This is a genomic window from Candidatus Mancarchaeum acidiphilum (assembly GCF_002214165.1).
Taxonomy (GTDB): domain Archaea; phylum Micrarchaeota; class Micrarchaeia; order Micrarchaeales; family Micrarchaeaceae; genus Mancarchaeum; species Mancarchaeum acidiphilum.
In genome coordinates this window covers 746,955-862,297 of sequence record NZ_CP019964.1, presented here as the reverse complement: position 1 = coordinate 862,297, position 115,343 = coordinate 746,955, and the positions used below count along the sequence as shown (strand labels likewise).

At 40.0% G+C, this 115,343-nt stretch carries 122 protein-coding genes, 6 tRNA genes and 2 rRNA genes (2 of these 130 cut by a window edge); 62 read left to right on the top strand and 68 right to left on the bottom strand.

All coding sequences use genetic code 11. The features are described 5' to 3' along the window. Together Mia14_RS04515 and Mia14_RS04510 are read right to left on the bottom strand one after the other, a co-directional pair. Window positions 1–69, bottom strand: partial view of an acetate--CoA ligase family protein gene (locus Mia14_RS04515; protein ID WP_088820496.1) — the beginning only. It extends 570 nt beyond the left edge of the window; 69 of the gene's 639 nt are visible here — the first part of the coding sequence; the start codon lies at window positions 67–69; the stop codon falls past the left edge of the window. Next, entirely contained in the window at window positions 66–959 is an 894-nt protein-coding gene (locus tag Mia14_RS04510) for a prolipoprotein diacylglyceryl transferase (protein ID WP_088820495.1), read from the bottom strand. The genes Mia14_RS04515 and Mia14_RS04510 overlap by 4 nt, the downstream gene beginning before the upstream one ends. A 151-nt stretch (window positions 960–1,110) precedes the next feature. Here Mia14_RS04510 and Mia14_RS04505 point away from each other — a divergent pair, with 151 nt between their 5' ends. Next, complete coding sequence (locus Mia14_RS04505; RefSeq protein WP_124216923.1) at window positions 1,111–1,575, top strand: hypothetical protein; 465 nt, start codon at window positions 1,111–1,113, stop codon at window positions 1,573–1,575. 139 nt (window positions 1,576–1,714) lie between these two features. Then, window positions 1,715–2,974, top strand: coding sequence for an MBL fold metallo-hydrolase (locus Mia14_RS04500; RefSeq protein ID WP_088820493.1), 1,260 nt, complete (start codon window positions 1,715–1,717; stop codon window positions 2,972–2,974). A gap of 886 nt (window positions 2,975–3,860) precedes the next feature. Here Mia14_RS04500 and Mia14_RS04490 read toward each other — a convergent pair. Together Mia14_RS04490 and Mia14_RS04485 are read right to left on the bottom strand one after the other, a co-directional pair. Next, window positions 3,861–4,169 (bottom strand): STAS-like domain-containing protein, encoded by a 309-nt coding sequence (locus tag Mia14_RS04490; protein WP_088820491.1) that lies wholly within the window; start codon window positions 4,167–4,169, stop codon window positions 3,861–3,863. A gap of 90 nt (window positions 4,170–4,259) precedes the next feature. Continuing rightward, window positions 4,260–5,276: a deoxyhypusine synthase gene (locus tag Mia14_RS04485; RefSeq protein WP_088820490.1), complete on the bottom strand. Its 1,017-nt coding sequence runs from the start codon at window positions 5,274–5,276 to the stop codon at window positions 4,260–4,262. Between the two features lie 165 nt (window positions 5,277–5,441). On the opposite strand from Mia14_RS04485, the gene Mia14_RS04480 reads away from it, so the two are divergent. Beyond that, entirely contained in the window at window positions 5,442–6,314 is an 873-nt protein-coding gene (locus Mia14_RS04480; protein ID WP_088820489.1) for a UbiA family prenyltransferase, read from the top strand. Window positions 6,315–6,347: 33 nt separating this feature from the next. Here Mia14_RS04480 and Mia14_RS04475 read toward each other — a convergent pair whose 3' ends face one another. After that, window positions 6,348–6,938: an NADPH-dependent FMN reductase gene (locus tag Mia14_RS04475; RefSeq protein WP_088820488.1), complete on the bottom strand. Its 591-nt coding sequence runs from the start codon at window positions 6,936–6,938 to the stop codon at window positions 6,348–6,350. 225 nt (window positions 6,939–7,163) lie between these two features. On the opposite strand from Mia14_RS04475, the gene Mia14_RS04470 reads away from it, so the two are divergent. From Mia14_RS04470 to Mia14_RS04435, 8 genes are all read left to right on the top strand, one after another. Further along, on the top strand, window positions 7,164–7,583 hold the full coding sequence (locus tag Mia14_RS04470; RefSeq protein ID WP_088820487.1) for an uL30 family ribosomal protein: 420 nt from the start codon (window positions 7,164–7,166) through the stop codon (window positions 7,581–7,583). Further along, window positions 7,584–7,976: an uL15m family ribosomal protein gene (locus tag Mia14_RS04465; protein ID WP_088820486.1), complete on the top strand. Its 393-nt coding sequence runs from the start codon at window positions 7,584–7,586 to the stop codon at window positions 7,974–7,976. Between the two features lie 25 nt (window positions 7,977–8,001). After that, window positions 8,002–9,174 (top strand): glycosyltransferase, encoded by a 1,173-nt coding sequence (locus Mia14_RS04460; RefSeq protein ID WP_088820485.1) that lies wholly within the window; start codon window positions 8,002–8,004, stop codon window positions 9,172–9,174. A gap of 364 nt (window positions 9,175–9,538) precedes the next feature. Then, a complete protein-coding gene (locus Mia14_RS04455) occupies window positions 9,539–10,045 on the top strand; it encodes a serine--tRNA ligase (protein ID WP_088820484.1) in 507 nt (168 codons plus the stop codon). 196 nt (window positions 10,046–10,241) lie between these two features. Further along, window positions 10,242–10,712: a hypothetical protein gene (locus Mia14_RS04450; RefSeq protein WP_088820483.1), complete on the top strand. Its 471-nt coding sequence runs from the start codon at window positions 10,242–10,244 to the stop codon at window positions 10,710–10,712. Window positions 10,713–10,746: 34 nt separating this feature from the next. Beyond that, window positions 10,747–10,818: transfer RNA gene (locus Mia14_RS04445), tRNA-Ala, on the top strand. A 75-nt stretch (window positions 10,819–10,893) separates the two neighbouring features. Continuing rightward, entirely contained in the window at window positions 10,894–11,466 is a 573-nt protein-coding gene (locus tag Mia14_RS04440) for a GrpB family protein (protein ID WP_124216922.1), read from the top strand. Window positions 11,467–11,747: 281 nt separating this feature from the next. After that, window positions 11,748–12,971, top strand: a complete 1,224-nt coding sequence (locus Mia14_RS04435; protein ID WP_088820481.1) for an MFS transporter — start codon at window positions 11,748–11,750, stop codon at window positions 12,969–12,971. Between the two features lie 162 nt (window positions 12,972–13,133). Here Mia14_RS04435 and Mia14_RS04430 read toward each other — a convergent pair whose 3' ends face one another. The 3 genes from Mia14_RS04430 to Mia14_RS04420 all read right to left on the bottom strand — a co-directional run bounded on the left by Mia14_RS04430 (window position 13,134) and on the right by Mia14_RS04420 (window position 14,759). Then, window positions 13,134–14,036 (bottom strand): hypothetical protein, encoded by a 903-nt coding sequence (locus tag Mia14_RS04430; protein WP_088820480.1) that lies wholly within the window; start codon window positions 14,034–14,036, stop codon window positions 13,134–13,136. 122 nt (window positions 14,037–14,158) lie between these two features. Continuing rightward, complete coding sequence (locus Mia14_RS04425) at window positions 14,159–14,602, bottom strand: GNAT family N-acetyltransferase (protein ID WP_088820479.1); 444 nt, start codon at window positions 14,600–14,602, stop codon at window positions 14,159–14,161. A 60-nt stretch (window positions 14,603–14,662) separates the two neighbouring features. Further along, window positions 14,663–14,759: transfer RNA gene (locus Mia14_RS04420), tRNA-Lys, on the bottom strand. Between the two features lie 258 nt (window positions 14,760–15,017). Here Mia14_RS04420 and Mia14_RS04415 point away from each other — a divergent pair. Both Mia14_RS04415 and Mia14_RS04410 read left to right on the top strand, forming a co-directional pair. Further along, window positions 15,018–16,586, top strand: a complete 1,569-nt coding sequence (locus tag Mia14_RS04415) for a glycosyltransferase (RefSeq protein WP_088820478.1) — start codon at window positions 15,018–15,020, stop codon at window positions 16,584–16,586. A 9-nt stretch (window positions 16,587–16,595) separates the two neighbouring features. Beyond that, window positions 16,596–16,916 carry a DUF424 domain-containing protein gene (locus Mia14_RS04410; protein WP_088820477.1) on the top strand — a complete coding sequence of 107 codons (321 nt, stop codon included), beginning with the start codon at window positions 16,596–16,598 and terminating at the stop codon, window positions 16,914–16,916. A 6-nt stretch (window positions 16,917–16,922) separates the two neighbouring features. Here the strand turns inward: Mia14_RS04410 and Mia14_RS04405 are convergent, their stop codons facing one another. Both Mia14_RS04405 and truD read right to left on the bottom strand, forming a co-directional pair. Continuing rightward, window positions 16,923–17,279 carry a nascent polypeptide-associated complex protein gene (locus Mia14_RS04405; RefSeq protein ID WP_088820476.1) on the bottom strand — a complete coding sequence of 119 codons (357 nt, stop codon included), beginning with the start codon at window positions 17,277–17,279 and terminating at the stop codon, window positions 16,923–16,925. A 115-nt stretch (window positions 17,280–17,394) separates the two neighbouring features. Then, the gene (gene truD / locus Mia14_RS04400; protein ID WP_157891472.1) at window positions 17,395–18,648 is read right to left on the bottom strand and encodes a tRNA pseudouridine(13) synthase TruD; all 1,254 of its coding nucleotides are present in this window, start codon (window positions 18,646–18,648) and stop codon (window positions 17,395–17,397) included. Between the two features lie 266 nt (window positions 18,649–18,914). Here truD and Mia14_RS04395 point away from each other — a divergent pair. Then, window positions 18,915–21,788, top strand: a 23S ribosomal RNA gene (locus Mia14_RS04395). 244 nt (window positions 21,789–22,032) lie between these two features. Here the strand turns inward: Mia14_RS04395 and Mia14_RS04390 are convergent. Next, window positions 22,033–22,911 carry a Cdc6/Cdc18 family protein gene (locus Mia14_RS04390; RefSeq protein ID WP_088820474.1) on the bottom strand — a complete coding sequence of 293 codons (879 nt, stop codon included), beginning with the start codon at window positions 22,909–22,911 and terminating at the stop codon, window positions 22,033–22,035. Window positions 22,912–22,994: 83 nt separating this feature from the next. On the opposite strand from Mia14_RS04390, the gene Mia14_RS05235 reads away from it, so the two are divergent. Continuing rightward, window positions 22,995–23,120, top strand: coding sequence for a hypothetical protein (locus Mia14_RS05235; protein WP_269799406.1), 126 nt, complete (start codon window positions 22,995–22,997; stop codon window positions 23,118–23,120). Between the two features lie 44 nt (window positions 23,121–23,164). On the opposite strand, the gene Mia14_RS04385 is transcribed toward Mia14_RS05235, so the two are convergent. The 8 genes from Mia14_RS04385 to Mia14_RS05090 form a co-directional block, all read right to left on the bottom strand. Next, window positions 23,165–23,425: a hypothetical protein gene (locus Mia14_RS04385; RefSeq protein WP_088820473.1), complete on the bottom strand. Its 261-nt coding sequence runs from the start codon at window positions 23,423–23,425 to the stop codon at window positions 23,165–23,167. A 40-nt stretch (window positions 23,426–23,465) separates the two neighbouring features. Next, window positions 23,466–23,684, bottom strand: a complete 219-nt coding sequence (locus tag Mia14_RS05100) for a hypothetical protein (RefSeq protein ID WP_124216921.1) — start codon at window positions 23,682–23,684, stop codon at window positions 23,466–23,468. Window positions 23,685–23,904: 220 nt separating this feature from the next. Next, on the bottom strand, window positions 23,905–24,519 hold the full coding sequence (locus tag Mia14_RS04380; RefSeq protein ID WP_088820472.1) for a recombinase family protein: 615 nt from the start codon (window positions 24,517–24,519) through the stop codon (window positions 23,905–23,907). A gap of 81 nt (window positions 24,520–24,600) precedes the next feature. Further along, complete coding sequence (locus Mia14_RS05095) at window positions 24,601–24,885, bottom strand: hypothetical protein (RefSeq protein ID WP_124216920.1); 285 nt, start codon at window positions 24,883–24,885, stop codon at window positions 24,601–24,603. 514 nt (window positions 24,886–25,399) lie between these two features. Then, window positions 25,400–26,632, bottom strand: coding sequence for a DUF2130 domain-containing protein (locus Mia14_RS04370; protein ID WP_088820470.1), 1,233 nt, complete (start codon window positions 26,630–26,632; stop codon window positions 25,400–25,402). A gap of 78 nt (window positions 26,633–26,710) precedes the next feature. Continuing rightward, on the bottom strand, window positions 26,711–26,983 hold the full coding sequence (locus Mia14_RS04365; RefSeq protein WP_088820469.1) for a hypothetical protein: 273 nt from the start codon (window positions 26,981–26,983) through the stop codon (window positions 26,711–26,713). Next, window positions 26,983–27,813: a ParA family protein gene (locus Mia14_RS04360; RefSeq protein WP_232780216.1), complete on the bottom strand. Its 831-nt coding sequence runs from the start codon at window positions 27,811–27,813 to the stop codon at window positions 26,983–26,985. The genes Mia14_RS04365 and Mia14_RS04360 overlap by 1 nt, the downstream gene beginning before the upstream one ends. Before the next feature lie 46 nt (window positions 27,814–27,859). Further along, entirely contained in the window at window positions 27,860–28,048 is a 189-nt protein-coding gene (locus Mia14_RS05090; RefSeq protein ID WP_157891471.1) for a hypothetical protein, read from the bottom strand. 71 nt (window positions 28,049–28,119) lie between these two features. On the opposite strand from Mia14_RS05090, the gene Mia14_RS05085 reads away from it, so the two are divergent. Next, complete coding sequence (locus tag Mia14_RS05085) at window positions 28,120–28,323, top strand: hypothetical protein (RefSeq protein WP_124216918.1); 204 nt, start codon at window positions 28,120–28,122, stop codon at window positions 28,321–28,323. On the opposite strand, the gene Mia14_RS04355 is transcribed toward Mia14_RS05085, so the two are convergent. The 12 genes from Mia14_RS04355 to Mia14_RS04300 all read right to left on the bottom strand — a co-directional run bounded on the left by Mia14_RS04355 (window position 28,280) and on the right by Mia14_RS04300 (window position 37,973). Continuing rightward, a complete protein-coding gene (locus Mia14_RS04355) occupies window positions 28,280–28,915 on the bottom strand; it encodes a hypothetical protein (RefSeq protein WP_124216917.1) in 636 nt (211 codons plus the stop codon). The two genes, Mia14_RS05085 and Mia14_RS04355, sit on opposite strands and share 44 nt — an antisense overlap. A 1,098-nt stretch (window positions 28,916–30,013) precedes the next feature. Further along, complete coding sequence (locus Mia14_RS04350; protein ID WP_088820466.1) at window positions 30,014–31,303, bottom strand: site-specific integrase; 1,290 nt, start codon at window positions 31,301–31,303, stop codon at window positions 30,014–30,016. 273 nt (window positions 31,304–31,576) lie between these two features. Beyond that, window positions 31,577–32,428 carry a cation diffusion facilitator family transporter gene (locus tag Mia14_RS04345; RefSeq protein ID WP_088820465.1) on the bottom strand — a complete coding sequence of 284 codons (852 nt, stop codon included), beginning with the start codon at window positions 32,426–32,428 and terminating at the stop codon, window positions 31,577–31,579. A gap of 33 nt (window positions 32,429–32,461) precedes the next feature. Beyond that, window positions 32,462–33,535 (bottom strand): hypothetical protein, encoded by a 1,074-nt coding sequence (locus Mia14_RS04340; protein ID WP_088820464.1) that lies wholly within the window; start codon window positions 33,533–33,535, stop codon window positions 32,462–32,464. A 2-nt stretch (window positions 33,536–33,537) separates the two neighbouring features. Beyond that, window positions 33,538–34,017, bottom strand: a complete 480-nt coding sequence (locus Mia14_RS04335) for a hypothetical protein (RefSeq protein ID WP_088820463.1) — start codon at window positions 34,015–34,017, stop codon at window positions 33,538–33,540. Next, window positions 34,007–34,522 carry a class I SAM-dependent methyltransferase gene (locus tag Mia14_RS04330; RefSeq protein ID WP_157891470.1) on the bottom strand — a complete coding sequence of 172 codons (516 nt, stop codon included), beginning with the start codon at window positions 34,520–34,522 and terminating at the stop codon, window positions 34,007–34,009. Before Mia14_RS04330 ends, Mia14_RS04335 begins: the two co-directional genes overlap by 11 nt. Before the next feature lie 77 nt (window positions 34,523–34,599). Next, window positions 34,600–35,352, bottom strand: coding sequence for a plastocyanin/azurin family copper-binding protein (locus Mia14_RS04325; protein ID WP_124216916.1), 753 nt, complete (start codon window positions 35,350–35,352; stop codon window positions 34,600–34,602). Beyond that, entirely contained in the window at window positions 35,334–36,107 is a 774-nt protein-coding gene (locus Mia14_RS04320; protein WP_124216915.1) for a class I SAM-dependent methyltransferase, read from the bottom strand. The genes Mia14_RS04325 and Mia14_RS04320 overlap by 19 nt, the downstream gene beginning before the upstream one ends. Window positions 36,108–36,151: 44 nt before the next feature. After that, entirely contained in the window at window positions 36,152–36,550 is a 399-nt protein-coding gene (locus Mia14_RS04315; protein WP_157891469.1) for a DUF302 domain-containing protein, read from the bottom strand. A gap of 4 nt (window positions 36,551–36,554) precedes the next feature. Then, a complete protein-coding gene (locus Mia14_RS04310) occupies window positions 36,555–36,731 on the bottom strand; it encodes an SHOCT domain-containing protein (RefSeq protein WP_232780215.1) in 177 nt (58 codons plus the stop codon). A 157-nt stretch (window positions 36,732–36,888) separates the two neighbouring features. Continuing rightward, window positions 36,889–37,302, bottom strand: a complete 414-nt coding sequence (locus Mia14_RS04305; protein WP_088820457.1) for a hypothetical protein — start codon at window positions 37,300–37,302, stop codon at window positions 36,889–36,891. A gap of 131 nt (window positions 37,303–37,433) precedes the next feature. Next, window positions 37,434–37,973, bottom strand: a complete 540-nt coding sequence (locus Mia14_RS04300) for a TRASH domain-containing protein (RefSeq protein ID WP_088820456.1) — start codon at window positions 37,971–37,973, stop codon at window positions 37,434–37,436. A 33-nt stretch (window positions 37,974–38,006) separates the two neighbouring features. Here Mia14_RS04300 and Mia14_RS04295 point away from each other — a divergent pair, with 33 nt between their 5' ends. The 6 genes from Mia14_RS04295 to Mia14_RS05175 all read left to right on the top strand — a co-directional run bounded on the left by Mia14_RS04295 (window position 38,007) and on the right by Mia14_RS05175 (window position 45,091). Continuing rightward, a complete protein-coding gene (locus Mia14_RS04295; RefSeq protein WP_232780214.1) occupies window positions 38,007–38,189 on the top strand; it encodes a YHS domain-containing protein in 183 nt (60 codons plus the stop codon). Between the two features lie 11 nt (window positions 38,190–38,200). Beyond that, window positions 38,201–40,276, top strand: coding sequence for a heavy metal translocating P-type ATPase (locus Mia14_RS04290; RefSeq protein WP_088820453.1), 2,076 nt, complete (start codon window positions 38,201–38,203; stop codon window positions 40,274–40,276). Next, a complete protein-coding gene (locus tag Mia14_RS04285; protein WP_088820452.1) occupies window positions 40,273–40,827 on the top strand; it encodes a DoxX family membrane protein in 555 nt (184 codons plus the stop codon). The genes Mia14_RS04290 and Mia14_RS04285 overlap by 4 nt, the downstream gene beginning before the upstream one ends. Window positions 40,828–41,097: 270 nt before the next feature. After that, window positions 41,098–42,537, top strand: a complete 1,440-nt coding sequence (locus Mia14_RS04280) for an ATP-binding protein (RefSeq protein ID WP_088820450.1) — start codon at window positions 41,098–41,100, stop codon at window positions 42,535–42,537. Window positions 42,538–42,884: 347 nt separating this feature from the next. Next, window positions 42,885–44,375, top strand: coding sequence for an ATP-dependent nuclease (locus Mia14_RS04275; RefSeq protein WP_157891468.1), 1,491 nt, complete (start codon window positions 42,885–42,887; stop codon window positions 44,373–44,375). Window positions 44,376–44,914: 539 nt separating this feature from the next. Next, entirely contained in the window at window positions 44,915–45,091 is a 177-nt protein-coding gene (locus Mia14_RS05175) for a hypothetical protein (protein WP_198539374.1), read from the top strand. Here Mia14_RS05175 and Mia14_RS04270 read toward each other — a convergent pair. The 19 genes from Mia14_RS04270 to Mia14_RS05080 all read right to left on the bottom strand — a co-directional run bounded on the left by Mia14_RS04270 (window position 45,088) and on the right by Mia14_RS05080 (window position 58,894). After that, window positions 45,088–45,411, bottom strand: coding sequence for a type II toxin-antitoxin system RelE family toxin (locus Mia14_RS04270; protein ID WP_088820447.1), 324 nt, complete (start codon window positions 45,409–45,411; stop codon window positions 45,088–45,090). The two genes, Mia14_RS05175 and Mia14_RS04270, sit on opposite strands and share 4 nt — an antisense overlap. After that, entirely contained in the window at window positions 45,398–47,935 is a 2,538-nt protein-coding gene (locus tag Mia14_RS04265; protein ID WP_088820446.1) for a DEAD/DEAH box helicase, read from the bottom strand. Before Mia14_RS04265 ends, Mia14_RS04270 begins: the two co-directional genes overlap by 14 nt. Continuing rightward, complete coding sequence (locus Mia14_RS04260) at window positions 47,932–49,794, bottom strand: site-specific DNA-methyltransferase (RefSeq protein WP_088820444.1); 1,863 nt, start codon at window positions 49,792–49,794, stop codon at window positions 47,932–47,934. The genes Mia14_RS04265 and Mia14_RS04260 overlap by 4 nt, the downstream gene beginning before the upstream one ends. 21 nt (window positions 49,795–49,815) lie before the next feature. Then, a complete protein-coding gene (locus tag Mia14_RS04255; RefSeq protein WP_088820443.1) occupies window positions 49,816–51,213 on the bottom strand; it encodes an AAA family ATPase in 1,398 nt (465 codons plus the stop codon). Window positions 51,214–51,254: 41 nt separating this feature from the next. Further along, complete coding sequence (locus Mia14_RS04250; protein ID WP_124216913.1) at window positions 51,255–51,560, bottom strand: hypothetical protein; 306 nt, start codon at window positions 51,558–51,560, stop codon at window positions 51,255–51,257. Window positions 51,561–51,662: 102 nt separating this feature from the next. Continuing rightward, window positions 51,663–52,001: a hypothetical protein gene (locus tag Mia14_RS04245; protein WP_124216912.1), complete on the bottom strand. Its 339-nt coding sequence runs from the start codon at window positions 51,999–52,001 to the stop codon at window positions 51,663–51,665. Further along, the gene (locus Mia14_RS04240; RefSeq protein ID WP_088820438.1) at window positions 51,988–52,170 is read right to left on the bottom strand and encodes a hypothetical protein; all 183 of its coding nucleotides are present in this window, start codon (window positions 52,168–52,170) and stop codon (window positions 51,988–51,990) included. The genes Mia14_RS04245 and Mia14_RS04240 overlap by 14 nt, the downstream gene beginning before the upstream one ends. 33 nt (window positions 52,171–52,203) lie before the next feature. Then, window positions 52,204–52,833, bottom strand: coding sequence for a hypothetical protein (locus Mia14_RS04235; RefSeq protein WP_088820436.1), 630 nt, complete (start codon window positions 52,831–52,833; stop codon window positions 52,204–52,206). A 46-nt stretch (window positions 52,834–52,879) separates the two neighbouring features. Continuing rightward, window positions 52,880–53,140 carry a hypothetical protein gene (locus tag Mia14_RS04230; protein WP_088820435.1) on the bottom strand — a complete coding sequence of 87 codons (261 nt, stop codon included), beginning with the start codon at window positions 53,138–53,140 and terminating at the stop codon, window positions 52,880–52,882. A gap of 12 nt (window positions 53,141–53,152) precedes the next feature. Further along, the gene (locus tag Mia14_RS04225; RefSeq protein ID WP_088820433.1) at window positions 53,153–53,680 is read right to left on the bottom strand and encodes a hypothetical protein; all 528 of its coding nucleotides are present in this window, start codon (window positions 53,678–53,680) and stop codon (window positions 53,153–53,155) included. 45 nt (window positions 53,681–53,725) lie between these two features. Beyond that, a complete protein-coding gene (locus tag Mia14_RS05210; RefSeq protein ID WP_232780213.1) occupies window positions 53,726–54,367 on the bottom strand; it encodes a hypothetical protein in 642 nt (213 codons plus the stop codon). A gap of 230 nt (window positions 54,368–54,597) precedes the next feature. Further along, complete coding sequence (locus Mia14_RS05165) at window positions 54,598–54,738, bottom strand: hypothetical protein (RefSeq protein ID WP_157891467.1); 141 nt, start codon at window positions 54,736–54,738, stop codon at window positions 54,598–54,600. Between the two features lie 65 nt (window positions 54,739–54,803). Further along, window positions 54,804–55,031: a hypothetical protein gene (locus Mia14_RS04210; protein ID WP_088820429.1), complete on the bottom strand. Its 228-nt coding sequence runs from the start codon at window positions 55,029–55,031 to the stop codon at window positions 54,804–54,806. Next, complete coding sequence (locus Mia14_RS04205) at window positions 55,006–55,410, bottom strand: hypothetical protein (protein WP_232780212.1); 405 nt, start codon at window positions 55,408–55,410, stop codon at window positions 55,006–55,008. The genes Mia14_RS04210 and Mia14_RS04205 overlap by 26 nt, the downstream gene beginning before the upstream one ends. A gap of 9 nt (window positions 55,411–55,419) precedes the next feature. Then, window positions 55,420–56,295, bottom strand: coding sequence for a hypothetical protein (locus Mia14_RS04200; protein ID WP_088820428.1), 876 nt, complete (start codon window positions 56,293–56,295; stop codon window positions 55,420–55,422). A 53-nt stretch (window positions 56,296–56,348) separates the two neighbouring features. Then, a complete protein-coding gene (locus tag Mia14_RS05205; protein ID WP_232780211.1) occupies window positions 56,349–56,807 on the bottom strand; it encodes a hypothetical protein in 459 nt (152 codons plus the stop codon). 14 nt (window positions 56,808–56,821) lie between these two features. Next, on the bottom strand, window positions 56,822–57,619 hold the full coding sequence (locus Mia14_RS05200) for a hypothetical protein (protein ID WP_232780210.1): 798 nt from the start codon (window positions 57,617–57,619) through the stop codon (window positions 56,822–56,824). Window positions 57,620–57,956: 337 nt separating this feature from the next. Continuing rightward, window positions 57,957–58,130, bottom strand: coding sequence for a hypothetical protein (locus Mia14_RS05160; RefSeq protein ID WP_157891466.1), 174 nt, complete (start codon window positions 58,128–58,130; stop codon window positions 57,957–57,959). A 572-nt stretch (window positions 58,131–58,702) separates the two neighbouring features. Continuing rightward, complete coding sequence (locus tag Mia14_RS05080) at window positions 58,703–58,894, bottom strand: hypothetical protein (RefSeq protein WP_124216911.1); 192 nt, start codon at window positions 58,892–58,894, stop codon at window positions 58,703–58,705. An 8-nt stretch (window positions 58,895–58,902) separates the two neighbouring features. Between Mia14_RS05080 and amrS the strand changes: the two genes are divergently transcribed. From amrS to Mia14_RS04140, 11 genes are all read left to right on the top strand, one after another. Continuing rightward, complete coding sequence (gene amrS, locus Mia14_RS04185) at window positions 58,903–59,826, top strand: AmmeMemoRadiSam system radical SAM enzyme (protein ID WP_088820425.1); 924 nt, start codon at window positions 58,903–58,905, stop codon at window positions 59,824–59,826. 133 nt (window positions 59,827–59,959) lie between these two features. Continuing rightward, complete coding sequence (locus Mia14_RS04180) at window positions 59,960–60,553, top strand: HAD family hydrolase (RefSeq protein ID WP_088820423.1); 594 nt, start codon at window positions 59,960–59,962, stop codon at window positions 60,551–60,553. Between the two features lie 10 nt (window positions 60,554–60,563). Further along, the gene (proS, locus tag Mia14_RS04175) at window positions 60,564–62,024 is read left to right on the top strand and encodes a proline--tRNA ligase (protein WP_157891465.1); all 1,461 of its coding nucleotides are present in this window, start codon (window positions 60,564–60,566) and stop codon (window positions 62,022–62,024) included. A 149-nt stretch (window positions 62,025–62,173) separates the two neighbouring features. Then, entirely contained in the window at window positions 62,174–62,356 is a 183-nt protein-coding gene (locus tag Mia14_RS04170; RefSeq protein ID WP_088820419.1) for a hypothetical protein, read from the top strand. Beyond that, window positions 62,335–62,766 carry a type IV toxin-antitoxin system AbiEi family antitoxin domain-containing protein gene (locus Mia14_RS04165; protein ID WP_088820418.1) on the top strand — a complete coding sequence of 144 codons (432 nt, stop codon included), beginning with the start codon at window positions 62,335–62,337 and terminating at the stop codon, window positions 62,764–62,766. Before Mia14_RS04170 ends, Mia14_RS04165 begins: the two co-directional genes overlap by 22 nt. A 14-nt stretch (window positions 62,767–62,780) precedes the next feature. Continuing rightward, entirely contained in the window at window positions 62,781–63,287 is a 507-nt protein-coding gene (locus Mia14_RS04160; protein WP_157891464.1) for a nucleotidyl transferase AbiEii/AbiGii toxin family protein, read from the top strand. 71 nt (window positions 63,288–63,358) lie between these two features. Further along, window positions 63,359–63,496 (top strand): hypothetical protein, encoded by a 138-nt coding sequence (locus tag Mia14_RS05155; RefSeq protein WP_157891463.1) that lies wholly within the window; start codon window positions 63,359–63,361, stop codon window positions 63,494–63,496. A 35-nt stretch (window positions 63,497–63,531) separates the two neighbouring features. Then, a tRNA-Gln gene (locus Mia14_RS04155) sits at window positions 63,532–63,604 on the top strand. Between the two features lie 30 nt (window positions 63,605–63,634). Next, window positions 63,635–64,360: an alanyl-tRNA editing protein gene (locus tag Mia14_RS04150; protein WP_088820414.1), complete on the top strand. Its 726-nt coding sequence runs from the start codon at window positions 63,635–63,637 to the stop codon at window positions 64,358–64,360. 131 nt (window positions 64,361–64,491) lie between these two features. Beyond that, window positions 64,492–65,937: an NAD(P)/FAD-dependent oxidoreductase gene (locus Mia14_RS04145; RefSeq protein WP_088820413.1), complete on the top strand. Its 1,446-nt coding sequence runs from the start codon at window positions 64,492–64,494 to the stop codon at window positions 65,935–65,937. A gap of 27 nt (window positions 65,938–65,964) precedes the next feature. Then, entirely contained in the window at window positions 65,965–66,141 is a 177-nt protein-coding gene (locus tag Mia14_RS04140; protein WP_088820412.1) for a DNA-directed RNA polymerase subunit K, read from the top strand. A gap of 10 nt (window positions 66,142–66,151) precedes the next feature. Here the strand turns inward: Mia14_RS04140 and Mia14_RS04135 are convergent, their stop codons facing one another. Continuing rightward, window positions 66,152–66,916: a metallophosphoesterase gene (locus Mia14_RS04135; protein WP_124216910.1), complete on the bottom strand. Its 765-nt coding sequence runs from the start codon at window positions 66,914–66,916 to the stop codon at window positions 66,152–66,154. Between the two features lie 146 nt (window positions 66,917–67,062). Here Mia14_RS04135 and Mia14_RS04130 point away from each other — a divergent pair, with 146 nt between their 5' ends. The 4 genes from Mia14_RS04130 to Mia14_RS04115 are packed head-to-tail and all read left to right on the top strand — an operon-like array spanning window position 67,063 to window position 73,138. After that, complete coding sequence (locus Mia14_RS04130; protein ID WP_088820408.1) at window positions 67,063–68,148, top strand: site-2 protease family protein; 1,086 nt, start codon at window positions 67,063–67,065, stop codon at window positions 68,146–68,148. Between the two features lie 20 nt (window positions 68,149–68,168). Beyond that, complete coding sequence (locus Mia14_RS04125; protein WP_088820407.1) at window positions 68,169–71,513, top strand: AAA family ATPase; 3,345 nt, start codon at window positions 68,169–68,171, stop codon at window positions 71,511–71,513. 11 nt (window positions 71,514–71,524) lie between these two features. After that, complete coding sequence (locus tag Mia14_RS04120) at window positions 71,525–72,583, top strand: hypothetical protein (RefSeq protein ID WP_088820405.1); 1,059 nt, start codon at window positions 71,525–71,527, stop codon at window positions 72,581–72,583. Window positions 72,584–72,595: 12 nt separating this feature from the next. Beyond that, window positions 72,596–73,138, top strand: a complete 543-nt coding sequence (locus tag Mia14_RS04115) for a hypothetical protein (protein ID WP_088820403.1) — start codon at window positions 72,596–72,598, stop codon at window positions 73,136–73,138. Here the strand turns inward: Mia14_RS04115 and cysS are convergent. The 6 genes from cysS to Mia14_RS05195 form a co-directional block, all read right to left on the bottom strand. After that, window positions 73,130–74,584 carry a cysteine--tRNA ligase gene (gene cysS / locus Mia14_RS04110; protein WP_157891462.1) on the bottom strand — a complete coding sequence of 485 codons (1,455 nt, stop codon included), beginning with the start codon at window positions 74,582–74,584 and terminating at the stop codon, window positions 73,130–73,132. The genes Mia14_RS04115 and cysS overlap by 9 nt on opposite strands. Before the next feature lie 10 nt (window positions 74,585–74,594). Then, window positions 74,595–75,683, bottom strand: coding sequence for a DUF763 domain-containing protein (locus Mia14_RS04105; RefSeq protein WP_088820399.1), 1,089 nt, complete (start codon window positions 75,681–75,683; stop codon window positions 74,595–74,597). A gap of 5 nt (window positions 75,684–75,688) precedes the next feature. Next, on the bottom strand, window positions 75,689–76,750 hold the full coding sequence (locus tag Mia14_RS04100; RefSeq protein WP_124216909.1) for a hypothetical protein: 1,062 nt from the start codon (window positions 76,748–76,750) through the stop codon (window positions 75,689–75,691). 580 nt (window positions 76,751–77,330) lie between these two features. Beyond that, window positions 77,331–78,770 (bottom strand): hypothetical protein, encoded by a 1,440-nt coding sequence (locus tag Mia14_RS04095; protein ID WP_088820395.1) that lies wholly within the window; start codon window positions 78,768–78,770, stop codon window positions 77,331–77,333. Between the two features lie 119 nt (window positions 78,771–78,889). Beyond that, window positions 78,890–79,249, bottom strand: a complete 360-nt coding sequence (locus Mia14_RS04090; protein ID WP_124216908.1) for a hypothetical protein — start codon at window positions 79,247–79,249, stop codon at window positions 78,890–78,892. 131 nt (window positions 79,250–79,380) lie between these two features. Beyond that, entirely contained in the window at window positions 79,381–80,562 is a 1,182-nt protein-coding gene (locus Mia14_RS05195; protein ID WP_088820392.1) for a DUF929 family protein, read from the bottom strand. A 187-nt stretch (window positions 80,563–80,749) separates the two neighbouring features. Between Mia14_RS05195 and Mia14_RS04080 the strand changes: the two genes are divergently transcribed. Together Mia14_RS04080 and Mia14_RS04075 are read left to right on the top strand one after the other, a co-directional pair. After that, window positions 80,750–81,577: a TatD family hydrolase gene (locus tag Mia14_RS04080; protein WP_088820390.1), complete on the top strand. Its 828-nt coding sequence runs from the start codon at window positions 80,750–80,752 to the stop codon at window positions 81,575–81,577. A gap of 107 nt (window positions 81,578–81,684) precedes the next feature. Beyond that, window positions 81,685–81,788, top strand: a tRNA-Arg gene (locus tag Mia14_RS04075). Between the two features lie 11 nt (window positions 81,789–81,799). Here Mia14_RS04075 and Mia14_RS04070 read toward each other — a convergent pair. The 3 genes from Mia14_RS04070 to Mia14_RS04060 form a co-directional block, all read right to left on the bottom strand. Further along, window positions 81,800–84,589, bottom strand: coding sequence for a hypothetical protein (locus Mia14_RS04070; RefSeq protein ID WP_124216907.1), 2,790 nt, complete (start codon window positions 84,587–84,589; stop codon window positions 81,800–81,802). Window positions 84,590–84,826: 237 nt separating this feature from the next. Continuing rightward, window positions 84,827–84,936 (bottom strand) — tRNA-Leu (locus Mia14_RS04065). An 11-nt stretch (window positions 84,937–84,947) separates the two neighbouring features. Next, complete coding sequence (locus Mia14_RS04060; protein WP_088820387.1) at window positions 84,948–85,712, bottom strand: proteasome assembly chaperone family protein; 765 nt, start codon at window positions 85,710–85,712, stop codon at window positions 84,948–84,950. 238 nt (window positions 85,713–85,950) lie between these two features. Here Mia14_RS04060 and Mia14_RS04055 point away from each other — a divergent pair, with 238 nt between their 5' ends. The 4 genes from Mia14_RS04055 to Mia14_RS04045 all read left to right on the top strand — a co-directional run bounded on the left by Mia14_RS04055 (window position 85,951) and on the right by Mia14_RS04045 (window position 88,245). Beyond that, on the top strand, window positions 85,951–86,370 hold the full coding sequence (locus Mia14_RS04055) for a UbiX family flavin prenyltransferase (RefSeq protein ID WP_088820385.1): 420 nt from the start codon (window positions 85,951–85,953) through the stop codon (window positions 86,368–86,370). A 78-nt stretch (window positions 86,371–86,448) separates the two neighbouring features. Further along, window positions 86,449–87,696, top strand: coding sequence for an RNA-guided endonuclease InsQ/TnpB family protein (locus tag Mia14_RS04050; RefSeq protein WP_088820383.1), 1,248 nt, complete (start codon window positions 86,449–86,451; stop codon window positions 87,694–87,696). Beyond that, complete coding sequence (locus Mia14_RS05150; protein WP_157891461.1) at window positions 87,693–87,857, top strand: hypothetical protein; 165 nt, start codon at window positions 87,693–87,695, stop codon at window positions 87,855–87,857. The genes Mia14_RS04050 and Mia14_RS05150 overlap by 4 nt, the downstream gene beginning before the upstream one ends. 160 nt (window positions 87,858–88,017) lie before the next feature. After that, a complete protein-coding gene (locus Mia14_RS04045) occupies window positions 88,018–88,245 on the top strand; it encodes a hypothetical protein (protein ID WP_088820382.1) in 228 nt (75 codons plus the stop codon). A gap of 25 nt (window positions 88,246–88,270) precedes the next feature. On the opposite strand, the gene Mia14_RS04040 is transcribed toward Mia14_RS04045, so the two are convergent. Continuing rightward, window positions 88,271–88,669 (bottom strand): DUF192 domain-containing protein, encoded by a 399-nt coding sequence (locus tag Mia14_RS04040; protein ID WP_088820380.1) that lies wholly within the window; start codon window positions 88,667–88,669, stop codon window positions 88,271–88,273. Window positions 88,670–88,817: 148 nt separating this feature from the next. Here Mia14_RS04040 and sufB point away from each other — a divergent pair, with 148 nt between their 5' ends. The 7 genes from sufB (at window position 88,818) to Mia14_RS04005 (ending at window position 95,857) form a co-directional block, all read left to right on the top strand. Next, window positions 88,818–90,233, top strand: a complete 1,416-nt coding sequence (gene sufB, locus Mia14_RS04035; RefSeq protein ID WP_269799405.1) for a Fe-S cluster assembly protein SufB — start codon at window positions 88,818–88,820, stop codon at window positions 90,231–90,233. A gap of 3 nt (window positions 90,234–90,236) precedes the next feature. Next, window positions 90,237–91,505 carry a SufB/SufD family protein gene (locus Mia14_RS04030; RefSeq protein WP_088820379.1) on the top strand — a complete coding sequence of 423 codons (1,269 nt, stop codon included), beginning with the start codon at window positions 90,237–90,239 and terminating at the stop codon, window positions 91,503–91,505. Window positions 91,506–91,509: 4 nt separating this feature from the next. Continuing rightward, window positions 91,510–91,815 carry a transcriptional regulator gene (locus tag Mia14_RS04025; protein WP_088820377.1) on the top strand — a complete coding sequence of 102 codons (306 nt, stop codon included), beginning with the start codon at window positions 91,510–91,512 and terminating at the stop codon, window positions 91,813–91,815. Between the two features lie 32 nt (window positions 91,816–91,847). Further along, window positions 91,848–92,588 (top strand): Fe-S cluster assembly ATPase SufC, encoded by a 741-nt coding sequence (gene sufC, locus Mia14_RS04020; protein WP_088820375.1) that lies wholly within the window; start codon window positions 91,848–91,850, stop codon window positions 92,586–92,588. 98 nt (window positions 92,589–92,686) lie between these two features. Further along, window positions 92,687–93,448, top strand: coding sequence for an exodeoxyribonuclease III (locus Mia14_RS04015; RefSeq protein WP_088820613.1), 762 nt, complete (start codon window positions 92,687–92,689; stop codon window positions 93,446–93,448). 86 nt (window positions 93,449–93,534) lie between these two features. Then, entirely contained in the window at window positions 93,535–94,071 is a 537-nt protein-coding gene (locus Mia14_RS04010) for a hypothetical protein (RefSeq protein WP_088820374.1), read from the top strand. A 214-nt stretch (window positions 94,072–94,285) separates the two neighbouring features. After that, entirely contained in the window at window positions 94,286–95,857 is a 1,572-nt protein-coding gene (locus Mia14_RS04005) for an APC family permease (protein WP_232780209.1), read from the top strand. Between the two features lie 169 nt (window positions 95,858–96,026). On the opposite strand, the gene Mia14_RS03995 is transcribed toward Mia14_RS04005, so the two are convergent. Genes Mia14_RS03995 through nth form a run of 3 tightly spaced genes read right to left on the bottom strand, consistent with a single transcriptional unit; the run spans window position 96,027 to window position 98,635 of the window. Beyond that, complete coding sequence (locus Mia14_RS03995; protein WP_088820372.1) at window positions 96,027–97,265, bottom strand: pyridoxal phosphate-dependent aminotransferase; 1,239 nt, start codon at window positions 97,263–97,265, stop codon at window positions 96,027–96,029. An 8-nt stretch (window positions 97,266–97,273) separates the two neighbouring features. After that, window positions 97,274–97,945 carry a diphthine--ammonia ligase gene (locus Mia14_RS03990; protein ID WP_088820370.1) on the bottom strand — a complete coding sequence of 224 codons (672 nt, stop codon included), beginning with the start codon at window positions 97,943–97,945 and terminating at the stop codon, window positions 97,274–97,276. A gap of 9 nt (window positions 97,946–97,954) precedes the next feature. Then, window positions 97,955–98,635, bottom strand: a complete 681-nt coding sequence (gene nth, locus Mia14_RS03985) for an endonuclease III (RefSeq protein ID WP_088820368.1) — start codon at window positions 98,633–98,635, stop codon at window positions 97,955–97,957. Between the two features lie 133 nt (window positions 98,636–98,768). Between nth and fni the strand changes: the two genes are divergently transcribed. Next, window positions 98,769–99,866 (top strand): type 2 isopentenyl-diphosphate Delta-isomerase, encoded by a 1,098-nt coding sequence (gene fni, locus Mia14_RS03980; protein ID WP_088820366.1) that lies wholly within the window; start codon window positions 98,769–98,771, stop codon window positions 99,864–99,866. Between the two features lie 14 nt (window positions 99,867–99,880). Further along, window positions 99,881–100,528 (top strand): endonuclease III domain-containing protein, encoded by a 648-nt coding sequence (locus tag Mia14_RS03975; RefSeq protein WP_157891460.1) that lies wholly within the window; start codon window positions 99,881–99,883, stop codon window positions 100,526–100,528. Here the strand turns inward: Mia14_RS03975 and Mia14_RS03970 are convergent, their stop codons facing one another. After that, on the bottom strand, window positions 100,529–100,945 hold the full coding sequence (locus tag Mia14_RS03970; RefSeq protein ID WP_088820364.1) for an Lrp/AsnC family transcriptional regulator: 417 nt from the start codon (window positions 100,943–100,945) through the stop codon (window positions 100,529–100,531). Window positions 100,946–101,020: 75 nt separating this feature from the next. Here Mia14_RS03970 and Mia14_RS03965 point away from each other — a divergent pair, with 75 nt between their 5' ends. From Mia14_RS03965 to Mia14_RS03940, 6 genes are all read left to right on the top strand, one after another. Continuing rightward, window positions 101,021–101,614 carry a peroxiredoxin gene (locus tag Mia14_RS03965; RefSeq protein ID WP_088820363.1) on the top strand — a complete coding sequence of 198 codons (594 nt, stop codon included), beginning with the start codon at window positions 101,021–101,023 and terminating at the stop codon, window positions 101,612–101,614. A 184-nt stretch (window positions 101,615–101,798) separates the two neighbouring features. Then, window positions 101,799–101,871 (top strand) — tRNA-Pro (locus Mia14_RS03960). Window positions 101,872–101,933: 62 nt separating this feature from the next. Beyond that, window positions 101,934–102,662 (top strand): hypothetical protein, encoded by a 729-nt coding sequence (locus Mia14_RS03955; protein ID WP_088820361.1) that lies wholly within the window; start codon window positions 101,934–101,936, stop codon window positions 102,660–102,662. Then, window positions 102,649–103,314, top strand: coding sequence for an arylmalonate decarboxylase (locus Mia14_RS03950; protein ID WP_088820360.1), 666 nt, complete (start codon window positions 102,649–102,651; stop codon window positions 103,312–103,314). The genes Mia14_RS03955 and Mia14_RS03950 overlap by 14 nt, the downstream gene beginning before the upstream one ends. A 48-nt stretch (window positions 103,315–103,362) precedes the next feature. Beyond that, window positions 103,363–105,390, top strand: a complete 2,028-nt coding sequence (locus Mia14_RS03945) for a hypothetical protein (protein ID WP_124216906.1) — start codon at window positions 103,363–103,365, stop codon at window positions 105,388–105,390. Between the two features lie 46 nt (window positions 105,391–105,436). Continuing rightward, the gene (locus Mia14_RS03940; RefSeq protein WP_157891459.1) at window positions 105,437–106,144 is read left to right on the top strand and encodes an HAD family hydrolase; all 708 of its coding nucleotides are present in this window, start codon (window positions 105,437–105,439) and stop codon (window positions 106,142–106,144) included. A 17-nt stretch (window positions 106,145–106,161) separates the two neighbouring features. Here the strand turns inward: Mia14_RS03940 and Mia14_RS03935 are convergent, their stop codons facing one another. Then, on the bottom strand, window positions 106,162–106,542 hold the full coding sequence (locus Mia14_RS03935) for a hypothetical protein (RefSeq protein ID WP_088820355.1): 381 nt from the start codon (window positions 106,540–106,542) through the stop codon (window positions 106,162–106,164). A gap of 112 nt (window positions 106,543–106,654) precedes the next feature. On the opposite strand from Mia14_RS03935, the gene Mia14_RS03930 reads away from it, so the two are divergent. Next, window positions 106,655–107,437 carry a hypothetical protein gene (locus Mia14_RS03930; protein WP_088820353.1) on the top strand — a complete coding sequence of 261 codons (783 nt, stop codon included), beginning with the start codon at window positions 106,655–106,657 and terminating at the stop codon, window positions 107,435–107,437. Here the strand turns inward: Mia14_RS03930 and Mia14_RS03925 are convergent. After that, on the bottom strand, window positions 107,426–108,640 hold the full coding sequence (locus Mia14_RS03925; RefSeq protein ID WP_088820352.1) for a M20 family metallo-hydrolase: 1,215 nt from the start codon (window positions 108,638–108,640) through the stop codon (window positions 107,426–107,428). The genes Mia14_RS03930 and Mia14_RS03925 overlap by 12 nt on opposite strands. Window positions 108,641–108,993: 353 nt before the next feature. Here Mia14_RS03925 and Mia14_RS03920 point away from each other — a divergent pair. Together Mia14_RS03920 and ppa are read left to right on the top strand one after the other, a co-directional pair. Next, window positions 108,994–111,001 (top strand): 16S ribosomal RNA (locus Mia14_RS03920). Window positions 111,002–111,072: 71 nt separating this feature from the next. Then, window positions 111,073–111,579: an inorganic diphosphatase gene (gene ppa / locus Mia14_RS03915; RefSeq protein ID WP_088820350.1), complete on the top strand. Its 507-nt coding sequence runs from the start codon at window positions 111,073–111,075 to the stop codon at window positions 111,577–111,579. 23 nt (window positions 111,580–111,602) lie between these two features. Here ppa and dph2 read toward each other — a convergent pair whose 3' ends face one another. Next, entirely contained in the window at window positions 111,603–112,568 is a 966-nt protein-coding gene (dph2, locus tag Mia14_RS03910; RefSeq protein WP_088820349.1) for a diphthamide biosynthesis enzyme Dph2, read from the bottom strand. Window positions 112,569–112,668: 100 nt separating this feature from the next. On the opposite strand from dph2, the gene Mia14_RS03905 reads away from it, so the two are divergent. After that, a protein-coding gene (locus tag Mia14_RS03905; RefSeq protein ID WP_124216905.1) for an InlB B-repeat-containing protein crosses the window boundary here: on the top strand, window positions 112,669–115,343 show its 5' portion. It continues 1,423 nt past the right edge of the window; only the first 2,675 of its 4,098 coding nucleotides appear in the window; the start codon lies at window positions 112,669–112,671; the stop codon falls past the right edge of the window.

Below are 115,343 nucleotides of genomic sequence, written 5' to 3'. Positions count from 1 at the left end.
GATATTGTACTTTTTGAGCAGCTGCACTGCCTCCATGAAGTCCATCATTTTGTTGTTCTCTTCCATCATATCACACCTTTAACCTTAAGCACTACCACAATTATTATCAATATTACAACTACAGCTATGGCTACTGCAGGTTTTTTGCTCTTCTTGGTCAAATGCGATTTTAGTTCAGTCTCTATCTCTTCGTCATTAGACTGCAATTTTCCATTAATGCTCTTCAAATCATCCATCTCCTTTACTTCCTCCTTCCCTGTCCCAGGATTTGCAGTTGCTACGGGAGCGGAAACTCCGCTTGCATTAACTGCAGCTTGCGGGGTGGAGTTTGGAACTGAAGGCTGTTGTTCTTCTCTCTTAGGTACTTCTTCCGGCGCCTGAGCATTTTCAGCTTCCGCCACATATTTGGCTGAATCATCCTCCGGCTCAACCATTAATTCCCCTTCCTTCGCTTCCGGTGCCGGTTCACTGGAAGGTACATTATTCTTCTCTTCATTGCTTGCGGGAGGCTCTTTCTCCAAATTGAATCCTTTATCCGTCAAATTTATATTTACAACACCATTCCTGAAAGAGGCATCTGCATATCCATTCACCAAAAGCTTGTTTAAGTGCATGGCAAGGTCGGTCTGGCTTACGTTTATGGAATTGCTTACATCTGAAAGTTCCCTCTTCCCCGCGCCAAGCTGGTGTATTATCTCCATATCAAGATTGTCGATACTCTCTTTGCTTCTGATATCGGCATCGCCAAGCAGCTTGTTTCCAACATCGGTTATGCTTATCACATTCTGGCCCGGGGTATTAGTCCCGTAATCAACCAACCCTTTTATCTTAAGTGAGCCCAATATATTTGCAGCATCAAAAAACGATGAATTAATAGTCGACCCAAATTTTTCAACTATCGTATCAGCGGAAATTTTTTTCAAAGCCAAAAGATCAGAGAAATTGATTTCATCTACCATCAAAACACCTATATATACTATTTATGTAATGACAAACTATTTAATCCTAAATCAGAAAATCGTCAAAATCCCAAAGCTGCAATAGCAAAGTGAGGGGTTTTGCTGCATTATATAGAAAAATATAAATATTAAAGCAGCCAATTAATTATCAATGATGTCGATTGATTCAGATTCCGATTTTAGGAAATATCTTCATACTAGCAAAAACACCAAAAAAGAAGCTACTATTTTAAGGATAAACACCTATATGAAGGAGGATTTGGAAAAATTCTATAATTCTAGCGAAGAGCTTGTCGGATTGAATGAAAAGTTGATACATATTACAGGAGTCGATGACCCACTGGAATTGGTGAAATCAGAGATTATAAAAAAGAGTGAAGACTCAATCTATAATTCCTATGGAACTATAACCAATAAATTAAGATTTGATAACGATTATGGCAAAAGTGAATTAGTTAAAGATTTAAAAAATGCAAGGAGGAATACTTCAGAAGTCATATCAAAATTGGACCTATCAATTAATGAAGGGAACTCTAAATTATTATCTGTCCATCCTAAAGTAATGAGGAAAAAGCCAAAGGAGAAAACAAAGGACTACTCTATCTGGATGGGTTAATATGATTAAGGAAATCTTCTGATTCTGCTTTTGTGAAAATAATTAAAAAAATAATTTATTATAAAAATATATCACTTCAATAATTACCAATTTACAATCAATTATCATTATACATTTAATTAAAAACAAAGATGTGAACATGAATATAAGAATATTAGGAGCCGGACAAGAAGTCGGCAGATCTGCAATAATGATCGAAGGAGAAAAGAAGCTAATGCTTGATTATGGTGTAAAGCTGGAGAACAATGTTCCCGAGCTTCCTGTTGCCATGCCAAACGTGGATGGAATCGTATTGAGCCATGCCCATTTGGATCACAGCGGGGCTGTACCAACATACTATAGGAACAAAAGAGTGCCAACTTATGGTACCTCATCAACACTGTCTTTGATAGACCTGCTGCTTGAGGATACGATAAAAATAGCCAAAAAGGAGCATACAATGCCAATATTCTCAAAGAAAGATTTGGGAAAGATGTCAAACAACTACGTTAACCTCCCATACCACAGGAAAATAGATATCAACCCCTGGAAACTGAAGTTCTACGATGCAGGCCACATAAGCGGCAGCGCAATATCAGAGATAGAGAGGCCAAAGGCAAAGTCATACAACAAGATCGTATACACTGGAGATTTCAAGCTTCAGCCCCAGCTGCTTCATTACGGGGCAGAGATGGTAAAAAGCGATGTCTTGATAATAGAGTCTACATATGCCAATAGGGACCATCCAGACAGGGAGGAACTGATAAGCAAGTTTATAGCGGAGGTAAAGGAGACAATAGAAAGTGGCGGAACAGCATTGGTCCCTGCATTCGCAGTTGGAAGAGGGCAGGAGCTGCTCACGATGCTTTACAAGAACGGGCTTGCAGATGTGACATACGTAGATGGCATGATAAGGAAAGCAACACACCTTGTCACAGAAGGTGAAGAAAGGATAAAGGATGCTGCACTATTGGACAAGGCAATAGCGAAGTCAAGCTGGATAGAGGAAGCGAAGGACAGGAATGAGGCTCTTTCAACACCCTCTGTAATACTCACAACGGCAGGCATGCTCACAGGAGGTCCTGTATTAAATTATATACAGCACCTTAACAAGAAATCAAAGATATTCCTCACAGGATACCAGGTTGAAGGAACCAATGGAAGGATGCTTATAGACCAGAAGAAGATAATCCTTGACGGAGAGCTCAAAGACATATCAACGCCTGTATCCGTATATGATTTCTCAGCACACAGCGGCAAGACCGACCTTTACAATTATGTAAGGGAAAGCGCACCCAATGTAGTGGTCTGCGTGCATGGAAGCGAAGAGAATACAAAACTCTTTGCAGAGACATTGCGCGGTGAAGGATTTGAAGCGTATGCACCAAAAGTCGGAGATAAGATCGAATTGAAGGATTGAGAGATCCTTCAAAAAGAGAACTGCTTTTTGAGCGCTTCAAAATACAAAAGATAGCTATAAACTATTCAAGTGCCCTAAAATTATCAATAAAAATAAAAATCCTTCAAAATACAAATATGATATGGAATTTTTAGAAACTTATTCATTGTACTTAAATCTGATAAATAAAAAAACTGATGAAAAATTGGATTTATCCAAGCTAACTTTTATCGATCCTATGCTTATACTGCTGTTATTCGATTACTTAAGGAATAATGAATATATACCTCCTGATAATCCCCCCACTAGAAATTATATTGATATAATGATTAAAACTTACAATAAGCCCAATCCAAATAATAGATCTTATTTGCCTGTAACAAGTATAAACTAAGACTAAGAAAAAGAAAAAATTTGGATATTTGAAAACCTCCTTTTATCTAGATATAATATAATAAATAAAAATCTTATAAAATTCATAATTGGAGAATTAATAGATAACATTCTAGAACACTCAGAAGCAATCAATAACTACACTTTAGCACAATATTACAAGGGAGGGGTTTAGGGATATGTATTTACGATGACGGTATAGGGATACCAAATAAAATTAGGAGCAAATTTAATATATCCGAGGATTATGAGGCTATAAAAAGAGCGTTTGCCGGAGGATCAACAAAAGGAGGCAGTGATGGCGAGCGGGGTTATGGATTAAGTTCTCTTAAAAGGCTGACGGAAAATACTTCAGATAATAAATTAATCATAATTTCTGGAGCGGCCATCTATTATTTTTACGATAATCAACCCAAACTTTATAAACTAGAGGATAATTACAAAATAAAGGGCACATTTATAGGCCTTTTATTAAAAAGCAGAAGAGAGATTGATAAAATAAACCTCTACGATATTACAAGTTAAATCTAGGGTTAAAATCCTGTATTTCTACATAACCCTGTCCATCCGTTTTTTTATTGTTCAACGATTTAAACATTTTTTTCACGTTGTCTCCCATATTAATCTCTTTAACGTCCTTACTACAGTACTTTTTATCTATCCTATACTGTGATGCAAATGAGTGGGTAACCCCCTCTACATTTGAAAAGTCAACTATTATTTTGTCATCACTATTATTTTTTATAAAATCAAATAATTTATCAGCCGATAATCGGTAGGAGGGATAAGTAGATACAAATTCATACAATTTAATTGTTTTCATACAATAATATAAATCAATATAGATATTTACACTTTTATTTCAGTGGAATTTACCTCTATAAACAAAAGATAAAAGAAAACTTTTGCTGGATTACTCGATGTTCAAGGCAGACATCATGAATGGCAGCAGTATTGTGGCATCTCCATCAATTGTCATATACTGCGCCTTTTCGCGTATCTTACCCCATGAAACCGCTTCAGAAAGCCTTGCCCCAGAAAGGCTGCCATCGAATTGCGTTGCAGTTGTTATATAGACAGCGTAATCAAGCCCGTCCTTGAACTGATTCCACCATATAACATGGTGCTTGCTTATGCCTCCTCCTATCATAAGTGCCCCTGTTACACTATTGTCAAATGCGATATTGCTCAGCTCAAGTTCGTCTTTTAGCACATTTAGCTTGAAGTCATGATCCTGTGAAAACAGTGTCAGCTGCGTCCCGAATGCCCCGTCCACTATGCCGGGGTTGAATATTTTGACATTGTGCAGGTACGCCTGCCTCATGATCGATTTCTCATCTTTCATCCTCTTCCCAAATTCGTATATAAGTTCGCTGGGGCTGTACTCCTTCTTGTAATCTTTTGATGTGTAGATATCATTCATTATCTCGTTGAATGCATCTTCAACGCGCTGTCCATATTCCTCATTTTTTATGAATACATTACCTTCCCTGTAGATTCCGAGCTCATGCATCATTGCATCGTCAGTGTTGAAGGTACCAAGGGAGTATCTTCCTCCATAAGCTCTTGCCAAATCATGGTCAAGCGTACCTCCGGTTGTTATTATTGCATCGAAATGCTTTACCATGCTCACAAGGACACCTCTCAACCCAGTGGAGACCAAATCCGCAGGAAATGACAGGAACTTGTAGCACTTCTTGTCATTGAACATATTGGACAATATATGTATGCCGTTGACCATGTGCTGGGCCGAAAATCCTCCTATGTAATCCATCTGGCTTATCAGTTCGGAGACTTTCATGTCCTTCTTCAGCCTTATATCTTTTACTTCAATTTCCAGAAGCTGTTTAGCAATCTTGCTCCTATCCTTCTTATTTACTTCATATTTTACAGCATCCTCGCTGAGATTTTTCTTATTTACTCCTTTCATCTAAAACACCTTTACAACTGTTAAGCAATATCTCTAACAATAAACAGCTATATATAATAATGCCTAAGAATACTTTATCCAATCAATAATTTACAGCTTGTGTAAAATGCTAAAATTATAATAAATAATTATTCAATTATAATTACCAAATTGCAAGGTAACTGCATGGCATTAAAAGATTATATAAAATTGACAAGGGCAGAGCACAGCCTGATGCTCGCTATAGCAGTGGTAGCGGCAGAGCTGATAACCGCAGGGAAGCTGCCAAGCTGGCCTATATTCATAATTGCACTCATACCACCAATACTTATAGGAATGGCGTCATTTTCGATAAATGATTATTTTGATGTAAAGGTTGACAAGAAGAATGGCAAGCTGAAGAGGCCTCTAGTATCCGGGGCGATACTTCCAAAGGCTGCATTCAACCTCTCAATCGCACTTTTTGTGATAGGGGTTGCCTTCAGTGCCCTGATCAACATATACGCCTTCATAATATCTGTAATATTCGCGGTCCTTGCTTTCTTCTACAGCTACAGGCTTAAGGAGACATTGCTTATAGGAAACATATACATAGCGTTTGCAATGGCAATACCATTCATATACGGAAATTACATAATGTCAACGTCAATGAACCTGAACATCCTATTGATTACCCTCGTAATACTTTTGAGCGGAGTAGCCAGGGAGATACATGGAATGATAAGGGATAAAATTGGTGATATAAAGGAAAGGCACTCCAAGAACTTGGTATACTATATAGGAGGCAGGATGTCAGCGGTTGTCGCAAGTGCGCTTTATGTATCTGCAGTAGCGATAAGCATAGCGATGTTTTGGATTAAAAAGCCATTTTACATGAATATCGTCTATTTGATACCTATACTATGCGTAGACATAACACTAATGTATGTATCAGCAGTATACTTGAAAGAGAGGATATCCGAAAATGAGTTTACCAATACCCGCAATATAAGCCTTATAGCGATGAGTGCGGCAATATTGATATACCTGATAGCAGCAGTATTCCAAGTTTATGTATAAAATATAAAAATAAAATTTCAAAAAGATAAAGGCTTACAGCCCAAATTCGCTTGCATCATCCTCCTCTATTGCTATCCTTATTGCCCACTTTTTCAGGCTATCAACTACCTTTTTGATGCCCTCCTTGGTCTCTTCATCTACAAGCTTACCGTCTTTGACCTTTTCGCCAACTTCTGTTATAAACATCTGTGGGTTCTCCATCAGGTGTGCATTCATGAAAGCCAATATCCCTCTCAGATGGTACTGGACCAATGCGGTCCCAACGAACCTGCCTACGGTGGCGCCCAATACTGCCACAGGCTTTTCATCGAAAGAGTTTTTTCCATACGGCCTTGAAGCCCAGTCGATAGCATTCTTCAATGGACCTGGCACGGACCTGTTATATTCCGGAGTCACAATCAGCAGCGCATCCGCAGACTCTATATCGTGCTTCAGCCTCTTGACAGGCTCAGGCAGATTGTTATCAAGGTCCTGATTGTAAAGGGGTAGGTCCCCAATGTCCGCAAATTTGAATTTTACCCCTTCAACCCCTGATTCAGCCGCAGCATTTAGTATGACTCTATTATATGAATCTTTTCTAAGGCTTCCACATATCCCCAATATAACAATATCGCTGTTTTCCATATTTATTCCTCCTTAATAATTTTGCCCTGCTAATTAATAAAAATTCTTTTTGAAAACCTTACTTACAAAGGAGAACCTTTTACCTGAACACTTATTCGTAATCTTCACCTGTCCATCCTAAAACAGGAAAGAGAAAAAAATGCTTTACCATCAAATATAAATATATATCTATTGAATTATAAATTAACATTATTCCTTAAAGCTTTAAATTTAAAACGTGTTTTTATGAAAGATAAAGAGCTAAACAACAAACTAATAGCAGCTGTCAGAATAAGGGGGCGCGTAAACGTAAGAGGGGACATAACCGAAACTCTTGACAGGCTCAGGCTTAAAAGAGTAAACAACTGCGTTGTGATAAAGGTCAATGATTCCTATATGGGAATGATCAATAAGTGCAGCAGCTACATAGCTTATGGAGAGGTAAACGAAGAAGTTCTCTCAAAGTTATTGGAAAAAGGAGGCATAGAGATGAAGCCTTCGGATTTAGAAAAAGCAGAGGACAGCGATAAGCTTAAAGAGTCCCTCCCTATAAGGCTGCACCCGCCAAGGCACGGATTCAAGAGCACAAAGCTTGGATTCAAGCAGGGAGGTTCATTGGGGTACATGGGAGAGGAGATAAACGGCCTTATTTCAAGGATGATTTAAATGGTAGTTAGGAAGGAGAGAAGAAGTAGGAAATACTTTGGTTCTAGGCACTGGGGATTAGGCAACATAAAGAACGGTAGAGGTTCAGGAGATAGAGGAGGAGTAGGAAAGGGCGCTGTAAAGCCGAGATGGACCTGGACTACCGCAAAGCACCCTGAGCTGATAGGAAAGAGGGGTTTCCACCATTGGGGCCAGGAAGAGCATAAATGGATTGACCTATATGCGATTAACGGCATGCTAGAAAAAGAGAAAAAGGAAACATTGGATCTAAAAGGCTACAAGGTACTCAGCAGAGGGGAACTAAATTTTAAGGTAAAAATAAAGGCATCAGGATTTTCCAAGAAAGCAATGGAGAAGATCAAGGCTGCCGAAAGCACTGCTGAAGTAGTATAAATATTCAAATATTGCTGGTAACTGCATGTCAGAATCGCTGAAAATTGTCTTCTACACGGATTCATTTTTGCCGGCGGTTGACGGAGTAGTTACATCAATCCTCGCATTTAAGAAAGAGCTTGAGAACAGAGGAAACCAAGTGCACATAGTAGCCGTCGGGAATTCTGAGACCAGGAAATTGGTAAAGCACAATAAAGATATAACTATAGTCAGAGGCGTAAAGTTCAACAAATACCCCCAGTATATATTTTCCCTAACTCCTTTTACCGCTTCATTTAAAGTCCGAAAATTCAATCCTGACATACTGCACTTGCAGACTCCTTTTACCGTTGGATTGTACGGGCTAATGTCATCAAGGATCAACAATTATCCTGCCATTGGGTCTTTCCACACGCTCTTCAACAAAAAGGAGATAATAGAGGAGTACCTAACTTCAAATGAGCAGATGAAGAAATTCCTGATAAAATACTCATGGAAGTACCTAAAGTATTTCTACAACAAATGCGATGCCACCGTGGTGCCTAGCGAATCGATCAAAAAATACCTTGCCAACAGAAAGGTAAAGAACATCAATGTCATACCTAATGGGATAGACGTTGAAAGATTCAACCCTTCCAAATTCAGCAAGCCCCTTAGGAAAACGCTATTGGGCAAGCAGAATGATAATGCCAGTATAGTGCTTTATCTAGGAAGGCTCAGCCGTGAGAAAAATGTAGATGTTCTGATAAATGCTGCATCACAGCTGAAAGCCGAAAAAATAAAGTTTGTAATAGGAGGCACAGGGCCGCTCCTTAATAAATACAAGGAGATGGTTGCCAATAAGGGATTAGGAGAGAAATTCAAATTCGTCGGTTTCGTAAATGAAAAGGATTTGCCATCCTACTACGCAACCGCAGATGCGGTATGCTTGCCATCAACATTTGAGACGCAGGGGATAGTCTCATTGGAGGCTTTGGCAAGCGGCACACCCGTAGTCGGAGCTGATTACCTTGCTTTGAAGAACCTGATAGTGAACGGCAAGAACGGAGAGCTTTTCAAGCCTATGAGTGCCAAAGACTGTGCCATAAAAATAAAGAAAGTTATAAATAATAAATCATCATATAAAGAACCAGAGAGGACAGCAAAGGAGTATTCTATAGAGAAAATGACCGATAAATTATTAAATTTATATGTATCTACATTAAACAAGGAAAAGTAATCTATTATTTATAATTTGCTGTTTTAAAATGTTTGTCTAATTTAATACTCAAACTCAACATGATCATAAAGGCGATTGACTGAACGGAGAAAAGGAAGTTGCAGATACAAAGAAAAAGACAGAAGCGGTTGTTGATTCTTCTGAAGAATTATCAAAGGGGAAGAGCGTAAAAGCTGAGAAAGCTGAAAGTAGCAGCGAGAAGGCTGTCGATGGCAAAGGGCAGCAGCAAGAAGAGCAGGATAGCAGCAAGCCCGACCAGCCAAAGATAAAGTCTATAAACGACATAATAGAGGAGTCCAAGAATCCAGAAGCTCTTGCCATAAAAGAGAAGATAGACGCAGTCAAAAAGGACAAATTCAATCTAATGCTTGAAGTGAAAGGATTAAGGCGCAGGTTAAATTACAAGCTTGCTGAAGGAGAAGCAATATCGAAGTTTGTGAATGACGAAAACAACCAGATAGATCCTAAGAAATTTGCTTACCTGAAAAAGCTAAAAAACAGGCTTGAATTCAAGCTTTCAACCGAAGCGAGAATAAGCTTATATGAAGAAAAGGACATAATAAGGAAAATAAACGTTATAAGCACGCAGCTTAACGATCTTTACAAATTCCAGAGGCTAAAAAGGAAATCCGGATATATAGTAAAGGACATTGAAGAATTGAAGACAAAGATAAACGAAGACAATAACAAGATTGCCGATTTGAACAACAGCTTGGACGATCTCTACGACCAGGTGCGCAGGATACTAAAGATAAACAGGCGCAATGCAGAAAGGAGACCAGGAGAATCACAAGCACCAAAGAGGAAGTTTATACCTCAGGCAACACAAGAGATTAACCTCGAGGATATAGCTGTGATAAAGAAGAAATGATCCAAATGGGGCAAATCCCCCATTTCTTCACACCTCCTTCAGCCATATAAATAATTATTCTGTTTATTCTATTTATTCTATTGAATTCACTGCTTTTGCCAAATTGCCTATTACCTTGACTTATATGTTAATTTAGGTATAGTTTATAAATCTTACTCCTCATTATAAAAGGTTGTTTTTCAACAAGGTGAATAAAATGCCCAACCCTAAGAAGAAAGCTAAAAAAGAGGCCAAAGGCAGCAGTGACAAAAACAGAAAAGAAATAGAGGCTATAAAGAGGCTCAAGGAATTAGACAACCAGCTAAACCGAACTAATATGGAGAACGCTTTACTTCCAAATCCATCGGAAGCGGAAGGAACGGCTACAGATGCACTAGAAAGCAATCTTCTGGATGACCTATTTGACAAAAGCACAAAAGAGCATTCAGAAGCCAGTGAACATAAAAAGTCAAATTCCAAAGCAATAACCAAGAGGCCAAGCACTGCAGCAAAACACACTGTTTCCAATACCGCAGCAAAGGCAAAGCAAATAAAAGCAAGTTCCAAGAATCACAACGCAAAGTCAGCACCGAAGAAGGCAAAAACCAATAACAGCAGCAAGAACAAAATGTCCAAGGCAAAGCCAAATGCGAAGAAAAAGTCAAAGAAATCTGGAAAATCCAAATAACGTTTAAATATTATTCGTTATCTAAATTATTGATGGGCTCTTGGCTCAGTAGTAGAGCGTCCGCTTTGCAAGCGGAAGGTCGCGGGTGCGATCCCCGCAGAGTCCACTAAATCTTTCGTTGAATATTTACAGGAAATTGATTCATAAGGACAGCAGCTGCTTTTGGAACAGGGGCAACAATATGCACCACAAGGAAATTGATGGCAAGCAGAAATATGTATTCAAGCGATACAGCCCAATATACAACTCCTTCTTCGCAGTCGAACAGAAAAGGATCTATGAGAACATTGGAAGGAGAACCATATCTATAGAGCATATAGGCAGTACCGCAGTCCCAGATTTGGGCGGCAAAAATATACTTGACATAATTATCGGAATAAAAGTATGCAGGCTTAAGGATTTCAAGGAGCTAATTAAGGATTTAGGGTATGATTTCATAGAAGACAGCGGAACTAAAAGAAGGCTGTTTTTTGTGAGAGACACAGTCTATAAAGGCAAAAATATACGAACACATCTGCATTTAGTAAAGTTCGACAAGTCGGATTGGAAACAGAAAATTGCTTTTAGGGATTATTTAATCAAGCATAAAAATGCGAGAATTGAATATGCCAATGTTAAGAAGAAAGCCGTAAAAGCAGCAAACGGAAACAAGGAAATATATATGAAAGAGAAGGAATCTTTCATAAAGGGAATCACCAAGAAAGCGCTAAAACCAAGCGCAGAAAGAATAAATAAAAATAAGCACTATGCATAGTTAGGCACCAAACTTTTCAGCAGGACCTATCTAAAATCGATAGCATTTCAGCTAAAAACAGTGCAATCCTAACCGCATCACAATATGCTTGGGGTATAAGTTTGCATCGCAGATATGTTAAAGTACTTCACTTATAGTCAAGAAAAACCTCCCCAACCACTCGGATAAAGGCATATTATTATTATAAATTCGTCTTTTAACGAACCATATCCGTTTTTTAACGAATATTTAATTAATCTTTTTAATTGCCGTTAAGAAATTTACTATCGAAAGTGACAAATATGAGTTGGATTGTTAAAAGTCTGCCTTATGCGATACTGCTATTTACTATCGGATTTGGATGGTTCGGTTTGGCCCCGCTAGTACCCTATTTGATGCACGCGCTTAGTGCAACGGAAGCAGAAGTGTTGATTATACTATCATCGGCTTATGGAGGTGCCTTCATAGTTGTAGGGCTTATATCAGGATGGCTTTCAGCCAAAGTTTCCCTAAAAGGAACTATAATTTTGGCTGCAGTCCTATCATTCATAGGATTAGTGATAAGAGTTGTATCCCCTGACTATATAATATTCTTGGTAGCAAGCGTTATAGCTGCCTTGGCATACCCTCTTGCAATGGCCCCTATAGGTGCAGTAGCTGTATCTATAGATAAGACCAAGACACAGTCAATTACTGGAATGAGCCTTGGAGGTTTCTTCTTGGGCATGGCTGGAGGTTCATTGCTTAACCCCCTTATTTATGAATCTGTAGCTTTAAGAGGCACATTGGCAGTAACTGCCATATTAAGCCTTCTGGCTTTGATATACATAATAGTAGGAGGCAAGGATTACCCTTCAAAGTACCAGCAGCGTTCCCTGAGAGGTGTATTCAAGATGGGAATGGTAAACAACTGGTATTCAGGGTTTATAGTACCAGCCACTACTGTAATGTTCGGAGGAATAGCAACAGGAATATTGCTATTGCACAAATTAGGTGCAATGGCCGCAGTATACGGAGGTTTATTTGGTTCATTAGCCTTCATAGGATCCGCACTTGGAACTATAATACTGCCTGCAGTCTTTGAAAAAGCGAACAAGGAGAAAGTTGGTTACATATCAATGTCATTCTTGGCATTCGTGTTTGTCTTGGTTATGGCATATTCATTGTCATACACCGTAGATATAGCATTGATAGCAGCGGCGTTTTTCTTCTTCGGGTTATTCGCAGATACACTGTGGTCTATGGAGCTTGAAGGAGTTACAAAGTATGTAGAGGATCCTGCAAAGGCCGGATTTGCTACATCCTTGATGCAGGTAGCTGGAAACTTTGGTGTTTTCATAATACCTGCATTGCTTGGACCCCTGTTCAGCGTTCCATCCTCGGTATCAATAGCCATTGGTGTAGTCGCAGTGTTGTTCTTCATACTGTTCGTGGCATCCTTCTTCCTTAGGACGGACAAGGTTTCACCATCTGGACAGCAAAAGCCTGCTGACAGCAAACCAAAAGCTGCAAAACCTAGCAAGTAATTAGCTAGGTATTTTTTATTTATTTTAACCCTTTTCTGATTCTGATAGTCTAATAAAAAACAGTTGCAATTTTATCTTAATTAATAATCAAAAAGAGGATACAGCTTTGACAGGCACTCTGGATTATTATATAAAACCTCATTTAAAACTAGAAATAAATAATCATTGGTACATATCGCTGTTGTCCCTTTCCATCTTTTTGTATTTATAATCATCAATCTCTATGCTCTCCAATGTTTTAGGCTCTTCGCCATTCACAGAAAGCAGCCTAAATTTGTAATTAAAAAGCAAGTTCAATGCTACAGATTCATTACTTAAATCTTTGAAAGGGTTCTCTTTTATAATGCCGCTCTCTAATACATCTTCGTAATTAGACCTTATCTCATGCAGCAGATAATCAAGGATTTCATTTCCTGCCAACCCATTTTTAGCAAATTCATCCAATTTGCCTGATATATAATTCAACTTGCTAATGCCATACAACTTATTTTCGGATGAATGATAAAGGACAAGCATAAAAGGCACTGCAAAGAACTTATCGTCTTTTGTGCATGCATTTTTAAGTTTTTCAAGCATCTGCTTATCAAAAGCCTTTAGGTATTCTGCAGTTTTAGGCAAGTTCATCTGATCAACCAAGGAATTTAATGGGTCCAGGAGTTCGTCCACCTTCCGAGGATCCATATAACTTTTGCCTTTTAATATGCCATTCAATTTCTTATTAAGTTCAACATACTGCTTATTTAGCTTTAAAAAATCAGGTTTCCCCACACCAATCTTTTTAACTTGGCTATCAATCATCTTCCCGAAATCATTCAATGAGGAGTTATAATATTCCTCTAAATCATTCATGTTGTTATCATTGACATGCGATGCAATTCCAATAAGAGAAGCAGTTAGGTTTTTGATTTCATCATTCAAATTATAATAATCGACCAACTTCAGCAAATTTATAATTTCTTTTGAACTCTTTTTGTCCAATAAGGTATCCAACATCTTCAGATATTCAGGCTTTACCTCAAATACCAACCCCTTTGATTTATCCACATTTTTTGTTTTATCCTGCATTTAATTGCCCTATAAATTGTCTTTGTTGTTTATATTTATAATCTTTTTGTTTAAGGTTCTGTTACTCTTTTTAAGCAAGTCATTAAATCCAATAATAAAGACAAGGCAGCTGCGAACCTCCGCTACCTGAGATCATAGGACATAAATATCGCAATATCTCCATTGTCATCATTTGTATAATACCTGTCATTATACCCACATTTTCTGAATCCTAATTTGGCATAAAACTTATCTATATTATCTTTAGCTGGAGCTTCTGCAATAATGCACCTATATCTGTGCATCCTTTTTGCATTGCCGAGCAAGAAACTAATGGCTTGTCTTCCATAACCTCTATTCCTAATTTCAGGATCAATAAAAATATCAAGTATCTGGAGGGTTTCATTCCAATCATTATGTATCAATCCTGTAAACCCTATTGTTCTCCCTTTATCAACCAATATGTAAATTTCAGTTTCTTTACCATTTAAAAGGTTGTCCCAATCCCTATTGACTTCAAATTCGTACTTTTGGCTAAGTGCCTTTACATCTTTTATCCTATTCTCTTTTACCCTAACTATCCTCATAATATACCTCTCTTAAGGGTTTCTAATACGTAAGCAAAGTTTCTGATAAGTCCAACCATTCGCCAGGGTTGGGATTTGAACCCAAATTGCCTTGCGGCAACCAGATCTCGAGTTTCGCCTAAAATTCTGGCGCGTTACCGGTTTCCGCCACCCTGGCATTATAAGCAATTGCCTATTGCATAAAGCTATATTGAATACGTTGCATATTTATTTTTAGGCATTTATCTGGAAATAATCTATCCTATATAATCCTATTTTTAAGCCATAAACATATATATACAAACCAAAAACAGGCGTATGATTTATAATGTTAACCATTTAAATATATTTAATTCTAACTAATAAATGTAGGTCTTTCCAGAATCCAAAATGAATAAAAATAAGGGATTACCAATATCGAAGAAGTGAAATTTTTATGGGTTATTCATATTATAGAAATCGCCGATTTTCAGTTAGACTTTTTACAGTAATTCTATTCGTAATATTGGCATTCTCTGGGGTCGGTTTCTCGATTTACCTATTTTACGTTGCAAAAAGTCTATATGTATATGTAATAGCGATAGGATTTCTGCTTCTTTCTGTAATATCCGGAGGTTTTAACCTATACGCCTCTATGTTCTACTACAAATCATATTTCTATAAGGATTTCCTAAGGCAAATAAACTATAAATTAAATAAAAAAATTCCAGAAAAAGATTTGCCTACCGTAGCAGTAGCTGTTCCAGTATATAATGAGAATCCGAAAATACTAAAATCAACAATGGAAAACTTATCCAAAATGAAATATCCGAAAAAGAAAGCAAACTTCTATCTCCTAGACGATTCTACAGATAAGAGGAAGGCAGAAATTTTCAAAGAGTTCTCCAAGTTATACGGATTCAGGTACATACATAGGAAAAATAGGAAGGCCTTTAAGGCGGGAGCTTTGAACAATCTTCTTGGAAAAATGAAAGAGGAATACTTAGCTGTTTTTGATTATGATGAGAAACTTGTGAACCGTAATTTCCTTTTAGACATAATACCATATTTCAATGACAAAAATGTATCCTATGTACAGACAAAGAAAGATTATGTAAAGACAGGGGAGTTATTCCCCGATTCGTGCACCTTATTCGACTCATTCTTCTTTGATTTTATAGAACCTAGCAGGGCAATGGACAACACTGCCATATTTGCGGGTTCATGCGGAATAATAAGGAAATCAACACTCAAGCTGGTTGGAGGATTCCCAGAATATATAGTAGAGGACACATTTTTCAGTTTTGAATCAAACATACGCAAATTCAAAGGGCTTTACATCCCAAAGATCTATGCGCTTGGAGAATCGATGAAAACTTTCACCGACCTGGCGAAGCAGCAATGGCGTTATAATTACGGGGACACTCAATTCCTGAGCTACTTCCTACATAGGACTAAAAATGTCAAAACACTTAAAGAGCGTGCCGATTACTTTACTCACGGATTCGGATTAAATTACATATCGGTGCTGGTAGTCCTGTTTACACTAATATCAATATTCATAGTATTTTCCAATGTTCCATTTACGGCTTTAAACTTTTACAAAGTGTTGTTTGCAGGAGGGGTTGTGAGCAGCTACCTGTACCTCGAGATATTTGGAATGGTGGCCCTTGTCGGTTCATTTTTAGGGCCTGCGATAATGACTAAGATATATTTTGGATCATTCAAAAGGGGCGTAATGTTTTACCTTCTCAACTTTGCATTGGCGATAATAAGGACCAAGGCAGCATTAAGTGCCGTATTGCACACAAACACTAAAATAAACTGGTCAAGAGGCAATGGCAGCATAACCAACAACCTATTTTATTCAATCATCAATACCAAGGTAGAGCTTGGATTTGCATTTTTTATATTTATGCTTAGCTACATAGCAAGCATAACAAATCACGTTAGTGGTGGGGTATGGCTATTGATGTATGGAATGCTATACCTTACGACTACAATCTTTACATACAAGTATAAATAGAATGATAAAATGATATATATCAAGATACACCAAGCCGAAGAGGGCGACATCATAGCTGCATGTGATGAATCCCTTATAGATAAGGTACTTGAAGAAGGGGAAATTTACATAGACCTAAAGGGATACCCAGAATTCTATAAAGGCGATTTAGTGGATCCCAAGAAGTATAACCTAAGCACCCCATTAAAGGAGCTAAACTCTGCCAATATAATCGGGAAAGAATCAGTGGACTACATGATAGAAAAGGGTTTAATTGTTGCAGAAAATGTCAAATATATAAATGGCATACCGTATGCCCATTCCTATGTTATAAAAGACGAGAAAAAGTAAAGAAGTTCAGTTTACTTCCTTTAATCTCAATATTGCTTCAGCTATATTCCCGTTTGATTCCTCCAATGCTTTACGTATTAAGTCTTTATCGGTTATGCCGGTCTTCTCTGATACTACTGCTATGTCATCATCGGATACTTCAATTTCTCCAATCTCCTCCTCCTTGCTCACTTCTGTTACGTTTCCTGCTATCTGGAAAGTCACAACTCCCTGTGCATTTATTTGGGTGACCTGTGGATTTTCAATTACAATATCCTTACCTTTTGTAGATATAACCACTTTATCAGCTTCAACTTCTAAAGTTGTAATTCCCATCTTTGACATCATGCTTTTCAGTGCTCTTGGATCTAAGTTTGGCATCATAAAATCACTAAATGTATTTGTCTGATAGCTTCAGTATCTAGACAAACTAATAATGAACGAGCATAAATATAATTCTTATGCAATAACAGTATATAAAACCCATTAAAAGGCAGATTTATAGATTGCCCAAAAATTCATTCAGTAAAGCAGTAGCATATGAACCGGAGAAAAGTGAAAATTTTAATACTGCCGTGTCTTTGCTGTCATTTATTGAATAAGAAAATCCATTGTAAGGTGCAAACAGGACCCTGTAATTTCCATTGCAGGCTAGTTCAGGTATGCCTTGTATCTTGAATTCTCCCTTATCCAAATTTAACGACCCCATTATACCTGTTTCGACATCATTCAATGCCTTGGTGTTATAACCCACTATGTTTCCAACTATGAAAGGATCTGTCCCGTCATGATTTTTATTGGATTTATACTCTTCATATGTCATAACTTTCTGCATATCTGGGTATCCAAAGCCGTCTTTTGGGCATACAAGGTCAGAATCCAGAGGAGAGATGGAATTTGATTTAACTCTCTCCTCTAGCTCTTTGTTGAATATAGTCGAATCTACGGAATGCACAAACATGAGCAGCAGCTGCCTTGGCAATTTACGTAGGGAATTGGCATAATTCTCTGGGTATTTTGATAGGTACTCAAGTATCATCTTCTCGTATTTCAAGTACTTAGGGTAATAATCAAAAGCGCTTTTAAAATCCCTATCCTCTAACAGCCTTTTTCTAGCATATATTGCGGATTCGTTGGTTTCATTTGTCGTATTTGTTAAAAATTTCATTACCGCGCTTTCATAATCCCCTTTAATTATATCAAATCCGATATCAAAGTTGTCTCCGTGCATCCCAAACCTCTGCTCCCCATAATAATTAGGGAATAATCCACCCAAAGTCTTGTCTGTCCCCTCTATATTATCTGCAAATTTGAGATCTCTTACTGTCACTGTAAATCTATTTCCAAGCAGGTCCCCCATCTTAATTGGAGTGTTTGAGAACCAAGCGCCATTTATATTAATGTCCTTTACATGAAGATTAAGCAAGTCACTGGGATTTACCTTGAATATGCTGCACATCTGCGTGGACACAGCATTCCTGTCTTTTGTCCCAGCAAAACCAACAGATTTTTTCCCATGCCTGAAAATCTTGGCAATCTTTATAAGTGCCTGAACGGTATTCCAATTGGTTTTTTGCAGTACAAAGACCGAGAAATCGCCTTCAGACGGGCTTGCACCATCTGATATAGGGTTATCAGAAAGTGGTTTGCCTATCTCCAATACTTTATTGCCTTTTTCTATCTCCTCAACCTGAAAATCTTCAGGTGCTGTTTTTATCTTGCCAAATGACTTGCTTTTATTTACACTAATCACATTACCAACTTTGTATATTTTATAATTTTATACCGTCACTGCTATCAGTAAACTATTTATAAACGCCCCCTAAGTCTGTATAATATTTTTACGCTAAAAAAATAAAAAGGTATATAAACTTTATTGATTAAACTATTATGGCGTAATTTAAAGTAGACTATTGGATTGGCTCAAATTTTAAGTGATTAAGATTTAAAGTTGAAATGAAAGGGTCTACTCAAAACGTTAATGAAATTGTGTTATTCACAATGGATTAGAGTAGAAGATTATTAATTAAAAGATACACCACCTAGAGGATGGCTTGGCTGCAATAACCATGAAGGCCGTGGCAAGCTGCGATAAGCTTTGGATAGTCGCAAGTCAGACGTTGAACCAAAGATTGCCGAATGGTGTAAGCTGCTTTAAAACAGCTTACATGTACACGCAGGGAATTGAAATATCTTAGTACCTGCAGGAAAAGAAAGCGAAAGCGATATAGTTAGTAACACGAGTGAAAGCTATAGAGGGCATCCTGAATCTGTTTTTGTAAAAAGGCAGAGATGTGGGGTAGCGTTGATCCCAAATATGAGCCGAACACTTTGAAAAGAGCGACCATAGAGAGTGATAGTCTCGTAGGTTAAGTACGAGGGACTTGCTACATTAGAGTAATTCCGGTTGATTAATCGGAGTGAATATGGGGGCATTAAACCCTAACCCTAAATATTGATTGCAGACCGATAGCGAACAAGTAGCGTGAGCGAAAGCTGAAAAGAACCCGCGCGTGCGGGAGTGAAATAGATCTGAAACTAGGTGGTAACACGAAGATAAGGCGCGAAAGGAATGAAGTGCACAGAAGCTATGTCCGAGAGAACTATGCGAAGTGTAACTGAACAGTGTCTTGTCATTCTTCTCGAAGTAAGAGCCAAGGAGTGTATATTTGTGGCGAGTCGAAAGGCGGAGCGAAAGCGATAGTACGCAGCATGCTTGTCATGTCAGGTACATGGTATGAAAATGCCAGAGCCACATTTATACGACCCGAAGCCATTGTGATCTATGCGTGCCCAAGGTGAAGCTAGGTTAACGCCTGGTGGAGGCCTGCAACTTCTCATAGCATGTCTTGTTAGGTGAGGTACGCATAGCGGCGATATACCACTCGAACATGGCAATAGCGGGTCCCTTCTGAAGTATCTTTAGGATAGCTCCAGGCGAGCTTGCATATGCGGTAGAGCCACCGATTAAGAGGAATGGGGTCGAAAGGCCTCACCGCTTCGTCAAACTCCGAATGCATATGCTGTGTAGACCCTGGGAGTCGGCGATGCTGGGTAAGCTAGCACCGCGAGACTACAAAGATAGTGACCGAGGTTAAGGTCCCCAAATCCTAATTAAGTGTATCAAAGGCGAGGAATATCTTAGACAGCTGGGAGGTAGGCTCAGAAGCAGCCATCCTTTAAAAAACGAGTAATAGCGTACCAGTCAAGGTATACCTTTCCTAAAATATACGGGGCTAAATTAGGTACCGAGACCCCGGTGTGCGAAAGCACAGGTAAGAAGGCGTACGGTATGATGAGAAGTATGTTTGGAAGGACATATGGATCGTATCGTAGAGAATATCTTGGTGTTAGTAATAGCATATATGGGTGAGAATCCCATACGCCGTAAGCACACGGGTTTCTTCGCAACGCTCGTCAGCGGAGAGTTAGGCGATCCTAAGTCTTAGGCCAACAACCGAGAGACAAAAGGGAAGCTGGTTAATATTCCAGCCCCTAACAGGTAGGTGTGGCAACACAAGGCAGATTTCTGACGGTTGGGGATATGTCCGTAAGAAGATGCAAAGGGCTGCAGAGTCTCGTTATGAGGAGAAGCAGCTAAATGAATCGTTGGACTGAGTTCTTGATCCAGTGAAAAGGAAATCTGCAACGACCCTGTTAGTTCGTACCTAGAACTAGTACAAGTGTTGCTAGCTTAAAAAGCCAAGGCGTGTTGGATGTAACCCAGGTTAGGGAATTCGGCAAGTTAGTGGCATAAGTTTTCGATAAGCCATGTCTGCGCCTAGTAAGCGCAGATATCATTTACAAGGGAACAACGACTGTTTATTTAAAACACAACTCACCGCAAAGCCGAAAGGCTAAGTACAGTGGGTGACGCCTGCTCACCACTAGTACGTGAATACCCGTTTCAACGGGAGTAAGCGCTAGTAAAGAGCGGGAGTAACTCTGACTCTCTTAAGGTAGCGTAATACCTCGTCACTTAATAGGTGACTTGCATGAATGGCGTAACGATTGTTCCACTGTCCCAACCTGGGATCCAATGAACTCACTACGCGGTGAACATGCCGCGATCCATCAGTGGGAAATGAAGTCTCTATGAAGCTTGACTATAGCCTGTAGTTGTTGCATGTCTTGTTATACATAGCGTAAGTGGGAGCGTCGATATTTGGGCTCTGGCCCAAATGGAGCACCAATGTAACACCACTTATAACTTGCCATACAGCTAACTAGAAATAGGACATCTGCAGGTGGATAGTTAGACTGGACGGTCGCTTTCGATAAGGAAACGAAAGTGGCCAATGCTCTGCTTAGATGAGTTGGAAACTCATCGGTAAGCTCAAAGGCAAATGCAGGGCTGACTGTATACTGAAAAGCGTGGTATGCAGACTGGAAACAGGGGCTTAACGAACTTTGGTAGCTCTTTTAATGGGGCTCCAAGCTGTCAGACAAGTTACTCTAGAGGTAACTGATTTGTAGCCGGTGAGAGTTCACATCGACCCGGCTGTTTGATACCTCGATATGGGCTTGAGTTATCCTGGTGGTACACAAGCTGCCAAGGGTTGGGCTGTACGCCCATCAAAAACTCACATGAGCTGCGTTTAGTACGTCGCGAGACAGTACGGTAAGATCTACTGATGGTGTCAGTGCCGGAGGGTAAGATCTTCCTAGTACGAGAGGAACGGAAGATCGGCGCCACTGGTGTACCGGTTGTGATTGCATTGCCGGGTAGCTACGCGCCAGATGAATAAGTCCTGAAAGCATCTAAGGACGAAGTCAGACCCGAAACGAGGCACTAGGGCGGTCGCAATAGACGACTTTGATAGGATGGGTGCGTAAGTAGGGAGCTTCGGCGACCTATGAACATTCCATTACTAAAGCCTAATTAATTATAATCTTCTACTCGGTGCATACGCCACTCTTTCTATTTAATGATACTCTCTAGCGTTAGCTCTATCTTTTTAAATAAGCATAAATATATGAAAATGCCACAGTAAGCTGATGACAAAGAAAGCGATATTGTGGAAGAAAGGCGAAGGGGGCAGAGTCATATGTACTGCATGTGCTCGATACTGCCATATACCTAATGGAAGCAACGGGTTCTGCTATGTAAGGAAGAATATACAGGGTGAGCTTTGCCTTATAAACTATGGAAACTTATCAGCGATGCGAGTATCAACAGATCCCTGTCTCCAAGGTTTCTAAGGGTTTCGCCTTCAACTTCTATGTAGGCCTGCCTTAAGGCGTTCCTGACATCTTCATCGCTCCATTTATTGTTCCTGCCTAGGATTTCGAGTGCCTTGATGCCGATCCTTGCGTCGCTCCTGTAATCCCTTACTAGCATAGCAGATAGTAAACCTATAGCCTCCTTGCTGTAATTATAAAGGCCTTCCTCAGCCCTCATCTCCAGTATCTCCCTCATCTCATTTGCGGTGTATTCGTGGAATACTATATGATCAGGCTGAAGCGAACTCTTCACGCTTTCGTCGTTCATATCCTTGTACCAGTAGACCTTCTGTGTTAGAAGAATGAGGTTTGCCTTGGTGTGTCTGGTTATATGATAAAGAATATCGTAATCCTGCAGGAAATCAACTTCGTCAAGAATAACGAGGGATTTTCCAGATAGTAGTGAATCGAATCTTTTTTTCACTTCATCGATATCATGTCCTCTGCTTGATATTCTTGTCATCGTTCTGTATATCTTTATTGATGTCGGGTTCTCTCTCGCATTGACATAATAGTATGGAATTGATTTGCTGTCCTTCAGTGCCTTTGCCATTGTCAGTGCGCTCAGTGTCTTCCCTGAGCCTTTCGAACCGTAAATGATTATATGCCTCGGTAAACTGAGGTTCACATAGTCAGCTAAATCGTTAGTCACTTTATCCAATTCGCTTCTGATCAGTATCTTATCAGGTTTGTAGTCCATATCAAATAAGAGAGCATTCTTTATGTTGCTTGTCTCTTTTGCTCTCTGCCTTACCTTGCTCTCAAGGAATGCATAGGGATCTTTTATGGGCAAAGAATCACCTTAATTCAGCTTCTCAAGAAAGATTATTAAAAGTATCGAACAAGTAAAACGGTTGGTTTTTCAGAACAGTCAGAATGAGCTATGGAGAGAGAGTGTCAAAAAACGAGAGAGCAGGGGTCAAAACAAAGTTCTATCCCTACTCTTATGTTATGGGTGTCAATGATATCACTAAAGTTAAAGAAAATATCATTAAGGAATAAAGGTTAATAAATAAAAATAATATTTAAAAATTCAAATTTAGAAATCAAAGGCATGAACAGCTTTTTAGCTTTTCCTCTACTTCTTCCTTTGTAGCGTTACCCGTTATTTTTATTACTGCTTTGCCGTTCTTTTCGAATGCCCCAATCTTCTTATCACTTAGGAAATCAGAGCAGTCTGAGGAGCAGCATGCACTTGTGCCAGAAGCACATGAGCTAACAACTTCCTTCGCCTCATTTATGCCTATTTTTTCTGGCAACATAACCTCAACACCGTCTTCTTTTTGCTCAACTTTCTTTTCGTTCATTTTATCACCAATCACCTTATGCATTTAATATATTAATTGACTAACTTTTTTTGTATTTACATAAATCATTATGGTCAACCTCTATGCACTTATAACCACCCTCCAGTCTCAATATATCACAGCTATCCTTTATTCTTCTTAATATCCTTGAAAGGATTTCCTGATGGAGGCCACTTCTTTTCTTAATATCCGTGAACCTTATTCTTTCAGAACCACATATTATTCCGCAAACGTTTTTTTCACGTCCTGTTAATTCCATGATTATCATATGTATCAACATGATATTTATAGATATTGTTTGACAATTCAAAACATTCAAACCAAGCAAGTGAGTGAGTTAAAAGACGCGTAGACATTTGGGTGATCAGATGCTCTTCAAAAATTAAGAAAAATTCCATTTTTTTCGGAATGTAATGTTCATTGTATCAGATATATAATATATAATAAAGAAGCCCTGACGCGTTCGCTGACTCTCTCTTTCAGGAAGAACCGGATTCTTCCTTTATTATCTTCAATACAGGTGTTATGGAGCATCCTAAGGCTTTGGCTATTGCCCTTGCTGATAATCCTCTGTTTCTCAATTCCAGTACTCTCCTTCTGTCTATAAAATATCCGTTTTTAGTCTTTAAGGATGGCCTTCCGAACTTTATGCCCTTGCTGATAGCCTGTTCCCTCCCTGCCTTTGTTCGATAGTTTATCATGTTTCTTTCAAACTCTGCGAATGCTCCTAGGATCTGCAGTAAAAGCCTGCCGTTTGGCGTTGTGGTATCTATGCCTGAATCGTTCACGCTCACGAATCCTATGCCGTTCTGCTCAAGGAATTCAAGTGTTTTTAAAAGATCTGAAAGGGAGCGAGCAAACCTGTCTATCTTTGACACAATTATGACTTTCGGTCTTTTGCCTAGTGATTTAAGCATCCTTTCAAATTCAGGTCTCTGCGTGTTTTTACCTGATTTTGCCTTGTCTTCAAAGAATTCGACATCGTAGCCCTTTGCCTTTGCATATTTCAGGATTTCAGCCTTCTGCCTCTCGTTTGAGCCTTGCTTTACCTCTTCCAGAGTGCTTGCGCGAACATAGCCAAAGACGAGCGTCATTTAAGTCATAGAATTTAGTGGCGTATATGTTATTAAAGTCTAAGCTTTAGTGACGTTACTAAAATTACAAGTTTAGTGACATTAGCTAGTTACTCGAAATTCTTTTACAGCGGATAATACCATACTTTCTATGTACCCGACATAATATTCGGCTAAGCTTTCAACTGAGGCGTTTTGAATCTTGTTCATCAAATGGATTGATGGCGGGTTATGAGGGAGAAGAGAACTTTCTACAAACTCCTTGGGAAGGTTTACGTAATATTTCGCTTGACTCCCATTAGGCAGGTCAACTAGCCAACCAATCCCACCAAGTTGGTCTCCAAGAAAGAAACCTCTTGCTCCTGGTGGGGCAGGCCCATATTTCAACAGGTCACCTGGAATATTTAGATGATGAATGTTTATACTCCAACCAACTTTTATTATTCCTTGATGTTCTAGTTGATTTCTAGCTTGAATAAAGTAATCCAGTAAGGGATCGGGGCCATGTGAGCCGTCTCCAAAGAGTTCTCTTCTGTATTGCGCGTACCATCCTTCAAATTTTTTCCTATCACACGATTTTAGATTTTCTGTCTCATTTATTAGGATTCTGGACCAGATAAGAAGATTCGTAAAGTTGGTTGTTTTCAGCGGAACTGGACCATTTCTTAATCCAGCCAATAATTGTTTGACCATTGAGACCTTGTTCTGGAGGGAATCTAATATCTCTTCGCAATTTCGTATGTTCTGTCTAGGATAATTATTAAGACTCAACTTGTTGCACCTTTAGTTCTCCGTACGCAATCCCAGATTATATATTCAAACATTATCGGTTAACGGTTATTTGTCTAGCTGTTTTTTGATTTCCTTTTCTATGTCGGTGAAATCTTTTCCGCAATTGTTTTCACTCCCCCTGTGAATCATCATTAGATTTTACTTTTTTTGGGTCATGACCCATGCCTAAATCGTCAGGTATCGCCTTCCGTGAGTCATTGTCCGCAGAAAAAACTGGTATTTCCGGAAGGTTGGCAATACCCGAAATATTTCCATATAGCTTTACGAGGTTACGCAAACTATTGGTCAACTGGGTTTCTCTCTTTTTCCAAATGCGCTCCATTGTCGCTTTTTCCCTCTGTATATCACCAAGGGTGTTAAACACAGGAAGAGCCGCTCCTTCCATGAAACTCCTGAATTCATTGCTCAAAACGAAGTTATACAGAATCCCCTCTTTCTCCGTTCGGTCGATATTGGCTCTCTTCAGTTCAAAAAGTTTGAGCAGGTTACCACGGAGAAGATGCGCAATTGGATCAATCAGTTGAAAATTGGCTATAATAATACCTTTCCTTAAGTCAAAACTTTTAATGTCTTTTGGTAAGGTTTCTGACATGAGGACCCCTATATCTCCTCTAACAGAATCCCTGTCTCCTATAAGCTTATCAATCCATTTTTCAGACCAGTTCTTTGTTTTCTTTGATTCCCAGACTATTGTTCCAACTGCCTCTCCGGCACTGTTTCTGACAGTCTGAGTTACATCAGCTCCCTTGATGCCACGGGGAACCGGCTCTATTAAATCATGTGGAAACAGTAACCTCAGAGTTTCCTCAAGCACAAGTTCCTGAATCTCGCCCTGAGCTTCCTGTGATCCCTGGGTTAGCTTTGTCTGCATCTCCTGAACTTCCTTTTTTTGGCGTTCGATTGTAAGTTTTAGCTGGGAAATTTCATTCTCGTAGCTCTTCTTGGCAATTTCCTCTATATTCTTTTCCCACTCTTTTCGTCTGGTTTCAACCTCCTGCTCAATCTTAAGAGGTAGTTCCTTTTCTTTGAGTTCAATATCACGGCTTTTCTTCAGAATTTCCACTTCTTTCTTATTAGCCGCCTCTAATTTAGATTCAAGATCTTTAACTTTCCCTTCATTTTCCTTGAATTCGTTTGAAATCTTTTTCCTTTCCTCATCCCGTACCTTTTCTGTTGTTTCTTTCGTTATTCTCTCTGTTTCAATTTTAAGCCTGTTTTCTAATTCATCATCCAGTTCATGTTTCAATGTATCTGTGAGCGAAAATTCTTGGCCACACTTGGGGCACACAACCAGCAATGCTTCATTACCACCTATCCTTTTTTTCGTACTTGATTTTACCATTTTTTCATCCCTTCAAAATATCCTTGCGTTACAAGTTAATTTGATTATAGTAATAAGCATTCAGTTACCGGTTAACCGTTACTTGTTTAACCGTTTCCTGATTTCAGTTTCCACGTTTTCCATATCTCTGCCCTTCTCCTGCTCTATTTTGTCAAGGTCCGCGCGCCACTTCTTTATGAGATCATCAATTCCAAAATACTTTGAGTATCTCCTGTAGGTTTCATACTGCTTCTCCGTTACCTTGAATCCTACTGTCTTAGTGTATTTCTCTGACGACTCACTTGTTTGTGGGCCAGAGTGCGAGTTCCCTGATATTAGACTGTCCAATCCCCTCTTCTTAATATCTGCCATTATTTCACCTTAAGTTTTTTCTCAAGTTCACTTGCAAGCTTAACATAAGCTCTAGAAGCGGATGCGTTTTTGTTGTATCTGACAGCAGGTGATCCTGCCATGGTAGAATCTGTTACTGTGACATTCCTTGGTATCACTGTTTTGAACAGATTCTTAGAATAATGCTTCCTCACATCCTCCAGAACTTCATTGGATGATCTGGTTCTCGCGTTAAACATCGTTATGACCATTCCAAGCAGTTTCAGGTTCCTTGAGAGCCTTGAGTTCACGAGTTCTACGACCCTCATGAGCTGCGTCAACCCCTCCAATGCGAAGAACTCGGCCTGCACGGGTATTAGTACGTAGTCGGATGCAACAAGCGAGTTGATGGTGAAGATTCCAAGACTGGGCGGTGTATCTATGATCACAAAGTCATATTTCCTGGCTATTCTCTTGAGCTCATTATCCAGGATGTATTCACGGCCAATCTTTCCAGTAAGTTCCACCTCTGCACCTGCGAGGTCGATGGTGCTCGGCACGATGTCGATTCCATCCTTTCGAATGATTGCATCTTCAATCCTGCCGTTGAGCATTACATCGTATATTGTATGCTTCTGGTCTGCTTTGTTTATGCCAAAATGAGTGGTCAGATTGCCCTGCGGGTCAATATCGACCAGTAGAACTCTGTGCTTTTCCGACAGCAATGCTCCCAGATTGGCTGCAGTGGTTGTCTTTCCGCAGCCTCCCTTCTGGTTGGCGATGGATATGATCATTGATAGAACTTGGAGGGAAAGAGTTATAAGTTTATGGTTAACCTGCTTGGAGTAACGGTTAGCGGTTAACGTCTTCAAAAATTGAGAATTATGGGACTTATTAGCTTATTGCTAATAATTACTGTCAAGCATAATAACCCCAAAACGGATACGGATGGAGGTAGTACCCTCCATAGAAACTTGTCCCGAATGGAGTGAATACGCCACTTATCGACTTGTAATAGTGGAAATAGACGGGGTGGTTTTGAATTTGGGCAACACCAGGTGATAATCCAACAGCGGGAACTACAGGGACTAAGAATATGAATGCCACGACAATGATCACAAGAATGGAGGTCAGCTTCCAGTTCATTGTTTGTACTTATGCAAGTTCAGGTTTAAATATTGTGCGCAACCCATATGGCAGTTACAAGTTCCACAATTGAGACATCAATTGGAGGAGCATTGATAGTATTCATTATTCTGTTCGTCATTTTCAAAGGGCTTGTGAAGGCAGGAGTCGAATTCGTTATAGGTTTGGCCATAACCGTATCATCTGCCCCATTTATGAGCCTCTATTCATCTGAGGCTCCTCAAGAAGGACCTTGAAGGAGTCAATGGTAGCAACAACCACGTTCTCTCCTAATCCAGTATATTTCTCCATTAGCTCTCTGTTCGGTACTATAATGATCATTCTCAGGTTAGTGCTCTTTATCCTGTCCTTCAGGTCTTCCATGTTGTGTTTCAGGCCTGTCTCTATCTCCACCATGAAGAAATCCGTCTCTATATCAAAGGCTCCTCTTTCGCCTGTGGTCGATATCCTGTTTACGGCTACGCCAAGCTCCGTGAGGATGTCTACTGCCTGGGACTGCATTCCTGTGTGCAGGTTAGAGAGATTTGGGCTCCTGGAATAGTACATCACTATGGGCTTTCCATCCCTGAGATACTTGACCCTTCCAACCTCGTTGTTGTTCTTCATCTCTTCAAGGATGGACTTTATCCTGAGCTTGGCAAGATCCTTTTCTATTCCATACTTCGCGGATATCTCCTTTCCCATTTCAGTTGCATAGGACATCCTCTCATTGAGAATGCGAAGAACCTCTGCCCTGTAGTCTATATCCTTCCCTCTCCCTCCGGCTTCCTCTTCCATCCATTCTGTTGATTCTGCTCTCACAGCCCAAGCGTGTTCCGAACCTACCACATCTGGGATTCAGTTTTGCGCAATTTACCACATCATTCCTTTTCTGCCAATTAATCGAATTACCTTCTTTGGTTAAGCTTTCTTTGCTATCTTGTTCTGTCTAAAAGAAAGGTTATCGCAAAGGAAAGCCCGTATTATTACCAATTGAAATTTTAAGGGCTTTCCTGCGAACCCCCTCCCCGCCGAGCGTAGCAGGTCTGAACGTAGTGAAGACCCGAAGTGTCCCGAAGGGACACGTAGCCCACACGTGTGAAACACGTGGGGGTGCGAAGCACAGGACACGGGGGGTCGGTGGACAGACCGAAGGGCTGGACAAATCAGGATAATAGGCTGTTGTGAAGCAATAAGTGAACGCCGAAGGCGGACACGTGCCTATACCTGATTAGACCTCCGAAACGAGCGAAGGCAAAAAGAGGGGGGGAATTTGGAGCGAAGCGACAAAGGAGGGGTGAATTTTTGCCGTAGCGAAAGCCAATCCTCCGTTCAGGAGGTCGGCGTGTCGTAGAGTGTCCTGTGCTTCGCACACGCTGAGTGTGTAACACGAACTGCGTGGGTGCGTAGCGAGGCGGGGGTTAAGCAATCTAAGGTAAGCCAAGTCTGCTGCGGAATGAAGGGTCTATCCCGTAATGGAGCAGTCTTACAGACTGCAGGTTAGGGTGGCTTACGCATGGATAGGGGCTTGATTGATTCAAATAATAAGAAAACAGATAAGATGTAGTAAAGAAAACTAATAGAATGTTAGATATGCCCTATCCAAATGATACCGGTGTAGGCGGAATAATCTTACTCGTGTATAGTGGGTGTCCCTGTTCCGCCGTTCATTACCTTAAAATCCTAACAACGTATTAGGATGTAGCTGTATGTAATACAGAAAAGCCAGTGAATTAATACGCTCTCTCCTCTCTTGTTCCTGAACAATTAGTATAGCATAAGTAATACTAATTGTTGTTTTCGTTTTCATCGGGTCGGTAGTAATAATATGAAAAAGTCAGTGTGGCTGAAAAAAGTATTATTATACTACATCATTTCAAAAAGCGTATCTGATGTTTTTGTATAACTTGATACTTTACGCCAATATTCAAAGGGGGGTAAATGAACTTAAAACCTTACCCTCATTACCGCTTTTCCGTTCGGAAGAACTGCCTCAAAGTCGTATCCATCGCTGATATACTGCTCTATATCGCTTACAGGTATGACCTTCTGCTTTGCTCCGTTGTCGCTCATCGCTCCTGCTACCTTGTCCCGTAATAATTGCTGAAAGTCCTCGTTGCTCACGCTTGCAAGGTCTATCTTGTCTATCTCTTCCTGTTTGTAGCCCACTGCTGATAATAGCTGTTGCTGTAAGAATAGCTTGGCGTTGTCCTCCGATACCTCGGATATTCTCGTTTCAAGAAATTTAAGGCATTTTCTGTAAGATTCCCTCATCTCATCGATAATATCTGGTGGCAATCGCTTGTTTGTGGAATATCTGGCTTCAATATCACCTTTGTGGCCCATAATGAACTGCCTCCAGGGATGTGATATGAGCCCCTTGGACTCCGCTATATCCAGTGCTGTTGAGAAGTATGCCCTCAGAACATAGGGGCGCATCTTCAACCCGGCCTGTTCTATGGCTTCCCTTATGTCCCTCGTTACCAGTGTTGTTCTCAAAAATGCGTTCTTTTTCGTGCCTCTGGAATCAAACTGCAACAGTGGCGATTCATACGTTAACTCCTCTCCCTGCTTCCTCCTCTCCTCAAGATATTCCCTGATGTAGGTCACTCCCTCTTCGCCAATAAAACTGAAATACTGGTGCCGTGTCTTACTGAGCCTGCTCTTCACCATTACCATAGCGGGAATATTATCGAACTGGATTTCATTGGACAGTTTCAGTTCCTTGAAGTCGCCAAGCCTGAGACCGTCTGAGCCCTCATAGTCTCCCAGAGACTCTGGCCTGAGGCCTGAGAATGCCATGATCGCTATGGCCACCCTGCCTCTTGAGGTGGCCTTTCTGAGGACTCTTGCAAGCTCTTCCTTGCTGGGAACCCGTTCGTTCGCTATCGTAGGAGTTTCATTCTCGCCGGATATGTTAACGGTTAACTGCAAACGGATATCGTTAAACTTCAGCCATGAGAGAATGACCTTCTTGAACCTTGCAATGTACGATCCTGCCTTGCCTTCTTTCTCCATCTTCCTGACAAAATCCGTAAACTCGTAGCGGAAATCCTTTTCATTTGTCCTGGCTCTAATCAGGATTTCCTTCGGGGTTGTTTCTGTAAGCTCGCAATAATGCCCCAGATTCCTCAGGGCTACCGTTGCCGTCAATACTGACTTTGCCCTGAGGTTCTCAAACCATCTACGCACGTCATCGTCAAGAAGCAGTTGCTGATACTTCGGCTGCATGGTCATGAGAACATAACGAGTGGTAGCATAAAAGGTATTCGATTAATAGTTTAAATGGACCGGTCGGGATTTGATTAATGTCTTAAGGGAATACTCTGAATCCTGATGAACTATGTCTCTTCAAGTGGGCCCTCCAAAGCCCTGGGAAAAAATACATCTAAAATATGTAGACTACCTGACGAGGATCATACTTACCGTTGCAGTAGGAATAATTGCATTCACTCCCATCAGAAGCTATTAACTGCCCCAGCCAGAGGTGGCTCAATCGAATGGCAGTATTCAAGATTTTGTGGGGTCTGCTGATTCAAACTGGATCGTGACATGATTAACCCCATACTTTGAAAGCAGACTCTTAATAGCAGCATTAGTTTTATCAAGTTCACCGATCTTCGTGCATGGAAGAACACTAAGATGTAAAGTAGCAACTCTCTGGTGTTGGCAGATGTCCCATATGTGAAGGTGGTGCGCATTCGGAAACTCTTTCTTGATCCTGTCCTCAACTTCCCTTACACTTACCTGCGAACCTTCCATGAGCATGTTGAAATTTCTTCTGAACATATTCCTGTTTCCATACAGTATGATCAGGATAACTGCATAGCTTCCAATATAACTCAACGATGGCCCGATAAAATATTCTGAAGCAAGAGAGAACACCAGTGTGACTAATATTATTTCAAGATCCTGGAGGGTGTGTATGAACATAACCCTGAAGTTTGATTTCTTATCTCTCTGCATGGTAAACGCCGCCAGCAAAAGCAATGGAACGGTAACAATTGAGGATACAACCGTAGAGGCCGGTGATCTGATTGCGTTTGTCAGAAGAAGCTGAGTGGTCATTAATGCTGAGTAAATAGCCATAGCCACGAAAAGGAGGATGACTGTTGCATTCAGTATAACTTCAACTCTGTGGAAACCATAGGAGTGATATTCATCACCAGGTTTTCGCGCTATTCTGTTCACTAGGAAAATGAATGAAATGGATAAAGCGTCAACCACCCTGTCCGTCGCAACGGACAGCGATAGGGGATTTCTCGTCTGGAAATATGAATACAGGAATATACCAAGTATTATCCAGTATATTGAAGCCGTAAGGAGATCCCTATATGGCGTGTTACCCTGGTTACTGCTCATTTTACCTCTTGCATATATATTACAGCAATTTATTTAATCATTTGACAACCCATTGCTTGACGTGAAATATTCTTTAGTCCAGAGATAGAAGAAGATGCTTATTATTAACATGGGCAGGCCGGTATTTGGGTCTGTACTCAAGATTCCCAGTATACCAAGACCCTGGAAAACTATCCACGAAAAGGATGCAAGAATGCCAGAAAAAACATAGCCATAGGACTTTCCAAGTATCCATCCAGCGGCAGATGCCAGAATAAGAAAAAGAGTCACAATGTCTGGCCATACTGGCGATTGGGTGAAATAATACTGAAATTCATTTGCAAAATTCAGTATTCCCGATGGAGACGGCATCGGCATAAATATCACTGACATGTTCCCCAAATAGCCATTAGACGGCATAAGTTGTACAATTAATGATGGTATGAATATCAGGCCTCCGAAAAAATAAGATGATTTACGTATCATTCCGCCGCGATTTTTCGATGATAGAAGGAGTATTAGAGATGCGTAGACATAGATTAATACAGAGCCCGGAAACCCGGTAAGAATGGTAGCTCCCGAACCGAAAGTGCCTCCGAATCCTTCTCCAAAAATCCAGATGGAAAATCCCCATAATATGGCTATCATTTGTGTTAAAGAGTATATCTTTCCTCTGTTTTGTGTTAAAAGAACTCCACCTATATATAACTGGATCAGGGAAGATGCAACATCAAACACAACAGGATGCATATTCCACAAAGAAAGGGCAAAGGTTGAAACATAGCCGGTTATTCCCCCTGCGCTGATGTTAGGGGCAATTATCATTGCAGCGAAGTATTCGTTCATCCCGGGTTGCATCTGCAGGAGTGCGTCAAGAATCCACAAGTAGCCGAATGAAATTCTTAAAAAATGAATGAACTTGTCCCCCTCTTGGTATTTGTGTTTTCTCCACCAAATGAATAGGTAAAATATTAATGGTATAGTACCTATAGAAAATTCTGCGTAAAAGACGTCCAGCGTACCGGAACCGAGCTTCAGGTAAAGGTCTTCTGAATATATATATGAAAGAACAAAACTTGAGACAAAAACAAGAAATAATGCCAGAAGTCTTTTAAAAAAATTTTGCATGTTTATGGAGTTCCGGTTCGTCGATCACTGCTGGAAATCATGTATAATATAGAGGCATAGGCTACAATGGTAAAAATGAATCCTAAGGACATGAGGAAAGAGAATATGTTGTTCGTAAATCCGGAGAACATGAATTCAAGGCCTCCGATGCCGGCGGTGAGTATGGATATGGATGCCACGGCGCTTAACGCTGAAAGCCTGTAGTCACCCGCCATTGCAAATACAAAGAAAATCATCAAGGACACCAGTCCGATAAAAATTCCTAGCATCATGTGAACCATGAGTTCCGGTACGGAAAACATTACCTGCATCATTCCATACATGAAAAAAGATTGACCAAAGGATGGGAATACGGCAAAAAGATTCATCCACATTCCGATTACGAACTGAATAATCAGCAAAAAGAATTCCAGCAGTATCAGGTTCACACCTAATCTTGACGGGGTGCCCATGCGGTTTCTTCTCGTCGCGTCATAATTCATTTTTATCATCTCCGGGCTTAGAAACAACGACCCAATCCATCACAACTGATGATCCTGAATCTACCACATCAAATGATCTCGTGATTTCCTTCCACTCATCCTTTGGAACGCCAAGGCCGTCTTTCCTGAACAACTTTGTTACGCTGATGAAACCTCTTGAGCCTGTTTTCATAACGCGCATCATCTCATCCACTGCCCCCCTGTGGTCAAGCATGCAGCAGAGGAGGCCGTTTGAAAAGAGAACATCTATTGATTTGCTTTGTATGTATGGAATACTGGCTGCAGAAGAAGCGTATGCCTTGATGTTCACCATGCCAAGTGCACCAGCCCTGTTCTGGAGTCGCGTCACAGCGGCTTTATCACCATCCACCGCATGAACAGTGCCGTTTATTCCTACCGCTTCCGATAGCATGGTCGTGAAGAATCCGGGGCCGCTTCCAAGATCGAGCGCGGTCATACCACGTTTCACGTTGGTATTTATAAAATCGTGTTGGGGTCTTGACATGTATTTTCTGATGGGAAAAAGCATTATTCCCGGTCTGAAGTGTCTATCCTGTTGCTGTGACATAATCTCTCTTCTCCTTATCCTTGAACGGAAATCTCTCCGTACATACCCATCTGTGCATGCCCCGGAATGAGGCATATGTAGTAGTAGTTCCCACTGGAACTGAATGTCACCGTTAGGTTTGAGGCAGCGTATGCCTGATCATTGGCATTCGCCGAAGTTCCAGGTAGCATGGGACCTATTGCAAGCCAGCTACCGTTACCACCGCCTTGGTATCCCATCATTCCGGAGCCTGAATCCGTACCAGATCCCATCATGTTGCCCTGCATAGGCATGTAGCTATATGGCGGACTGTTGGTGGTGATAGCAGGCATGTGAGTAATGTTGTCCATGTTTATGAACACAAAATGAACCGTGGTGCCCTCCCTGATCACTATATTTGGATTGGCCAGTCCATAAATTAACCAGAAATCCCCCTGCCCGGGGTACCATGTGGGTGCAGCCTCAACGATGAGGGTTACGCTCTTCGAAGTCACGTTTATGGTATTGCTGCTGTTGTTGACGGCAACACCTGCTGGAACTGAATTCATCCTATTGAATGATGTATTGTTCACTATGAAGATAGAATTGGCACCGCCTCCAGGCCCCCCGGAGCCAAAGCCGCCAATTCCAGAACCGTACATTACAAACGCAGCCGCTGATATTGCGGCGAAGACTAGGACTGCAATAATGATGACAGAAACAATGGTGGTTACGGATGCAAAACCCCTGTCCGATTTCGCCTTTCCCGTATCTATTCGTTCCATAATTCTCATCTCCTGGGCTGCCATGAGACAATGGCAGTTCTCATGGAAGGTGGCTCTTGAATCCGGCTTCTCATGCCCTCCAGGATTTCCTTCAGTCGTTGCATGTCTGCAGGCTTATCCCTGATACTCAGGAGGTCGGAAAGCAGTGTAATGATCTTGGCAGGTTCCATCACTGGCCTGGACATACGCTTTTCCTCTATAATCGCAACATTGGCTATGATGCCCATGTTCAGGAGCATTGGATAAAGATCAGAAAAAGTGAGCATCACAGGCACGGGTTCTGTAGGACGGAAAACTTGCCAGATATTTCTTAAAAACTCAAGTGGCTGGTCCACATGAACAGACAGTATACATTGATTCCTTGCAGACCTTTCCATGGCATGGATAAATTCCATAGGATTTTTGGAGAACTGAATGACAAATGATGCGAAGACTACCTCCGCGGTCAGGGCCTTATCTACAGGCCACGAAGACGGGACTACATTTATTCCGGACGATAGACCACTGCTTGCTATAGCCTCCTTCAGATGTCTGCGCATCTCATCACTGGGTTCAACTGCGGTTACCTTTATTCCATCCTGTGCAAGAGGGATGGCAAATCTACCGACGCCTGCGCCTATGTCGATAACTGTGCGTTCAGGGCCGACATGTCCGATCACTGCCTTGTATAGCGGTGTTGCCCTTGGATCCATCTCATTGCTAGACCTGTTGAGACTGTCCGCCATTATTTTCATGAAGGGCGAAGATAAAACTGTGCTTATCCAATCGTTATCATTCACGCCGGACACCTCAATAAACTTTGTAAAGTCAAGTAATACACTCTTCACTCATCAGCGAATGAATCCACAATACCCTTAAGTTTTGCTTCAACTTCGCTCATGAAACTCTCCATTTCCTCAGATTCCTCCGTGTGGAGGGAGTCAAACATTTCTCTGGGCAGCTGAACAGATACTTCCGTATGATTCTCTGCTTCCTTTACTATCAAATGGCATGGAATAATTGTTTCAACCCGTGTGTCAAGAGAAAGTGCCCTGTTGGCGTAACCGGCATTGCAAATATCAAACGTTCTGAGATTAGGATATTCAAATCCCTTTGACCTCAAGATGTCGCTTGTCCTGATCTCAGATAGTATTGAGAAACCATTTGGTGGTACGATCTCTCTTATCTTGTCACACACCTCATCGAAGGAATGCTTTGATTTGACTCTGTATTCAGTTGCCATTATTTCACCTTGACAAAATTTCATTCTTCATGCTTAAATACTCTTCCTTTGCGATTTCTCCTCTTGCATACCTCTCATTCAGTATGCCCAGTGCAGATTTAGTATCGTCTGCTGGGAGGTTTTCCTCACCACCGTGGCTGTGCATGTGTTGCTTTCCCATATCATTTCCTGCATTCTTCATACATCCACAAGACATATTTACGAAATTATGCAAATGTATAAAACAATGCCTTATTCAATCTGTAAATTTTGGTAAGTATATGCATACACAATGATAAGTTACCTTATAGAGTGAGACCATTCGTCTTCTATGTGGGGTACAAAAGAGCAGAGAGTTGTCAGTAGGTTAGTGAGAATCCCTTTACGCTGAGATTACCAAATCTTCCTTTCCTGATGGAAATACCCTGCCTGCCTTTATCTATAGCATGCCATACAGCTTTGCTTATGGCCAACGTGAATTTATCTGTTCTGATTATTTCATATGAGGATGGATCATTGATGCTGCCAAGAATTCTTATATTAATTTCAGCTTTCAATTGGCACATATTATCGGGGCAAGGGCCCTTTTCTTCGCTCAACTCCAAGACGAGATATTTTCCTTCTGCAATCTTTACCACCCCATTTCCCAATTCAACATTCCCCTTCCCAACAGATATTAATTCTGAAATGTTGGAATTTCTGCCCGTCTGGTCATTTTCAGACCTGTCAAACAGCGAACCCCTCCCGGTAGGGGAATCTCTTTTCCCATTCATAATTAATTATAATTCTTCTCAGTTATTTATAATATAACTGCCCAAACTGTCCAGAACACTACAATGTACTAAACATTATGAGAACAGTTTGAGTGGAAATACCTCATGCCCCTTTTCATCTGTATTTGTTTCTACTGATGTCCGGAATTTTCCTCGAGAATTACCTCTCCTCTTTTCTTAAGGTCTCTCTCACAGTTCGGACAGCACACATAATATGTCTTTCCCCTTATTTCTAATGAGATCGGATTGTCCTTGATCTCCTTTCTGCAGTAATCGCAGTGGATGCCTTCCGCCCTGGTCATGTTTTCATTCACCTCCCTGGAGGTTGCTATTTCAACTCTTTTTATGTTTGCCTTCTTTATCTTTATAAGGTCCTCATAGTACAGGATTATCATATAGGATCCATCTATCAAACAGAAGCGTTCCAGGATAATATTTTCTGGTATATTCTCTAAATTGTCGGTGTATACAAGAACCATATCTATTTCTTCATCGGCAAGAGAGATTGTGAATTTTTTGATCCTTCCGCTTGATACTATGGAGTCCAGAGCCTTCTTGGCTGTAAGCCTGCTTGTACCCAGTTCCCTTGCTATGTCAACTATACTCATCCTGGAATTTCTCTTGAGTAATAATATGAGTCTCTGTTCCAATTCAGAAATGTTTCTTCTCATAATGTAATGATTTTACTCAACTACTTTAACATTATGAATGGTAATAATATATGTATCGCATCACAATTCATAACTATGGCAACAGATGTGATATGCGGAATGAAAGTGAAAGAGAACACTGACCTGAAGAGTGAGTTTCAGGGAAAAACGTTCTACTTCTGCAGCAGCCACTGCAAGGAAGAATTCGACAAGAATCCCCTGAAATATAGCAGGTAAGGAGAATAAACATGCCAACTGATCCAGTGTGTGGAATGTTTGTACCGGAGGATACTGACCTGAAGTCGGTAGTCGACGGGCAAACATACTATTTTTGTTCAAAAACCTGCCAGCAGAAGTACTCATCTCCTGAGACCGAAGCCAGGAAGCTCAAGCGCAGACTGATTGTTGGGTGGTCACTTTCTATACCAGTTATAGTTATCACATATGGTTTTTCACATTCCATTTTTTACCTGAATTATCTTCTCCTCATCCTGACGTTGCCTGTCCAATTCTATTCCGGCTACGGATTCTATGAGGGTTCATATCATGCATTAAAGAGCAGATCGGCAAACATGGATTTGCTAGTTTCCTTGGGAACTCTTACTGCATTCGTGTTCTCCGCCTATGTAACAATCGCTCGACCAAGCTCAATTCCACCTTCCGAGGTGTATTTTGATGCATCGTCTTTCATCGTGACTCTTATTTTAACAGGTAATTTCATTGAAAACCTCACAAAGGTGAAGGCAAACAGAGCAGCCAGCAAGCTAATTGGAATGATACCTAACGTTGTCCACTACATCGCCAGCCTTGGTGATATCACTGACAAGAAGACCGATGAGATAAGACCGGGCGATAAAATATTAGTAAAGCCTGGCGAGGTGATCTCGGTCGACGGAATAATATATGAAGGCAAGAGCGAGGTGGACGAATCCATGCTCACTGGAGAGCAGGAGCCTGTTCTGAAGTCCGCCGGTCAGGTTGTGGCATCAGGCACTAAGAACCTTAACGGTGTTATTCGAATAAACGTAACCAGGACTGGAAAAGACAGCACGGTGAGTCAGATATACGAACTCATACAGAGAGCGAGTTCCGGCCGGGTCAAAGTTCAGAGAATTGCCGATGTTTTCTCCTCGGTATTCGTTCCCATCGTTATTTCATCCGCTCTTGTGGCTTCGCTTTTCTGGTACTTCTATCTTTCAAGCGTAGGATATCCGCTGGCGCTTGAAATAGGCATCCTTGCTTTTGTTTCTGTCGTGGTTGTCGCCTGCCCCTGTGCCATTGGCCTTGCTGGACCAATTACTCTACTCATCTCGTCCAACGTATCTTCTGAGAACGGCATAATAGTGAAGAATGTAAGTGCGCTGGATAGATTGTCAAAATCAACACGGGCCGTTTTTGACAAGACCGGAACACTTACCGAGCCGGATCCTGTGGTTACAGGAATTTCTGTCTCTCCTGCCGACTCTGAGGAAAACGTCATTGCACTAGCAGCTTCTGTTGAATCAGCCTCAAACCATCCAATCGCAAGAGCCATAGTTGCGTTGGCCGAGAACAAGAAGATTCCTCTATTCGAAGCGACGGAAATTAAGGAGATTCCCGGCGTAGGGATTACAGGCAGGGTAAATGATAAGGAAATCAGGGTCTCAAGAGCAAAGAAGGAAGGGGGATCGACCGTATCAGTGAATGTTGATAACGAGGAAAGGGGGTTCATTTCACTTTCCTACGTCATCAGGAAGGAAGCCGTTTCTGCCATAAAAGGCCTCAGATCCATGGGAATTAGGTCTTCAATGATAACCGGGGACTCCATGGAAGAAGCAAGAAGAGTGGGAAATCAGCTTGGAATCGATGATATTCACGCCGAGGTGCTTCCTGCAGACAAATCAGAAATAATAAAGAAATATCAGGCAGCAGGGGATCATGTAATTTTCACTGGAGATGGAATCAACGATACTGTGGCTCTGGAAACAGCCGATGTCGGAATTGCCATGGGTTCGGGCACCGATATCGCAAGGGAGAGTGGAGACATTATACTCCTCAAAAACGATCTCAATGATGTGGTATATGCCAAGATCATAGGCAAAAAAACCATAGGGAAGGTCAAGCAGAACATTGGATGGGCGTTTGGTTACAACACTGCATTAATCCCTGTAGCCGGAGGGTTACTTGTCCCACTGTTTGGCCTGTCGATCTATTCATTTCTGCCCATACTTTCAGCACTTGCCATGGGGATGAGTTCCACATCCGTGGTTCTTAATTCACTTCTGTTGAGACGCAACGTATCAAAGCTTATCCAGAAATATGAAAAAGGAGTGGTGGTAACTTGAATCAAACAATGAATGCTATGGCAAATGGAAACTGGTTTGTAAGGAATATGGCCGGATATAAAGTGATTATGCGCGTTCTGTTTGGGGTGGTATGGCTCGCCGATGCATGGCTCAAATGGCAACCCGCATTCTTCAGTGGGTTCGAATCCATGATTCAGAGCTCAATGATTCAGCAGCCGTCCTGGATGATGCCGTGGTTTCAGTTTTGGATCAATGTAACGTCCTATGATCCGTACCTGTTTGCATTGCTTATTGCTTTACTTGAGACTCTGCTTGCGTTAGCAATACTATTTGGTTTATTGAGGAAAATAGTCTATTTCCTTGGGGCAATCTTCAGCTTCTTTATGTGGTCCGTACCAGAGGGTTTCGGCGGTTTTTACATATACGGTGCGACCGATATAGGCACAAGCATAATTTATGTGCTTGTATTTCTTCTGCTCATACTGATAAACGGCGCCTTTGGAACAAGCAAATATAGTCTTGATTACTACATAGAAAAAAAATACAGGAATTGGTCCAAGCTGGCGGAGATTAATTCTGGCGAAAAATAAGAAAAATCACACATATTTTTTAACCCTATCTCCATAATTTTTGGTAATATGTCACTGAGGTGCATTTGACCGCTTCTGCATCTCCGTAATTGATAGAGTAGAGTTCTGGGCAATGCCAGAACTCTACTCTATCAAAAATTCAAGGAATTAAAACTTGAAGGAAAGGTCGAGATCTGCTTAATATTATAATGGTATATGTCTTGGATGTTTAGCTCAGTAAATCACGCCGAGATATGTATAAATATTCGTTGTGACTAAAGTATAATACTTATGTCTCAACAAAAGTTTGTTGACAGGATCGAAGAAATGAAAATCCTGGAAAGGGCCATGTCTGCGAAAGGGCCCTCACTATTCATCCTTTATGGCAGGAGAAGGGTTGGGAAGACCGAATTGATCAGCAAGTTCCTAGGCACCAGGGGTGTTTATTTTCTTGCAACTGCAGAGGGAGACAGGGAGAACATAAACAGCTTCAAAGCCATTATGTCAAAGTTCCTGGGTGATGAAAGCATCCTTATGGCTAATTTCGACGACTGGCACTCTCTTTTCACTGTTCTGACTTCGAGCAGTTCATTTCAAGCGAAAGCACGTGAATCAAAGATCATAATTGTCATAGATGAATTCCCATATCTCATAGAGGCTAACAGGGCAATACCGTCGGTATTCCAGAAGGTATATGACACCGTACTGAGGGAGAAGAACGTAATGCTGATTCTTTCAGGCTCTTCTATCAGCATGATGGAAAATGAGGTGCTTTCTTACAGGAGCCCTCTTTACGGCAGAAGAACAGGCCAATTGCAGTTACGACCACTGAAGTTCAGATACTTGTCAGAATTCGTGAATTATGGGTTCGAAGATTTATGTAATACATACTTTGTATTTGGCGGCATACCAGATTACCTCCTGAAACTTGATCCTGATACGGGATTCTGGGAAAACGTTTCAAAAAGCATCATTTCAAAAGGAGCGCCCCTCTACGAGGAGGCAGATTTTCTTCTCAGAACTGAATTTAGGGAACCTAGGAATTACATGCTGATTCTCAGATCCATTTCATACGGAAATCATACATTGGGGGAGATATGCGCCTATTCCGGTCTGGACAAGAGCATGGTATCAAAATATCTGGACGTGCTCATGTCACTGGGCTTAGTTATTCCGGAGAAACCTTTTGGAGCTTCTGAGAAATTTAAGAGAAGATTAAACTGGATATCCGACCCGTATCTGAAGTTCTGGTTCAGGTATGTACTGCCACACAAGAGCGAGATTGAGAATTCTCGCAATGAAGAGATTCTTAAGATCATAGTGGATGATTTCCCCACTTTTGCGGGTGAGCAGTTTGAGAACCTCATGAAGGAGCTCATATTGGAAGGGATACTGGGCAGATCATTTGATACGGTTTCCAGATGGTGGGGCAGGAATGAGTCCAACAAAAAGGGCAGGGACGTTGAGGAGATAGATATCGTTGCATATTCCGAAACACGAGGAGAATTGCTTTTCGCTGAATGCAAGTGGACAAACAGCCCAGTTCCCATAAGTATAGTTGAAGCCTTAAGGACAAAGTCGGAAACACTGAGAAAGCAGTACCCCGGAAAGAAATATAGCTATGCTGTGTTTTCTAAGAGCGGATTCAAATGGACACTGCAAGAGCCAATTAGTGATGTGATTCTTATGGATCTTTCAGACATAGAACGCGAGATTTACAAGAAAACATAGGGATCGGAAGATTGAATGAACGGCAATCGGTGAGGAATTCATTCCTGCATGGGTGTGAACTTCACTCATAAGACAAGAAACCAGCTAACAGAGATCCATGGTGGGAACCAGGAATTTCAGTGACCGGATAATAGGTTAAGATGCATATTCGAGAAATGTACCTTTAGTCCCCTTTGATAAAAAAAACTGCATAATAAATGCAAAAAGTTTGGTATTCAAGTTATTGAGATATAGTTTGACAAATGGACCGGTCGGGATTTGATTAAAGTTTTAAGGGAATACGGTCCTATGAAGCCGGTTTAAAAATAGAATTTATAATATTTGAAATAATGTATTATGGTGATCGTGTGGTAAATGTTGATAGAATGCATATAGAAAACTTCAGATCAGTGAAGAATTTAGATGTAAAACTTGACAAAATTAATGCCTTAATAGGACCGAACAACGCTGGAAAATCAAATGTAATGAAAGCATTGTCTATAGTTCTAGGGGAGTCTTGGCCTTCCAGTAAAATCGTTGATGATAACGATTATTTTGATAGAGATCGAAGAAAGCCAATAAAAATACAAGTCATGTTCGATCAGCACTTTGTGGATAGCAGATATGGCATGAAAGTGTATGGGTTTGGGTTTGAATGCCAAAATGATGATGTAAACTTTCTCGCCTTGGATTCTTCTGGGGATCCTTTAAAATACTCTAAGGGTACTCCTGTGAGAGTTTCTCAAGAAATGAAAGATGAGGTTTCACTCGTTTTTGTAGACATAGATAGACAATCCACGCAACAAATTAGGGCGACTCAATGGACACTGTATGGCAAGATTCTCAAATTCCTAGGGAGTAAAATACCTGAAAATAATAAAGCGCAGTTTTTGAAGGCTGTGATAAGTGCATTTAACTCTGAAATATTTAATATTTCCCCAGGTTCTGACCTCAGATACCTTGAAGAACAACTTAAAAATTCTGTAAAGGATCACACAGGGTTTGATTTGACGCTGGAGCTCTCTATACTCGACCCTGTCGAGGCAATAAAGAACGTTAGACCATATTTTAAAGAGGGAACAAATCCTAGTAAATATGATCCAGAAGAAATGGGTGCCGGGACACAAAGTGCATTATCAGTTTCGATAGCTAGAGCATATAGCGAGATCGTTAAGAAAAGTGTTATATTGGCAATAGAAGAGCCTGAACTACACTTTCATCCCCAGGCATGTAGGAACTTTTACAACCGTTTGAGACTGCTTTCTGAAAGCGGGCTTCAGGTTATATATAGTACGCATTCACCGTATTTTGTTGACGTTTCTAAGTTCGAAAGCCTACATGTGGTAAGAAAGAAAAACTCTACGACAACGATCGAATCGGGATTGACATTGTTGTCTACAGGTAGTCAGCAGAATCGTATCATCACCAAATTTAATGAGGGTGTAAATCAAGCACTTTTTGCAGATAGCGCTGTTTTGGTTGAAGGTCCTGATGATGAGATTGCATGCAAAGCGATGTTTGAAAAACAAGGTTTTGATCTCTACAAGAATAACGTTTCGGTAGTGTCTTGCGGAGGACTACCAAATATACCTACAATTGCGAGGGTTCTAAATGCGCTGAAGATAGACACGATTGCACTTGTCGATGAGGACCCAGGCAATTCCAATACGGCCTCAATCATAGAGAAACTCAAAGGTATACTCGGAGATGATATGGTATACCTCCAGTCTCCTAATCTGGAAGGAATATTTGGAATGTCAAGTAAATTCAATCAGGCTTCCGCGTTAACCTTTTTCCAAAATTACCAAAATGGTGTGCCCCAAGTGTATTCTGATTTGACCACAAGATTATCCCCCTAATGGGAATTAATGAAAGCGCGGGATTTTTGCCCGCCTTTTCCAAAAGGTATGGTTGCAGTGCTGTGCAACCATTGTCTCTTGAACAATTGAGGTTCAGCACGGCATGAGGAACCCCTTTCCCCTTATCCCCCCTTAAATTGCACTCCGCAGGAGAGAATAATGTGCCCGAAGCGAGCCGGAAGTCTTGCGTAGCAAGACCAAGTGGTGTAAGCGTTAGCGGTGGGTGGTGTGAACACCAAGCGTAGCGAAGGTGTGAAACACTACCCATACACCACGAGCGGCGAGCACAGGACACCACCCTGAATGAGCAAGGCGAATGAGGGGCTCTTCGGAGAAGAGTGCGAGACGTAAATCAAAAGAGGGGTTAGGGGTGAATTTTGATTGGAGGCGAAGCATGGTATCCTGTGCTCGGCGTGCAGGCGAGCGAAGGGCACATAGTAATTGGCGAAGGCTCAAAGAGGGGTGGCTGAAAGTCGGGGTGAATTTGAGCCGAAGCATACCAAAAGGTATTAAAATCTGAAAGAATATAGAGTTGTATTATGACCACAGCAAAACAGTCAAGGCTTGTAAGCATACCTAAATCCGACCTTGATAGTCTGGAGGCTACAGTCGAAACTCTGGAAAATGAATATGTCATGGATCAACTGGAAAGGAGCGAACAGGATATACAGAAAGGTAGGGTCAGGAATGTCAGAGAGTTCCTGAAAGAACTCTAATAATACTTCTTGGCTTCGTCTTTGTGAAGGATTGCTCTGAGCGTCACTTTCTTTTGCTCTTCGTTTATTTCATACCAGACCCTAAAAGGGCCAATTCTGAGTTGCCATAGACCGTGAAGCTTGCCTCTCAATGGCTTACCAGACTGAGGTTCCTGTTCCAGTCTCTCTGCCATGTGTTGCAGCCATTCTTTCTTATCCTTATGGTTCCTAGAGAATTCCTTCTCGAATGCTTCCGTTGATTCTACGGTGTAGCTCATGAAAACCAACCATTTCTCCCTAAAATTACTGTCATTCGAAGCACTCTTCTTAAATTTTCTCAACGCTCTCGTACGATCTGACGATCTCTTCTAATTTTTTGACGGTCTTGACTTCACGATTGTTCTTGAATACAGTCTCTGGAACCTTGAGGTACGTCCATTTACTGCCAGTCAGTTTAGTCGAATCCTCACACCACTCTCTTGCCCTCTTATCCTTGTTTTTCACTTCCACAGACTCTTCTCCTTTGGTTTCTATGATGTAGTTTTCTGAATCGCAAACAACAACAAAATCTGGCAGGTAATAAGATAAACCTTTTTTGTCGTTCACATACTCCAGGTAGAAATTCAGGTTGTTATCATTCTTTATGTATTTTTTGACATCTGAAGCATCATTATCAAGAAACTTACAAAAGTCATACTCAAAATCATTCGCTACCGGTACAAGATTAAGAATGCATTTCTTCGGCGTGTAGGTTTTCTTCCTGGTCAAGGAGGGTCTGATGTCCTTTACCTCTCTTGATTCTGACTGAAGTCGCACTTCGGTGGAAAGGATTGTCAACTTATTTATCACCTTCACGAAGAGCTCTGTAAGGAAATCAACGATTTTTGGTTCACTTATAGCTTGAAGGAACCTATAATCATCTTTCACATCTTGTGTCAAAGCCGCTGTAAAGATGCTGTTAGTAACATACGAGTCTAGCTTTCCTACAAGCTCACTATTTCGAGATGGGATTTTGCAAGCCCTTAGAATAATATTTGCCAAATAAGAGATGACCGATGGATAGTTTTCCGGTATTGGCTGTTCCCATCTATCACGCCATCTCTCTTTCTCTGTTAACGCATCTCTTCCTACCGCAGACTTAATATTAGTATACGTTTCTAAATCCAGGTCAAACTTTCCCTGTGGAAGCGTGGAAATGTCAATTTCGTTGAATGATCTGTTCTCTCTTTTATATTTTGGAGATAGGACTGGAATCCGAAAGTTAAATTCAGATTTCCTTAGAGTATCCGGGAATATGTTTGTAACTGTAGGTAAATTTCTCTCTTTGTATCTTTTTATGTCGACTCCCTGCTTTCTCATCTCCTCGTCTATATAGTCAACAAAGGCCTTTGTACCGAAAACGTCAACCGTCTCTTCGTATCCTGATTCCGGGCCGAACATCAATCTAAGCCCACGTCCAAGCGCTTGTTCCGGCAGAATTTCTGCTTTAGAAGTAAATGGCCTTAGACCGACTATGACACAAACATTCTTGACATCCCATCCTTCTCTCAGCATCAGGACACTCACGATAGCCCTGTACTTGTGCGATGTATCTATCTCCCTTGTCTCCTGCTTAAGCTTTTGCCATTCTTTGTCGCTAATTTCGCCTTTGAGATTGGTGTGAATAATCAGTGTTTTCCCCTTAAATTCGTTCTTGGTTTGCAGATAGTTATTGATGTCTTCTGCTTCGGAAGTCTTAGTTGCCATGAAAAATATTATCGGATGCTTCTTGACCTTATCCATGACACCGTTGTAATAAGACCATCTTCTGCATCCCGCTTCAATATAATCCCTATAAATGACATCAGCTCTGTCCGATGGGGTTTCATGAGGATTTTCGACCTCACCTATAATCGGTGACTTCACGATTCCACATCTTATGGCATCTGCCAGAGGAAAATCGGTAATCACCCATTCAAAAATACTTCCAGAATCCTGCCTTTTTGGGGTTGCTGTGAAGTCTAGCTGAAATGACAATTCTTTCCCTTTCTTCTTAAGCAGATCGTTGCAAGTCAAGATAAATTGGTTCCAGATAATATCCTTGTCCCATACGTGGTGTGCCTCGTCATTAATTATGCCCAGGCTGGTTAGGGCATTGATCTCCCCCATGATTTGGTCATAATATCTTATGGTGTCCGATGGTTTCTTGCCTACGATCTCTTGTATGGGATTAACAGGCGCATTGTCTCTTTCATAGATTCTTTGAACATTGGTCAGGTAAAGTCTGCCTTTTGTGCTTCTGGTGGGAATGTAATCTTCAGTTACAGATTCGAATTCCCAAAGATGTTGAAATTCGTCTGGAATCATTACTCCAGAATTGAATATCTTAGAATCCGAAAAATCCTCTTTCAGCCTCTCATAAACTGCTATGTTAGGCGCGATTATAAGAAAATTCCTCGGCATTTCTTCATTATCTTCCATTATGTTGTTGAAATATGACCAGACAATCGCCAGTGCCATAACATAGGTTTTCCCGGAACCTGTAGCCATTTTAAAGCAGTATTTGGGAAACAAATATTCGTTTGGATTGTATGCTATTTTCTTGGTGCTGTCATAATTCAGGATCAGGTCGCTCATTTTCCTGAACTTTTTCACTTCATATATGTAAATAAGGGTTTCTATTGCCTCTTTCTGGGCAAAATAATACCTGAATTTCTCATCAATTATCTTGTGCTCATCGTCGAACCAGAATTGCAACAATCGCCTGGTAGTTTTAGAAGTGCCATAATAGCCAGAGTTCCTCCAGTTTCTAACCTCGCTTCGTAAAGCTTCCACAAGAGGAGCGGTTGTCTGTACCCTTGTTTCTGGCTCTTCGAATGGGTTCATGCTACAGTTACCTCTTTCATTGTTGTAGTATCGTTTCCGAACACATCTATGACCTTTACCATTACCTTGTACGTCCCGGGTGCGTCATAATGATGCTCTATTGATTGCAACTGCAAACTCTTCTTTTTCTTTGTCCTGAATTCCTGCCACTCGTTGTGAAAAGTATCGTCCCTGTAATTCCAGTCCACGCTCCAATAGTCTATAAAATCACTCCACTTGAGTATCTTATCTCTGAGTTCTTCCGGTATGGATTCTGGGTTCGGTATGATGAAATTTTCAAGGTTAACCTTTACCTTCCTTCCTGAAGTTGCGAGTTTAGCTTCAAGGAAGGCATGCTCATAGAAATCAACATCTCCAGCTTCTACTGCTCTCTTATCCATTACCTCGTTTGGTATGATCCTGAGAGAGATTCCAAAATCGTAAGATCCCCTGAGCTCCCTTAATATCCTATCGTTGAATTCCATCTCAAAGTCCCATCCCAAGACATCCAGAGAATCGAAGCCGTTGTCTTTTGCTTCTTTCAGGCATTCCTCAACCTCACTTTTTGTAACAGGGTAATCTATTGGGCCAACGTGAACCGCCTTTCCGGATATAATTCCGTGTATGCACTTGTAGTCGTAGACAGGCTTGGCTTTGTAAAGTTGTAAAATAAAATCAATGTAATTTCTATAAACAGAGCCGAGGTTCTGATCCATCCAGTGCTTTCTTTCATATTTTCCAAGGTTTAGGACCTCAAAAGGTTTACAATGAGGAATATCAAGTGACCTCTTTCTTATTGTGTGAACAGAAAATCTTCCAATATCAGCCGCAATCCATTTTCTGCCCAATTTCTCTGCCACTGCAGCAGTGGTCCCGGAGCCGGAGAAGAAATCAGCAACCAAATCTTCTCTAACAGAAGATGATAAGATTACTCTTTCAAGTAACTGTTCAGCATTTTCAGTAGGATAGCCAGTGCTAAAAGAATATCCAGGAATATCCGTCCAATTCGTATCCAAAAGGTATTCGTCTGACGGCTCTACCCAGTATTCTGGTCGGCTAGTCTTAGGATTTAGTCTAAGTCTGCCTTCTTCAATCATCTTATCTATATTTTCTTGTGAGAATTTCCAATGTTTTCCCGGTGGAGGCTCCATAGACTTACCAAAGAATGTTTTAGCTGACCCCTGTCCCGCTGAGTCATCCATATGCCTCCAATAGCCTTTTCGTTCCTCCTCGGTTTTGATTTTTGTTTCAGTTAGGAGCATGTTTTCGGATTTCGCGTATAAAAATAATGAATCCGTGGCTGTAGGAAAAACTGTTTGAGTTCTACTGGCCATAACATTTTTCCTCGTTCTATTTATTATTATTTCATTTCTAAAATTGTCGTAACCAAATATCTCGTCCAAAATTGTCTTTATATAGTGTGAATAATGATAGTCAAATCTTACCCAGATTGCACCATCCTCAGCCAGCAAATCTTTCATCAGGACGAATCTATCATACATATACTGAAAGAAAGAGCTAGGGCCTTCTTTCCACATGTTTCTATAGGCTATCTCCTCTATGGCGGAAGGTTCCTTTACTGCACCTTCATCTCCAACTTCCAAAGTTATATTCATGTTTGTGCCCGTGAAAAATGGCGGATCTGCGTAAATTAACTTTATTTTTCCACGAAACTCGGACAGCAAAGATGCCATAACGTATTTGTTGTCTCCCCAGATCAGTTTATTCTTCCATTCGCCATTCTCAGAATCTTTCTTAAATTGAGCGAGCGTTCCAATATTTGATCTTGGAAGGTTTATCGTCTCAATTTTCTGGAATGGAAGCTCAACTCTTTCCACTTCCTCTCTCTTGTTTTTCCAATAAATTCCAAAATCCCTCATTTGATCTCCACACTTCCATTCTCAGAGTCTCTTCCTAAGCTCTCCAGATACAATAGAAGCATCCGATAATAATATTTGTGACTCCATTGTGTAATATCTGCCTATCTTCTTCTTGATCAGTGTGATGAGGCCAAGGTTTTGCAAATAGTTGACGCTCTGGAAGAACGTTGACTTGCTAACACCTCTGAGCAACAAATGACTGGATGCCGAGACTTCGGAATACGCCCTGTTGGTATCCTGATTTTTGACCAATGCTGCCAGTATCAGCAGGTCCCGGTCTCCAAGGTTCTTGAGCGTTTCGCCTTCCACCTCCACATAAGCCTGTTTCAGTGCTGTTTTGATCAAGTCATCATCCCATTTATTGCTTCTGCCAAGAATTTCCAGGGCCTTTATTCCGATCCTTGCGTCACTCCTGTAGTCCCTAACAAGCAGTGCAGACAATAGCCCTAGAGACTCTTTGTCATATTCATTCAGGCCTTCCTTTGCCCTCATTTCAGGTAGGATATCGATAAGGTTCTGCGTTATTATCCAGAGCATTCCCTTGTCCCTTATCTCACGGCTCATTACATCAAGAATAGTATGATAGGATTTCGTAAGCCTGTGAGCCTCGTCTATGCATATCAAAACATCCTTTCTTTTGCGTTCCTCCATCTCCCTGTAGATCTGCCTTAGCATAAGCTCGGCATAGAAGTTCTGGGACTGCTTCGTCGGTAATGTTGAGAAATCAAACACAATGCTTTCACTGCCTATTTCCACGCTTCCCATGTCATCGATTATGAGCGATTTCACATTCTGCTCTATTGCGTTGAGCGTTTCGATCTGGTTCTTCGAGGCTGATTTTCTTTTTTCGGATATCATTTTCATGAATGTCTTCCAGTCGTTGCTCTGGGAGGCTATTTCCTGCAGAAAAGCTGGTGTCTGCTGTAGCTGTATTCCTGTGCTTGTCTTCTCACTGAAAAATGCGGTCATGTAAGCCTCTGAGAAGGCATTTATGTCCCTGAACGGATTCGGTAAGCACTGCTTTGCATCTATTACTGGTATTCCAAGATGGACTTCATGGTCATCGGGCTTGAACGAGAATATGATCCTCTGCTTCTCGCTGAACTTCGATAGTAAATGTATCGTGAGATAGCTCTTTCCCTGCCCTGATACACCTGTTATGGACACATTCCTGTTTCCCTTGTGCTCTATGTAATCCCTTAAATCAATGGCTCTTGCTGAGCATTCCTCCCTCCTGAACTTTCCCTTTTCCATATCGGGAACAATGGCATAGGCCAACGCTGAATGCCCTGCGAACCTCTTTAGCCTTGAAAATGGGTTATAGAAAAGCCTCTCCTGATTTCTTATTGGTAGTTCTATTATCGGCTTTGAGAGGATCTTCCTTGCGTTTACAAAGTCAGAGAAGCCAGTTTCCTTCATAATCCTGCTCTTTTGTTTTCCAGATATTTAATCGTATTTGGCTACCTTTTAATTATGTATCGCCTGTGCGGGTTTACAACAATCGTATAGTGCTCCACGCTGACCGTGTGTGTCTCCAAGAAATAGAGTATTGCGATGGTGCATAGAACTGCAACTAGGATCAGTGAATATTCTAAGCCAAGCATTGTGTATATGAGGTAAGCAGGGAAGAAAAAGATAACTCCGAATACTAGTATGTAAATCAGCAGTGTGAATGCGAATATTATGATTATGACAGCACCGATGACTGCATAAGCGATGCCTGCAATGCCAATAATCTCGTAAAAAATGTTGCCTGAGGTCGCCATGGATATGAGATGCTGAAATAGTCCGGGCCATAGCAAACTCGTTATGAAAAAAGCAGGGGCTGATACCAAAAATGTCAGGATTAATGTATCTTCGTCCATGCTTTACCTCTGGGCCCTGAATCTTCTGTTCGGTGTTATCGTTGCCGATATTGTTGCCTCCTCACGCCTAAATATGAGACCGAGCTTTGTTATCGTCCGATCTATCCGGAAAACAGGATTCGATTCATATTCAACATAGCTTATGTCCGGATTGCGTTCCATGAATCTCATCACCGAATCTATCTGCCTGCGGTCCTCAAGCTCGTACTGGTTAACCGTTTTCTCGATAACGGTTTCCTGGAGCCTTTCGAGCGTGCCCTTCTTCTGAGGGTCTGCCATCACATACCTTATTACCTGAGGCTCTTCCTCTCCTCTCAAAACAATCCTTTCAGTTCTTTCCATCTTCTCCATCTCCGTTGAAAAAGGCAAGCCATGTCTGTACCTTTGCGAGGAATTCTTCTGCCGTTAAGTAATCCGGCTCTGAAATCAGTATTTTTGTTAACGGGTGCTCTGGGAATTTGCTGGCGAATGTTGATTTTACCTTTGTTATGTCAACGTCTGCCTTTTCCACAATATAATATTGCGTGATGGGTAATACGTCGATTTAGCGGGGATTACGACGGTTATTGGAAGCATCCATAAGCCTCAGAAAATCCTCCATGGTTGCAGGATCAACCATATCAATCTCGTCATTGTAGGAATAACAGCATTCACAATTGAACGATATAATCAGATGGGTAAATATCACATCTATGTGCATATCATCGCTAATAGGGTATCTGGCGGTCTTTTTCTTAGTGGAATTGATTGATATACTTGATTCCCTCTGGCACTTCGGGCATAAAACGTTGCCTCCGGTCTGAGCGAATCTGACTATGAAATAGAAATAATCATTCTCAATAAGATTCCAGAAAAGCATGGGGTCTCTGCCAATCATGTAGGTATAGATCTCCTCAGGCTTGGTTCTGATCTCTATCCTTCTTTTATCAGTTTCATCTTCGAGCCTCTCTATGAAATTCATGTTTGCAAGCATATCGATTCTTTTGTCTATCCATTCGTGCTTGAGCTGGTTTGAGGAGTGAATCTTTTCCTTTGGAATGTTTGATAATGCCATGTACAGATCGCTAGTGAACGTGTGCTGGAATTTGCGCTCCCTGTCCTGTATTGCCCTTAGAACCGCTTCCGCTCGCCTGTCAGGAGGGTAAAAATAATCAATAGGGGTGTCAAAGATCATGAAATTTGAACAACTTAATCGTTTATGTTAAAATATCAGCCTATCTTTATTTCGATTTTCTATTGTTGAAAATGTCGCTTGCCCTTTTCTGCAACTTGCCACTTTTTGCTGCCAGCAGAGTTCCGATGAACAATATTATCGCTGAAAGGAAGAATATTCCTAGACCATAAAAGAAGAATGAAAGGTAAATTGAAGCAGAGTAGTGCAGGTAATGAAACAAAGCTCCCAGTGCGATTATTATCATGGAACCTATGAACATAAAGGTTCCAACAGTCATTGTTTTGTTTATAGGATGAAATTTAACCATTTTGTCATCACCTCACCTATAATCATTCTTGAATTTTTTGATAAATTCAAGCATCTGTTCCTCCTTGGGTCCACGCTTTCCGACATAGTTATAAAATCCTTCCTCATCTATTTCCCCTGCAATATACTTATTGGCCGCTTCGTTTAGTCTTTTCGTGTATTTTGTTGATCCATAGGGCTTTCTTATGAACAAACTGCTGTATTCAACTGTTTTCCCGTCAGGGGATTTTAGGGCCCCAGGAAGTTCAGAAAGTATATCATGGTCAGTCTTCCAAGTTCTTGTGCCCTGAATCCTGTTCTGCCTAATCACTCTGGTGAAGCCTCCTGAGCCTATTGTTCCAATTACCGGATTTATCCCATAATCCTTGGCCTTAAATGCTCCGTAGAGTAGGGTCGAAAATCCTATACCAAAAGGAATGAAGAAACCTAGGAAGGAACCCCATAGGCTATAGATCAATATTTTTGGATACTTGAGAGCAAGTAATATGTCAATGACCATTATTGCAATGCCAATGCTTAAATAGATTAATCTATATCTCATTTACCTATCACCTGAAATTATAGGAAGGAATATTTATTTAAGCCTTCATAAAGAACATCCAATCGCCTTCTCGCATATGTAGTCTGCACCAAGGTCGCATGCAACATGAACACCAATATCTATTACTGTTTGTAGAACAACATCGCAAATTGATGCGACAACCCCAAAACAAACGACATAAACAATAGGATCCTCTATGAATTCTAAGCATACGATGCCAGATGCCTCTTCACAAGCTAAGTCCTCTGATACACCCTCTGCAAGAAGTGTACAAAGCACGGTTCCAAGAGCATGACAAATAAGACATTCAATGGCGTTTGGATCTGATTTTACATTTGAAAGAGCAATATCCTTGTTAGTTACGTTTACTTTCCCATTAGAGCCCAATCCAGTTCCGTCAACGTGAACAAGTTTCTTGCCATTTATTGTGTCAATGTATTTGGTTTTAAACTTGTTTGTAATATTTTTACCATTATATTGTATAATATAAGTTATGTCTGCAATGGAGGAGGTATTGCCCTCAATTATTTGTTTCCAATTTAGGATCGTCCCTGGGCCCTCTTTGTAATGAACAATTGTCACACCTTCCGTTATTTTTAGTTTCCCCTCTGTATATTCCTCCTTATGTGGCACACTTATTCTTGTTATTTTTCTACCATTTGCATCAAAACAATTACTGCAGGTCATAAATTATGAATGAAAATATTATATATAAATTTTTCCAGTATGTGAGAAAACTTGACAAATTCAATGTTTCAATTAGTTTATGGAACTTACTAAGCAAAGATAATATCGTAGTTAATATTACCTTGATGCATATTTTGATTACATTTTGAAAGAATATCTAAAAAGGCATTTTCATTATAGCCTTTCCGTTGGGCAGATTATAATTCTATTATAGAATCCGGAATACAAAGCTATTTTACCTTCTTTTCATCTTCAATATTTATGCCATTTGAGGAGATGGATAAGGCTATAAAATGAGCACTATTTCCAACTACATAAGCCATGTCAAAAAGATAGAGATAATTGGTCTCGTCCTTTGCTAAATAAGCCATAATATTGATTATCAGAACAACAAAAGATACAATGGTCACAAGGATGATGTGATATCTGTACGGATTCATGTGTCTTCTCCCAATCCTCTAGTCGCTGTGTTGTTCCAAACAAAATACGCATTGAGGAGAAAATACGCTCCAGCAATAACAGATAACGATGCAATTACTGTTCCAAAAGATTTAATGTTATAGGAAATGGATAACGATAATAGACCCGCAATACCTGAAATAAGAAATACAGTTCCAAAGCTCAAAAGAAATACTGCTCTAATTCTTTGCTTTTCTGTATGCACTTAAGCCACCTTGTATAGTTAATCTAACAATTGCTGCAATTACAAACAAAACGCCTATTCCTACTGACCCTCCCCAGAGTAGAGATTCAACACCAGAATAATACGTTATTATCCCGAAAATGAATAGGGTTACTCCGATAGCAAGACTCATAATTCCAGTTCTAAAGAACCACGGATATTCCTTTCCAAGAATAAACAAAATGGAGACCCCTATGGCTACCATGGCAAATACCAGAGGAAATAATATAGGTATTGCGGATGTAAAGTTTCCATCATATTTTATGTGCTGTGATAGGAATACTGACAGATATAAGAAAATCCAAGCTATGCTATATGAAAGTATGGATTCATAAAACTTTCTCTTGCTGGTTATAATCATAAAGTCACTTTACTTGCAGCAGTCAATCACTTTTATTGCATCTTCAGTGCATTCTCCTGCTTTATATACACAATAGGCGCAAGCAAGAACATCAAGACTAAAACAGACAAGACATGCAGGGAGTGTTAGGAAGTCAAAGCAAGCTGCCAAGCAATCGGGTAAAACCAAACATTCAGCACATATTTCTTCAATATCTGGAACACTAAGCACACAATCGGTCAAACTTAATGCATTTTCGAGACAACATGTAAAATTAAAATCCATAAGGGTAACTTTGAACGATAGTTCTAGATTATTTATGATATCTAATCGATTTCGATTATTTGCATATATGTCAGGAAAAGCTTCAAGAAGAGACACCATTTTTCCATAAATTCTGTTTCGTTTCGTCGACGCATCTTTTTTCAAATTACTTATGATGGAACTCAAGTCTTTTATTATGGACAGAAAGCTTCCTTTATAACGAATGACTATGGGAAGGGAAAAAAGGTCAACATTTTCTGGATTCTTGGGAGAAACATTAACCGATAAAAATAAAACGCCTTTATTGCTTTCGAGAGGGATTATATTTCCTTCCAAATATGTCGTGTCTTCATCATCTGTTATCTCAAAATATAATGAATATGCTTTTCCTGACTGAACTACCTGCTTTTCTGTGATGTCATAATTCATTTCCCGGAATGCCATGTGGTAACCCTGTGTCTTATCTGAGAAAATCAGAGACATATTTTTCAAGCCACTGTTGGCGATAACGTTGGGGGTTGGAATCTTTGGTGACACTTTTATCGGTGTTTTGTAGTTATTAATCTTTGTTTTCAAAACGTTTCCATCTTTGCTTACTATCACAGCTCCGCTCATTATTAATTCATTTTTACGGCTACCCATAATAATTAGATCAAAATTATATATATATATACTTTACTATGATATTTTAACAATTAAAACGGCATTTTCATTATAGCCTTTCCGTTGGGCAAAACTGCCTGAAACTCGTAGCCTTGACTGAGGAATTTTTCTATTTCATCTACAGGCACGAGCCTCTGCTTTGAGCCGTTGCCTGACATTGCGCCAGCAACCTTGTCGCGAAGAAGTTTCTGGAATGCATCGTTGTCCATCTCAGCAAGGTTCATCATATCGATTTCATCCTGTTTGTAGCCCACTGCGAGAAGCAGTTGCTGTTGTAGGTATATTTTTGCATCGATCTCCGATGGCTCTGTTATCCTTGTTTCGAGGTACTTTAAGCATTTCTTGTACGATTCGCGCATCTCCTCGATCATGTCCGGAGGCAGTCTCTTGTTCGTGCTGTATCTGGCTTCGATATCGCCCTTGTGCCCCATTATGAACTGCCTCCAAGGATGCGATATTAAGCCCTTGCTCTCTGCTATGTCAAGTGCCATTGAGAAATACGCCCTTAATACGCTGCCCCGTATATTGCATCTCTGACATCCCTTGTAACGAGCGTTGTCCTTAGGAATGCATTCTTCTTTATTCCTCGGACATCGAACTGCAACAGCGGCGAATCATAGGTCAGTTCCTCTCCCTGTTTCCTCCTCTCTTCGAGGTATTCCTTTATGTATGTTGCTCCCTCCTCACCTATGAATGAGAAATACTGATGCCTTGCCTTGCTAAGCTTGCTCTTCACCATTACAGTAACAGGGATCTTGTCGAACTGTATCTCGTCTGATAGTTTTAACTCCTTTAAATCTCCCAATCGCAATCCATCAGTGCCCTCGTAATCTCCAAGCGATTCCGGTCTTAGCCCTGAAAATGCCATTAATGCTATGATAACCCTTCCTCGCGATGTCGCTTTTCTCAATATTCTTGCAAGCTCTTCCTTGCTGGGCACTCTCTCATTTGCTATCGTCGGCGTTTCGTTCTCTCCGGATATGTTAACGGCTAACTGTAAACGGATACCGTTAAACTTCAGCCATGACAGAATAACCTTCTTGAACCTTGCAATGTATGAGCCCGCTTTTCCTTTACTCTCCATTTCCCTTACAAAATCAGAAAATTCATAGCGGAAATCCTTCTCGTTTTTCCTTGCCTTTTCGAGAATCTGCTTGGGCGTTGTTCCTGTCATTTCGCAATAATGACCGAGGTTTCTCAATGCCACCGTTGCAGTCAAAACTGACTTTGCCCTTAAATTTTCAAACCATCTCCGCACATCCTCATCAAGAAGAAGATCCTGATACTTGGGCTGAATGGTCATGATAGCATAACGAGTAATGGCATAAGAAGTATTCGATTAATAGTTTAAATGGACCGGTCGGGATTTGATTAATGTTTTAAGTGAATACTAAAATAGAAAATGTTTTTAATCATTTTGATATGATATTATAATGTGGATTAATAAGGCTTGGGTAAAGCCGTACAAAAGAAGAGATGGAACATACGTAAGAGGATATACTAAAAATGTTGATAGGAAGACCAGACAAAGAAAATTTGAACTAAATGAAATCGACGTGGGAACTCCTTCTTGGTTTGTACCAAACGTAAATGTAAAATTCGTAAGAAAATAATAGATTATATCCAATCTATTTTAAGATTCATTTAAATCCCTTTAAATCGGTTAAGAAATCATCTATGGCTTTGCTAATACTGTCAAGTGTTTTCTTTGGGTCTTTTTTATCAATCCCCTCCAATACATCAAATTCATTTTTAACTACGTTCACTGTCATTTTAATCGCATTCATCAAGTTTTCAACATCTTTCTTATCCATTGAGCATCCTTCATATATTTGATTTTTATATTTAGAATTTATGATCGATAAATAAGCAATTTATCCGCACTAAGCGAAGCGACATTGTGCGGTCAAGCATCCCCTTAAGCCCCCTCCCCTATATTGCACTCCGCAGGAGAGAATAATGTGCCCGAAGCGAGCCGGAAGTCCTGCGAAGCAGGACCGAGTGGTGTAAGCGTCAGCGGTGGGTGGTGTGGAACACCAAGCGAAGCGATGGTGTGTAGCACCACACATACACCACGAGCGGCGAGCACAGGACACCACCCCAGATGAGCGTAGCAAAGGAGGGGCTCTTTCGGAGAAAGAGTGCGAGCCGTAAATCAAAAGAGGGGTGGATTGCGTAAGCAAGACGGGGTGAATTTTGATTGGAGGCGAAGCATGGGGTCCTGTGCTCGGCGTGCAGGCGAGCGGAGGGCACATAGTAAATAGCGGAGGCTCAAAGAGGGGTGGCTGAGCGGAGCGAAGTCGGGGTGAATTTGAGTCGAAGCGGAATTTAGGATGTACTCTTAAATTTATTTATATAAATGTTATATCATAAAAACTTATTTCTTTCAAATTCTTTTTCTTAGCTCCGCAGATACTATTGATTCGTCTGATAATAATATTTGCGACTCCATTGTATAGTATCTGCCAATCTTTTTCTTTATTAAGGTGATTAATCCAAGGTTCTGTAAATAGTTTACGCTCTGAAAGAATGTTGATTTGCTCATTCCTTTGAGAAGTATGTTGTCATTATTTGACACCTCTGCGTATGCCTTATTGGTATCCTGATTCTTTATCAGCGATGCAGATAGACCCTATAGAAAAGAAGCCCTTCAACCACTTCATGCCAGGCAGCTGGGTGCTAGGAGTCGGGACAGATTCATGCAATTTTGATTGTGCATTCTGCCAGAATCATGCGATATCCAAGGAAAAAGAGATAAACCAGGATTATGTAAGCCCCGAAAGCTTGGTTGATATGGCAATTGCCAACAAAGTTGACGGTATTGCATTTACTTATAACGAGCCCACCATCTTTATAGAATATGCGCTGGATGTTGCCGATTTGGCCAAGAAGAACGGATTGTTTACCGTATTCGTAAGCAATGGCTATATGACAAAGGAGGCAGTGGAAGCGATAAAGGGAAAGATAGATGCAGTGGTTGTTGACTTTAAGGGAAATGGCGATCAGAAATTCATGAACAAGTACGAAACAGTCCCAAAAGAAGAACCCATAAAAGAGACTTTGTTAAACTTGAGTAAAGCTGGTATACACATAGAGATAACCGATTTGATAGTCCCAAAAGTCGGAGACTCATTGGAGGCAGCAGATTCGTTGACAAAGTGGATCGCAGGCAACATTGGCAGGGACACGCCGATACAGTTTACAAGGTTCTACCCGGATTACAAGATGTACAATTACCCTTATACCAGCTTAAAGAGCTTGGAAGAGCATTATGAGATAGCGAAGAAGAACGGGCTGAGGTTCGTATACATAGGGAACGTTCCTGGAAACGAACACGAAAGCACTTACTGCCCAAACTGCGGAGAGGAAGTTATAAGGAGGAACGGCTTTGGGATAACCAGGTGGGATCTCGATAATGATAACAGATGCAAGAAATGCGGCTGTAAGATTCCAATAGAAGGTACTTACAAAAAGAACCCATACCACAGAGCTATCGAATCTTTTTATTGAATACTAAGTTTATGCACCACCTATTTAAAGTGCTAATTTCGATTTATCATTAATAATTTTTCTACATAAGTATCTATAAGAGGCAAAGGGACGTTTCTGAAATTTTAGGAGAGAATACTCATGGTGTGCTAAAATGATTAAATTGGTCATATTTGATTTAGGCGGCGTGATAATAGATTTCAACGAGGCTTATTATTGCAGATACCTAAGTGAGAGGTTTAATGTAGATTTCAAGAAGGTCATTGACACTTTCAAACCTCTTAACAAAAGTTTGGAAAAAGGAGAAATAGAACTGAACGATATGTATAGCGGGATAAAGAAGGGCCTTGGCATAAAAGGAGATGTTGACTGGAACAAAATCTTTTATCAAAAATCAAGCCTTGACTTAAATATGATGAATCTGGTAAATAAGCTATCAAAGAGTTACAAAATCGCAATTTTAAGCAATATAAGCATATCCAGGTATCTTTTAGCGAGAAAGCTTTATCTTTATAAGCTGCACTACGACAGAGCTTTTCTATCCGGCTACTTAGGGATGGTAAAGCCTGAACAAAATATATATAAGCATGTGATAAACCAATTTAATATCAAGCCGGAAGAATCAATATTCATAGATAACTTGAAGGTAAATACGTATGCAGCTGAGGAGCTTGGAATAAAAGCAATAACATTTGTGAATTATGATTCATTGCTTCCACAGCTAAAGAGGTATGGAATCAAAGTATAAAGTGATAGCCATGTCAGATGAAAATGAAAAAGAGCAGGTCAAGGCATTGACAGCAAAAAAGAAAGATAATTTCTCGGAGTGGTACACGCAGATTTTGATAAATTCTGAATTTATCGATTACAGTGCGGTATCTGGAGTAATCGTGTTTAGGCCTAGCAGCTATTATGTATGGGACAAGATAAGAGAGGCTACGGACGTGCTTTTTAAGGAAGCGGGCATAAAGGATGCATATTTTCCATTATTTATACCTGAGAGATTCCTGAACAAGGAAAAGGAGCACATAGCAGGATTCAATCCTGAGGTCGCTTGGGTGACGGGTGCAGGAAACTCAACATTCGATGAAAGGTTGGCAGTAAGGCCCACATCCGAAACCATAATGTACGATAGTTATTCTAGATGGATTAAATCATGGAGGGACCTGCCTTTAAGGCTTAACCAGTGGAACAATGTAGTTAGGTGGGAGTTCAAGCACCCTACCCCATTCATAAGAAGCAGGGAATTCCTTTGGAATGAGGGGCATACCGCATTCGCAACAGAAAAAGAGGCACTTGAAGAAAGGGAACAGGTACTTGGAATTTACAGCAAGGTGCTGAAAGAGGTATTGGCTTTGGAAGGGGTGCCCGGCAAGAAAACAAACAAGGAGAAGTTCGCAGGAGCTATAGCCAGCTACAGCATAGAAATGCTTATGCCTGACGGATGGGCTATACAAGGCCCGGATTTCCATAACGATGGCCAGAACTTCTCAAAAAGTTTTGACATAAAATTCACCGATAAGAATGGCAATTACCAATATGTACACCAAAATACATTTGCGATATCCACTCGTATGATAGGAATAATGGTTGCTATGCACAGCGATGACAAGGGATTGGTAATACCACCCAAATTGGCTGAAATACAAGTGGTAATAATACCAATTTACAATGATTCCAACAAGGAGAAAATATTGAAATATGCCGAAGAGCTAAAATCCAAGATGAAAGACCTTCGTGTATATGTAGATTCCAGCGATGCATACTCCCCGGGATGGAAATTCAACGAATATGAATTGAAGGGCATACCAATAAGATTAGAAATAGGGCAGAAAGAGTACGAGGGAAGGTTTGCAACTGCAAAAAGGAGGGATACAGGAGAAAAGTTTACCTTTAACGTAGATGAATCAGAGAGCAAGATCAAAGGAACATTGGACAAAATCCACGAAAACCTATACAATAAAACAAAAGAATTTTTGGAATCACATATACACAAGGTTTATGATTACGAAAAGTTCAAGGACTTGATAGGCAAGGACTCTGGATTTGTCCAAGCTCCTTGGTGTGGCTCAACCGAATGCGAAGACAAAATTGCTGAAGAAACAAAGGCAAAAGCCACCAATATGCCTTTTGATGCTCAGCATGACTTGGATGGTAAGAAATGCATATACTGCGGAAAGGAAGCCAAGTATTTTGTGAATTTTGCAAGGTCTTACTAAAGGCCCTGCAAAATTAAGGGCGAAGCTTAGCGCTTCAAAATACGGTTAACTGCATAAAGCACCCTCTTTACCTTACACTGCCTAATATTAACATCAAGCCTTTATTTTTATCATTCCAGAATAACTATATAGTTATTTGGGGATGACAAATGGCAAAAGAAAATAACCTCTATTCAATAAAAAACTTTGCATTGAAAACAGGAAGTGCAGTCATAACACCCTCAGAAATAGCAAATATATTAGGCAAATCCAAAAAATTTGGGAATGCCTATGCAGCACGGATGGTTAAAAAAATCTTGCAAAGAGGATTATGCGTGGAAAATATTCATTAGTGGATGACAATTTTGCTATAGCCTCCCAGCTAATAAATCCCTCTTATATATCAATCGAATCTGCCTTACTTTTTCATGATATAATACAGCAAGTCCCAAGGGATATAGAGTGTGTAACCACTGTAAACTCAATTAGATTGGAGGAGCTTGGGATAAATTACCATAAGATACCTCCTTCATTATTTTATGGGTATAAACGAGTAGAGAGAGGGCAGAGTTATGCATTCGTTGCAGAACCAGAAAAAGCCATAATCGATGGTATATATTTAGGTATGTATTCGATAGATCAGCTGAAGGAGTATCTTGGCAGTTTAAATAAAAAGAGGTTAACTGAGCTTGCAAATAACTACAAAGGCTATGGGAGTAAAAATATAAATAAGGTAATTGCATCATTGAAAAAAACGCACTAATTGAGATAGCTAAATTGAGAGGCTTAAAGGCATGGCAAGAAGAGAAACGTTATATACAAGCATCTATATTGAATTCACTTTATGATGAATCTATAGTTTTTAAGGGAGACACTTATCTATGGTTTTTCAATGGGCTGCCCCGTTTTTCTGAAGATTTAGATTTTACCGCGATATCCGATCTTCCAAGCAATATAATGAATAAAGTTTCAGAAAGATTAGATCTTTTTGGAATCTATAACGAGTCAAAAATTGAAACTAATGATAAGAAATCATTTTCATTCAAGGTAATGGCCCAGGGGCCTCTATATACAAGCCAAAATAGCAGATGTGTAGTATATGTAGAAATAAGTAAAAGAGAAGAACTAATAAACAAAACCCTGCCTATAAAATTAAATTTTCCTGAATACCTATTGCCAATACATGTACTTAACGGAATAAATTTAGATGAAGTGGGTGCAGAAAAGATAAGGGCAATAACAAGCAGGAATAAAGCACGTGATGTATTGACTTATATTATCTAATAAAGGAAAAAAATATAAAGTTTGATATAAATTTAGTGAATAAAAAGTTAGAATATATCGGAGATAGGTTTTTGCCAGATAAATTTGAAATATCCTTGCTTAATAAAAGGGGTATATTTGAAAAAGAGCTCAAAAACTTGCTTTTCGTGCCCTTGCCGGAATTTGATGAAGTAAGAAGCGTTATAGAGAAGTGGACTAAAATTATATAGCTTTAAATATTTTAAAGCAATAAGTAGTTAAATGAAGCCCTGTCGTCTAGAGGCCAAGGACTGCGGGCTTTGGACCCGCATACGCCGGTTCGAATCCGACCGGGGCTATTGCATCATTAATCATTGAAGGGTAATGTATTGACAGAAAAATTGTATCTCACAGATTCTTATCTCAAAGAATTTGAGGCAAAGGTAATATCCTTAAACGAGAGTGAGGGATTGGTAGAATTGGATAAAACCGCATTTTATCCAACTGGTGGAGGCCAGCCTTCGGATACGGGGGTTATAGAATTTAATGGAAAATCCTATTCGGTATCAGATGTTTCTAAATCAGGTGACAGAGTATTTCATAAGGTTTCCGATACCTCTGGGCTGTCCGAGGGTGCTACTGTAAAAGGGAGGATTGACTGGGATAAAAGGTACCAGCACATGAAATACCATACTGCACTTCACATAATAGACGGAGTAGTGTTTAAAGAGGGCAATGGCAGCATGACAGGAGGGCAGATATATGATGACCGTGCAAGGGCAGATTTTGATATACTTGGATTGGATAAAGACAAGGTATTAAAGATTCTCGAGGAGTCACAGCAGGTAATAGACAATGCACTCCCTGTAGAGGTAAAGTTCCTGACTAAAGAGGAAGCGGAGAAGGTTCCAGAATTGGCTAGGACAGAACCAGGAAAGGAGCTTATGAAGAAGCTTGACACCTTCAGGATAATAGACATAAAGGGATTTGATTTCCAATTGGATGGAGGTACACATGTCAAAAACACATCAGAGCTAGGAAGAATTGAATTATCCAAATATGAAAACAAAGGCTCACACAATAAAAGGATAGAGATAACCCTAAAAGAAAAATAATAAATAATAATATTGAAATGACACTGTAAAACATAAGTTTATAAAAGTTTTAAACAAATAATAATAGATTTTAACGCAAATTTTCATTTTTAGCGAAACATGTTAATAAAAATTTGAACATAAGTGTTTTTATGGAAGCGAATGATAAATACGATTTAATAGTCGCAGGAGCAGGTATGGCTGGGAATCTAGCAGCAGGGATAGCCGCTAAAAAAGGATTGAATGTCCTCTTATTAGATAGGAATTCCCAAATAGAAGTAGGAAAGAAAACAAATTGGGGATGGACATGCGGTGATGCAGTTGCGAAATCCCACCTTGATTTTGTGACGGAGCGTACGGGATTGCATTTCTCAGAACCTGAATTGGATTACCAAGTAGAAGGCGTATACGCCCTTTCTCCAGACTTAGAATCAAAATACAAATTTGATGGAATAGGATATACTCTTGACAGGCCAGAATTTGAGACAAAGCTTCTGAAGTTTGCAGTGGACAACGGTGCCCATTATGTGCCAAATTTTGAAGTTGAGGGTCCATTGATGGAAAACAATTTCGTTGTCGGTATATTTGGTAAGGACAAGGACAAGCAGCCAAAGAAATTTTCATCCAAGTTAGTAATAGATGGATTAGGTGTGTCAACAGTACTTAGGAGAAGATTGCCTGAAAATCCATATGTCGACAGATTCGTAGATATAGACGATATTGAATCTACTGGAAGATACATATACGAATTTGAGCTTGACCATGAGGATCCGAGGTACTATGACCCTAAAAATGCCCTTATACATTTAAATCCATTGCTAGCTCCGGGGGGATATGGATGGGTATTCCCTAAGAGCGGAAACAAGATAAATATTGGAATAGGCGTGCAGAAGAGCAGCTTAGACTTAAGGAACCAGAAGCTTAACAAAAAGGACAGCCTTCAAACATTGATAGACGAATATGTGAAATGGGTGCCTGTATTCAAGGACCTTAAGCTATTCAACAAGAACAATAATGGAAAAGGAATATGGTCTGTTGCAGTAAGGCGTCAGATGGAAAGCCTTGTATTCAATGGCTACATGGGAGTAGGTGACAGCATGGTAATGCCTAACCCACTGAGTGCAGGAGGGATAGGGCCTGCCCTAATATCAGGCATATTGGCTGGAGAGAATGCAGTCAAGTCCTTAGAAGGAGGGGACGTATCACTTAAGGGATTGTGGAATTACAATACCGAATACAACCAGGAGTATGGAAAGAAAACAGCAGGGCTGGAGGCATTCAGGATTTATCTGCAATCGTTAAACGTAGATACATTAAATTATGGGATCAAGACATTTTTGACATCTGATGAAGCCACGGATCTTACAAACGGAAAGGTGCCAGAACTCAGCATGAAATCAAAATTCAAGTTTGCATTAAAAGGTGCATCAAATATACAAGCATTCTCTAACCTTCTATACATAGTAGGAAAGATGAAGAAGCTGGACAGCATATACGAGGAATATCCAAGCAGTCCAGAGAACTTCGAAAAATGGAGGGAATCCGTTAAAAAAGAGATAGAGGGAGTAAAGGAGAAGTTCAAGCCAAACCCCGTCTGATAAGGCCACAATGCAAAGGTGAAATTTATGGAAAAAGAATATACAAGATTTGAAAAATCTAGGATAGTAGGGGCAAGAGCTCTTCAGCTGGCTTATGGGGCTCCTCCATTGATAAGGGTACCTGAAGGAATGATAAACTCACTTGACCTAGCCCAGCTAGAATTTGAGAAAGATGTAATACCAATAACAGTCATAAGGGAATAACTATATCTAATCATATATTGTTTTTTGCAATTAGCTGGCTGACCGTGCCCAGCTTGATGCCATTTAAGCTATAGACATATGACTTATTGTAATCGAATATGCCATTGCTGAATAAGGGGTTTATGTTCTTCTTGTCCTTGCCCGATTCGAAATTTACCGCACTGCCAATTATAAAAGGGTTGAATGCAGGCATAACTATCAGCTTGCTGGCAGAAAATTCGTCATAAAACTTTTTTGCATTATTACGGTTTATGCTGGATATCAACCAAGCCTTCTCCTTGTAAAAATTCTTGTGGCCTTCATTGATCTCAACCGCTATATGGTTGTGTGCCGTGATTATTACCTTTTTGCCCATTGCTTTAAGCGAAGGGAACCTATTGCCGTGCAGAAAGGCAAAGTCCCCCGATAAGAGTTCATCCACTGTATCTATTCCGGTTATTTCACTTAAAAATGAATCATGGTTGCCATTTACCACTGACAAATCTAAAGGGCTAAGGAGGTCAAAGAATCTTTTCAGCGATTCCAACTCATATCTTCCAGGACGCATTATGCTATCTTTTACATCTCCAAGCAAAATTAGTCTGTGGATCCCATAATCCTCCGACATCTTCAAGATGCTCGAGGCCATTATATCCATATTATTGTATATATGTATTCCTTTCTTCAATAGTCTGTTTTCATAACCTATGTGGAGATCCCCTATGGCCATACATCTATGCCCGTAAGATTTCGCAATCAATGCCGGTTTTCCATATACAAACTTTATATTGTTCAAATGAAGCAATTTATAACCTTGAATATTTGATAAAACTGCTGTTTTCTCAAGCCAAAACCTAAATTCCAAGAATGCCAGATGTTATATATCACTTTGTGTACCCTTTACTATTTATATTTTTTAGTATAAATAACTAGTGAATTATCATGTCAATGTGGTCCCCAATTATAGGAAAGTTCAAAGGCATACCAATACAGCTGCATTGGACATTCGTACTGCTTATGATATTCGCACTTGTAATAAGCGTGCCTCTCTTTTTTGTGCTTGTGATCCTTTTTGCATGCGTGCTGCTTCACGAAATGTCGCACACATTGACGGCATACAGGAACAATGTACCTGTAGAAAAGATAATATTATACCCCCTAGGTGGCGGGTCCCTAATAGATTCTGATGTACTTGATCCAGAGCTTGAATTTAGGATTTCATTAGCCGGACCTATTGCAAGCTTCATAATGGGATTCGCATTCGGCATAGTAGCTGTCATAATGCCCGGCGGCGAGATTGAGAGCTTCATACAAATATTCTTCCTCCTTAACATACTACTTGCTGTATTCAATATAATACCTTGGTTCCCATTGGATGGCGGAAGAGTATTAAGGGGATATTTCAGGAAAAAATACTCTTTTATAAATGCAACAAAGAAGACCGTGATGGTGAGCAATGCAATAACAATACTATTCATAATAGGAACGTTAGTGTATGCCGCGGTTTCCAATTACACAATAGTTTACAAGGAGTTCATAATATTTATCGACATATTCATGGCCATGTTCATATACAGTGGGGCGAAATCGGAAATGGAATTGGCTTATATAAGGGAAAACACCAAGAACCTATCTATCAGTTCACTCGTTTCAAAGAACTACATTTTATTCAGAAAGCCCGCATCCCTGAAGGAAATATATGACGCTGTGATAAAGTACCATACCAACATAATACTTTTCAAGAGCAAAGCAGGATATCAAGTGATATCAAAGCTCCCAGCGCCTAACATAAACGCCTTAAATTTAAATATATCAAACAAGCAGAGTTCCTCGTATTATAAGTTGTCTCTTCCAGTGGTAGATTACAATAAAAAGGTTTATGATGTATTTAATAAAATGCAGAATACAAACCTGCCGATAATCGGTGTCACAAAAGGAAAGACATTAGTAGGGGTAATATCAAGGCAACACCTCGATTCATTTATATCCCTGCATATGTCAAATATCAGCAGTGTGCAATCCAAATAAAACACGAACAGTGGTAAAAGATGCTTTACATTGACAAAATTCATATTAGGAATTTTAAGTCCTTCAAAAATTCATCTACACAGTTTACAAACGGCTTCAATTGTATTGTAGGGGCTAATGGTGCAGGAAAGTCAAACATCTGCGATTCACTGCTGTTCGCGCTTGGGGAAACATCCCTTAAAAGAATGAGGGTTTCAAAGACCAAGGACTTACTTAATAGTCTTTCACTGGAGAACTCAAAATCAAAGAAAACCGCATCTGTAAGCATCACGTTCTCAGGGAGTTCCTCTTTTGAAATTTACAGGTCTGTAGACAGCGACGGAAAGATAGAGTACAGGCTGGATGGCAAAAAGGCAACCCGGCAGGAGATTGTAGATATGCTGGCAAGAAACGGGGCTGTTGTGAATGAGACCAATACCATCACACAAGGAGAGATAAACAAAATTATGGGGTTGAGCGTAAAAGAAAGGAGATACCTCATAGATATAGCCGCAGGGATTAAGGAATTCGATGACAAGCGTGAAGATTCACTGAAAGAGCTTGGAAAGGTCGATGAAAAGATAAGCGCTGCAAAAGCACTGCTTGGCGAAAGGCTTGGCTTCCTGAACGAACTCAAAAAAGAGAAAGACGATGCAGAGGCATACCAGCATTTTGCCTCACAAATAAAGAAAATAAATTATACGGTACTGAAGAGGAGATTTGAGGAGATCGATTCAAGGATGTCAAAGATAAATGAGGAAATCAAAGCCAAAAACGAACTTCTTTCAAAGGAGAAAGATTCGCTTGACTCATTGAATGGAAAAATATCTGATTTATCTTCAAAGCATAATGAAATATCAAAAGAGATAAATCTAAAATCCAGCAAGCTTGGCTCGATAAATGCGGCAGTAGAAAATGCCAACAAGAACATTGCAGTTTACCTGGCAAACATATCAAACCTTAACGAATCAGTCAAGGAACTAGAACTCAGTTTAGAGAGCCATAAATCAGATATCTCAAAGATATCCTCATTAATAGAGGCGGAATCGGCAGAGCTAGCAGCAATATCAAAAGACATAGAGTCAAAGTCCAATTATTACAAGGATCTTGAATCAGCAAATGATGCAGGGATGCAAGAATATAAAACGTTGCAGAAAGAATACGAAGAGCAATCCGCCAAATTAAATTCATTGAACTCCGATTATACGGATAAAAAAGTCAGGCTGGAGCAATTAAAATCTGAGTACTCATCAATACAGTCAAAGATTGCCACAGCAGGAGAAAGCGTCCAAAGCATAAAAGAGGATCTGTCCCGCCTTGACTTAGAAAAGGCAAGGCTGAGTTCAGAGATATCCAAGGAAGGGAAATCTATATCACAATTAAAGTCAGAGAGGATAGAGATAGGAGGTGCACTAGACAAGGCAAATATCCGCAGCATAAATCTAAGGGAGCAGTTATCAAGCTTCGGAGGGGCAAGAGACAGCATGGAGGAAACGCTTAAAAGCGTGATCAAGGAAGGATTTTATGGAAGGGCATATGAGTTATGCAGGTATGATGAAAAGTATTCAGAGGCCGTAAATACAGCTTCTGGAAGCAGGATGAATTACTTTGTAGTGGACAACATAAGTACGGCTAACAATGCCATAAAGGTGCTCAAAAGAGCAATGATGGGGCGTGCATCCTTCATACCTATAGAGGAAATATCCTATTATCCGATGCAGGAGAACAAGATGGACCCGCTCTTAAGGCATATAGAGTACGATTCAAAATTTGAAAAGGCTTTTGCATATATATTCTCCAACACATATATAATAGACAACATAGAGCAAGCAAAGAAGCTGGGGATTGGAAAGTATAGATTCGTCACTCTTGATGGCGAGCTGGTTGAGCCTTCAGGAATAGTGACAGGAGGGCGTTCCAAAAGCAGCAATGTTTTCCCAGGAAAGCTTAGAATGGAGCTGGAAGAGACAGAGACCACAAGGAAAGGGCTTTCATCAAGGCAGGCAGAACTTGACGAGCTAATAAATGAGACTTTTAGGCAGATCTCACAAAACCAAGTAAGGTTGGAGAACATTGATAATGAAATACAGACCAAGAAAAAACTGCTTGAACAGTATAATTCTGCAAGCACAGTACAAGAAAAAGAAAGCGAATTAAAAAGCAACCTTAGTTCTCTCTCAAAAGAAGTTGAAATGCTCGATTCTGAGAAATCAATGATCGACCTAAAAATAAAGAAGCTAAAGGAATCCATGGAGGAAAAAGAATCAAGCATGCCTGCCAAATCGGGCGTACAGAATCTGCCAAAATTAAGATCAGAGATAGAAAGCCTGAAAGTTGACCACGCGTCAAAGAGTAAGGAGGTGGCATTAAATAAAACGAAGCTCCAAGAGCTATCAGAAGAACTGAAGAAAGTTGAATCTAAGATAGCACTTCAAAAGTCACAGATTAAGGATTTTGAAAGCAAACTGGAGGATGAGAAAGCGGTTAAAGCGGAAAATGAAGCAATAATGAAGGCCCAAGATAAGGACAGTGTAGAGCTTTATAACAAGCTTTCAGGTATTGAAAAGACTATTGAAGATTTAGGATTTGAGAAAGGCAGGATATCATCCCACATTGACCAAATGAACAGGGAAATCAATGACCTAAAGTCGGGGAGCATAGAATCAAATGTAAGGCTGTCAGATATAAAAGCAGAACTATCCACATATGAAGGAATTGAAGAGATGCAGGGCAGCATAGAGGAATTAGAGAGAAAGCTTTCAGAATTCAAATCAAGCCTCTCAAAGTTAGGGGAGGTAAACCTAAAAGCCCCTGAAATGTACCTTGAAAAAAGTAAGGGGGTGGAGGAGGCGGCATTAAAACTTAACACACTGGACAGCGAGAAAAATTCAATAATGTCAATGATAAAGGAGGTAGAGCGCAAGAAGCTCGAAGTATTCAATGAAACCTTTAGCAAAGTAAATGAGAACTTCTCAACCCTTCACAAGGTCACAATTGGCACAGAGGGACGTTTAGTGCTGCAGAATCCAAAAGACCCTTTTAATTCCGGGCTTAACATAATCGTGAAGAAGGAGAGCGGAAGGGAAGCGAATTCAGAAACCTTATCGGGAGGGGAAAAATCTTTAAATCTTTTAATATTACTATTTGCTATACTGATGCGCGATCCTAAATCATTCTACATATTCGATGAGATCGATTCCGCATTAGACAAGGATAATTCAAAGAAGCTATCCTTATTGCTTAAGAAAATGAGTGAAAGATCACAATTCATAGTGGTGAGCCACAACGATACGCTGATAACATCAGCTGATGCTGTAATAGGTTTTGTAAATCAGAATGACGAATCAAGATCCGTGGCGGTCAAATTAAGCAACCTCAATAAATAAGAGGGGGTTTGTTGTCAAAGAAGAAAAAAGCGGATTACAAAGATGCCAAGGCAGGAGGCAATAGGCCTAGTCAAGCAGCCGAAAAACCCTCCAAAAAGCAAGGAATAAAGCTGCTGCCTTTCTATATTGCATTTTTCATATCAATAGCACTGTACCTAGTATTCAGCGGGTACGAATATCTATCAATAATACTGGGGTTGCTATCGTTTATATTCCTTGTTCTGATAATAGGGCTTGAGCTTGAACAGAGTGTTAGGGAGGAAGGAAGCAAGAAGGTTGTTATAGAGATATTCGGAACTATAATAGTCGTAGCCGTGATTTGGCTTGCATTGATGTACGGCTTGAATACGCGCTATCCTATCAATGTGGTGCCAAGCTGCAGCATGCTCCCTTACCTGCATAGGGGAGATATAATAGCGATTTCAGGAATATCAAATATCAAGCAAATAAAAGCCCCTATGGTAAATGTCACTAAAAGCGAGATCGGGTATATAATGTCCCAGGGATATCCGGATTCATTGTCCTGTGTTGCCTATAAATATAGCGGCACGCAATTGGAGGTATCCCAGTATTATGAGGAGGGATGGGCAATAGGGCTTTACAAAGAGGGATCATCAGGAGATGAGATACTCAACAACACCAGCGGATACCCCATAAGCTACAATTGCGGTGTTAGAAGCATAAGATACAACAACGGAACTGAAGGAGAAGAAGCATATTTGGAGTCAATAAGGATAAATAACAAAACCATAAAAGGTGACGCTAACAATAGTGTCGTGGTGTACCAGACAGAACCTTCAGACTTGTTTTACAAGGAGGGTGATTCATTCATAGTCCATAGGGCATATGCTATATTAAATCAGAGTGGGAATTACTACATATTGACAAAAGGGGACAACAATCCAGGACTTGATATGCAATATGACAACTACCCGCCAAATAGCAGTGAGGTCGAAGGCAAAGTGGTAGGCGTTGCTCCATATTTAGGATATCTGAAGTTGTTGATAAGCGGCAAATTCACTGCCCCTGCCGGTTGCAATTCTACCATTATACACAGTTGGGAATCATAATTAGGTGATTAAATGGCAAAATCAGAAGTTGATAAGGTTACGGACGAAACAATAGAAAAAGGAGGGATGCTGATAAAGCTTTATTTTGACATGCAGAGCGAAGATGCCAGCAAGCTCCAGCCCCTGATGATAGACTTGGTAAGCAACAGGCTCCTAAAAGAAAAAGGCGTAATATATTGTTATGGTGCAATAGAGGAACCAATTAAAGTTGATGATGTTTATAGCACAGTGGCAGAGATAACAACATTATTCGAAAAACCAAGCTATGCATTTAAAATCGCATTTAACTATGCACCTGCAGGTGTTGAGATATTAAGGCCTGCAAGCGAAATACGTTTGACGGGTGCTGAGCTGCAGACAATACTAATGGACTTGTCTGAAACATCCGTAAACTACTCAAAATACATACTGGAGAAAGTGATGAAGCCAGATGAACTTAAAGGCATAAAGACCGCGATAGAAAACAGGGCAGTGGTAGGCAGCAAAGTAATCAACGGCGAAGATAAAAGCGACAAGAAAGATGCTCCTGATGCAACAGAAAACCAATCAAGCTGAAGTACTCTCCTGTGCTCTTTTCTTATACCAAACAGTACCGTATTCTGTATCCTCGAGGAGAACACCATATCTCTGCTTAATATCCTCCCTTATCTTGTCAGCTTCAGCATAATTTTTGCTCTTCCTTAACCTATCCCTCTCCTTCATAAGGTCCTCCAAGCCTTCAGGTATGCTCTCCTTGTAATAAGTGTTTTCAAGAATACCAAATATGTTTGCATATTCCAGTATCCCTTTTATCAAGCTATCTTTTGAGCTCTGTGTAATACCATCATGGCTCTCCAAATAAGCCCTTACCGTTGTCAGGATTGCAATAAGCTTCATCAATGCAACAGATGTATTGAAATCATCATTCATCAATTCTGTAAACTCTTTTTCAAATTTCTTGAATTCATTAATGAGGTTGCTCTCATCGGAACCTTTAGAGCTTATGATTTTGTGGTAATTGTATAATATGCTGAACGAGTTGTACATGTAGTTTAGTTTTCCCTGCGAATCCTCCATCATCTTTTCTGTATAATTTATCTCCTTCCTATAATTTGCCGACACCATAAGCAGTCTTAACGCTTCAGGATCGTACTTTGCCAAAGCATCCCTTATAGTTATGAAATTTTTAAGGCTCTTGCTCATTTTGACATTGTTTATGTTCAATACTCCAACATGCAGCCAGTACCTTACAAAAGGCTTCTTTCCAAAGGCCGCTTCCGCTTGTGCAATCTCGTTAGTATGGTGAGGGAATATCAATTCGCTTGCCCCTCCATGGAGATCGTATTGAGGACCAAAAAGTGTGTAGGTTATCGCGGTATCCTCTATATGCCATCCTGGCCTTCCTTGTAACTCCATTTCCTTGCCATTTATATTAAGCTTAATGTCCCATTTCGGCTCCCCTGGCTTTGCCGCTTTCCACAAAGCAAAATCATATACGTTCTTTTTTCCTTCTTTTGGCTCTACCCTATGGTTCTTGAGCTCCTCGAGCTTCATTCCTGAAAGCTTTGTGTAATCCTTGAATTTGTCAACATCGTAATATATATCGCCGTCAAGATAATATGCATACCCTTTATCCAGGAGAAGCTGTATCTGCTGGCGTATTGCCTCTATGTAGTCATGTGACCTTGCATATTTTGTTATATCCTTCTTTACTCCTATTACCTCCATATCCTCAAGGAACCTCTTTTCGTATCTTCTCTCAAGCTGCTCCGCGGTTATGCCTTGCTCTTTCGCCCTGTTTATTATCTTGTCATCTATATCCGTTATGTTTTGGACATAATTTACTTTGTAGCCCTCATGCCTAAGCCACCTTGCTACAACATCGAATATTATATAGTTCCTTGCATGGCCCAGGTGTGCATCATCATATGGGGTTTGGCCGCATACAAACATGTTAACCGTTTTATCATTTAAAGGGACGAATTCTTCTTCCGACCTGGTTAATGTATTATAAACTTTCAATGCTATTTAATCACCCAACAAACTTGTTCAGCCTGAGATATTTTTCCTCCAAGTCCTTGCTTAACCTTGACAATACCTTGCCCCTATCTTGTGGGCCAATCTTCGCATTGTCTATTATTTCCTTCATACTACTTATAACATTATCATAATCTTTTAGATTTATCCTGTAAGGTATGCCATCCTTGCCACCAAGATTGTAAGAATAAAGAACAGGATCCCTTTCATAAATCTCATTCTTGTATATGAGAGATGATATCAGGGCAACGGATTTCAATGTTTTCCTACCTATGCCCTTTATAGATAAAAGATCATTGTAATTTTCTGGCTTCATATCATTAGCATACTCCAGAAGCTTTATTGCTTGCTTGCTTAAATCACACGAAGGGATTATCTCATGCCTGCCTGGGAGATTGTAAGTTTTCCCAAAATTGACTATCTCATTTAAATTGTCATTTACCATATCCAGGCTTTTGGCTTTTATTTCTGAATTGTCCTTGAATGTCAGATCCACTGTATTGTTAGATAGGTCTGAAGCCACTGCGCTGTTTGTCTCGCAGGATATATCGTTTTTGTCAATATTGTCACAGAATATCTGGAACCTGACTGCAGTGTTGCCTTTGTTGAACATTCCCTGCTGTACAACGCTCCACTTATCCTTGGAGAACACAAATGTATGGTGGTATATGCCAAAATTATCATATATAAGCGAAGAGTCTATCTTTGCAGTAATCCTGCTGTATTTTACAAGTTGTTCCGCATTATTGGTGGATAACAGGTCTGCACCCTTCAATATGTCATCAGGTGTTTTTAACCCTGTTTTGCCTTTTCCTCCTGCTATATATATGTCGCTATATCCGTCAAGAGCTTGCTTTAGCGCTGCCATGGTAACAGTTGTCGTTCCACTGCTATGCCAATCATAACCAACTGCACATGCAAGAGCTTGGAACCAATAAGGATCAGCAACTCTTTTCACAAATTCATCAGCTCCATATTCATCTATTATCTCATTTGCTATTAAGGATGATAGCTTAACCATCCGTCCAAATAGCCATTTAGGGGCATTGCCCCCATGCAATGGCAGAAATGAGTAATTCTGCATCCTATTCACTTTTCATAAGTAATGTTGTCAAGGAATCCTGTACCTTGATCAGGGTAATCTGACATCCTTATATCTCCTGCTATCATATATTCATATTTCTGATCTGACTCCTGTACTATGCGAAGCCTTACTACCTTTCCAAGCAGGGATGTCAACGGTATTGTTGCATTCTCTAATTTATACCCCTGGCCTATTAAGCTCCCATTGGAAAGGCTAAGGCTATAAGTCGATACCTGATCCGTTATATAGGGAGTGCTTGCATTAGATGGAATTATCTCCAAGTAATCCAAACTGTTTTTAGGGCTTATTATCTGCAAATTCAGGAAAGGTTTATCAATTAAGAATCTGCTTGAAGTGATATTGCCAGTGCTTTCTATTGGCGAGCAGTTATAAGATGATATATAATAAATCCCTGAATAATTCTCCCAAGGGTCTTTTGGATAGCAGCCGACATCATTTGCATAAGTGAGATTAAGAGGCAAACCTCCAAAGGCGGTGCCTGAAGTGCTCCAGCCAATATAGGTACCTGTTGAAAGATTGCCTTGATAAAATGAATAATAAGTCTTATTTACCAGTACCTTTACACTTGTATTAAGCGTCACTATACTATAGTTGTTCAAGCAAGGTCCATTAGTTGTAGAGTTACTTGCACCCAAAGTCAAGTAATAAATCTGTGCGGGGGCATAAAACTCAGTATAAAATGTACTGCAACTGTAAGGAAGGTATTCCTGCTTAACATATGTTTTATTATTTGAACCGACTATGCTGAAATTTACAAAACCCATCTTACCTGTAGAAACCCATACTCCCAATGTTCCTCCACCCCACGTGCAGGCACCAATTGAAGTCGAACCCGCATTAGCTTGTAAATCATAATTGTCACAACCATAAAGATAATTAGTCGAATTGTTAACATTGGGCTTACTGACATGTTTAGGTGCAGGTGGTGGGGGGGTCACGCTTATACTTTTATTTAATTTAAATCCTCCTGTCTCAAAATACCCAACTATGGCTAGAACGATTACTATAAGTATTAAAATAATCACGCCTATAGAAGCACTCGCCATGGTATCAATTAAATTTACAGGATTAAATATTTAATTATTGTTAGTAATTCTGATAGCCTTAAATACTGCCTATTGAATGAGGAGTAATCCAAGACGATACCGAAATAAGCAAATACGCGATACTTATTTATACTTTTAGTTAGTAATAAAAGTAACTATTTGTATTTAAACCTGTAATTGCAATGCCCTAAAACAAATGGCAGGCCTTTACAGTACCAAAATAGTTTATTAAAAAGTTTAATTCATTCAAACAGGTGAATATTTGGGAAGTATACCTAGAAAATGGAAAAAGAAAGGCAGGATGCGCTGGAAATGGAAAAAGAAAAGGCGCAAAAGGTTAAAGAGAGCTCAGAAACGTAGAGTAGGAGAACTTTAATTATATTTTAAGTTTTCCTATTTTTACTTCTATTTTTATTTCGTAAAATATTTTGCTGCTCATTATTATTTAATATCCAATCCGTAATTTCATACAAAGTCAAACTTATCTCTATTAATTAGCTTATCTTTTGCCTAATAATAAAACTAGCATAAAAAGCATAAATTTACTAAGTACTAAAATAAATTAACAGAAGAAAACAAATTATTTTGCTATCTTGCTAAGTATTGGATAAGTCTCATATAAGTTCTCCTGCTCTAGCTGCTGGTAAACCATGTATATTATACCCACAGTAAGCAATATACCCATCCCAGTGCCTATTGCACCAGTCAATGTCGCTATTGCTGCAAGAAGCCCTACAAACAAGCTCCCAAGCACTGTTATATCCGGTATATACTTGTCCAATAACTTCTTTATCATTCTAGGGTCTCTTCTAAATCCTGGTATCTGCCATCCCATGTCCTGCAATTGCTGTGCGAGCTTCTCGGGGTTTTGTCCTGTCATCTCTATCCAGAATTTTCCAAACACTACACAGAGTATTTCAAGAACGACTATGTATACTATTACATGGATCCATTCCGGAACCAGTATCATGCCCCCCATAGGAAGGAAAAGATCTGAAGTATGTGTTAGCAGATAGGAGAAATAAGGCAAGTAACCTCCTATACCGTAAGGTGCGCTATATGGCAGAGGGAAAGAAGGAGATATAAGATAGACAAGACCTCCTGAAAGCGCCCCATTTTGATAGTAAGCTATGAACTTGGCGAAATTAGCAAACGAACCCGTAATTCCAGAAAGGAACTTAAACCAAACAGTAAAACTCTCCTCAAGTGCTGTCGCAAGTATAACTGGCAAAACACTCACATAAAGGAATGGTATAGGCAGACGCCCTCCAACACCCCTCATTTGGCCAAAGCTAAGAGGCAGTTCTATCTTCATCTCGTAAGCATATATGCTCACTAAAAATACTATTATGGCAAATATAAGTGGACCAAAAGCAAGAACCGCATTTGCAGGAGCTGCTGCACCTCCAGCCGTTATCGCTCCTATAACTTCAGGGAATATAACAGTTGCTGTTCCCGCTACAATTGCATATGACACTCCTGCAGCTATGAACATGTTTATTCCAGATGTTATGCCATATTTGCTCATCATTTCATCCATGAAAATTATAGCTATGGCGCCCAAGGCCAACTGAAGCATTACCACCCCGGCCAATCCCGGATTGCTAACAGGTACATATCCACTCAATACGAATGCAACAGATTCAATAACTGCAATTGCAATCGCAGAAAACTTCTGCAAGCTCTGGAATCTTCCTTTTTCTATAGGGTTATCCATATCTATGTGTATTATCCCAGATCCATTAAGTAGCTGCAATACTATGCTGGACAGAACTATTGGACCTATTCCCACTGTTATTATACTCCCTATCCTGGCCGCAAATATTATGCTTATAAGCTGCAGTACAGGCTGGGTTACATCAGTTATGTTCACGCCAATTGCATAAGTGTTATATAGAAGGAAGTATATCCCAAGGATTATCGCAGTCCACACCATTTTTTCCCTTAATGAAAGTGGTTTTTTGGGCGGCGTTATGACTGGAATGTACTTCGAGATCTTGTCCATGAATTCAAATGTCATAGTACCACAGAAACAAATATCCAATAGAGTTGGCTAATATTGCCTATTTTAAAATTCACTAAATATTGTCAGGCAATCCTTTATAAACTTACCTATTTTAACATGTTGTTTAAGATAGCTTACTTTGAAAGCAAATTAAGCTGGTAATAAATAATTATCAGATTTATCAACACTAAAACCCCGAATATATAAATGTTGTAAGCTGATAAGTAGCTTATAAAGCTTTCGGCGCCTATACTACCCAAAACCGGTATCAGTAAGCTTGACAGCAAAGGTGCACTGCATCCACATCCTGCAACCAACCCCCCAACAGAAGGCATGACAACACTGACAACCCCTCCTGCAGTAGCATCCTTAATCGCAATCCTCTTCCTTATGCCATAAATGCTTATTGTAATTAAAACTGCAGAAGTGGCAACTAGCAGGTAAAACATGTATAAAGGAGCAGTCAGGATTATAATTCCATGAAACGAGCTCATTTTTATTATAGTATATAGAAGAAAGTAATACAAAAATCCTGCCACTACCAAAATTGCCAAGTATAAAGGTTTAGAAAATATATCCTTTAAAATTCTCAATCTCTTTGATTTGAAATTAATTGCTATCACCTTCAGTTGTAACCCTCATAAGACTCCAATTTAGGTATCACCGGCAGAGAGCATATAGGCGCAGTGTTATTTATTGTAGCACAGGTCATTGCAATGTAAAGGTCTGCTCCTGCATATTCTAAATATCCGAACTCACTATCTGGATGGCTTATATTATCGAATACCATATTATGGGTCTTATATTCTATTGAAGGGTTGCCGCTTGGCTCGGATTTGAATCCAAAGTCCGCATCATCCGCTCCAAGAACATTGTATTTGCCCCATATTGTGTAAGGCGTGCCTTCAAAGTTGTTAAGACCCAATATTAGGTCAAATGCATCTATGTAAATGCTATTGTTTGTTGCATTTATCCTTGATTGTATCGTTGACATGGGGTTTAATTGAAATCCTCCAGTTATAGGAAGAGTATCCTCTATAGAAATGAAATTTATATATTTGCTGCTGTAAAAGTTTCCCAAGTCCTCAGCCGATTGGTTGTAATGCGAAGGTGCCCAATAAATTGTAGGAATGTCATGGTCGCCAAAAGACGAATACCCTTTATAAAGTTCGCTGAAATTCCCGAACCTGCCCAAAGCCAAAGCCATGGCCCATCTGTTCTCCCCGCAATAAATGCAGGTAATTGAACCTAAGTAAATTACGGAAGGTTTTCCATTTACCACAAATGGGTTATCTAATTTTTTAACTTCTGCATTTGATCCAGTAGTTGAACCAAACACATAGCCCCCAAAGGTGCCATTCAGAATCATCTGGCCTGCCTCTTCAAAATAACTGTCATTAGCATTGTTGAATATTGCCAGTTCGCTTGCATTCAATGGCTGGTTTATATTGGTCAGTCTGCTCCCAAATGATGCATTTGCAGTTATGATTGGATCATTTGGCAAGGATTTAGGCGGAACTATAAGGGAGCCCGTTATCTTATAGGACGGATCGGATAAAGTAACATTTCCTGCAGTGTTGTTCGTTGCAGTGGTCGGTTTAGAAGATGAAATATTCTCCAACTTGCTTGAAATGGAATTTAGCTGTGCGGATAAGCTTGCGAATAATACGATTACCACTACAAGCACCAATAATATCAATATGTAAGGGAGGTATTTATTAAGTTCAAACTTTTGCTTCTTAATGCCTTTTTCATTTTTTCTAATCTCCTCCTTTTTTTCATCTCTGTTTGAATAATCCTCAGCCATTTTAAACATCTATAATTCAGCAAACTACATAACTGATTAGAAAATTCAATATATTTATAAGTTTTGCAATGTGTAGGGTATGCAAATAAAACAGCAATAAACCAAAACAGCCAAAACGCAAATCATACTAATTCCCAATATAAATAAATATTTACATAGATAATCTTAACTCAAACAAGGTATTTTGATGGTTCAAAGTTTGCAGATACAGAGTCAAACCAGGCAAAAGAAAGAGCAAATTACAGGCGAAATTAGAGTATTCAATATAATAGATGCGCATTGCCATTTGGACCAGCTAAAACAAGAGGACATAAATGATTCACTTATGTATATTGCAGGCATGGTGACGAACGGGGTCGACATGCCCTCAAATATAAGGAATCTTGAACTTGCCGATAACAAGCACATATTTGCTTGTCTTGGCATACATCCAGAGTTTGCAGCATCCCTAAAAAAATATGAAGTTGACTATGTAATAGATTTCATAAAACGCCACTCCAAATCTATAAAAGGCATAGGCGAAATAGGATTAGACTATAAATTTGCTTCTCAAATAAAAGGCTCCAAGCCAAAGCAAAGAAGCCTGTTCCTAAGGATGTTGACTTTGGCAAACAAGCTGGACTTGCCAGTGACGGTCCATTCCCGCGAAGCGATGGACGAAGTGCTTTATATGCTACACAAGAAAAAAGTAAAAAAGGCGCATATACATTTCTTTGAGGGAACTGTTGAACAAGCGATGAAGGCAGTGGAATATGGATACATGATATCAATACCGCCTTTACCATCCTCAAAAAGGAATGCGGTTATAAAAGCAGTCCCTATGAAAAACTTGATGGCCGAAACGGACTCTCCAACTGCGGGCTCTTTGCCAAAAGACGTGATATACTCAATAGAGTTGATAGCCAAGGCCAAGGGGATGGGATTGGAGGAAACCGCAAAGGAATTGACCATAAATACGCGCAGGTTCTTCAACATCGGAGAGGAGCACAATTCATTATTAAGATCTGAAAAGTAATGAAAAGTATTTATAAATATGGAGTTAAAAGTAAATTATTCCAATCAGCTGATATTATGCAGATTTTGTTTGAATTGTGTATCGAATATATTGGCTTGAAAGTATGTGGGCCCGTAGCTCAGCTTGGATAGAGCGGCAGCCTTCTAAGCTGATGGTCACGGGTTCAAATTGTTTGTCCTAAAAAGCAAACATGAAAATCCCGTCGGGCCCGCAGATTGGAATTCAGGTCCTGCTTTTGCTCTTCTCTTTATCTCCTTGGTTGTGGTAATTCACGCTTATATTGTCTGCTTTCTTATTAGCCTTGCTTATGATCGCAGAAGGCGAATCCGATCTTATAAGATTTCTTGCAAGCACATATTCGATCGAAGAATCTAATATCCTGCTATCTCTATCAAGATCAAGTTCTATGAGTGTGTAGCCATTGATAGCGCCTTTAGGGTAATCACCTACTGGTATTGGTAGGAAGTTCATAAAAGAGCTATCAGACTCCTGCATACTCGGGCCTTTTACAAATAAATTAGGGCCTACAAATCCCGCCTCTGCAATATGGTCATGCCCAGATATGAATGCTCCTGGCCTATCAGGTCTTTTGTCCATTATGTACTTAACCAAGCTGCTCTCGCTAGATGTTCCCATCTCATGCGACAGATAGACTTTCAAGCCATTGATATTCTTTTCTCCTGCCCCAAATTCACCTCCAACAATTGCTGTAATTCCATAGATAGCCTTTTCTAAATTTTTCTCAAGTTCGGCATTCCCTCCTGCCTTACGTATTCCATCAAGGTAACCCTGGAGCCTCTGCCTTAAGGAATTGGCTATAACTGTGGACTCGTCTCTATGCCCCTGCCCTTCAGTTTTATTGTAATGATTTCCTGAAATAGTGATTACAGTACCACCCTTTTCTGCAATCTTATACACCAAATCTTCCAACTTGTCAAGAAGAAATATAACCTGTTCATCTATGTTGAAGTATAGCTGCTCAGACTTCATCTTATAGAATTCGTTCAAGGTGTCAGCGGAGTCTTTTCTGAGTATATCTTTTACTTTTTCTACATGGTATGACGAATTGTTTATATGTGGCTCGGCTCCATGGTTCTTATAAAATCCATCCAATATGTCCCCACCAAGTACAAGTATGTCTGGCTCTTTTTTTATCAAATCTTCAATGGATTTTTCCAAAAGTTCATATAACAAATTATTGCTTATGTGTATATCATTTATTAATGCTATAACAAGCTTGTTGTTTTCATTATTTGATTTTACATCTGCTGAACTCTGACTAAACAACATTTCCAATTCACGTCTCGCCTCAGGGTTCCTTTCGGCATTCATGCTTGCTTTCAAATCATCTTCAATCTTAGCTTTTATTAGAGGATAATACTTCTTAAGTTCCCAATCTTTTAGCTCGGAAGGAAGCTTATTCATTGCAACATAATACTCCAGATCGGCATTGGAAACACCATTTAGCGGGAACTGTATATCCTGATCCTTGACAATGCTCCAGCGCTTATTCAGAACCTTATATTGTTCTTTCATTTCGTCAACATAAAGCTCGAATAGCATATCCGATGTTTTTGTTTCGTATTTTACAGGCAAACCCGGATCAGATACCCTAAGTATCGTGAAACCATTGCTCACTATGCCTTTTTGAACTGATTGCGTATACTTTGTATTAACCCATTCGTTCCATTTAGAAGTGACTTTGCCAGGATCCGTGAACGGTCCTTGTGCAAGTGCAAATGTTAATAAATCAGACCTATCCCTATAGGGCTCTATTGTAAACGAGCTATTGTTGTTTTTGCTAGTTACCAATATATTATCTAGCTTTGGATTTATCTTTTCTGCGTTTAAACCGTTGTTTGCAAGAATATCAAGCTTGCCAACAATCTTGTTGTTGCTCCCTATGCTTCTCGCTCCAAGTATAACATTCAAGCTGTACGCTGTGATAAGGTTGAACTTTCCTCTGCCTGCATCTATAATCATGCCGTCAACTTTTTCATTTTGGAGAGTCAGTTTCCTCTTCCTACCAAATGCATCTTTCAAATAGCTCAAGTAGTAAGATTCTGAAAGCTTATTTATTATCTCATGCGACCTATGGTCTGTAAGGGAATTTCCTGTATAATTATCCACGCTCTTGTTGCGCATGTCGCTCTTGTACTGCTCATTAGTGCTGCTTTTTTCTTTCATCTTATTTCCCATAACCCTTATGGAATTTGATATTGCTTTTGATTTTGCCGAAAGCTCTGCCAGCTTGTCGGAATCGGTTACATTTTTCATTTCTTCAAGTATCTTGGACATCTCTTCTTTCTTTTGGCTGAGGTACTTGTCAAATTTGCCATCGCTCGGATCAGATTCTTGAACTTTTAGGGTATAAAGCGCCTTTAACAAATCCCTTCTTTCCTCTGCTTCCTTCTTCTCCTCCCTGTTTATACCTTCCTTTACCTTTATATTCTGCAACTCCTTCATATCCCTGTCGTATTTGCTCTGTTCATTTTTATCCTTAGCAAGCATCTCTCTAAATTTTGCCTTTGATGTATCAATGCCCTTTAATATCTCAACCCTTGAATTTACTGTCAGATTTTCGTCGCTTATAAGTTTCTCTAAATACTCCATATCATTTTTATAAGCCAATCCAAGTGACCTTTGTATCTCAAGTATATTTTTCCTATCCTCATCTCCCAATGTATATATTATTTTTGTCTCTTTCGGTAGCAGAGAAAGCATCCGGTTAAGGTGTGGCTTCATATATATTGCGGAATCCAATATGGAATTCAACTTTGGTACTATAGTGTCAAGGTAATTGTTGTTTGCAGTAGAACCTTTAGTTGGGAAGTAGGGCATTACTCCTCCTCCCAATATCAAAACATTTGGTAGGTTACTATTATCCAACCCCCTCAGATACCTGCTCATCCCTATGAGGTTTCTTTCACTCATATACGCCTGTGCACCTCCCATATCACCTAAGGAAAAAATATTGTACGTACCTTTAGGTACCGACCTTTTACCACCCACTCATTTCACCAATTAAAAAGGAAAAGAAAGCTATTTAATCATATAATATACCAGTCTTATATTAGTCATATTATTAAAAAACAACAAGTTTTATAAACATCGCTTAACAAGCTATAATGTGGCTCACTTATTTTACTATTTCTAAAAATAAAAAGGAAAATTTTAAAATTACGCAACACCTTTTCGATACTGTAAACTCCTTAGTATATAAGAAAACCTAAACCTGCAAAATTCAAGTGCAGGGGGTGAGATTTGAACTCACGAAGGCGCTAAGCCACAGGATCTTAAGTCCTGCGCATTTTTCTGTGACCTATCACCATGGCCAGACCAGACTCTGCCACCCCTGCAAAGAAATAAATCAAGCATACATTGATAGTCCGCTGTCATTGTATGAATTCTTGTATGTCTGATGTGTGTCCTTGTTCTTTTTCAAAAGATCCTTTATCTTTGCTTCAACCTCCTTTGACTCTTTTTCAAGTTCGTCCGTGTTTATGTCAAGACCTACCAGCTGGTTAATGTATTTTATGGCAGATTCCGCATATTTTGGATCAATCAAATTAGGATTTACCGGTATCAACAAGGTTATGTCATCTATGTTGTCATTCAATGCCTTTGTCATCATCATTGCACTTATACCTGTCGCAACACCTTCATTAACCGGCGATATATTATATTTTTTTAATTCACTGATCAAGTTCTTTTTGGATACCATACCAAAAGCCACATTGGGATCTTTTAAAGCAGTTGCATCCTGGCTGTCATCCTTGTAAGGCATCCCATTTACTGAAAATATCCTTGATATCTTATTCTCCTTTATGAATTCATTCAACTTTGCGCTCAATTCATATATAAGATCCATAGGTATCTGGAATTCTGCAAATATGGTAACAAGCTTGTATTTTTTAGAGCAATAAATTCTTATTGGAGGCATTGGGATAGAATCGTGTATTGCTATAAGTGGCGGGAATTTATCCGAATCCAAGTAGCCGCAATAGTCCATGTCAAGTTTGTCTATCATATAATTTATAGCCATAGGGCCCACCAACCCTATTCCTGGAAATCCTTCTATAAACGAATAACCTTGGAAATCTGCCTTTTTATCTAATAACTTAATATCTATCATAAAATCATTAATCTATGGTAGGCAATTATTTTAAATATATCCCTATTTGAAAATACGTCCGCTGACACTAATGCACATTATGATAGTATATTCAAAGCTCAAAGTAAATTCTTATGCTCCAATATTTAAAATTTAACACTTAATCTTTAGTGGTTGGATAAAGAAGCGAGTTGCAGTTTTGGTTACTGGAGCAGATGGAATGATATATGTTTACCGTTTCCTTTAAGCCCTTTCAAATATGGACAACATAGAGACCTATTTAGTAATGAGCAGGTCTGGGGCCAGGGTTATGAAATACGAGCTAGGTGTAAATATGAAAGATGTTGAAGATCTTGCAGACTTCAGCTATGAAGAGGGAAACTTTATGGCACCTATAGCCAGCGGATCTTTCAAGCTTGATGGTGTTCTTGTTGCACCTTGCTCTATGAAAACCTTATCTGGTATAGCAAATGGATACGAGGACAACTTGATAATACGTGTAGCATCAATTGCCCTAAAAGAGAAGAGATGGAAGCTTGTAATAATGCCAAGAGAGTCCCCGTTGAGTGTAATACACCTCAAAAATCTGCTTGCAGTGGCAGAAGCAGGTGCAATAGTAATGCCCCCGTTTCCGCAATTCCATTTTAACAAAGTGAGCGGGAAATCCCACACGCTTTAGCGGTGGGATGAAAGCGAACCACAGATATAAGAATATAAAAGTTTCGATGAATAAATAAACAAACGAGAAAGGGATATAATGGAAATGATAAGGGCCTACAAGTTCAGGATCTACCCTGACGCAAAAAGGCAAAAAGAGATAGACCTGCAACTTTTGCTTTCAAAAGAATTCTACAACCTGCTTCTTGAAAAGTCGATAAAATCATATAAAGGAGGTAACAAGAAGCTTTCGATGTCAACCCTGAACAAGTTTGCCAAGGAGATAGAGAAGGACAAGAGATTCCTTCAAATATACTCACAGGTGCGTTGCGAAATAAAATATCGTGTCTTGAAGGCATACAAGAATTTCTTCAGAAGGATAAATGAAAAGAAGCAGGGCAAGAAAGTGAAGGCGGGCTTTCCCCGTTTCAAATCAAAAGACAGGTATTACAGCATAACCTACCCGCAAGACAACGGCTCTTTCAGTATAAAAAAGAAAGGCAAAAAGCACATGCTCAGGGTTTCCAAACTGAGTGGAAGAATAGAAATAGAGTCGCACAGACCAATAGAAGGCAAGATAAAAACACTTACAATAAAGAAAAAGGCTGAAGAATATTTTGCAATCTTTACCACAATCACAGAGACTGAACCTCCAAAAATTGAAGACACGGATCCTGTCGGTATAGATATGGGTTTGCATTCTTTTGTCACAACTTCTGACGGCATGAAGACGGAGAAGCCAAAGTTTGTGAGAAAACCTGTGAAGCACATTGCGAGATGGCAAAGAAAAATTGCGAGAAGGGAAAAAGGCTCTGAAAGAAGAGAGAAGGCAAAGCAGCATTTGCAAAATGAATGGGAACATGTTGCAGAGCAATCCAATGACTTCGCTCGCAAACTTTCTAGTAAATTAGTAAATTCGGGATATACCTCATTTGCAGTAGAAGGCCTTCATATTCAAAATATGGTAAAAAATCACAATCTTGCACAGTCAATTTATAATGCTTCATGGAACAGATTCATTCAAATGCTTTCATACAAGGCTGAAAGTGCTGGTATGAAGGTAATAAAGGTAGACGCAAAAGATACGACACAGGAATGTAGCAACTGCCATCATATAAAGGAAGGCAATGAAAGACTGACATTAGGGGACAGAATATACCACTGTAACGTCTGTGGACTGACAATAGACAGGGATATAAACGCGTCAATAAACATACTCAAAAGAGCTACCCTCGGACAGAGGGGAAGTCACGCTCAGAGAGAGGGTGTAAGACCTCAAAGGGAGGCAGTTCTCGAGGAACTGAGAACCGATAAAACACATCCTTTGCAGGATGCAGTGACTGCATGAATGCGAAGGAAGCCCACACCGTTTACGGGTGGGAGGATGTCACAACAAAAAATGCTGAAGAAATGGTTGACCTTATAGTAGGCAGGATGTTGAATATGCTTGGGATAGAGAACAAACCTGCAAGAGAATGGGGATCCCAAGATGGCAATTCAAAAGAATGAAAAATGTCATCTATAACCTATCAAATCAAATTAAGCACAACCTCTATTAGGGTCCTGGCATTGCCCAAAACTCTATACTCTGGCAGTTTTTAGGGAATTTACGAGTGAAATACGAGATAATTATTTAAATATATCTATCGATAATAATATTGGTGTAAGAATGGAACAGGTAGGAAAAGAACAGATTAATAGAGAAGATGGATACCTATATTACTTAGGAAGCGATGGATATGTATGGCAGACCCCTATGAAGTCAAACCCTTCAGGAAAGAAAAAGAAAGTTGGGAGCGAGCGCGTAAACAGGGAGCAGGGATACTTATATTTCATCAATAAGAAAGGATATGTTGCCAGAAGCAAAATGAATAGGGGCGGCAGGTCATCCAAGTAATCAGGATTTTAATTTTTTATTTTATTTATTCCAAATTAATTTTTGTACCTAATTTTATATCGTGAGATTTAACATATCCAGCATTCAATTCTATTATATATTTTGAGTTAGCTTTAGGGTATGCGATATCGCAATTGAATATGCTTCTGCAAGGTTGCAGATTTTCTTTAATATCTATAATAGCCATATTTTTATCTATCCAAAGAACATCAATCGGGAACTTCATATTATACATCCATATTCCAAGTTTTCCTGCCGAATCAAAAATGAAAAGCATGCAGCTGTTTTCTTTCAAAGAATCCCGGTACATTAAGCCTATCATTCTCTTTATGAAATTGTCAGCAATTACCGCATTGAGCTCTATATCCCCAATCGCAATAAGTTTCTCTTGATACCTCTGAAATCTTTTTAAAAATCTGAGCATTTAAACGCCTTGAAATTCAATTTTTAATTAACTGCCTGATACATTTTGATATTGCAAAATTTTAGAACATGTTAAATTTGCAATATTAAAGCATAAATAGGTTGTCAATCGTTATATTTATAACTCAGTTATAAAATAGGTGTCAAGATTGTCAGATTTAGCGAATTCCGTTTTGCAAGAAGAAAAAGAATATGCAGAGAAATACGGGTTTAGCGATAAGCTCGCATACGATGAGATGAAGGTAGGGATATCTGAAGATGTGGTAATACATATATCAAAGTTGAAAAATGAGCCTGAATGGATGCTTAAGAAAAGGCTATTAGGTTACAAGATATTCAAAGATAAACCAGTCCCAAATTGGGGTCCTGACTTAAGCCAGATAAACTACGATTCAATCTATTACTACAAGAAGCCCAAGAGCAGCCAAAATTCGGATAATTGGGACAAAGTCCCAGAAGAAATAAAAAGGACTTTTGATAAATTAGGAGTCCCAGAGGCAGAAAGGAAATTCTTTGCAGGAGGCGCAGCACAATATGATTCAGAAGTGGTATACCACCACCTCAAAGATGATCTTGAAAAACGCGGTGTCATATTCACAGATATGGATACAGCGGTCAAAGAGCATCCGGATTTAGTAAAAAAATATTTCGGTTCCGTAATACCACCGACTGACAATAAATATGCGGCTCTTAATACAGCTACATGGTCCGGAGGCAGCTTCATATACGTGCCAAAAGGCGTAAAATTATCATTGCCACTGCAGGCATATTTCCGCATAAATGCAGAAAGCTCTGGGCAATTTGAAAGAACTCTGATAATAGCAGATGAAGATGCAGACGTAACTTACATAGAGGGTTGCACCGCCCCAATCTACATAAACTCATCTCTTCATGCAGCAGTAGTAGAGCTAGTGGCAAAGAAAGGTGCGCACATACGTTATGTAACAGTGCAAAACTGGTCTAAAAACGTGTATAACCTGGTAACCCAGCGTGCCTTTGCAGCAGAAAATGCAAGAGTTGAATGGATAGATGCGAATATAGGAAGCGGCGCGAACATGAAGTATCCAAGCGTATATCTACAGGGAGAGGGTGCAAAAGGGGAGATACTTTCCATAGCCGTAGCAGGGGATAGCCAGCGTCAGGATACAGGTGGAAAGGTATACCATCTTGCCAGCAATACAACTTCAAAGATTATATCTAAAAGCATCTCTAAAGGAACAGGCATAACAACGTATAGAGGTCTTGTGCACATAGACAGCCGTGCTAGGAACGCAAGGTCTACAGTGAAATGCGATGCACTTCTGCTTGACGAGAATTCAAAGACAAACACATATCCTTACAATGAGATATATGCTGATGACGCTTTTGTAAGCCACGAAGCCACTGTAGGAAGGCTTGGGGAGGATGAACTATTCTACTTAATGTCACGTGGCCTTAGCGAGGACGATGCAATAGCGACTGCAGTACTCGGTTTCATACAGCCATTGGTGGAGGTATTGCCTATGGAATACTCGTTGGAGCTTAAAAGGCTTATAAAGATGGATACAAGCAATTCGGTGGGATAAATTATGGACAACAATATAAATAATTACCAAAGCCTTAGGGAGGATGCAATTTCAATGCAGAAAAGCGGCAGAGCGTCACAAAACTACCTTAGAGATATATTGTACAAGAAATACAACTTCAAAATCCAATTGCTGCCTCCTAATGGCAATGCCATTGCAGCAAGCAGTGATTATGCAAAATACGAAAGCATACTAGGTATAAAATTCAACGTCAGGATAACAGGAGGCCTTGATGTAGTTAATGACATGCCAAATGAAGTAGAGGTATATACTCCAGGCTCTTTTAACATTCAGAGAAAGAAGCTATTTGACAACTCCGATTTGTACGCAGCATTTGTGCACGCATTCTCAGAGAAAATAATATACATAAGGCCTAAAGCAGGGAAGCCTGTAAATATTATCTTGGACTACAGCCACAATCTATACCCTATACAACTCATTATAGATTCTAGCAGCAAGGAACTATCAACAATCAATGAAATCATATTATCTGGAAAATCTGATGACCTGCCTCCCGCAGTAATAATGCACGAGGTATCAGCAAATAAGGATTCAAGCTTGGAGTTCAATATAATGCACCTTGGTGGAGATTCAGGAGTTGTTAGCATGCTCCGTGCAAATGCCGATGAATACTCAAAACTGGACATCAATGAAATATATGCCGGCAATTCATTCACCAAAGAGGAATCCCGCATCGTGTCAGCTGCCGAAAGTGCCGAAGTCAATATAAGGAAAACAGTTGCTGGAAGCATGAACCAAAAATTTGACTTGATGTCGGACTTGGTCAATGCCGAAAGAAACACAAAATGCGATTCAAGCCTCAATGTCATAGCTTCCGGAAGCTCTGTATGTTATGCGAAAGATTTCGCAGAGGTGCGGGAAGGTGCCGAAAAGTCTGTTTCCCATATATCACAGAGGGGCATAATAAGGGATTCGACAGCTAGCCTGAACATGATGCCCGATATGTCCATAAACGAGAGTTACACCAAAGCATCCCATTACAGCTACTCATCACCTATAGACAAGGATGAACTTTTCTACTTAGAATCAAGAGGGATGTCCGAGGAACAGGCAGAGCATCTGATATCTCTTGGTTTTTTCAGCACTAACGTAGGCAAGATAAGAGACAGGGAGGTAAGGAATTCAGCAATCTCAATATTGGATTATGTGCTGAGCAAAAGGGATTACCATATACCAAAAGGGTTGAAGCCCATAGAATGGGATTTCTATGGAGGGATGGGTATTATAGAAGGGATAAAAGACACAAAGTGAAATCATGATATACTACGAGATATTCCTGAAGAAATTTCTTCCTTCATTCAGAAGTGCACTAGCAATAAAGATGAACGAGAAGTTCAATATTAAGGAATCAGATATAGCAAAGGAGCTTGGAGTCACCCAGGCAGAAGTAAGCAAATATCTCAACAGATTAAATGTGGTCAGCCCTTCATATAAGATAGACGACTCCGATATAGAATCGATTGCCGCACTAATGATTGCAGGAGATTCAGCAAATGCGCAAAAGCAGGTCTGCAGGATATGCCCTGTAGGATCCAATGTAAAATGCACCTTTAAAATTTGATGTTTTGATGTTAAATATATATAAGTGATGAAATGATTTTGGAAATAAAAAATTTGCATGTTAAAATAGGCGAAAATGAAATAATAAAAGGGCTTAACCTGACCATAAAAGAAGGAGAGATGCACGTGCTTATGGGCCCAAACGGTTCTGGAAAGACCACATTGGCAAAGGTTATAATGGGCCATCCTGCCTACAAGGTTAGCGAAGGCGACATATTGGCAGATGGAAAAAGCATCCTAAATCTATCAACTGATAAAAGAGCAAAGCTTGGCCTTTTCCTGCAATTCCAGGAGCCCGTAGAAATAGACGGAGTAGGTTTTGTCAATTTCCTCAGGTCTTCAATCGAATCAATATCAGACAAGCCGGTAAACGTGAGAAGCATGCTTAACGATGTCAAATCGGAGGAATCCGAGCTTAAGGTTAACTATTCACTGATAGACAAGTATCTAAACAAAGGTTTCTCAGGAGGGGAGAAAAAGAAATCTGAAATATTGCAGATGTCCCTGCTCAAGCCAAAGATCGCAATACTAGACGAACCTGACTCAGGGCTTGACGTAGACGCAATAAAGATAGTTGCAAAAAACATAGAAAGAGTAGCCAAGGAAACAGGGATGGGAACAATACTGATAACCCACTACAACCGTATCCTGTCTTATATGAATCCATCATTTGTCCATATAATGGAGAAGGGCAGGATAGTCAAGAGTGGGGGAATGGAGCTGGTGTCGCAGGTAGAAAAATCCGGATACCAGGGATTAGGCAGTGACGAATAAACAACAGGATTTTAGGGAAAACTATCCCTAAATATAAGAATTTATCTACCCTATTGGATTTGTGAACTATTTTGGGCTTTAAACAGAAGGCAAATCTTATGGAACTGAAAATCATATCGTGGAATGTAAATGGTATACGCTCGGCAACCGCTAAAGGCTTAACGGATTTCATTAAAAATGAAGATGCCGATATACTGTGTTTCCAGGAAATCAAGGCAGGGGAATCTGATATACCACAAGCTTTAAGGAGCGAAGGGTATGAGCTATTTGTAAATCCTGCAGAGAAAAAAGGTTATAGCGGCACAATGGTCATGAGCAGGATAAAACCTTTAAAATTCCAAAAAGGCATTGGGGAATCCAGGGATGCAGAGGGCAGGGTAGAAGTACTAGAATTTGAAAAGTTTTACTTGCTGAACATATACTTTCCTAACTCAAAACCTATGCTTGAAAGGTTGGATTACAAGATCCAGTTTGATCATGAATTGTTAAATTACCTAAATGACCTTAAGAAAAGAAAAGGGGTAGTTGCTTGCGGAGACTTCAATGTAGCTCATAAGGATATAGATATAGCCCAGCCTCAGAACAATATTAACCATGCAGGATTTACAAAAGAGGAGAGGGAATGGATGGATGAAGTTATCTCATCCGGATACATAGATACATTTAGGTACATCAATGGCAACAAAATAAAATACTCGTGGTGGTCCAACTTCGCAAGTGCAAGGCAGAGGAATATAGGTTGGAGGATAGACTATTTCATAACCGATACCAGCCTTAAGGAAAACATAAAATCTGCCGAAATACTAGATCAAGTGAAAGGTTCGGACCATGCCCCCGTAAAGTTAACATTATCCTTATGAAATAAAATACCTTTTATGAAAGTTTATAAATATTTTAAATGGCCAAATAATATCCGAATAATTATTTATTACAAAAAGTGTTCGATATGACCGAAGAAAATAATAAACAGCCTGTTGAAGCAAAGGAAAGGAAAGAAAGCCAGAAATCATCTTTAACTGCAGAGCCAAAGCCGGCAACCGCCATGCAGAAATCTAAAGAAAAAGACAATGTATCTGAATATAAATCCAAGCTTAGAAGGTCAATAAAAAATGCAATCAAAATAAACTCATTATCCCATATAGACAGCAGAGACGCAATGAAGAGTGCATACCTCAACAATTACCAACAAATAATGAAGCTCGCAAAGACCTCAGAAAACAAGACAATACTGAATGAGATATCGAGGATAGTGGTAAGGGGATACAGAACCTTGGCGGTGCCTACCCCTAAGGTTACAGCCGAAGTATCCTACAACAAGATGAAAGAAACTTATGACAGATATGAAGCACTATACAAGGCACTATCATCAAACAAGATATTCATGGATGAGCATACTAACGAAGAGAAAAGGATAGCAAAGGCACGCCATAGGTCAAAGACCAAGATGAGCAGGTATGAGAAGAAGGCAAAGTCAACCTTCTAAATAATGCCTTTACGGACTCTTTTCTGAGTTCTAATAATCCGGCCCGTTCACAAATTTACAATTATTTATAATTATTTACAATTGCCGGATAAAGCTAACCAAATATGCAGGCGGCATACTTTTTACCTCTTATTTTTACGAAACCGAATATTCCAATATACGAAAATTTTAATACCGTTAATATATTTACTTTGACGTAAATAATAGTCTTTTTATGGAACCTGAAGGCAAAGCTGTAGCCAGATTAAAGAAAAACCAAGTTGGTACACTTGGCGCAATAGCCGAGGAAATATCAGCCATGGCACCTGGTTGTGACGCAATTGCATTTGTCGTAGCTTCTGCAACCTTCGCATTCTTTCTTACCCCTTTAGCATTTCTTATAGCCACCCTTACCATGTTCCTGGAAGTGAACACTTTATACCATCTGTCCAAAAGGCATGCCAGTGCAGGAGGATATTATGGATATATAGCTAATGCATTTGGCTCCATTCCTGCTATAAGCTCTGGACTGTTATATGTGATGTATCAAATCGTAAGCACAGCCGCAATACCTGTATTTGTTGCAGGTGTTGTCCTTCCGGGGGTAATAAATTATTTCTTGGCGATAAGCTTGCCAGGATGGATATGGATACCATCAATCTTAATCTTCATAGTATTGCCTATTGTCATAGCGATGATAGGCATCAGGCCCCAGATGCGTTATATAAGGGTAGCGGCATTCTTTGAAGTGGCATTCCTTGCCCTGCTCTCAGCCATAATAATTTTAAAAGCGCCTGATAACACGCTTAATGTTTTCAACCCTTTTGTATGGCCTCAATATTCGTCATGGTTTGCATCTGAGGGCGGGCCGCTTTCAGGCGTAGGATTGGGGATGATATTCGGGTTGACAAGCTTCATAGGTTATGGAGGGTCGGCGCCCTTAGGCGAAGAAGCAAAGAATAGCCGTACAATTACAAAATCCTTGATATTCGGGCTTCTTATAACTGGGATAGTGCTTGTGGAAGTTTCATACTCCCAGATAGTTGGATGGGGGATACCAATGATGCAGTCATTTGCAAAGAGTGGGATACCAGGTATAATCGTAGCTACTATATATACGGGCGCCATAGGGGGAGTTATGCTGTCACTTGTCGCATTCAACTCTGCATTCTCCGATTCCGTTGCAATGCAGTCAAATGCCGGCAGAGTTTACTTTGCAATGGCACGTGATGGGGTGCTCCCCAAATTCTTTGCCACGCTGCATAAAAAATTTGTCACGCCGATAAATGCCCTAAGCTTCATTGCGATATCCGCATCTGTTATTGCCATAGGATCCACATTTCTTGTATCCGCCGGAATGGGGGTGTCACCCATCTCCCTTATAACTGAAAGCGCAAACAACCCAAACATAATAACCGCCCTGACTGACTCATTTGAATTCCTCACTACAATGGCTTTGGCAGGGCTCATTGTAACGCATGTACTATTGAATACAAGTGTCATGACAATGTTCAGAAGGCTTAAGGAAAAACATGTAGGTTACAGGAAGATAACGCATCCAATACAGCACTACCTGCTACCAGCAATCGCCACAATTATATTCATATTTGTGCTTTACGAATCCGTAGTGCCTCCGGTATACCCTATAACAGAGGCAATTATCATAATTGCGGTTTACGTAGTGCTATCAACCGCATATGGATTTTACCTCAAAAAGAAAAGGCCTGATATAGCCGCTAATGCTGGGAAAAGCGTGAATATAGTAGCCGAAGAGGAATTAGAGGAAAAGGCAAAACAATCCGAATGACGCTTCGTGAAATTCATAGATGCAAAAGCTAAAAATAGAAATACTAATAAGCTGTCCAATGGGCCCGTGGAGGGTCGGACTCCAATCTCCAGCGTGTAAAGCTGGCATCTTAGCCGTTGGACGACGAGCCCAGTAAAGATATATTCTTAAATCATATTTTTAAATATTCCTATTTCTTCTTGTTTTCTTCACAGAAGTCATTTATCCTATCAACTGATTCTTTCAAGATGCTCTTAGTAGGCAAAGACACTATGCGGAAGTGCCCATCTCCACCAAATCCCGATCCTCTTGTTACCTGCAGGTTCTTATCCTTAAGCAGCTTAACCACAAAATCATTATCATCCTTTATCTTCAGCAGGTCAAGCTTTATTTTTGGGAATATATAGAAAGAGCCATTGGGCTTCACTATATCAAGATATTCATTCTTTTTCAATAAGTTATAAGCGTAATTTACCCTATCACTTATCTCTTTTACCATGTTCTTTATCGCTTTTTCATGCTCCTTCTTATTCGTTATAGCCGCAGCAATAGCGTATTGGGCGGGCGTATTTACAGAAAGCCTAACTGTGGCGTAGTCTTTTAGCTTTGCAGAAACCTTTGATGAAAACTTGTCCGTTCCTGGGATTATCATGAATCCGATCCTGAATCCAGTAGAATCATAAACCTTTGATGCCCCATTCAGGATCATATGCGGTACACCATTTGCAACCTCGCTCACGCTCGTGAATTTTGCACCATTGTAAACTATCTCATCATAAATTTCATCGCTCACCAAAAACAGCCCATATTCATTTGCAAGATCCACTATATCCTCAAGGTAATCCCTCTTAAGCACTGTACCTGTAGGGTTGTTAGGGTTGGTTATCATCATATACTTAACTTTCCTGAGCTGTGGTTTTGCCATTCTCTTCAATGACCTGCCCAGCGAGTCTATGTCAAGGTTCCAGTTAAGCTTTTCCGAGTATTTTTCTATTATAGGAGAACCTCCGTACATCTGAAGAAGCGGCATATACTGCGGATAATACGGTGCAAACAGTATTGCCTGGTCCCTGTCATTAATAAGCACATTATTCAAGAACGCAAGCGCCTCAGAGACACCTTGTGTTACTATCACATTTTCAGGACTTACCTTGGCCTTGTAAGATCTTGCATACCTATCAGATACAGCTTCGCGCAGCTCCTTGATCCCGGTCATGTCGACGTATCCTGTTTTATAACTTCTGAGTGCATCCACATATGCATCTATTATGTAATCCGGAGTTTTTATGTATTGAGGGGGATCACCCCTATTGAGTTTTATTACTTCCTTCCCAGTTTTTTCTATCTTTGACGCAATTGCATCGTCCTCCTCTATATCATTATATGCAAACTTGCTTCTTTTTGCCAAATCCTCATTTACCGTTACCATAGAACCACCTAAATTTTATCGTCCAAATGTGCGCTATCTATTATATACTCTCCATTAGATCTATCATTTTCTACATGCGACTTATCTATCACTATCTTTTTCTTAAACAGAGGTGCATTAAGTACAAAAGACTCCGCCTCCCCTCCTTCAAACGAGAGATTTATGTGGAACCTCCTTTCGATTCCCAATAATTTTATTATAGTGTCTCCATCTATATGTGCTCCAAGCAGGGACTTATCCATGCCGTCTGCAGAAACCTTGGTTATTATCACATCAAAACTTTTTGAAAGCTCCTTAAGCTCCTCAAGGGGCTCTATGCCCCATAATGGGGAATAATCCCGTATTCCAAGCCTATCGCATATGGCATCTACCCTGCTTTTTTGGTACTGGCTTGCGATTGCACCGGTTATAACCAAATCCGCGTTTGAATCAGCTATCGCAGATTCGAGGTCCGCGAGCTCTTCATCCTTATCGCCTTTAATATTAATTATTACCTGCGGTATACCTAGTGCTTCAGCCTGCAAGGACGTGAACCTTATATTGGGCTTATGGAACATGTAACTGTAATCATTTTCTGGTGCAATGGTAAGAAGCTGGCTGACATCAATTCCTTTTCCAATTGCCCTGTGCAAAGCTAATGTAGAATCTTTGCCACCGCTGAAAAGGCAGACCGCTTTCATTTTTATCCATTAAATATTGTGAATATTCCTATTTTTATAGGTATCATTTTTCACAGTGCTTGATATGCATATGTCATTCAGCACACATCTTTCGCATATCTTCTTCCTCGCTTGGCATGTGTCCCTTCCTAGCGCTATAAACAGATGTGATATGTTATTCCATTCATCTTTTGGGGTGATTTTGATCAACACTCTTTCTATAACCTCTGGATTATGGGTATTGGCCAGCCCTAAGCGGTTCGATACTGTTATGCAATGGGTATCTATAGCAATGCCTTCATTTATTCCAAACCCTTCCGAAAGCACAACATTTGCAACCTTCCTGCCAACTCCCGGAATTTTCATTAGGTCCTTTGTATTTGTTGGAACCTTTGAATCAAATTGGCTTACTAACATTTTTGCAGCCTCTATCAACCTCTTTGATTTGCCTCTGTAAAGTCCAATTGACCTTATATATGGATACAGATCATCAGGCTTAAGGTCAAGCAGGTCTTCAGGCCCAGGAAAGTTTGCAAACAGTTTTTTAGTTACCTTATTTACGGATACATCCGTTGTCTGCGCAGAAAGTATAACCGCAATCAAAAGCTCCCATTTATTTGAGTATTCAAGCTGCGTATGCATCTGATCGGGATAAGCTGCTTTAAGCCTTTTTATTACGAGGCCTATAAACCTCCTGCTTTTGACTTTCATCTAATCAGCTTTTATTGTGCAATACTAAAATTTAGACATTTCCAAGCATATATGAAATGTCTGTCCGTTCTTTTAAAGCAACGAAATCCATATCAATGTTTTTATTTATTGCCTGCGTTGTAATTACGATACTATGCATGATTCAGATTCCGCAAAAGAAGAAAAGATAAAGGACATAATGCAGAGGAAAGAGGACCACATTAACATATGCATTGACAAGCCAGTGCAGGCAAAGAAAATATCAACATTATTCGAGTGTGTGCACCTAATCAATAATTCGCTTCCAGAAATAAATTTTGACGATATAGACACTTCCGTTAATTTTCTCGGTCACAAATTTTCCGCACCTTTGATGGTGGGAGCGATGACAGGAGGAGCAGATCTTGCATACAAGATAAATGAAAATATAGGCACAGCAGTGGAGGAGCTCAATCTCGGAATGGCAGTAGGAAGCCAGAGGGCAGCCTTATATGATAAGAGATTGGAGGAAACATATTCAATAGCCCGAAAGTCCGCCCCATCTGCTTTTATAGGGGCCAATATTGGCGGCGCACAGATTTCAAAAGGTTTTTCCATAGACGATGCAAGGGAATTGGTAAGAATGCTTGAGGCGGATGCACTATATACGCATTTGAATCCAGCCCAAGAACTTGTGCAGCCAGAAGGAGAGCCCCACTATTCCTCGGTGCTTGGTGGGATAAAGGAATTGGTTGACAAGGTAGGCGTTCCGGTCGTACCTAAAGAGGTAGGATTTGGGATATCGGGAGATGTGGCCTCCAACTTAGAGAAAGCCAATGTAAGTGCAATAGAAGTGGCAGGTATGGGGGGCACAAGCTACTCCGCTGTTGAATATTATCGTGCCAAGCAGATGAACATGCAAAGAAAGGAGCTGCTTGGGAGCCTTCTATGGGACTGGGGCATACCTACAGCTGCATCACTGTGCTCTGTAGTGAACAAAGTGAAGATGCCTGTGGTTTCATCGGGTGGGCTTAGGACGGGCCTTGATATAGCCAAGTCAATCGCATTGGGGGCATCAATGACAGCGATGGCATGGCCAGCGCTTAGGCCAGCTACGGAATCAAGCGATGCAGTCAAAAAATTCCTGGAGCAGAGAATTTACGAGCTTAAATCCATAATGTTCCTTTTAGGCGTGAAAGACATAGAAGGATTGAAGAAAGCAAAATATGTTATGACAGAACCTCTCCAAAGCTGGATCAATGCAGATATATGAAAATAGTGGTTAAAATGGAAATGGTAAACGACAAGAAGTTTAATGAGATAGTGAGCATCCTTGAAAACAAATATAAAAATGTTGGATATTACCTCAACTTCAAGACCCCTATAGACTTGCTTGTGGCTGCCATACTATCACCGCAGACAAGAGATACAACCATAAATAAGCTTACCCCAAAACTGTTTGAAAATTATCATACTGCAGCTGATTATGCGCATGCGGACAAGGCAGAACTTCTATCTTACATAAGCAGCGTTACATTTGCCAACCCTAAGGCGGAAAGAATAATAGAAGCATGCAGAATTGTAGATGAGAAATACGGCGGCAGGGTACCGGACGAAAAAGAGGATTTGCTAAAGCTTCCTGGGATAGGAGAGAAGACAGCAGTTACAATACTGATAAATGCATATGGAAAGGTGGAAGGCATACCAGTGGATACATGGGTAATAAAACTATCAGAGCGGATAGGTCTGGCAGATTCAAAAAACCCGGACAAGATAGAGGAAGAGCTGAAGTCAAAGATCGACAAAAAATACTGGCACAATTTTGCATATATACTGAAGGAGCACGGGAAGGAATTATGCGGAAGTATACCACATTGCAGCAAATGCCCCTTGAATGGCATATGTCCAAAGAATGGGGTTACTAAGAGCCTATAGCTATTTGATCAAATCTTGGACAAACGATGGGTATACATTCTTCACTCCCTTGACATTAAGCAGGTCTGCAACTTTATCCTGAATTGTTTCACTATCGGATATAATTATAGCTACTACTGAATGGTCCCCTGAAGTCCTGTACAATTCATTTACCCAACCATAAGATGCAATATCCTTGGTTGCCTGTATGTAATTTTCAGGGGCAATCTCCAATCCTACTATAACCTCCGCCATACCTATCTTCTGCAATTTAGCCCTAATTCCATAGTTTTTAATTACCCCTTCATCCTTTAATCGTATCAGCCGGTTCCTTACCGTACCTTTGCTTACGCCAAGCTTGGAGGCGATTTCATCTGATGAAATATCTCCGTTGTAATAAAGTAGGTTTATGATATCTTTATCAATTTTATTAAACATTTTATCAATTTATATAATTATAATAGCAAATTATTTATATTTTTAGTACATATATATAAATGAAAGGTGAATAATATGGTAGCAAATATAGATATAGGACAGAAGATCCCAGAGGTAAAATCAAAAGTCTACTATCCAAAAGAGGATAAAATTGAAGATATAACACTCCCTGTAAAAGGCAAATGGAATGTTCTGACTTTCTATCCTGGCGATTTTACATTCGTATGCGCTACGGATCTAGAAGAACTTGAGAAGAAGTACAGGGATTTCAAGGATGAGAATGCAGAAGTTTTTGCAATAAGCGCAGACAGCATTTTCTCCCATAGGGAATGGGCCCAGACTTCACCACGTGTATCAAAAAGCCAGATACCATTGGTAGAGGATTTTAAGAAATCCATGATAAGCCAGTATGGATTCCTGAACGAAGAAAGTGGTGCTGCAAGGAGAGGGCTGATAATAATAGACCCGGAAGGAAATCTGCAGTATTATTCAGTCTTCAATGACAATCTTGGCAAAGATGTTGACCACATCTATAACGCATTCCAGGGATTGAAGTACCTGCATGATACCCCTAACAAGGAAGGGCATATGTGCGCATTGCCTGCAAACTGGAGAAAAGGGAAGGAAACCCTAAATATAGACCTTGTAAAGGACATAGGCAAGCTTTGAACAAGCGTTAATGCCTTATTTTTAATCTTTTTCATTTTTCTTTGTTTATTTTATTGAATTATCCTGTGTGATTTCATGTTCTTATTGTAAGGATTTGCAGCATCAAAGGCGCATATATTTGTTCTTGCATTCAAGTTTGTGAAAGATATTTATAATTATAAGGGAAAATTATTGAGTAGCAGTTGGGGCTGTACGCTAACCTGGTAGACTGCTAGCTTAGGGAGCTAGTAACCCGAGTCCAAATCTCGGCAGCCCCATATTTCCGGTTTTTAAATCTACCAAACAATCTTTTTGTTTCAATCTATTATCGGTGTAGCAAATGCACAATGAAGTCAGCGATGTCATAAAGGACGAAATACTCTCCTTCCTTCAGTACAGGTCAAAGGGGGATGAAGAAGCGATAGCAAGGAAATTAGAAAATGTGCAGACAATAAATGGCAAATTATATATAAGGAATGTCAGATTTGACATAAATATATCTGACAGCAAGGCAGTTGTAGGTGCAGCATTGGCAAACATCCCGTTAATCTTTATAGGCGCTAAGCATGAAGCCGAGCTTCCTTCCGAAAAGCTATCCAAAATATATGGTGCAGCGGAAAGATTAATATCATTGAAAGACAGCACCCTTAATGATATAGCAACTTTGGAAATCTACCTTTTAATGGAAATGGGCTTGAGAGAGCTTTACTCAATGCAGGTAAGTGGTGAGGCAATAGTTTCATACAAAGGCAAATCAATAGCTTTAAAAGATATGGATTACAGGAAGCTTAAACTTTATGTAAAGATGAAACATATGAGTTTGTACGATATCAAGGTCAATGGCAGGGCATTCCCTTATTCCCAAGGTTCCCTTCTAAGCTGGGCCGAAGGTTATATGGAAAGCGATTATGTTGAAGCCTTCAAAATATCATTGAATGTGAGGAATCTTCTGGCTCATGGAGAGCTTGAATGGAATTTAAACCCAAGCATAGAAAGCCTATATACGGCCTCATATATGGTAAATTCACTATTTGACAATTTAGAAAAGCGATCAAATGCCAAGAAGTAAAGGTAGAATTGGGCTTATAGTCCCAGCAAACAATGCAGCTATAGAATATGATTTTTGGAAAATGGTACCTGAAGGTGTAACTGTGCATTCAACACGCATGCCATCGGTCAAAGGCGACGAGCCATATAATGCACAGGAGATATCAAAATTCAAATCAGACTTGCAAAGTGCAATATCCTTGATAGACAAAGTTTCAGACCTGATAGTCTATGGAAGAACTTATGGGTCTAGATACCACTCAGGCATAATAAACCTATCCAATAAAAAAATAATACTTCCAGAAGAAGAGGTTATAAAAAAGCTGAAATCAAACAATGCCAAAAGCATCTATATGATATCTCCGTATAACAAGAGGAGGACTATTGATACGATAAGGTTTTTTGAGTATCGTTCCATTCGTGTAAGTAAGTATGTCTATATGGATAAGAAAAGTGGCGTGGAGATATCCGATACCAAGACTGCTGATCTGTATGGCTTAGTCAAGGGAGCTCTTGAATCATCTGATAACTTTGACGCGGTATACATAGCTTCTACAGCATTATCCACCTATGGCATGAAGCGTTATATTGATAGCAGCGAAAGCAAGTTGATCCTGACCGAGAATATTACAGCATTTGAAAGTGCTTTAAGGCTATTGGATAATGTAGATTAGCTGCAAAAATGAAAAGCAATTTAATTTTAGACATCATAAATATTAGAGATGAAATCTTTCAATTATCTCGCCATAACATTAATCGTGCTGCTGTCCTTAGCCTGTTTGGAAAATTCTGCCAATGCACAGTATTGGTTCCAAAGCGGTGTTTTCGGGTCAAGAGCAACGGAATACAATTATGGGGGGTCAGTCCAGATAGAAACTGTTTCTCAGGTTACGCCTAAAATTGGATCATTGGGATTTTGGACTGGAGAGACATTGCAAAATGGGGCATTTATACAGATAGGATACATGGTACCTAACGAAACAGGGTTATATCCGGACGACTGCACTTTAAGTGGGTGTTCTGGCAATGTATATCTAACAAAAGGCACGCCAACATGGTTTTATGAATATTTCCCTAAAGGCTATTCAGGATCGTTTTTAGGGGAAATAGGCCCCAATGGTGCAGCAGGGAGCAATGGCCAGTTTAATACCTATGCGTTTAACTCGTCAGGAAATGGGATATGGTACTTTTATTTCAACGGAAACAAAGTCGGATCTGTGAATTTAGGCACACCCCAGTCAGGGCCAAATGAATTGACTGGAATCGGTGAATACTCAAACGCCAAAAACGATACATATAACATAATCCCAGTCATATTCAGAAATCTCTCATTTTATAATGGCAAAGTTTACCTTCAAGTCCCAAAAGGGCTTTCATATGTCGGTTATGGCACAGGGAGCGATTCTTCAATCCCTAATGATTACGGAGTATCGGAAGTAGATAATATAATCGACGAGTTTGAGGTAGGATCAGGGATAAATCTGCCAAGCAATGGAACAACATTGTGGAATCTGGGTTTCAAGCTAAATATACTATCGCAATATGGCAACCTAAGCGCTTCGGATATGTACAATGCCTATTCTACGGTAAATATATCAGAGCCTGAATATTACTACGTTAACGGATCCGAACGCGAAGTTTTTGTCGGATGGTCAGGAGAAGGATTTGGTTCATATTCCGGGGATTCAAGAACTGCACAGGTAACAATGGATTCCAATATTTCGGAGACTGCGGAATGGCAGAGGCAGTATTATGTAACTGGAAATAGCAGCATTGGCGGGGTCAATGGTTCAGGCTGGTACGATGCGAACTCAACAGCGGAGCTGGGGATTAACAAGACAATTTTAGCCATTTCTGGAAAAGAAAGATATACATTTGTAAAATGGAGCAACAATTCCACTACAGACCCTATTTATTTCAAGGTAACAAAACCTGTCAAGTTGACAGCAGAATTGCAAAAGCAGTACTATGTAGGAGTATCAAGCAAGTATCTCGGTGCATCAGGAGAGGGATGGTACAATGATTCATCATATGCCAACATATCAGTGGATTCTCCATTCATAGGAATAAATAGCAGTTCCAGATATGCGCTTAGCAAATGGTTAATAAACGGCAATCTATTGAATACAAGCAGTCCCGGAATCTCAATTTTGGTCAACGAGAGCTATAGCATAGAGCCAATATACCAAAAGGAGGACAGGGCCAATTTTATAATAAAGAATCTAGAAAACGAGAATGCAGATATAACCGAGATAATAATAAACAACGAAACTTATAACACTTCTCCATTTCTCGATGCGGGCCAGAGTTACAACGTGGAAGGCGCAGAATATGACAGAAATAGCATCCCAATAAACAAAACGATAACGGCAGCCGATGCAAGCTACTATCTTACGGTGCCTCTTTATAATGTCAGAATAACCGCTCTAAGCTATATGTTTGATAGTCCATTGGATGCCACCATAGACGCAAAATTCGAAAATGGCACATCCTCGGTATACCATACATCCAGAAACGGCACTGTGACGATAAGCAATGTATACGGCAATTACTCGCTATCTTTGAAATCGAATCTCGCTTTGCCTGTGCACGTGGAATCAGGTTCAAATGCAGAAGAGATTTACATGGTAACTATTCAGGCAATCCTGTCAATCGTTGTGCTATTCGCCATCCTAATAATTGCAGCTTATGAAGCGGTCCGCCTTAAGAAAATCAAGCGAAGCAAGGATCATAAAAGGAGAAGAGTTTAATATTTTTAATCTTAATCTAACAGGTATTTTTATAGAGGAGTATTCTATGGCAACCAATAAAACCAAAAAGGAGATAAAATTAGCAGTCTTTGATATTGACGGCACAATTGTAAGGTCAAAGAACGGAAGCTCCATATTCAGGTTATTGGACAGCAGGAAAGGCTTGGGCAAGGAGGCGCAGGAACTTAGGGAAAAATACAAAGACAACTTGGATGAAGCCAGACTCCTGGAATGGTCGATAAAGTCCTTTGAACTATACCAAAAGCACGGAGTCACGCAAGATGACATCTTAGAACTTGCAATAAGCCACCTTAAGCCTGCGTTAGGCCTTAAGAAAATGATAAACTACCTGCATAAAAACGGTATAAAAATTGCCGTAGTCTCTGGAAGCATTAAAAATGCATTTGACATTTTTGCCGAAGCAAATAACATAAAGATAGATTATGAGTTCATATCAAACCATTACATATTTGATAAAAATGGCAGGCTTGTGGACAAAGAGATACATAATTACAACTTTTCGGGGAAGGTAAAAGCGATATCCGAAATTTGCAAAAATGAAGGCATAAGCCTGGATAACGTGCTCTTCATCGGCGATGGGGTTAATGATAAAGATGCCTTAAGGGAAGTAGGATTGGGAATTGCTTTCAATACTGATGATGTAGAAGTAATAGAGTCAGCAAATGTACATGTAAAAGGAAAAAGTTTCTCCAGCATACTGAAATTGCTGGAAGAGATGATAGAGCAGGATTAGTCTAAAAGTTTTTATCTTTATTTCTTAAGAAGGTGGCTGTCATCAAATAATTTGTAGTTGTCTTCATGCCCCTTCAGGCCACCATCCAAAAGATAGGTATTGACACCAAACTTTTTCTTGAAATAATTATTCAAAAATGCTGACGTAGTGCCATTATAGCATAGCAATACACAGCCTTCCATCTTTTTAGCCTGTTCCTCAGTGAAATATATCGCCTCTTCCGGCTTAAGGGATATTGCATTATTCTTTTCAATGCCAAGGATCTTCCTTATCCTGCTTATTGGCTCAGTGCCTAGCCAGACAAGCTTTTTATCTCCCCTCTTGACTATCTCTAGCCCATTGTCAAAGTCCAATTCAAAGGAATTATCTTTAGAAAATTTTTTAATGCTTATATCCATGGAGGTCACTTAATGATTGCTAAATAAATCTTAATGGTATTTAATATATATACTTTACTGTACTCTATTTTTATAATAATAAACTCTAGTAAATCAAGGATGGTGTGGCCTCGTGGATTATGAAAAAATAATTGATGAATACGAAGGCATGATAAATAAAGACCAAGCAGGTAAGCTGAAATATGAAGGGTATAATTTCTGTGCATCCCTTAGTGGACCGGAGTGCATATCCGTGGAGGAACTAGCGTCATTAATAGAAGAAAAGAGGGATGACCTAATAAAGAACGAATTCAAGAACATGTTCTATTCTGCCAATATAAAGGATAGAGTATATAGGATATTTAATGAAGAATCAATAAAAAGTTACAGGCTGTTTGGTGCCAAGCGCTTAGTAGTGATAGGTTCCTCCCCAAATACACTTAAGTTCTTCGTCTCATCAAGATTGTCCAAGAAACTCGATAAAGCAAATAAATTGGTCAAAAGCAGTGACGAAATAGTGATAAGCAACGCCCTGGTTAACCTGCATAATGATTTTCTTTATTCTGGAAAAGACACCGATTTAAAAAAAGTGGACAAGGGCAGATCAAAGCAAGAACCTTATATGGAGATGGATCATTCAACGGGAAACACAAGAATATTCGCAAAGATATCCAGCCTTGACAGCAGCAAAATTATAAGAAGCGGCAAGGATAGCAGCCTAGAGTTGAAACTTGATTTGGGCAGCAAGATGCTAAACCTGATACTTGAGGGCTCTTCACTCAAATGTGTAAAAGAGTTTAATCCTGGGGACAATATCTTTGCAGAGTTCTGCAGACTTGTAAAGGCCGATAAAGGGTTGTCGATGGTAGCTGACAACTATTCAAGGGTTGTGCTAATCAAGCAGTCAAAGCACTAAAGAAGCAAATACCTTTGAATCGGAAACAAGAGCATCTATAACGGAATACTCATTCGGCTGGTGTGCGACATCATCCTCAGTGCTCCAAACAGCTACTGGGACGCCGTTGTCTCTGAAGTACTTTGCCACTGTGCCGCCCCCTATCCCAACCGTGCTAACGGATATCTTCCTGATTTGGTTTATCCTCTTTGACAGCAGTTGGACAATCTCGGAATTTGCGTCTGTTGGCTTGGCAGCGTCTTCCCTGTTGAATACCTCTATATTGATCTTGCCTTTTTTGGAATGCTTTTCCGCCAATGCCTTCATGTCTGCAATGACCTCGTCCAGCTTGTAATTTGGCAAAACTCTGCAATCAATGTAAGAGACATCTTTTCCCGGTATTATGTTTATGCTGTCCACGTTCTTGTCGTGCTTTGTCATTTCAAATGATGATACCGGATAATCAAACCTCTCATCTTTAACATTATACTTAGAATGGAGTTGGTCATCCAGGTCATTAAGGAATTTTACTGCTAGCTTATAAGCATTTACTCCGTCCTCAGGAGTACTTGCATGTACCTGTTTTCCAGAAGCAGTAACTTTAATCCACAGTATACTTTTCTCTGCAATCTCTATTTTATCTCCTGTTGGCACTCCCCAATCAGGGACAAGCATCATGTCATCGCTTCCAAATATGCCCTCCTTGGCCAGTCTCTCTGCTCCGTAATGGCTTCCTATCTCCTCATCTGCCACAAAAACCATGCCAAAGTTATACTGCAAGTTTACCTTAAGCTCTATTATAGCTTTTGCAGCGTACAATGTCGCTATCAAGGATTGGCCATTGTCATTAGTTCCCCTTCCATAAATCTTTCCATCTTCAACGTATGCCTTGAATGGATCCTGCTTCCAAAGCGAAAGATCGCCCGCAGCCACCGTGTCCATGTGGCACAGTATCCATATTGTCCTTTTATTTGTGCCCACTTTAGAAACTATATTTGGCCTTGTAGCACCTGTTGTATCAGTGTAATCATATCTCTTGATCTCAGTTACACCAATGCCTTTAAGAAATTCAGTTATCCATCCTGCGCGCTCAAGTTCGCCTTTGCCTCCTATCTCTGGGGAGATTGCAGGCATGCCAACTAATTCCGACAAAGAAGAGATCATTTCATCCTTATAACTGTTTATCTTATTATTGATTGAATCTATATAGGATACATCGTCCATGTAATCATCAAAATATGGCGATAAAATATTATTATTGGTTTTGTTTACATGATAATGGCAGAGCACCACAGGCAATGTAAAAGTGGTGAATCCAATAAAATATAGGGAAATTTGCGGAGTTTTTGCAGTTTTTAACGGCTAATTTGTCAAATCTTAAGACGACAAATAGAAAATAGCAAAAAATAATAAGGTATTTATACCTTTCCCTCTAATATATTGATGAATTTTGATAAGTTTAGATGAACTTGTCAAAGTATTATATGAAAATTCCTGCTTGGAATTGGATTCAGCTTCGAGAAGTGCAAATTGGTACCCAACAATTTTTAAGTTTTGAAATTAATGTGCAGCCAGTAATTCCAGTCGATGCTGCTGGAGGACACTGCTATCAGATTTCGACAGCCATGCAAGTTAGCTCAAAGGCATCTTTGGGCAGCGTACGGCTCAGTAACACGTAGTTAATCTAACGTAAAGAAAGGGATAACCTTGGGAAACTGAGGCTAATACCTTATAGATTAAGACATCTGGAAGGAGTTTTAATCGAAAGGAGCATGAATTGGAGTGTTTCCGCTTTACGATGAGACTGCGGCGGATCAGGCAGATGGCGGGGTAATGGCCCACCATACCTATAACCCGTAGGGGATGTGGGAGCATAAGCCCCGAGAAGGGCACTGAGGCAAGGGCCCTAGCGCTACGGCGTGCAGCAGGCGCGCAAACTCCACAATGTGCGAAAGCATGATGGGGGGAATCTGAGTGGTTTACGAAAGTAAATCTTTTGCCAAGTATAGCAAGCTTGGCGAATAAGTGCTGGGCAAGACGAGTGGCAGCCGCCACGGTAATACTCGCAGCACAAGTGGTGTCCACGATTATTGGGCTTAAAGCGCTCGTAGCCGGTCAATGCCGTCTTATGTGAAATATTGGTGCTCAACATCAATGCGTGCATGAGATACCCATTGACTAGGGAGCGGGTGAGGTCAAGAGTACTTATAGGGGAGGGGTAAAATCCTGTAATCCTATAAGGACTAACGGTGGCGAAGGCGCTTGACCAGAACGCATCCGACGGTGAGGAGCGAAGGCTAGGAGAACGAATCGGATCAGATACCCGAGTAGCCCTAGCAGTAAATTATGCAGACTCTGGTGTTGCAAGTATCTTGAATGCTTGCAGTACCGTAGCAAAAGCGTTAAGTCTGCCGCCTGGGGAGTACGGTCGCAAGATTAAAACTTAAAGCAATTGGCGGGGGAGCACACAAGGGGTGGATGCTACGGTTTAATTGAATCCAACGTCGGAAATATTACCGGGAGCGACGGCAGTGTGAAGGCCAGACTAAAGATCTTACCTGACAAGCCGAGAGGTAGTGCATGGCGACCGTCAGCTCGTGGTGTGAACTGTCCGGTTAAGTCCGGTAAGTTTAATGAGTGATACAAATGGTGCAAAAACTAAAGCTTAACCCTAATAGGTGTTATTTGTTAGGATTATACGAATGCGGAAGCAAGGACCTTATAAATTTGAAGACAAGCGATGATGAGCTTGCGGAAAAATTTATAAAGCTGCTTACATCCGAATTCGAGATAAAGCCTGGCAAGTTACATATAGAGAAAAAAGAGAATTTGAACGTGATAACCCTTTATAATTCAAAATTGAAAAAGCTATTCGATAGATCCTTAGAAAGGAAATCCTTTATATTCAAATACCTGAATGAATATTCATCTGCATATTTTGCAGCGATATTTGATTACAATGGAGGAAGGACTAGCAATGGCAGGATTTATATCAATCGTTTGGATGCGGGTGATTCCCTATTATTGGAAAAGCTCAACATACATTCAAATGGAAAGAGTAAATCATTTATGCTGAACCCTAATCTGTTTATAGCACTTATAAAGGGTTATAGCTTAAAGGTTGCACGTGTCATTCATTGAACCCGGAAACGAGCGAGACTTTTGTCAACAGTTGCCACCAGCTTAGAGATAGGTTGAGCACTCTGTTGAGACCGCCTCTGTTTAAAGAGGAGGAAGGAGAGAGCGACGATACGTCAGTATGCTCCGAATCTCCCGGGCTACACGCGGCATACAAAGATCAGCACAATGGGACGCAATGCCGAAAGGCAAAGCAAATCCCCTAAAACTGACCTAAGTTCGGATTGAGGGCTGCAACTCGCCCTCATGAAGATGGAATCCCTAGTAATCGCTTGTCACTATCGAGCGGTGAATTTGTCCCTGCTCCTTGCACACACTGCCTACCAAGTCACCCAAGTGAGGTTTTAACGAGGCGATGCCATTAGGCATTTTCGAGTTAGGGTTTCGCGAGGAGGGCTAAGGTATAACAAGGTATCCGTAGGGGAACCTGCGGATAGATCACCTCAAAAAATTAAACGTTGTTAAGGTACCTGCATTAATTCTCGAAGCTGAATTCTTCTTGTATTTAGGTGCATCAAATGAATTTTTCTAAGCAAACAGACGATTTTCCTGAAACCTTCTACTCCTTTATAGAAATTCCAATGGGAAGTGGAATAAAGTATGAATACAAGCCAGAATTGGACAATGTAGTCGTAGACAGATTTCTTTTTACGTCAATGGTATATCCGACAAACTACGGATTTGCATTAGGCACAAAAGCAAAGGATGGAGACCCATTGGACATTCTTGTAATCTCCCAGCAGCCTATAGGGTCCGGAAACATAATAAAATGCAGACCAATAGGTATAGCTATAATGTCCGATGAAGAAGGGTCCGACAACAAGGTAATAGCAGTCCCAGTGGACAAGGTTGACCCGTCTTTTTCAAGCATAAAGGACATAGAGGATTTCCCACAATATATGAAGGACAAGATTAAGCACTTCTTTGAGCATTACAAAGAGCTTGAAAAAGGGAAGTTCATGAAATTCGAAAAATTTGATTCCAAAGAAGTAGCAATAGAAAACTTAAAAGAATCAAAAATCTGATTTTTCTGTTTTTTATTTTAAACTCAGGACCGTGATCCTGATTCCGCTATTTCTTTAAGCTTTTCTGAATCCTCCTTTATCTTAAGCACTTCCATAAGCTCATTTGCATCCAATAAAGGTTTCCTTATTCTGTCAACATCATCGATAGCTATTCTTGGGCAAGCTGTATTTACAAAAGCATCTATATCAATCATATTGTCTATTGATCCAAAATCAAAGGTATTCGTTATAAGAATCTCTGCCTGCAGTCCGGAAGACTCTATCTTTTTCTTCAACAAGTCGGCAAGTGCTTTGTTGTACTGGCCATTCTTTGTGCTTACCAGAAGCCCAAACTTCTTTGCATTAATCGAAGACATTATAAGGCCTTTGCGTCTCTTGCTGTACTGCTCTCTCATGTAGTCTATGAATTTGACCTCTCCGTTGAATGGATCAATTATCAGGAAGGGCTTGGTGGTCGCTATCACAGCCCCCAATGGGTGGAATACCCCTCCACCGAAGTACACAAATGCATCAACGCTTTTATCTATGGTTGTAGCGCTACCAACATCGCACCCTAATACTTGGCCTTCTTTCCTAGCCAGCCCATAGGGCTTGCCTATCATAATCGATTTTCCATTTTTCTCATAAAATTCTTTTATCTCACTAAGCTGGTGCTGGTGCTGTACTGTAGTAACTAGACCTATCACTCCATAATCTTTTAAATAATCAAGAGATTCAGGGAGCAAGTTAAGCGGGGCTTCTATCTTGTATTCGTTGTATTCTACTTCGAACCCCAAATCTTTTGGAAGCCTGTCATGACCATATTCCGCGTGCCCAAAATGTATCAATTTATCCACTTTAAGCGTTTTTGCTTCTTCTATAGCAAGGTCGCATGCACCAAATGTTGGATGTGCATCTATGTAAACTTCGTTGCCTTCCTCCTCCAATTTCTTGGCATAGTCAAAAACCTTGTCCTTGAGCCCTTCAGGGAATTGAATTAAAATCTTCATAATATTAAGAATAAGTTATAATAATATTTAAATAGTAGGGTCGAGCGACTTTTAAAAGAAACTATTAAATAATATAAATATAATCTTATATAAGATATAAATGGCGGATCGCCGTAATAAGAGAGATAGCAAAAAGAGCATGAAAAGGCTAGAGAAAAAGATTGAAACTGACTCCATAAAAGAGCACAGTGAAGCGCAATCTGCTCTTGAATACCTTGTTACTTATGGTTGGGCAATACTTATAATTGCAATAATAGTGTCACTCCTATACTTTTTCGTTGCGGTCCCATCTAGTGTGATTCCAAACAGTTGCTCGTTTACAACAGGAGCAAACTGCGAGGACATGGAACTTGGATCAAATTCAATATCCCATACATCTACAATATCTCTGCTTCTTACAAATAGCAAAGATTACGCTATAAAAGATCCATCAATTACTGTAGAATATAACAAGGTTAATGTTACCCATTCTTGCTATCCAAGTTATGTGCTTCCTGGAGGATCCATAATATGCATTGCAAATATGTCGACGTACTTACCAACAAATGCCTATGCATATGGAAACCTTTATTTAAATTCTGATGACTGTGCACTATCAAATTCTTCCTCATGTACAAATGCACCAAAGCAGATTTATGCAGGAAAATTCAATGCACATGTCGCATTGGTGGTAAAGCCTTCATTGACAATTTCACTTAATGCATCAAGTGGTCACAACGGAAGATGGCCTGCTGATAATTATCCTGACGAACTGACCGCAAATGTCATATTCCTCGGATATCCTCTTGCAGGATCAACTGTGAATTTCACAGAGGTTCCAGATGAGGAAACATTGTTCCCTACTTATGCATCTACCTCGTCGCAGGGAATCGCACACTCATTTGTATATGGAACAACTATTGGCAACATAAAAGTGAATGCGACTTTTGGAAATTACACAAGCCATTACGTATACATAAACTTTTCACCTGTAACCCAGTACCACTTGATATTCAATGTCCCTTATGGTAAGGTTACCATAACAACTCCAATCAACAGCACCACATTCACAAAGAATGCAACTGGGACCACAATATGCAATTCCGAACTTAACTACTCAACGCCATCACAGGTTACACTGGTATCAAACGAGGCATACGAGAACTTCACATATGCGGAATCAAACGGCGTAAAGTACTACAATTCGACAGGATCAATACCAATATACTGCAATTCAACGACAGTTTCATTCAATTACACAACTTACTACAAGCTAAATGAAAATGTCAATCCATCATATTCTTCAGGTGTTGTATCATCGTCCCCATTATCCTCGAACGGGTATTACAAGAAGGATTCATCATTGCAGCTTTCCGCGAAATCCTCCAATCCAAAAGAATGGGTTTTCGCAAACTGGACATGTGCTGCATCCACATCAATAGGAAGCACATGTTATTCTGGAAACAGCCAATCCCCAACAATTATAATGTCTAATCCAGTAAACGAGACAGCAAATTTTGACCCTATGCTTTCATTGAGAGTAATCCCAGGAGGCGATGGGACAATAACCGCGTCAACTCCCTCTGGCACATCCACAAATTCATCAACATTCAAAAGTTATCCTGAATCTTATGGATCAAAGGTAACACTAGGAGAGTCACCTGCAAATTCAACATTCAAGTTTTATGGATATTCCGGATTGGGTACAGGCAACTATACGGGAGACAACACATCACCAACTGTAACAATGGATTATCCTATAAACGAAACTGCAGAATATGATGTATATTTAAATGAACTTGCATCACCTTCAAGTGCGGCTTCATCATTATTGCCCGGAAGCGGCTGGTACGCACCGGATTCATCAATTACACTAACAGAAGTAAATAATACTGGATATAAGTTTGCAGGATGGACAGGATATGAGAACAATGCATCCTCATCATTTACAATGGTAGTGCCGAATACAGACTTCACGGAGCAGGCCAACTATGATGTATACCTTACAGAGCTCTCATCACCATCAAATGGTGCAAAGACGCTTTCACCTGGAACTGGATGGTACGCACCGGATTCATCAATTACACTAACAGAAGTGAACAACACAGGCTACAAGTTTGTCAATTGGACAGGCCAGTTCAGCTCAACCAATAACCAATTATCAATAACTGTGCCAAGTACCCCATTCACGGAAACTGCGGAATACGCAGTTGCCCTAAAACTATCAGTATATGAACACGGAGATGGAAAGGCAACAGTGTCTCCAGGAGGATCAACTAATTCATCCTCTATTTTCTGGGAAACACCCGGAGCTTCCCTGTATTTCACAGAGACCAATACAACAGGATACAAATTTGCGAAATGGGTAGGATATGATAGCGGCAATTCTTCAAACTTTACAATGACTGCACCAAATTCTCCTTTCAACGAAACCGCTGATTACGATGTATACCTAACTGAGCTCTCATTCCCTTCAGGAGGTGCAAAGAAGCTTTCGCCTGGCAGTGGCTGGTATCTACCAAACTCATCAATAACATTGTCCGAGACTAACAACACAGGATACAAGTTTGTCAATTGGACAGGATACGAGAAGAGCACTTCTTCATCTTTCACGATGGCAGTTCCAAATACAGACTTCACGGAGCAGGCCAACTACGATATATACCTTACAGAGCTCTCATTCCCTTCAGGGGGTGCAAAGACGCTTTCGCCTGGCAGTGGCTGGTACTTCCCTGGAAATTCAATCACATTGTCCGAGACGAACAATACAGGATACTTATTTATAGGCTGGACAGG

What these genes read in the sequence shown, in the direction of transcription:
- Mia14_RS04510 (WP_088820495.1), bottom strand. Translation starts at nt 959, where the DNA reads ATGGTAGATGAAATCAATTTCTCTGATCTTTTGGCTTTGAAAAAAATT.
- Mia14_RS04505 (WP_124216923.1), top strand. Translation starts at nt 1,111, where the DNA reads ATGATGTCGATTGATTCAGATTCCGATTTTAGGAAATATCTTCATACT.
- Mia14_RS04500 (WP_088820493.1), top strand. Translation starts at nt 1,715, where the DNA reads ATGAATATAAGAATATTAGGAGCCGGACAAGAAGTCGGCAGATCTGCA.
- Mia14_RS04490 (WP_088820491.1), bottom strand. Translation starts at nt 4,169, where the DNA reads ATGAAAACAATTAAATTGTATGAATTTGTATCTACTTATCCCTCCTAC.
- Mia14_RS04485 (WP_088820490.1), bottom strand. Translation starts at nt 5,276, where the DNA reads ATGAAAGGAGTAAATAAGAAAAATCTCAGCGAGGATGCTGTAAAATAT.
- Mia14_RS04480 (WP_088820489.1), top strand. Translation starts at nt 5,442, where the DNA reads ATGGCATTAAAAGATTATATAAAATTGACAAGGGCAGAGCACAGCCTG.
- Mia14_RS04475 (WP_088820488.1), bottom strand. Translation starts at nt 6,938, where the DNA reads ATGGAAAACAGCGATATTGTTATATTGGGGATATGTGGAAGCCTTAGA.
- Mia14_RS04470 (WP_088820487.1), top strand. Translation starts at nt 7,164, where the DNA reads ATGAAAGATAAAGAGCTAAACAACAAACTAATAGCAGCTGTCAGAATA.
- Mia14_RS04465 (WP_088820486.1), top strand. Translation starts at nt 7,584, where the DNA reads ATGGTAGTTAGGAAGGAGAGAAGAAGTAGGAAATACTTTGGTTCTAGG.
- Mia14_RS04460 (WP_088820485.1), top strand. Translation starts at nt 8,002, where the DNA reads ATGTCAGAATCGCTGAAAATTGTCTTCTACACGGATTCATTTTTGCCG.
- Mia14_RS04455 (WP_088820484.1), top strand. Translation starts at nt 9,539, where the DNA reads ATGCTTGAAGTGAAAGGATTAAGGCGCAGGTTAAATTACAAGCTTGCT.
- Mia14_RS04450 (WP_088820483.1), top strand. Translation starts at nt 10,242, where the DNA reads ATGCCCAACCCTAAGAAGAAAGCTAAAAAAGAGGCCAAAGGCAGCAGT.
- Mia14_RS04440 (WP_124216922.1), top strand. Translation starts at nt 10,894, where the DNA reads ATGCACCACAAGGAAATTGATGGCAAGCAGAAATATGTATTCAAGCGA.
- Mia14_RS04435 (WP_088820481.1), top strand. Translation starts at nt 11,748, where the DNA reads ATGAGTTGGATTGTTAAAAGTCTGCCTTATGCGATACTGCTATTTACT.
- Mia14_RS04430 (WP_088820480.1), bottom strand. Translation starts at nt 14,036, where the DNA reads ATGCAGGATAAAACAAAAAATGTGGATAAATCAAAGGGGTTGGTATTT.
- Mia14_RS04425 (WP_088820479.1), bottom strand. Translation starts at nt 14,602, where the DNA reads ATGAGGATAGTTAGGGTAAAAGAGAATAGGATAAAAGATGTAAAGGCA.
- Mia14_RS04415 (WP_088820478.1), top strand. Translation starts at nt 15,018, where the DNA reads ATGGGTTATTCATATTATAGAAATCGCCGATTTTCAGTTAGACTTTTT.
- Mia14_RS04410 (WP_088820477.1), top strand. Translation starts at nt 16,596, where the DNA reads ATGATATATATCAAGATACACCAAGCCGAAGAGGGCGACATCATAGCT.
- Mia14_RS04405 (WP_088820476.1), bottom strand. Translation starts at nt 17,279, where the DNA reads ATGATGCCAAACTTAGATCCAAGAGCACTGAAAAGCATGATGTCAAAG.
- Mia14_RS05235 (WP_269799406.1), top strand. Translation starts at nt 22,995, where the DNA reads ATGAGCTATGGAGAGAGAGTGTCAAAAAACGAGAGAGCAGGGGTCAAA.
- Mia14_RS04385 (WP_088820473.1), bottom strand. Translation starts at nt 23,425, where the DNA reads ATGAACGAAAAGAAAGTTGAGCAAAAAGAAGACGGTGTTGAGGTTATG.
- Mia14_RS05100 (WP_124216921.1), bottom strand. Translation starts at nt 23,684, where the DNA reads ATGGAATTAACAGGACGTGAAAAAAACGTTTGCGGAATAATATGTGGT.
- Mia14_RS04380 (WP_088820472.1), bottom strand. Translation starts at nt 24,519, where the DNA reads ATGACGCTCGTCTTTGGCTATGTTCGCGCAAGCACTCTGGAAGAGGTA.
- Mia14_RS04370 (WP_088820470.1), bottom strand. Translation starts at nt 26,632, where the DNA reads ATGGTAAAATCAAGTACGAAAAAAAGGATAGGTGGTAATGAAGCATTG.
- Mia14_RS04365 (WP_088820469.1), bottom strand. Translation starts at nt 26,983, where the DNA reads ATGGCAGATATTAAGAAGAGGGGATTGGACAGTCTAATATCAGGGAAC.
- Mia14_RS04350 (WP_088820466.1), bottom strand. Translation starts at nt 31,303, where the DNA reads ATGACCATGCAGCCGAAGTATCAGCAACTGCTTCTTGACGATGACGTG.
- Mia14_RS04345 (WP_088820465.1), bottom strand. Translation starts at nt 32,428, where the DNA reads ATGAGCAGTAACCAGGGTAACACGCCATATAGGGATCTCCTTACGGCT.
- Mia14_RS04340 (WP_088820464.1), bottom strand. Translation starts at nt 33,535, where the DNA reads ATGCAAAATTTTTTTAAAAGACTTCTGGCATTATTTCTTGTTTTTGTC.
- Mia14_RS04335 (WP_088820463.1), bottom strand. Translation starts at nt 34,017, where the DNA reads ATGAATTATGACGCGACGAGAAGAAACCGCATGGGCACCCCGTCAAGA.
- Mia14_RS04330 (WP_157891470.1), bottom strand. Translation starts at nt 34,522, where the DNA reads ATGTCAAGACCCCAACACGATTTTATAAATACCAACGTGAAACGTGGT.
- Mia14_RS04325 (WP_124216916.1), bottom strand. Translation starts at nt 35,352, where the DNA reads ATGGCAGCCCAGGAGATGAGAATTATGGAACGAATAGATACGGGAAAG.
- Mia14_RS04315 (WP_157891469.1), bottom strand. Translation starts at nt 36,550, where the DNA reads ATGGCAACTGAATACAGAGTCAAATCAAAGCATTCCTTCGATGAGGTG.
- Mia14_RS04310 (WP_232780215.1), bottom strand. Translation starts at nt 36,731, where the DNA reads ATGAAGAATGCAGGAAATGATATGGGAAAGCAACACATGCACAGCCAC.
- Mia14_RS04305 (WP_088820457.1), bottom strand. Translation starts at nt 37,302, where the DNA reads ATGAATGGGAAAAGAGATTCCCCTACCGGGAGGGGTTCGCTGTTTGAC.
- Mia14_RS04300 (WP_088820456.1), bottom strand. Translation starts at nt 37,973, where the DNA reads ATGAGAAGAAACATTTCTGAATTGGAACAGAGACTCATATTATTACTC.
- Mia14_RS04295 (WP_232780214.1), top strand. Translation starts at nt 38,007, where the DNA reads ATGAATGGTAATAATATATGTATCGCATCACAATTCATAACTATGGCA.
- Mia14_RS04290 (WP_088820453.1), top strand. Translation starts at nt 38,201, where the DNA reads ATGCCAACTGATCCAGTGTGTGGAATGTTTGTACCGGAGGATACTGAC.
- Mia14_RS04280 (WP_088820450.1), top strand. Translation starts at nt 41,098, where the DNA reads ATGTCTCAACAAAAGTTTGTTGACAGGATCGAAGAAATGAAAATCCTG.
- Mia14_RS05175 (WP_198539374.1), top strand. Translation starts at nt 44,915, where the DNA reads ATGACCACAGCAAAACAGTCAAGGCTTGTAAGCATACCTAAATCCGAC.
- Mia14_RS04265 (WP_088820446.1), bottom strand. Translation starts at nt 47,935, where the DNA reads ATGAACCCATTCGAAGAGCCAGAAACAAGGGTACAGACAACCGCTCCT.
- Mia14_RS04260 (WP_088820444.1), bottom strand. Translation starts at nt 49,794, where the DNA reads ATGAGGGATTTTGGAATTTATTGGAAAAACAAGAGAGAGGAAGTGGAA.
- Mia14_RS04255 (WP_088820443.1), bottom strand. Translation starts at nt 51,213, where the DNA reads ATGAAGGAAACTGGCTTCTCTGACTTTGTAAACGCAAGGAAGATCCTC.
- Mia14_RS04250 (WP_124216913.1), bottom strand. Translation starts at nt 51,560, where the DNA reads ATGGCGACCTCAGGCAACATTTTTTACGAGATTATTGGCATTGCAGGC.
- Mia14_RS04245 (WP_124216912.1), bottom strand. Translation starts at nt 52,001, where the DNA reads ATGGAAAGAACTGAAAGGATTGTTTTGAGAGGAGAGGAAGAGCCTCAG.
- Mia14_RS04235 (WP_088820436.1), bottom strand. Translation starts at nt 52,833, where the DNA reads ATGATCTTTGACACCCCTATTGATTATTTTTACCCTCCTGACAGGCGA.
- Mia14_RS04230 (WP_088820435.1), bottom strand. Translation starts at nt 53,140, where the DNA reads ATGGTTAAATTTCATCCTATAAACAAAACAATGACTGTTGGAACCTTT.
- Mia14_RS04225 (WP_088820433.1), bottom strand. Translation starts at nt 53,680, where the DNA reads ATGAGATATAGATTAATCTATTTAAGCATTGGCATTGCAATAATGGTC.
- Mia14_RS05210 (WP_232780213.1), bottom strand. Translation starts at nt 54,367, where the DNA reads ATGACCTGCAGTAATTGTTTTGATGCAAATGGTAGAAAAATAACAAGA.
- Mia14_RS05165 (WP_157891467.1), bottom strand. Translation starts at nt 54,738, where the DNA reads ATGGCTTATTTAGCAAAGGACGAGACCAATTATCTCTATCTTTTTGAC.
- Mia14_RS04205 (WP_232780212.1), bottom strand. Translation starts at nt 55,410, where the DNA reads ATGATTATAACCAGCAAGAGAAAGTTTTATGAATCCATACTTTCATAT.
- Mia14_RS04200 (WP_088820428.1), bottom strand. Translation starts at nt 56,295, where the DNA reads ATGGGTAGCCGTAAAAATGAATTAATAATGAGCGGAGCTGTGATAGTA.
- Mia14_RS05205 (WP_232780211.1), bottom strand. Translation starts at nt 56,807, where the DNA reads ATGGCACTTGACATAGCAGAGAGCAAGGGCTTAATATCGCATCCTTGG.
- Mia14_RS05200 (WP_232780210.1), bottom strand. Translation starts at nt 57,619, where the DNA reads ATGACCATTCAGCCCAAGTATCAGGATCTTCTTCTTGATGAGGATGTG.
- Mia14_RS05160 (WP_157891466.1), bottom strand. Translation starts at nt 58,130, where the DNA reads ATGGATAAGAAAGATGTTGAAAACTTGATGAATGCGATTAAAATGACA.
- amrS (WP_088820425.1), top strand. Translation starts at nt 58,903, where the DNA reads ATGCCTTATTGGTATCCTGATTCTTTATCAGCGATGCAGATAGACCCT.
- Mia14_RS04180 (WP_088820423.1), top strand. Translation starts at nt 59,960, where the DNA reads ATGATTAAATTGGTCATATTTGATTTAGGCGGCGTGATAATAGATTTC.
- proS (WP_157891465.1), top strand. Translation starts at nt 60,564, where the DNA reads ATGTCAGATGAAAATGAAAAAGAGCAGGTCAAGGCATTGACAGCAAAA.
- Mia14_RS04170 (WP_088820419.1), top strand. Translation starts at nt 62,174, where the DNA reads ATGGCAAAAGAAAATAACCTCTATTCAATAAAAAACTTTGCATTGAAA.
- Mia14_RS04165 (WP_088820418.1), top strand. Translation starts at nt 62,335, where the DNA reads ATGCGTGGAAAATATTCATTAGTGGATGACAATTTTGCTATAGCCTCC.
- Mia14_RS04145 (WP_088820413.1), top strand. Translation starts at nt 64,492, where the DNA reads ATGGAAGCGAATGATAAATACGATTTAATAGTCGCAGGAGCAGGTATG.
- Mia14_RS04140 (WP_088820412.1), top strand. Translation starts at nt 65,965, where the DNA reads ATGGAAAAAGAATATACAAGATTTGAAAAATCTAGGATAGTAGGGGCA.
- Mia14_RS04130 (WP_088820408.1), top strand. Translation starts at nt 67,063, where the DNA reads ATGTCAATGTGGTCCCCAATTATAGGAAAGTTCAAAGGCATACCAATA.
- Mia14_RS04125 (WP_088820407.1), top strand. Translation starts at nt 68,169, where the DNA reads ATGCTTTACATTGACAAAATTCATATTAGGAATTTTAAGTCCTTCAAA.
- Mia14_RS04115 (WP_088820403.1), top strand. Translation starts at nt 72,596, where the DNA reads ATGGCAAAATCAGAAGTTGATAAGGTTACGGACGAAACAATAGAAAAA.
- Mia14_RS04105 (WP_088820399.1), bottom strand. Translation starts at nt 75,683, where the DNA reads ATGCAGAATTACTCATTTCTGCCATTGCATGGGGGCAATGCCCCTAAA.
- Mia14_RS04100 (WP_124216909.1), bottom strand. Translation starts at nt 76,750, where the DNA reads ATGGCGAGTGCTTCTATAGGCGTGATTATTTTAATACTTATAGTAATC.
- Mia14_RS04095 (WP_088820395.1), bottom strand. Translation starts at nt 78,770, where the DNA reads ATGACATTTGAATTCATGGACAAGATCTCGAAGTACATTCCAGTCATA.
- Mia14_RS04090 (WP_124216908.1), bottom strand. Translation starts at nt 79,249, where the DNA reads ATGAGCTCGTTTCATGGAATTATAATCCTGACTGCTCCTTTATACATG.
- Mia14_RS05195 (WP_088820392.1), bottom strand. Translation starts at nt 80,562, where the DNA reads ATGGCTGAGGATTATTCAAACAGAGATGAAAAAAAGGAGGAGATTAGA.
- Mia14_RS04080 (WP_088820390.1), top strand. Translation starts at nt 80,750, where the DNA reads ATGGTTCAAAGTTTGCAGATACAGAGTCAAACCAGGCAAAAGAAAGAG.
- Mia14_RS04060 (WP_088820387.1), bottom strand. Translation starts at nt 85,712, where the DNA reads ATGATAGATATTAAGTTATTAGATAAAAAGGCAGATTTCCAAGGTTAT.
- Mia14_RS04055 (WP_088820385.1), top strand. Translation starts at nt 85,951, where the DNA reads ATGGACAACATAGAGACCTATTTAGTAATGAGCAGGTCTGGGGCCAGG.
- Mia14_RS04050 (WP_088820383.1), top strand. Translation starts at nt 86,449, where the DNA reads ATGGAAATGATAAGGGCCTACAAGTTCAGGATCTACCCTGACGCAAAA.
- Mia14_RS05150 (WP_157891461.1), top strand. Translation starts at nt 87,693, where the DNA reads ATGAATGCGAAGGAAGCCCACACCGTTTACGGGTGGGAGGATGTCACA.
- Mia14_RS04045 (WP_088820382.1), top strand. Translation starts at nt 88,018, where the DNA reads ATGGAACAGGTAGGAAAAGAACAGATTAATAGAGAAGATGGATACCTA.
- Mia14_RS04040 (WP_088820380.1), bottom strand. Translation starts at nt 88,669, where the DNA reads ATGCTCAGATTTTTAAAAAGATTTCAGAGGTATCAAGAGAAACTTATT.
- Mia14_RS04030 (WP_088820379.1), top strand. Translation starts at nt 90,237, where the DNA reads ATGGACAACAATATAAATAATTACCAAAGCCTTAGGGAGGATGCAATT.
- Mia14_RS04025 (WP_088820377.1), top strand. Translation starts at nt 91,510, where the DNA reads ATGATATACTACGAGATATTCCTGAAGAAATTTCTTCCTTCATTCAGA.
- sufC (WP_088820375.1), top strand. Translation starts at nt 91,848, where the DNA reads ATGATTTTGGAAATAAAAAATTTGCATGTTAAAATAGGCGAAAATGAA.
- Mia14_RS04015 (WP_088820613.1), top strand. Translation starts at nt 92,687, where the DNA reads ATGGAACTGAAAATCATATCGTGGAATGTAAATGGTATACGCTCGGCA.
- Mia14_RS04010 (WP_088820374.1), top strand. Translation starts at nt 93,535, where the DNA reads ATGACCGAAGAAAATAATAAACAGCCTGTTGAAGCAAAGGAAAGGAAA.
- Mia14_RS04005 (WP_232780209.1), top strand. Translation starts at nt 94,286, where the DNA reads ATGGAACCTGAAGGCAAAGCTGTAGCCAGATTAAAGAAAAACCAAGTT.
- Mia14_RS03995 (WP_088820372.1), bottom strand. Translation starts at nt 97,265, where the DNA reads ATGGTAACGGTAAATGAGGATTTGGCAAAAAGAAGCAAGTTTGCATAT.
- Mia14_RS03990 (WP_088820370.1), bottom strand. Translation starts at nt 97,945, where the DNA reads ATGAAAGCGGTCTGCCTTTTCAGCGGTGGCAAAGATTCTACATTAGCT.
- nth (WP_088820368.1), bottom strand. Translation starts at nt 98,635, where the DNA reads ATGAAAGTCAAAAGCAGGAGGTTTATAGGCCTCGTAATAAAAAGGCTT.
- fni (WP_088820366.1), top strand. Translation starts at nt 98,769, where the DNA reads ATGCATGATTCAGATTCCGCAAAAGAAGAAAAGATAAAGGACATAATG.
- Mia14_RS03975 (WP_157891460.1), top strand. Translation starts at nt 99,881, where the DNA reads ATGGAAATGGTAAACGACAAGAAGTTTAATGAGATAGTGAGCATCCTT.
- Mia14_RS03970 (WP_088820364.1), bottom strand. Translation starts at nt 100,945, where the DNA reads ATGTTTAATAAAATTGATAAAGATATCATAAACCTACTTTATTACAAC.
- Mia14_RS03965 (WP_088820363.1), top strand. Translation starts at nt 101,021, where the DNA reads ATGGTAGCAAATATAGATATAGGACAGAAGATCCCAGAGGTAAAATCA.
- Mia14_RS03955 (WP_088820361.1), top strand. Translation starts at nt 101,934, where the DNA reads ATGCACAATGAAGTCAGCGATGTCATAAAGGACGAAATACTCTCCTTC.
- Mia14_RS03950 (WP_088820360.1), top strand. Translation starts at nt 102,649, where the DNA reads ATGCCAAGAAGTAAAGGTAGAATTGGGCTTATAGTCCCAGCAAACAAT.
- Mia14_RS03945 (WP_124216906.1), top strand. Translation starts at nt 103,363, where the DNA reads ATGAAATCTTTCAATTATCTCGCCATAACATTAATCGTGCTGCTGTCC.
- Mia14_RS03940 (WP_157891459.1), top strand. Translation starts at nt 105,437, where the DNA reads ATGGCAACCAATAAAACCAAAAAGGAGATAAAATTAGCAGTCTTTGAT.
- Mia14_RS03935 (WP_088820355.1), bottom strand. Translation starts at nt 106,542, where the DNA reads ATGGATATAAGCATTAAAAAATTTTCTAAAGATAATTCCTTTGAATTG.
- Mia14_RS03925 (WP_088820352.1), bottom strand. Translation starts at nt 108,640, where the DNA reads ATGGACGATGTATCCTATATAGATTCAATCAATAATAAGATAAACAGT.
- ppa (WP_088820350.1), top strand. Translation starts at nt 111,073, where the DNA reads ATGAATTTTTCTAAGCAAACAGACGATTTTCCTGAAACCTTCTACTCC.
- dph2 (WP_088820349.1), bottom strand. Translation starts at nt 112,568, where the DNA reads ATGAAGATTTTAATTCAATTCCCTGAAGGGCTCAAGGACAAGGTTTTT.